Source organism: Ensifer sp. M14 (assembly GCF_003355565.1).
In the GTDB taxonomy this organism is placed as follows: domain Bacteria; phylum Pseudomonadota; class Alphaproteobacteria; order Rhizobiales; family Rhizobiaceae; genus Ensifer.
This window is the reverse complement of the sequence record NZ_QJNR01000004.1, coordinates 1163989-1279015: the sequence shown is the minus strand read 5'-3', so window position 1 is coordinate 1279015 and position 115027 is coordinate 1163989. Positions and strand designations below refer to the sequence as shown.

Below are 115027 nucleotides of genomic sequence, written 5' to 3'. Positions count from 1 at the left end.
TCTGCTTCGAATGCCGGCGCGGGCTTCCCCGCGCCGGCATTTCTTTTTAGAAGGACGTGAACCGAAGACCATGTCCCGACGTATAAGGGCCCATGAGGATCGATATGATGACGCCACTCGCCGAGACCGCTCCAGCCAACCACCCGCCCGTCAAGTCCGGAAAGGTCGGCGTGCTTCTCGTCAATCTCGGCACGCCCGATGGTACCGACTACACCTCGATGCGGCGCTATCTCAGGGAGTTCCTGAGCGACCGCCGCGTCATCGAATGGTCGCGGCTGTTCTGGTACCCGATCCTCTACGGCATCGTCCTCAACACCCGCCCCGGCAAGGTCGGCAAAGCCTATGAGATGATCTGGAACAAGGATCTGAACGAGAGCTATCTGCGCACCTACACCCGCAACCAGGCGACCTTGATGGCGGCAACCTTCGCCGACCAGCCGCATATCGTGGTGGATTGGGGCATGCGCTACGGCCAGCCTTCGATCGCCTCGCGGATGGAGGCGCTGCAGAAGGCCGGATGCGAGCGCATCCTGGTGTTCCCGCTCTACCCGCAATACGCCGCGGCAACGACTGCCACAGTCAACGACAAGGCGTTCGAAGCTCTGCTCAAGATGCGCTGGCAGCCGGCCTTGCGCACAGTGCCGCCCTATCACGACGATCCTGTCTACATCGACGCACTGGCCACCTCGATCACGAAGCATCTGGCAACGCTCGACTGGGAGCCGGAAGTGGTGCTCACCTCCTTCCACGGCATCCCGAAGAGCTACTTCGAAAAAGGCGATCCCTATTATTGCCAATGCCAGAAGACAGCGCGCCTGCTGCGCGAAAAGCTCGGCTGGTCCAAGGACAAGCTGCAGGTGACCTTCCAATCCCGCTTCGGTCCGGAAGAATGGCTGCAGCCCTATACGGACAAGACGGTGGAGAAGCTGGCGCAGGACGGCGTCAAGCGCATCGCGGTGATCAACCCCGGTTTCGTTTCCGACTGTCTGGAGACGCTCGAGGAGATCGCTGAGCAGGCGGCCGAAAGCTTCCATCACAATGGCGGCGAGAAGTTCGCGCACATCCCCTGCCTCAACGACAGCGCCGAGGGCATGACCGTTCTCGAACACGTCGTGCGCCGGGAGCTAAGCGGCTGGCTTTGAAGCCGAAATCTGTGGCAGCCGGTTGAATTCGACTGACCAACCCCCACGTCTGGGTTAAAGTGTCACTCTCAAACAGGGGTTGTGATCATGGGGGACTTGTCGTTGGGCGGACTGGATATCGCGGTCATAGCATTTGTGGTTCTTGTCGTTCTGGTGCTTTTCGCCGGGATCAAGACGGTGCCGCAGGGCTATCGCTATACGGTGGAGCGTTTCGGTCGCTACACCAAGACGATGGAACCGGGTCTCAACATCATCATTCCGTTCATCGATCGCATCGGCGCCAGGATGAACGTGATGGAACAGGTGCTCGACGTTCCGACCCAGGAAGTCATCACCAAGGACAACGCCAGCGTGTCGGCCGATGCGGTCGCCTTCTATCAAGTGCTGAACGCAGCCCAGGCTGCCTACCAGGTGTCGGATCTCCAGAACGCCATTCTCAACCTGACGATGACCAACATCCGCTCGGTGATGGGCTCCATGGATCTCGACGAGCTCTTGTCGAACCGCGACACGATCAACGAAGCGCTCTTGCGCGTGGTCGACGAGGCTGCCAACCCCTGGGGCATCAAGATCACCCGCGTGGAACTCAAGGACATTGCGCCGCCCAAGGACCTCGTCGACGCCATGGCGCGACAGATGAAGGCTGAGCGCGAGAAGCGCGCCCAGGTGCTGGAAGCCGAAGGGTCGAGAAACGCCCAGATTCTGCGCGCCGAAGGCGCCAAGCAGTCGGCGATCCTGCAGGCCGAAGGCCAGCGCGAGGCCGCCTTCCGCGACGCAGAAGCGCGCGAACGGCTGGCCGAGGCCGAGGCCAAGGCAACGCAGATGGTGTCGGCCGCGATTGCTGCCGGCGATGTCCAGGCGATCAACTACTTCGTCGCCCAGAAGTACACCGAGGCGCTTGCCGCGATCGGCACCGCCAACAACCAGAAGATCGTCCTGATGCCGATGGAGGCGTCCGCGCTGATCGGCTCGCTCGGCGGCATCGGCGCAATTGCCAGGGAAGTGTTCGGCGACAACCAGGCGCCTGCACCCCGGCAGCGCCAATCGACAACACCCCGTACCGGCACGGCGCCCGGTCCGTTCGAACCTCAAGGGAAGTAGGCGATGGTCCAGCGCATCATCCTTGAACTCGGCCCCTGGAGCTGGTGGGTTCTCGGTCTTGCATTGCTGGCCGCCGAAGTCGTGGCCCCCGGCGTTTTCCTGGTCTGGATCGCCATCGCCGCGCTCATCACCGGCGCGCTGTCGCTCCTGTTGTGGGACACGGTCGTGTGGGGCTGGCAGGTTCAGTTCGTCGTCTTCGCATTGCTGTCGATCGTTTCCGTCCTAATCGGGCGTCACTTTATCGCGTCGTCTTCCAAGGAGACTGACGAACCCCTGCTCAACCAGCGAGCCCAGAGCCTCGTGGGCCGTACGGCCGTGCTTGAAAAACCGATTGCCGAGGGCCACGGCCGCGTGCGTCTGGACGACACCGTCTGGATCGTCGAAGGTCCCGATCTGCCCGCGGGCACGCGCGTGCGCATCGTCGCCGGCCACGGGCGCAACCTGACGGTCGAGAGCGCCTAGTGCGCGTGGCGATCTTCCCGTCGTTAACGCCATTTTTCCGTTTGGAAACGATTGGTTAACCACGCGGCTTTACGATTGCGAAAGGATTGCAATCAGGCTCGCGGACAAACGGCAGATGGTGCCAGACGACTTACGCTCGACCGGAAGAGACGCGCGGCGTTTTGCGCTGATGGCGTTGTTGCTGGCCGGCACCGCGCTTGCCGCTCCGCTTTCGGCGCACGCCCAAACCGTCGCCAATTCCGCCGTATCGACGCCCCCAGGCGTTGTTACGCCCGGTACCGCTGCCGCGACGCCGGCGATAGCCGATCCTCAGACGACAGGAGCCGTCAGCACTGATGACCTGTCACCGGCGTCCGATGAAGACCTCGTCCGCCTCAACCGGCGCGAACCAACGATCGACGGATTGCGGACACGAATAGATCCGGAAGACGAAAGGGCGGCCGGTATCCGCATCGGCACATTCACCTTGCGGCCGGAAATCGGTGAAACGCTCAACCACGAATGGCGCAAGGACGGCGACACCAAGCAGAACCGCGGTTACCTGGAAACCGGTATCCGCGGCACGTTGACGTCGGATTGGTCCCGCCACGAACTGACGGTCACCGGCGCCGGCGTCATACAGAACAATATCTCCGGCGAAGGTGAGGAGGAACCGCGCGCCGATATCGACGCGGAACTGCGCCTCGATCTCTGGGACGAAACGGTGGCGCGTCTGCGCGCGGGCTACAGCTTCGAGCGCGAAGACGCCGACGATCCGAACGCCATCTCCAACGCCAAGACCCAATCGGGCGTCAACACCTATCGCCTGGGTGCTGCGATCGAGCGCGATTTCGGCCTCATCCGCGGCTCTGTCGGCCTCGATTTCGAACGGCGGACCTATGGCGACGTCGAGTTGGAAAACGGCACGACGCTTTCCGTCGAAGACCGCAACCGCAACAGCGGCACACTGACGGCCCGCGTCGGCTACGAGATGTCACCGGCGCTGATCCCGTTCATCGAGGCCGCGGTCGGCAGGTCCATCTACGATCTTCGCCAGGACACGCTCGGTTTCGAGCGATCCTACCAGAGCTACGCGACGCGAGGCGGCCTGGAAGTCGACCTCGGCGAGAAGCTCTACGGCGAGATCGCTCTCGGCTACGAAACCTATCGCTTCGAAGACGACCGGCTCAGTGATGTCAGCGGCCTGTCGGTCGACGGCCGCCTCAACTGGTCGCCGCAGCGCGGCACGGACGTCCTCTTCGGGCTGTCGACCGGTCTCGACCCATCGACCACGGCGGGCGATTCCGGTTCGATCGATTACACCCTGATCAACATCATCACCCACGAAATGCGCTCGGATCTGGTCGCGCGGCTGTCCAACACCTTGACCATCCGCAAGTATCCCTCGGATAGCCGCTCCTCTGACGAGACGACCTGGCGCACCGGGGCGGGTCTCACCTGGGATATGAACCGCTATCTCGCATTGACCGGCGACGTCAGCTACGAGCGCACCACGCGCGACGTCGGCGATCCCACCGACATCACCCGCGTCGGCGTCGGCCTCGTCCTCAGGCGCTAAGCCTGAAGACCACCTCTGCATCCGCCGCTGCAGGCAAAGAAAAAGGCCGCACCCATGGGATGCGGCCTTCGTGTTTCGACGGAACCGAAATTACTTCAAGCTGCTGAGCAGCGCCTTCAGCGGGCCTTCGACGGTCGGGCGGATATCGGCGCGTTCCAGCGCGAAGGCAACGTTGGCGAGGATGAAGCCATCCTTGGCGCCGCAGTCATAGGTCTCGCCGCGGAAATGGTAGGCGGCGAACTGCTGGCTCTCGGACAGCTTCAGCATGCCGTCGGTCAACTGGATCTCGTTGCCGGCGCCGCGTTCCTGCTTTTCCAGGATCGGGAAGATTTCCGGCTGCAGGATGTAGCGGCCATTGATGAAGAAGTTCGACGGCGCCGTTCCCGGCGCGGGCTTTTCGACCATCTTGGTGATCTTGAAGCCGTCACCGACCTTCTCGCCGACACCGACGATCCCATACTTGTGGGCCTGGTCCGGCGCGCATTCCTCAACGGCGATGACATTGCCACCGCTCTGTTCGTAGAGCTCGACCATGCCCTTCAGGCAGCCCTTTTCGCCCTTCATGATCATGTCGGGCAGCAAAAGCGCGAAAGGCTCGTTGCCGACCAACTCGCGGGCGCACCAGACCGCATGGCCAAGGCCAAGCGGCGCCTGCTGGCGGGTGAAGCTTGTGGTGCCGGCCTTCGGCAGGATGTTGTCGAGAAGCTCGATCTCGATCTTCTTGTTGCGCTCGCGCAGCGTCTGGTCGAGTTCGACCTGGATGTCGAAATAGTCCTCGATGACGGCCTTGCTGCGGCCGGTGACGAAGATCAGGTGCTCGATACCGGCTTCCATCGCTTCGTCGACCACATATTGAATGACCGGCTTGTCCACCACCGTCAGCATTTCCTTCGGCACAGCCTTGGTGGCCGGCAGGAAACGCGTGCCCAGACCAGCGACCGGGAACACGGCTTTGCGGACTTTACGCTTGTCGGTCATCGGTACCTCCTTCAATCGGATTTCAATCCTGAGTGTTGCTGTAGAAACCCTTAAAGCAAATCAATTTAAGGAATCGTCAGCGCTTTGCAGTGCGGCGGCAATCTCTACGTAACGATGTGAACGCACGCTGAACCGGGACGAAAAAAATGCTCATATGCACTCTATCCGCATTTTCTTCGGCGCAAGACGCAATGGCCTTTTCATGGTAAAGGGTTTGTTGACCACGTTTCTGTAGATTCGTCCTGATCCGGCGCTGCATCGACTGCGGCCGGATCCGAAAACAGGAACCGCCGGCGGTCGACGAACCGTTGCGCTGGCTCCAGACTGCCACCATGCGGAGATGTCCCGGCTATGACGGCTGAGGCTCCGCAGAGAAACGGAACCGACAGCTGATGATCAGAAACCGCAGGACGTTTTTCCGTCATATCGCCGCCGCCTTCGTCCTATCCGCCGTCGCGCTTGGCACCTCCCCCGCGCGCGCCGATGCCGGATTCCAGAACTGGATCAACAACTTCTATGCCACGGCTGCAAAGAGCGGCATCACCCAGGCGACCTATCGCAAGGCTTTTGCCGGCGTGAAGACGCCGGATGCGGCCGTGATCGAAAAGGCCAATTACCAGCCAGAGTTCAAGCACAAGATCTGGGAATACATCGATTCCCGCGTCAACCCCTACACCAAGCGCATCGGCCAGGAGATGGCCGCCAAGCATGCCCGCACGCTGAATTCAATCGAAAAGCACTTCGGCGTCGACAAGAACATCCTGCTGGCGATCTGGTCGATGGAATCGAACTACGGCGCCGTGCTCGAAAAGGACGACCGTCTGCACTACGTGCCGCGGGCGCTCGCGACCCTTGCCTATGCCGATCCCAAGCGCGCGAAGTTCGCCAAGACACAGCTGATTGCCGCGCTCAAGATCCTGCAGAGCGGCGACATCACCCCGCGCGAGCTGACCGGCTCCTGGGCCGGCGCCATGGGGCACACGCAGTTCATCCCGACGAGCTATCTGCTCTACGCAATCGACGCTGATGGCAACGGCCATCGTGATATCTGGAACTCGGTGCCCGACGCGCTGGCAACGGCCGCCAACCTCCTGAAGAAGAACGGCTGGCAACCGGGCGAAACCTGGGGCTACGAAGTCGCGCCGCCGGCCAACGCCGCGAAATACTCGGGGCAGACGAAGACGCTTGCCCAATGGGCAGCGCTCGGTTTCTTGCGCCCGAACGGCAAGGGCTTCCGCAATGGCAATTCGCGCGCCGAACTGAAGCTGCCGAGCGGCGGCGACGGTCCGGGCTTCCTGATGACCAAGAACTTCTTCGTCATCAAGCGCTACAACGCGTCGGACAGCTACGCGCTCGGCGTCGGCCTTCTCGCCGACCAGATCGCCGGGTACGCCGGCATGCAGCAGCGTTGGCCGCGCCCGGACGGTTCGCTCGACATCAGTGAAAAGTTCGAGTTGCAGAACCGCTTGAAGGAACTTGGCTATTACAGCGGCGAGGTCGATGGCAATTTCGGATCCGGCTCCAAGGCCGCAATCCAGCAATTCCAATCGAAGAACGGCCTGGCGCCGGATGGTCAGCCGACACAGCATCTGCTGCGCGCCCTGCGCAACTGACGCGCCTACCCGAAATGCGACGGCGGCCTTGTTGTCGCCGTCCGTTCGATGGATGATCAGACATGCAAGCGAAAACCAAGGCCCGGATGGCAGGTGGCGGAATGCCCTTGAAGGTCGCGACGATGTTCATCGCCGCGGCCGCAATGCTGTTTGTCGGCTTTGCCGCCAGTTTTGCCGAAGCCCAGGAACGGGTGCAGCGGCGCAACCTCTTCCAGATGCTTTTTGGCGGCTTCACGCGCGAACGGCGTGTCATCGACGAGCGCTACGAGTTTCCGCAGCAGCCGCGCCCCAGGCGCGCGCGCCAGAACCAGAGCCAGGGCCAACCACGGCAGAAGGTCCCGGGGCAGCAGAAGGCAAAGCCCGTGATTGCCGATGCGGCTCCCGTGCCGCAGCCGGTTGAAAAGGCGCCGGACGCCAAGAAGGTTCTTGTTGTCGGCGACTTCATGGCCGGCAGCCTCGGAGACGGCCTGAAAACCGCATTCGAAATGACGCCCGGTATCACCATCGAAACGCGCGCGAACGGTTCGTCCGGCTTGGTACGCGAGGACTATTTCAACTGGCCAGTGACGCTGCCGACCTATATGGGCGAGATCAAACCCGCCGTCATCATCGTCAGCCTGGGCGCCAACGATCGCCAGCAGATGCAGATCGGTAGCACCAAGGAAAAATACCGCACCGATCTTTGGACGCAGGAATACCGCAAGCGCGTCCACGCGCTCGCCGAGCTTGCGCGCAAGGAAAAGCTACCGGTCCTATGGGTCGGCATGCCGCCGTTCCAGTCGGCCGCGATGACGGCCGACATGGTGACGTTCAACGGCATCTACCGTGAAGAAGTCGAAAAGGTCGGCGGCCAGTTCGTCGATATCTGGGACGGCTTCGTCGATGAGGCCGGCAAGTTCGTGCTGACCGGCTCCGACATCAACGGCCAGCAGGTTCGCCTGCGCGGCGCGGACGGCATCAACCTGACAAAAGCAGGCAAACGCAAGCTCGCGTTCTACCTGGAAAAGGACATTCGCCGCCTGCTCGGAGATGCCGCCGCGACTGACAAGGACGTACCGGGCGCCGACGGACTGAAGGATCTCGTCGTTACCGCACCGCTTGCCAACGAGGACATCGTCAAGACGCAACCAATCGGCCTGACCGATCCGGATCTTGATGGCGCAGCAAGCCTGCTCGGCGATGCCGCCCCCAACAAGGGCACCGGCCGGAGCCCGCGCGACCGCCTCGTCGACAAGGGCGATGTGGCTGCAGCGCCTGCCGGCCGCGTCGATGATTTCCGCCTCGCCAAGCCAGGAACAGTCATCAGCAATCCGGTAATCCGGAATTAGCTCTTTCGCGCACGGCTGCAAGCGATAGCAGCCGCGCATCAAATGGAACAGGGACCGCCTCGTCGCGACGATCCCCACATTGCAAAACACGACCCTGAAAGCAAAAGGGCTCCGCCGTGATCCGGCGGAGCCCTTTCCTGCTTGGGAGTGTTGTCTTCAGCGCGGCAGGATCGTCGATCCCATCAGCGCCTCATCGATCGCCCGAGCGGCCTGACGGCCCTCGCGAATCGCCCAGACGACGAGCGACTGGCCGCGGCGGACGTCGCCGGCCGTCCAGAACTTGTCGACCGAGGTCTTGTAGTCGCGGTCGTTGGCAACGACGTTGGTCGAGCCGCGACGGTCGGTGTTGAGCGTCAGCTTGTCGCCGAGATCCTTCAGCACGCTGTCGGTGAACGGACCGCTGAAGCCGATAGCGATGAAGGCGAGATCGGCCTTGATAATGAACTCCGTGCCGGCAATCGGCTTGCGGCGGTCATCAACCTGGCAGCACTTGACGCCGATAAGGTTGCCGTCTTCGTCGCCGACGAACTCCAGCGTCGCGACCTGGAATTCGCGGATAGCGCCTTCGGCCTGGCTGGACGAGGTGCGCATCTTGGTGGCCCAGAACGGCCAGACGGCAAGCTTGTCTTCTTTCTCTGGCGGCTGCGGACGGATATCGAGCTGGGTGACCTTGACGGCACCCTGGCGGAAGGCGGTGCCGACGCAGTCGGACGCGGTATCACCACCGCCGACGACAACGATGTGCTTGCCGCCGGCCAGGATGGGTGCTGACGGCCAGCCGGTGCTGTCGATGTTCTCGCGGCCGACGCGACGGTTCTGCTGCACGAGATAGGGCATGGCGTCATGCACGCCGGCAAATTCGACACCGGGAATGCCGGCATTGCGCGGCGTTTCGGAGCCGCCGCAATAGAGCACCGCATCATGGCCGTCGATCAGTTGCTCGACAGCAACGTCGACGCCGATGTTGACGCCGCAATGGAAGGTGACACCCTCGCCCTTCATCTGTTCGACGCGGCGATCGATGAAGTTCTTCTCCATCTTGAAGTCGGGAATGCCATAGCGCAGCAGGCCGCCCGCCTTGCTCTCGCGCTCGTAGACGTGCACCTCGTGGCCGGCGCGCGCCATCTGCTGGGCAGCCGCCATGCCGGCAGGGCCCGACCCGATGACCGCGACCTTCTTGCCGGTCTTGGTGACGGCCGGCTGCGGCACGATGTAGCCCATCTCATAGGCCTTGTCGGCGATCGCCTGCTCGACGGTCTTGATCGCGACCGGGGCATCCTCGAGGTTCAGCGTGCACGCTTCCTCGCAGGGCGCCGGGCAGACGCGGCCGGTGAACTCCGGGAAGTTGTTGGTCGAATGCAGGTTGCGGATCGCCTCTTCCCAGTTGCCGTTATAGACCAGATCGTTCCAGTCGGGGATCTGGTTGTGGACCGGACACCCGGTCGGCCCATGGCAGTAGGGAATGCCGCAGTCCATGCAGCGTGCCGCCTGCTTCTGCACTTCCGGTTCCGACATCGGAATGGTGAATTCGCGGAAATGGCGGATGCGGTCGGACGCCGGCTGGTACTTTGCCACTTGCCGGTCGATCTCGAGAAAACCAGTTACCTTACCCATCGTTTCATCCTGATAGCTATGCGTCTGAACAGGCGCTTTTGAAAAGCGCGCGTGATGAACCCCCGAACCCTTTTCGGAACCGGGAGCCCTTTTCACCGGGGCCTCTATTCGGCCGCCTCTGCCATTTTCATGCGTTCCATGTCTTCGAGCGCACGGCGATATTCGACCGGCATGACCTTGCGGAATTTCGGCCGGTAGTCTGCCCAATGATCGAGGATCGCCTTTGCCCGGGGCGAACCCGTATGGTGCAGGTGATTGGAGATCAGCTGGTAGAGCCGCTCCTCGTCGTGGCGCGTCATGTCACCGGAGACGTCGACCATGCCCTTGTGCATGATGTCGCCGCCGTGGTGATGCAGCTTCTCGAGCATGTCGTCCTCTTCCGGAACCGGCTGCAACTCGACCATGGCCATGTTGCAACGGCGGGCGAAATCGCCTTCCTCGTCCAGCACATAGGCAACGCCGCCGGACATGCCGGCCGCGAAGTTGCGGCCCGTCGTGCCGAGAACGACAACGACACCGCCGGTCATGTATTCGCAGCCGTGGTCACCCACGCCTTCGACAACGGCGACGGCGCCGGAGTTGCGCACGGCGAAGCGTTCGCCGGCAACGCCGTTGAAGTAGCATTCGCCGGAGATCGCGCCGTAAAGCACGGTGTTGCCGACGATGATGGAGTCTTCAGGCACGATCTTCGTGTTTTCAGGCGGCCGGACGATGATGCGCCCGCCGGAGAGCCCCTTGCCGACATAGTCGTTGCCGTCACCCACCAGGTCGAAGGTGATGCCGCGCGCGAGGAATGCGGCGAACGACTGACCCGCGGTACCCTTGAGGGTGACGTGGATCGTATCGTCCTTCAGACCCTTGTGGCCCCAGCGCTTGGCAAGCGCACCCGAAAGCATCGCGCCGGCCGACCGGTCGACGTTCTTGATCTTGGCTTCGAAAGCGACGGGCGCCTTGGTTTCCAGCGCGACCTTGGCCTTCTCGATCAACGTGCGGTCGAGCACGTCGTCGATCGGGTGCTTCTGGCGGCTGGTCCAGTAGGTCTCCTCCTTCGGAGCCTCGACCTTGTGGAAGATCTTGGAGAAATCGAGACCGTTGGCCTTCCAGTGGGCGAGCGCGCCGTCCTTTTCCAAGAGCTCCGAGGCGCCGATGATTTCATCGAGCTTGCGCACGCCGAGCAAGGCGAGGATCTCGCGCACTTCCTCGGCGACGAAGAAGAAGTAGTTGATGACGTGCTCGGCCGTGCCCTTGAAGCGCTTGCGCAGCACCGGATCCTGGGTCGCGACGCCGACAGGACAGGTGTTAAGGTGGCACTTGCGCATCATGATGCAGCCGGCGGCAATCAGCGGCGCAGTGGCAAAGCCGAACTCGTCGGCACCGAGAAGCGCGCCGATGATGACGTCGCGGCCGGTCTTCAGGCCACCATCGACCTGAAGGGCGACGCGCGAGCGAAGACCGTTCAGCACCAGCGTCTGCTGGGTTTCGGCAAGGCCGATTTCCCAGGGGCTGCCGGCGTGCTTCAAGGAGGTCAGCGGCGATGCGCCGGTGCCGCCGTCGAAGCCGGAGACGGTGATGTGGTCGGCGCGCGCCTTGGCAACACCGGCCGCAACCGTGCCGACACCCACTTCCGAGACCAGTTTGACCGAAACATCGGCTTCCGGGTTGACGTTCTTCAGGTCGTAGATCAGCTGCGCCAGATCTTCGATCGAGTAGATGTCGTGGTGCGGCGGCGGCGAGATCAGGCCGACGCCCGGCGTCGAATGCCGGGTCTTGGCGACGGTCGCGTCCACCTTGTGGCCGGGCAGCTGGCCGCCCTCACCGGGCTTGGCGCCCTGCGCCACCTTGATCTGCAGCATGTCGGCATTGACAAGATATTCGGTCGTCACGCCGAAGCGGCCGGACGCGATCTGCTTGATCGCCGAACGCTCCGGGTTCATCGAACCGTCGGGCAGCGGCAGGTAGCGGTCGCTTTCCTCGCCGCCTTCGCCGGTGTTCGACTTGCCGCCGATCCGGTTCATGGCGATGGCCAGCGTCGTATGCGCCTCACGGCTGATCGAGCCGAAGGACATGGCCCCGGTCGAGAAGCGCTTGACGATGTCAGTCGCCGATTCCACCTCGTCGACGGAGATCGGCTTGCGGCCGGCAGCCTCCGCGCTCTTGACGGTGAACAGGCCACGGATCGTGTTCATCCTGAGCGCCGAGGTGTTCACCATTTCGGCGAATTCGCGGTAACGGTCCTGAGCATTGCCGCGCACGGCATGCTGCAGCGAGGCGATCGCATCCGGCGTCCAGGCATGGCTTTCGCCGCGCATACGGTAGGCATATTCGCCGCCGATATCCAGCGTGTTGGCCAGCACCGGATCGGCACCGAAGGCCGCCTTGTGACGGGCGACCGTTTCGGCCGCGATCTCCTCGAGGCCGATGCCCTCGATCGTCGTTGCCGTGCCGAAGAAGAACTGGTCGACAAGCTTTGACGACAGGCCGACCGCGTCGAAGATCTGTGCGCCGCAATAGGACTGGTAGGTCGAGATGCCCATCTTGGACATGACCTTGAGGATGCCCTTACCGACCGCCTTGATGTAGCGGTAGACGACTTCGCTGCCGTCGACTTCCTTGGGGAAGTCGCCGCGCTTGTGCATTTCGGTCAGCGTATCGAAGGCGAGATAGGGGTTGATCGCTTCGGCGCCGTAGCCAGCGAGCAGGCAGAAGTGATGCACTTCGCGCGGTTCGCCGGATTCGAGCACGATGCCGACCGAGGTGCGAAGGCCCTTGCGGATCAGGTGATGGTGCACGGCCGCGGTCGCCAGTAGCGCGGGGATGGCCACGCGGTCCGGGCCGACCTGGCGGTCGGACAGCACGATGATGTTGTAGCCACCCTTGACCGCCGCTTCCGCCCGTTCGCACAGGCGATCGAGCATTTCCGGCATGCCCTCGGCACCGCGCGAGATGTCATAGGTGAAGTCGAGCGTCTTGGTGTCGAACCGGTCCTCGGTGTGACCGATCGAACGGATCTTTTCCAGATCGCCGTTGGTCAGGATCGGCTGGCGCACTTCCAGCCGCTTGGCATGCGCCATGCCGGCATGGTCGAGCAGGTTCGGACGCGGACCGATGAACGAGACCAGGCTCATCACCAGCTCTTCGCGGATCGGATCGATCGGCGGGTTGGTGACCTGCGCAAAGTTCTGCTTGAAGTAGGTATAGAGCAGCTTGCGCTTGTCCGACATTGCCGAGATCGGCGTGTCGGTGCCCATCGAGCCGACGGCTTCCTGACCGGTGGTGGCCATCGGCGACATCAGGATCTTGGTGTCTTCGAGCGTGTAGCCGAAGGCCTGCTGGCGGTCGATGAGGGAAACGTCGCGGCGCAGAGCACGCGGCTCCACCGGCTTCAGCTCCTCGAGGATCAGCTGGGTGTCTTCAAGCCACTTGCTATAAGGGTGCTTGGTTGCGAGCGAAGACTTCACCTCCTCGTCGGAGATAATGCGGCCCTGCTCCATGTCGATGAGCAGCATCTTGCCCGGCTGCAGGCGCCACTTCTTGACGATCTTGCTTTCGTCGACCGGAAGCACGCCGGCTTCAGACGCGAGGATGACGCGATCGTCCGAGGTGACGATGTAGCGGGCCGGACGCAGGCCGTTGCGGTCGAGCGTCGCGCCGATCTGACGACCGTCGGTAAAGGCGACCGCCGCCGGTCCGTCCCACGGCTCCATCAGCGCTGCATGGTATTCGTAGAATGCCTTGCGCTCGGGCGACATCAGCTGGTTGCCGGCCCAGGCTTCGGGGATCAGCATCATCACCGCATGCGAGAGCGAGTAGCCGCCCTGCACCAGGAATTCGAGCGCGTTATCGAAACAGGCGGTATCCGACTGTCCCTCGTAGGAGATCGGCCAGAGCTTGGAGATGTCGTCGCCGAAGAGCGGCGAGGAGACGGAAGCCTGGCGGGCCGCCATCCAGTTGACGTTGCCGCGCAGCGTGTTGATTTCGCCATTATGGGCGACCATGCGGTAGGGGTGCGCGAGCTTCCACGACGGGAAGGTGTTGGTCGAGAAGCGCTGGTGGACCAGGGCGACGGCCGACTGGAAGCGTTCGTCCTCCAAATCCTTGTAGTAGGCGCCGACCTGATAGGCCAGGAACATGCCCTTATAGACGACGGTCTGGGTCGACAGCGACACGACGTAGAAGCCGAGATCGCCGCCTTCGGCCTCCGCATAGATCCGGTTGGAGATCACCTTGCGCAGCGTGAACAGGCGGCGCTCGAATTCGGCATTAGTGGCGGCATCGCGGCCGGCGCCGATGAACACCTGGACATGGTGCGGCTCGGTGGCGGCAATATCCGGGGCCTTGGAAAGCGACGAATTGTCGACCGGCACGTCGCGGAAGCCGAGCACGTGCTGGCCTTCCTCGGCGACGACTTCGTTGATCACGTCCTTGAAGTGGGCGATCAGCTTCTCGTCGCGTGGCATGAAGAGGTAGCCGACACCGTATTCGCCGGCCTTCGGTAGGGTCACGCCCTGCTTGGCCATTTCCTCGCGAAAGAAGCGGTCGGGGATCTGCACGAGGATGCCGGCGCCGTCGCCCATCAGCGGGTCTGCACCGACGGCACCGCGGTGCGTCAGGTTTTCGAGCATGAACAGGCCGTCGCGCACGATCTGGTGCGACTTTTCACCCTTCAGATGCGCGACGAAACCGACGCCGCAGGCATCATGTTCGTTGCGCGGATCATAGAGACCCTGTTTTCGCGGCAGGCCGGACGGGAATACGGGCGTTTTTTCAGCCGTCGCAACAGTGTGTGCGAGGTTGAGCCCAGATTGCTGTGATGGCGTGTGATCCGTCATCGTCTTCCCTCCTGTTGAACCCGGCACGTCCCGGGCATCCCTGCGCCCGCGCATGGCTCTCCGTCGCATGCATCCGCATGCCGCAAAGCCGGGGCATTCATCGTCTCATGATCCTGATCAGGTCGCAAATAATGCACGGCATCATCAGGCATTGATGTCAGTGACCATCCTGATGGCAGGCGATAACAACCGGATGAAATCCGGCGGATTCGCCTGCGCCACACGCCGAGTGCCGATTTTTTGGGCACTTGCGGCGATTGTTCCGGCCCCTAGACCGAAATAGGACAGTCTTGCTGTCCTATTTCATGCGCTCTATGCCAGAAACCGCCCCCCTCCGCAAGAGGCATATGAGCATTTATTAGAAGAGATTTTACCGAACATTGCCGGAAGTTTCCCAGTTTTATAATTTAATTACGACAAACCGGCATTTTCTTCATTTTGGTTTCAAAGTGGTATTCTGTTGGCCTCTCCGGCGGCAACCGCGATTGATCCGGCTAGGAAGTGGGTTATGGTCGCCCGAACACGCCGATAAGACCATGAAACAGGACGACATGTGATGATTTTTTCCTCTGATAACTGGGCTGGCGCTCACCCGACCATCGCCCAGAGCCTCGTGACCCATGCCGACGGCTACGCGTCCGCCTACGGCACCAGTGAGCTCGACCGGAAGGTCGAAAAGAAGCTGTCTGAGGTTTTCGAGCGCGATGTCGCCGTCTTTTTCGTCGGCACCGGAACGGCCGCCAATTCGCTGGCGCTCGCCAGCAGCAGCCGCGCCGGCGGCGTCGCGTTCTGCCACCGTGAGGCCCATGTGACCGCCGACGAATGCGGTGCGCCGGAATTCTTCACCCATGGCTCGCGACTGAAAGCCGTGGACGGCAAACACGGCAAGATGGACGCGGCGCGCCTTGAAGCGGAAATCCGCCGCTACCCGCTCGACAATGTCCACGGCGGCCAGCCTATGGCGGTCACGCTGACACAGGCGACCGAAAGCGGCACGGTCTATTCCCTCGATGAAATCGAAGCGATCGCCGCCGTCGCCAGGGCGCACAAGCTGCCGCTGCACATGGACGGCGCCCGCTTTGCCAATGCGCTTGTCAGCCTTGAGGCAACCCCGGCCGAAATGACCTGGAAGCGCGGCGTCGATCTCGTGTCCTTCGGCGGCACGAAGAACGGCTGCTGGTGCGCCGAGGCGCTTGTTCTCTTCGATCTTTCCAAGGCGCACGAGATGCATTTCCTGCGCAAGCGCTCGGCGCAACTGTTCTCAAAATCGCGTTTCGTCTCCGCCCAGTTCGATGCCTATCTGCAGGGCGACCTCTGGCTTGACCTCGCCCGCCATTCCAACGCCATGGCCCGGCGCCTTGCCGACGGCATCGCTGCGTCGCGCACGAGCCGGCTCGGCTGGCCGGTCGACGCCAACGAGGTCTTCGTCATCCTGAAAAACGACGTGGCGGCGAAATTGCGCGAACAGGGAGCCGTCTTCTATGACTGGCCGGTTCCGCACGATCTCGCCGGAAGCCTCGCGGCCGACGAGGGCCTCTACCGCCTGGTGACCAGCTTTGCCACCAAGACCGACGACATCGACCGCTTCGTCGCGGCCTGCTGAAGCGGATCGGTCTGTAGGGCCGGGCCTCAGGCCTGCCCTTGAAGCGTCCGCACCTTCGACAGGATCTCGGTCGAGAGCGCCGCCAGCAGCTTCTGGTCGGCGCCCTTGCTCGGGACCAGCACGAACTCGACGTCTTCAAGCTGCGGCAAGATGCCCGCCGGCAATTCCCTCAGGCCCTGGGGCGCCATGCTGCGCGGCTGCACAAGCACGCCCATGCCAGCCTGCGCCGCAGCCGTCAGCCCGCTGAGGCTGCCGCAGGTGCAAACGATCCGCCACGGCAGCCGATGCCGCTCGAGCACTTCGAGCGCCACGCTGCGGGTGATGCTCGGCGGCGGGAAAGCAATCAGCGGCAAGACGCGGTCGCGCTTGATCCGCTCGGGATCGCGCGCCAGCCAGACCAGCGGTTCGCGATAGACCAGTTCGCCGCGTGGATCGCCCAGCCGGCGCTTCGCCAGGACCAGATCGATCTCGCCGCCGTCCTGCATCTGGTAGAGCACGCCACTCAGCGCCACCGTCAATTCCAGCTCCACCGAAGGATGCGCGCGCACGAAATCCTCAAGCACGCCCGGTAGCCGGCTGGTGACGAAATCCTCCGACACGCCCAACCTCAGCCGGCCGCGAAGACTGCTTTCGGCAAACAACGCCTTGACCTCGTCGTCGATCGCCAGCATCGAACGCGCATGGGCAAGGAGAGCCTGGCCATCCGTGGTCAGTGACACTCGATGCGTGTCACGCGCAACCAGCTTGCGCCCGACGGCAGCCTCAAGCCGTTGAATATGCTGGCTGACCGTCGATTGCCCGAGCGCCAGTCTTTCGGCCGTAAGGGTAAAGCTTCCCATCTGTTCGAGCGCCACGAAGCTACGCAATTGCACAAGGTCGAGCATCCATTATCCATTTTTGCGATAACTGTTATTCCTTGCATCCTGCTTCATAATGACATTTCTCGGCAAGGTGTTTTCTCAATCGAGCCAGTGACAGCCATGCGCCGCTATCTTCCCGACACGTTCACCCTGCTTCTGCTTCTCACCGTGCTTCTGGCATCGCTGCTTCCGATCCAGGGCGATGCGGTCGCCTGGTTTGCCATGGCGACCAAAGTCGCGGTGGGGCTGGTGTTCTTCCTGCATGGCGCGCGGTTGTCGCGCGACGTCGTCATCGCCGGCTTTCTGCATTGGCGGCTGCATCTGGCGATCCTGGCCTCGACTTTCGTTCTGTTTCCGTTGATCGGCCTTGCCGTCGGCTTCGTGCCGTCGTCGGTCCTGCCGCCGGCGCTTTACACCGGCATCCTGTTCCTCTGCGTGCTGCCCTCGACGGTGCAGTCGTCGATCGCCTTCACCTCCGTTGCAGGCGGCAATGTCCCGGCGGCGATCTGCTCTGCGTCGGCCTCCAACATTTTCGGCATGTTCCTGACGCCGCTTCTGGTCGGCCTCTTGTTTTCGGCCGGCGGCCATGGTGGCGTGTCGCTGGATGCGCTGGAGCAAATCCTCTTGCAGCTGCTGGCGCCGTTCATTGTCGGTCAATTGTTGCAGCCGTGGATCGGCGGCTGGATCCGGGCGCGCAAGGGCCTGCTTGCGCCGGTCGATCGCGGCTCGATCCTCATGGTCGTCTATCTCGCCTTCAGCCAGGCGGTCACATCGGGACTGTGGCAGACCTTTTCGCTTGCCGACCTCGGGGTGCTGGTCGCAATCGAGGTCGTCATGCTGGCGCTGGTGCTTGCCGTCACCATGTTCGGCAGCCGCCTCCTCGGTTTTGACCGTGCCGACGAGATCGCCATCACCTTCTGCGGCTCGAAGAAGAGCCTTGCGAGCGGCATCCCGATGGCAAGCGCCATCTTCGCCGGCCAGAACATCGGCGCGATCGTGCTGCCGCTCATGCTCTTCCACCAGATCCAGTTGATGGCCTGCGCCGTGATCGCCCAGCGTTACGCCGCCCGCAAGGAGCCGGACGCACTCGCCGAACCCGTGCGGACATAATGTCCGAACCCGTCCGGACATAACAAAAAAGGCGGCGCCCTTTCGAGCGCCGCCTCTTCAAGCTTGGGAGGTAGGGATTAGAGGCTCTGCGCCTCGATCTGCTTCGGCTGCGAGGCAACCGACGTAATGTCGATCCGGCGCGGCTTGGCTGCTTCCGGGATCTCGCGGGTGAGGTCGATGTGCAGTAGGCCGTTCTTCAGCGAAGCGGACTTGATCTCTACATGGTCGGCAAGCTGGAAGCGGCGCTCGAAGGCGCGCTTGGCAATGCCGCGATGCAGGAACTGGTTTTCTTCGGCCTTTTCCTCGCTCTTTTCACCCTTGATCGTCAGCGTATGTTCGCGTGCTTCGATCGACAGTTCGGTTTCGTCGAAGCCGGCAACCGCCATGGTGATGCGGTAGGCGTTTTCGCCGGTACGCTCGATGTTGTAGGGCGGATAGGTCTGGGCCTGGTCAGGCTGGCCGAGGCTGTCGAGCATCGTGAAGAGGCGATCGAAACCAACGGTGGAGCGATAGAGGGGGGAAAAATCAACGTGACGCATGGTGTCCTCCTGGGAGCAACTGTTTGCGATATCTGGTCTGCCACCCCATCCAGGCAGCGGCGCGACCGGTGAACGGACCCGTTATCGGCGTCCGTGAGCAAAAGATGGGAATGCAATTTCGCCAGTTCAAGGCATGCCTGCTCAAGATTCTTGGCCCTGTGAATGGCGCATGAATAGACGGTTCGGCCTCGGTTCAGATCGTGAAGGCTAGAACAGCCACACTGGGAGGAAATCTCCTGGGGCTGAAGTGACATGTCCCTTCTCCTTCAGCGGCCGGAAACGGTGATCGTCCGGATTTCACCCACCGTTTCCGGCTTTTTTCTTTGACGGCGCCAGGCCCGCCGCCTATCCCTGATGATACCGATCAACGCATCTTCACCTTGGTTTCGTCCGCAATGACCACGATCCTCCGCTCCACACCGGATAATCCGATACCGGATAATCACGTGGCGGGCTTCTTCGACGGAGCCGGCGGCCGCAAGATCCGTTATGCTATCTTCAAGACAAAAACGCCGGTGGCGCGCGGCACCGTCGTCTTGCTGCAGGGCCGCAACGAATCGATCGAGAAATACTTCGAGACGATCGCCGATCTTAACGCTGCCGGCCTCTGGGTCGCCACCTTCGATTGGCGCGGCCAGGCGGGCTCCGAACGGCTGCTGCCCGAGGCTGGGCGCGGCCATGTCGAACGCTTTTCGTATTACGAGCGCGACCTGACCACCTTCCTCGAGCAGATCGTGCTTCCGGACACCCGACTTCCATTTTCGATCGTCGCGCATTCCATGGGCGCGCTCGTCGCATTGTCCCTCGCCCCGATGCTTTCGAGCCGCATCGACCGCCTGGTGGTGCTCGCCCCCTTTGTCGGTCTCGGTGGCCAGGTGATTGGCGAACGCAGCATTGCGAGCATGGCAACGGTGATGCGCTGGCTCGGCCTCGGGCGTCTGCCGCTGCACGCCGACAAGGGCAATCGCCCCTTTGAAAACAATGTGCTGACGGCAGATCGCCGCCGCTTTGCGCGCAATCTTGCTCTGACTGATGCCTATCCGGAATTGCGACTTGGGCCGCCATCGGCCCAGTGGCTGACCGAAGCGTTTCGCGCCGTGCGGCGTGTCACGCGCCGCGAGCATCTGACCCGCATCACCCTTCCGACGATTATCCTGGCGCCGACAGCCGATCGGCTGGTGCCGCATATCGCCGTCGAGTGGCTGGCACGCAACTTCCGCGCCGCCCACATGATCCCGATCGACGGCGCTCGCCACGAACTGCTGCACGAAGCGGACCGCTATCGCGCCCAGGCCATGGCGGCCATTCTTGCCTTTGTCATTCCCGATGAGCACGACGAGGACGAAGGCGAAGCGGCCTGAGAAGGGTCCCTCCGACCCGCGCTGGTGTCAGCCCTTGAGAATTTCCAGCGCCTGCGCATGCAGCGCGGCGCTGCCGGCAGCGATTACTTCGCCGCCCATTTCCGCCGGTCCACCCTGCCAGTTGGTGACGATGCCACCGGCCTGCTCGATCAGCGGGATCAGGCCGCCGACGTCATAGGGTTTTAGCCCGCACTCGATCACCAGATCGACATGGCCCGCCGCCAGCAGCGCAAAGGCGTAGCAGTCGCAGCCATAGCGGAACAGCCGCACCTTGTCCTGCAGAGCCTCGAAGCGGGTCTTGTTGTCGCCGGTGTAGAGATGCGGCGAGGTCGTAAACAGCACCGCGTCGGAAAGCGTGTCGCAGACGCGGGTCGACAGCATCTTGTCGCCGTCGGGGCCGCGATAGTGCGCCTTGGTGCCGTCGGCAAAGAAGCGCTCGCCGGTGAACGGCTGGTCCATCAGGCCCATCACCGCGTCGCCATTGCGATAAAGACCGATCAGCGTCCCCCAGACAGGAAGGCCGGAGATGAAAGCGCGCGTGCCGTCGATCGGGTCGATCACCCAAACATATTCGCGATCGAGGCCGACATTGCCATGCTCTTCGCCGAGGATGCCGTGATCGGGGAAATTCTCTTCGATAAGGGCCCGGATTGCCGCTTCCGCCGACTGGTCCGCTTCCGTCACCGGGTCGAAACCGCCCTCGAGCTTGTTGACGACGCTCGTACCGATGCGAAAACGCGGCAAGGTTTCCGCCTTGGCGGCATCGGCGAGACGGTCAAAAAAGGAGCGGTCGGGCAGCATGGCACTCTCTTTGGGGAAGGAAGCAGGAAGGTCCGATCTGCATAGCGGAAATTTGCAGAAAGGCAAAGACGAGGCGGCCCGCTGCCGGCGATCGGTGACGGCGCGCCGCGCCAACGGTTTCAGTGCATTCGAAACGGCGAAACCCCTTTGATGCACTGCAAAAGTTTTCAGTCGTTCAACTTGACATTTGTGCAGTGCAATATTAGGGTTTTTAGGCAGTCACTCGTGACTGTAAATACCCTCCTTGGGTGTTTCCTCCCTAGACTTAACCGCGCCACCGGCGCGGTTCTTTTTGAGATCTAGCCGGAGAGGGCTGTTACTCCGCAGCAAGCGGCAGATATGCACCGTAATCCTCGACATGCCGTGCCAGCGACGCGATGAAGCTGGTGAGATCGGCAACCAGAGCGCCGAAACCGGGCTTCCTGACGAGCGTCGTCTCATCGACATAGAGCCCACGATTGATCTCGATCTGCAGCGCGTGCAGGCCACGGCTCGGTCGGCCGTAGTGTTCGGTGATGAAGCCGCCGGCATAGGGCTTGTTGCGTGCAACGGTATAGCCGAACTCCTGCAAGAGATCGACGGCGATCCGCGACAGCTCCGCCGCCGCACTGGTGCCGTAGCGGTCGCCGATGATGAAATCCGGCCGCTGGGCGCTGCCGGGCAGATGCACATTGCCCGGCATCGAGTGACAATCAATCAGCACCGACAGGCCGAACTGCACATGCGTGCGCGCAATCAGCTTACGCAAGGTGGCATGGTACGGCTTGTAGATCGTCTCGATCCGCGTCAGCGCCTCCTCGATGGGAAAACGGCCGCGATAGATTTCCATGTTCTCGGCAACCAGCCGCGGCACGGTGCCAAGGCCGCCCGCCACCCGCATCGAGCTGATATTGGCGTGCGGGGGCACCGGGCCGTCGAACATGCGCGGGTCGAGTTCGTAAGGCTCACGATTGACGTCGAGGAAGGCGCGCGGGAAATGCGCCAAAAGCATCGGCGCGCCGAGGAACGTCGCATTCTGGAACAGCTCGTCGACATAGTGATCTTCGGACCGGCGGATTGCCAGCGCATCAAGGCGCGACTGATCGAGAAAGGCCTGTGGATAAGATCGACCGCTATGCGGCGAGTTGAATACGAAGGGAATCCGCTGGCTTGCAGGTTCCAGAACCTCAAACAGCTCCCTCTCCGTCATCTCCCCCATCGGAACCCTTTTTACCATGTGCGGTTCTTGCTGTTATCATCATGTTGCCAGTTGGCCGGCTCTGTGTCCATAGTGCGCCCACTCCGGTTTCTCGGGAGTTGACGCGCCGCGTTCACGAGATATTTACCCCGTTGCGGCTTGGATAGAACGCCGCAATCCATCCGCAATGAATAAACAGAAGCAACGGCCGAGTTCATGACTGTGAAAATCCTTCTTGCCGAAGACGACAACGATATGCGCCGCTTCCTGGTGAAGGCGCTCGAAAAGGCTGGCTACAAGGTCATGTCCTATGACAACGGCGCCAGCGCCTACGATCGCCTTCGCGAAGAGCCCTTCTCGCTTCTCCTGACCGACATCGTCATGCCGGAGATGGACGGCATCGAGCTTGCCCGCCGGGCGACCGAACTCGATCCGGACCTCAAGGTGATGTTCATCACCGGCTTTGCAGCGGTGGCGCTGAACCCGGATTCGAAAGCCCCGAAGGATGCCAAGGTCCTGTCGAAGCCTTTCCACCTCCGCGACCTCGTTGACGAGGTCAACAAGATGCTGGCCGCCTGAGGCCAGACATTTTTCCACAACCGCCGCTGCCGTTCGCGATGTTCGAAACGGACTGGCGCGGATTTCAGATCGACCGCCGAGATCCACAGGGATCTTCGGCGGTCTTTTTATTTCAGTGACTTACGCGCAAAGCCCGGAAATCCGGGACTTCCAGCGGGCGGCCAAAGGCTGCGTGTAGCGGCCGAAAACGCCATGCAAAATTTCTGTCAAAAAACCTGCAAAAACCCTATTGACGCGACAGCGGGTTCTATGGTCTATGCGCCTCATCGGATGGGCGTGTAGCTCAGCGGGAGAGCACTACGTTGACATCGTAGGGGTCACAGGTTCAATCCCTGTCACGCCCACCATCCTTACTCAGGCGAACGTCCCCATCGCCAGAACCCTTCAACAGACAAAATGTGAAACGCCGTAAAGGCGATTAATCGTCGCCCGCAACGAGCCTCCTGCCCTTATCCCGTCGCCATGCGGCAACTGAGCCCGTCGAAAAATCGAAAGCACACGGCAAGTACAGAAGCCGGCTCGCTGTAAGGGCGCCGTTGTGCGCGGCACCGAGCGAGAACCTCGCTGGTGGGCGACAACGCCTCACTCTCGCCAGCAATGTTCAAGGCGGCTCATGGATCGGTCAGCGTTGCCGCCCTGTTTTGCATACGCGATCTGAAAGCATCCGTCCGACAGGAAGCGAGCGCATCAAGGCGAAAAAGACGATCACGCTCGACGCGAGCCACGCGTCACTGGCCTCGCACGCCCCGATCCCGTCGCACTGATCGAGGAGGCGGTTGCCTCCTTCGGCTGACGCCGGTCCCGACGCGACCGGCAGCCCCGGAAGACGTTCGGCCTCCGAGACCATGTTGTTTTAAAGGCGTGAACGGCAGAGGGGCGAAACGGCCGCCGTCAATGGGCGACGTTGGAGGCGGCCGACATCAGCTCCTCGCGGCGCGGCATGCCGAACATGTTGTGCCCGTCGGCCGTGGCCTCGGTAAAGCTCCAGCGCACGATTCCATCCCGGTCGAGCAGGAACTCGCCGACGAGTTGGCCCTCGCCGGCGGCGATCATACGTTCGTCGTCCTGCATGATTTCATAGCCGTCCGCCTTATCGAGAAAGGCCGAGGCTGCCCAAGGATCCATCGCGGTCGGCAACGCGCCGGGCATATCGATCAACATCGCCATGGCGGTTTTCTTGGCGAGCTTGTGGGGCCATTCGTCCTCATCCTCGGTGAACTGAAGATTGGGCAAGCCGAACGCGCGATGCGAAACCCGCTCCGGATCGGAAGCCGCCAGCAGATTCGGCAGTGGATGGTAGCGGAAATAGAGCCGTGCCCGGTCGATCGGCGTGTTGACGACTGTCAGGCTCTCGATGCCTTTTTCGCGCAACGCCCCGTCGAGTTGCGCCATCGCAGCGATCTGCCGCCGGCAGAAGGGGCAATGCAGACCACGGAACAGGCCGACCAGGACCGGCTTGCGTCCGCGAAAATCGTCGATGGAAATCTGGCCGTCCTGGGTGATGGCGTCAAGGACCACGTTCGGCGCCCGATCGCCCGGCTGTAGCGGTCCATTGTGGTGTTCAATCATGATCTCTTCTCCTCGTACCGATCGTGGGTTGCGGAGATGCGGGGCGGACGTGCCGAACGATGGGACGAACGCGACCGTCGCGTCTGACGCAGAACCGAATTGGCGACACAGATTTGTATTTCGGACACCCATTGGCGCCCGATCGTTCAATCCGGATCGTCTTACGTACCTTCGAGGGACCTGCCCTGCAGCGCCCTAAAGCGCATCGCGATCGTTCAGATTCGCTTGCTGCGCTTTAATTTCTTGTTTTCGCGCATGTCGTTGTCGCAAAACCGCGGCACACTTTTGCGCGACATGCTTCAATCGAGGAACGGCAATATCATCAGCGCTTCGGGATCGAGACCGTGCCGTGTGCATATGTCGCGAGCCGAAGCAAAGTGCCTTTCCGCACCGTCGAGGTCACCCGCATCAAGGCAGAGTGTCGCCAAGCCATCATAGCACGGAAACAACAGCTGCGCCTCTCGGGTTTCGAACGCGAGCTCGAGAGCCTCCTCGTAGAGACGCCGCGCGACATCAGGGCGCCCGTGGCACTGGTCGATCTGTCCCAGCACCAGCAACGACACCGGCAGATGATCGCGCTGATCGAGCTCACGGTCGATCGCGATCGCCCGTTCGGCAGCCGGAATGCCGTCGGCCGCACAGCGGTCGGTGAAGGTGCAATAGGCCACGGCCAAATTGGAAAGCAGCCGCGCCTGGAAGCCAAGGTCGCCGATACGGTGCGCCATGTCGAAGCCGAACTTGCAGACTTCGATGGCCCTGCGCGGCTCGATGATCGTGTAGAGAACGGCAAGATTGGTGTAGCCGCGGCAGGCCGCATTGAGCAGATCGGCAGCCTCCGCGACGGCGACGCTACGCTCGATCGTTGCGATTGCCTCGGAGCCGCGGTTAAGGCGCGCCAACGCCACGCCCTTGGTATTGAGGGCTTCTGCCGTCACCCGGTCCATTTCGCGCCGCGCCTGCAGAGCTTGCGGCATCAGACCGCTGATGCGTTTCAAGGCGTCGTCGGCCCAGACAATCGCGTCGGCATAGTTGCCCATGCGAAAGGCAAGGTGGCCCCGCTCCTGGGAGAGATGGGCGCTTTCGATCGGCGCATCCGCGTCTTGCAGAAGCTGGGCCGCGTTCGCGAAGGCCGCCAGTGCCTCGTCGCGTCGGGCTGCCTCCCACAGCAGATGTCCGAACTTGCGCTGGATGCGGGCCGCGGAGATCCGATCGTCGGTGGCGCGATAGACGTCGAGGAGGGACGCGTAGTGCCCCGCAGCCGTATCGCGCTGCCCCGAAGGCCCGAGCAGGTCGGCAACCCGCTCGCGGGCGGCAAGCCATTCGGCTCCCTCCTCGCCGGCCTCCGCCCAGGCGGCCATCGCCTGTTTGTAGAACCGGATAGCATCGTCGTTCGCATAGATCGCCTGCGCACGTTCTCCCGCCGCCATGAGATAGCGTGCGCCTTTCGACTTATCCTCCGACTGGCTGAAGTGGTGGCCAAGCAGCGCCATTTCCTCCAGTCTCGTGGTCTGCGCTCCATAGCGGCGCTCGAGCCGGTCGGCGACGACGGCGTGTATCTCCGCACGTCGTCGTAGAAGCAGGTTGTTGTAGACGACCTCCTGCAACAGCGTCTGGGTGAAGCGATAGGTCTGCGCGCCCTGCAGGCGGCCCTCTCGCGTCTCCTCGATAATCTCGGCATCGCACAGGATATCCAGCGCGGCATCGATCGTCGGTTCGTCGCCAGCGACAACCCGCAGCAGTTCGACATCAAACCGTGGGCCGATGACCGCCGCATGATGAAGCAGCCTGCGCGACTGCGGCTGCAGCCGGTCGACCCTGCCGAGCAGCATGGCTTCGATGGTCACCGGAATATCGACGGTCGCCTCGCGCTCGACCACGCGCCAGGCGGCACCGAAGTGCTTGAGAGCATCGACTTCGATCAGGCCGCGCACGATTTCCTCGACGAACAGCGGGTTCCCGCCGGCGCGCGCCAGTATGCGGCCGGCCAACCCGCGGTGCAGACCATCGGCACCGAAGAAGGCGGACAGCAGCCTGTGCCCTTCGGCATCGGTGAGCGGCGCAAGCCGCAACGCCGTCAGGCTCGTTCGGCCAGGTCTCAGCCGGTCGACCGCCGTCTCGGGACGCTCCGTCGTCAGCATCATCAATGGACTGCCCTCCATCCGATCGAGGATAAAGGCGATGGCATCGAGGGACGCGGCATCGGCCCAATGCAGATCCTCGATCACCAGCAGCAGCGGCGTTCGCGACAGACGTCGCTCGAAGATGGCGCGCACCGCTGCAAAGAGCTGGCGACGCATCTGTTCCGGCTCGACATGGCGCAAGCTTTCGTCCTGCGTCCCCATTCCCAGGATGCGCAGGAAGAGCGGGAGGAGCTGTTCAAGTTTTTCGGGCGCAAAGCCGATCTCGGCCAGCCCCGCTGTCAGCAACTCGGTGGTGCGTTCCAGGGTATCAAGGGTCGAGATGCCATAGGCGCCGCGCAACACAGATGCCAGGACGCCGTAGGATGGCTCTCCAAGCGGAGATGAGCTTGCCCGACGAACGACGACATGCCCGAAGCGCGGGTCGACGGCGACCAGCCCGAGAAATGTATGGACGAGCCGCGATTTTCCCATCCCCGCCTCGCCGGACAGCCGCACCAGTTGTGCCGCTCCGTCACAGGCAAGCTCCAGGCAATCGAGCAGCCGCTTCATTTCCGCGTCGCGCCCGACCAGCGGTGCCGTCAGGCCCAACGCCTCCAGGCCGCGGGCGGCACCAGGGGCGTCAAGCACCTTTATCAGCCGGTAGACCTCGACAATGCCGGCTTTGCCGCGCAAGGCGGTTGCACCCAGCGCCTCATAGGCAAAAGCATGCCGGGTCACGCGATAGGTGACGGGGCCTACGAGAATCTCGCCTGGTCCCGCCATGGACTGCAGGCGCTGGGCGGTGTTCACGGCATCCCCCGTGACCGAATAGGATTTGCTGTCTCCAGCTCCCAGGGCACCGGCGACAACGGTGCCGGTATTCAAGCCGATGTGCAGGTTCACCGGCGCGCCGATGCGATCCTCCCAGCGTTCACCGATCAGGTTTGCCCGCGCGATCATGTCGATCGCAGCGCGAAGGGCGCGCTCGGCATCGTCCTCATGCGCCACCGGGGCGCCAAAAAGCGCCAGCAAGGCATCGCCGATGAATTTGTCGACGAAGCCGCCATAGGTTTCGACCGCTTCGGTCAACTCCGCAAAAAGTTCATTCTGAAAGGTCTGCAGGATCTCCGGATCCACATACTCGCCAAGGCCGGTGAAACCGCACAAATCGGCAAAAAGGATGGTCGCCGTGCGACGGTCGGCATTTTCGTTGTCGCTCGATACCGATGGGGATTGACCCCGTACCGCCCTCGGCAGCGGCATGACGGCGACCTGCCCCGAAACCAGGACCTTTACGGCCACCGGCTTGTCCAACGGCATCCCGCAATTCGGGCAGAAGGCGAAACCGGGCAGGCAGTCTGCACCGCAGCCCGGACATGGGCTTAGCTGTCTGGCCCCGCAGCTCGGGCAAAACGAAAAACGCCCCTCGATCTCGCAACCGCACTCGTGACACTTCATCAATAGCGAACCTTCGAAGAGGCCCCGCGCCGCAGGCTATCCAGAGCCATTTGCACTCAGTCAACGCAAAACAATGAACCCGTGGGCGCGGGTTTGCAAGCAATCGCTAACATGAAGATATCAAGGTCTGACAGGATCCGAACAGGACGCGCCATGGCGCCGTTCTGCACTCACCCGTCGGCCAGGCGGACGCCTCGACCGACGGGAGCGATGGCGTTGAAATCAGGAGTGGGTGCGGCGCGAAGTCGGCCTGCTCGCAAATGCCCCGAGATCAATGGCCGCACCGTCCGGTGCCCGGCACACGTCTTCGGGGTGCCGATCGCTTGCTTCCACCGCGAAATGGATCGCCGCCGCCTCGTTGGTGAAGAGCCCTCCGACCAGTCCCTTGCGGTCGGAGACAACCCACCACCCGTGGTTGTCGCGCCCGACGACGAAACGCGCGCGCGCCGAAAAGCCGCGTCGCACCTGCTGCTGCATACTGCCCATGATCGAATTTACCTCGTTGATGAAGAGCGCGGCGGCTCAGCCGGCAAGCCAGGGGATGACGGTCTGGATACCGTAGGCGAGCCCGAGCACGATGCCGAGGCGGATGCCGATCCCGAGGAAGGCATCGCGAACGACACTGTTGTCGGCTGGATGGGTCTCGATCTCCTGCAACCGGCGTCGTTGTTCCGCCTGCGCGGCCAGATGGGGAAAGCGTGACATGGTCTGTCTCCTTTGAGGTATTTGATGCGAAGGGCGGGCCGATCCGGCCGTGCACAACGGTAAGAGCCGTCCAATTTGCGATGACATGGAACTGCCCGATCGATCGTCGCGACGTGGTCTCAGCTCGCAAGCGCCAGGGGCAAGCGGGGGCTGAGGTGCTGGCCGCGGGGCGCCTCGATCAACGGTTCGAGCGCCGAACGGATTTCCGCCGCCGTTTCCGGCGACACCGTCGTCAGCGGCAGCCGCACTTCGGGGCTGAAGCCCCGCGCCAGATGCAGGGCGTACTTGATCGGGCCCGGATTGGTTTCGCGTTCAAGCGCGGTGAACAACGGCTGGAGCCGTTGATGAATGGCGACGGCCGCCTGGGCGTTGCCGGTTGCGATCGCATGGTGCAGCGAAACCATCAGCCGCGGCACGACATTTGCCGCCACCGAGATCGTCCCCTGCCCGCCGCAAAGGTTGAACGGCAGCGCCGTCTGGTCGTTGCCGGAGAATTGGCAGAGCCGCGCCTTGACCGCTGGCGATGACGCAAGGAAGCGACCGATGTCTCCGGTCGCGTCCTTGACGCCGACGATACCGGGCAGTTGCGCCAATCGCTCAAGCGTGCGCGGCGCGACGTCGACACCGGTGCGCGAGGGCACGTTGTAGACGATGACAGGCAGATCGACCGCCCGGACCACGGCCTCATAGTGGCGATAGATCCCTTCCTGGGAGGGTTTGCTGTAGTAGGGCGCAACGATGAGCGCGGCATCGGCGCCGAGCGCCTTGGCCTGTGCGGTCTGCTCGATCGTCGTCTGCGTGCAGTTGGTGCCGGTGCCGGCGATAACTGTGATCTTTCTATCCGCAACCTCGACGCATCGTTCGATGACCATCGAACGCTCAGCGCGCGAAAGCGTCGCCGCTTCTCCTGTCGTTCCGCAGGCGACGATGCCTGAAATGCCGTGGCGGATCTGCCATTCGACGAGCGACATCAGGCCGATGGTATCGACCTTGCCGTCTTTGAATGGCGTGACCAGCGCCGTGATCGCCCCTTCGAGGCGAAGCGAATGATCGCTCATGGAAATATCCTTCAGGTTGGAAGATGACTGCTGCGGGTGCCATCGCTTCTGATGACAAGCCCATGGACGCGGCAGCATTGCAGGAAGGCCGATAGGATCGCCGACGCCAGATCGGCGTGGCGCGCCTTGAATGTGACACGGCCAGCACCTTGAGGCGCGTAGCGAAGGGCGCAGGTCCACACTCCGCACTCATGGCTGAGGGTACGCAGGCAGAGCTTGGCTTTGGTCGCCGTCGTCAGGTGGATCACGGCGTCGACCAATGCGTCGGCGGCCATGAACTCTCGGAACCGGCGCGACGGCCAGTCTTCGGCGACCAGGCCAGGCATGTCGCGGAGCAGCCGAACGGCCTCCCAAACGTGATGTTCACGCAGGCGGCGGACCGCCGAAATACGCACGAGCAGGTGCCTCAAGGCATCCGGGGCGCCTTCGGTGTGGTCCGGCTCCGTGAAGGGGCCGATGCCGGGGTGGTGATCCGGTGTGCGGGAACGATGGCGAAAGCTGAAATCGTGAAGGGTCATGGTGCTCACCCGTTGTCGATGAGCAAACGCTACCTCCGCCCCGCGTCCGGTTTCGATTGCGACTTGCATCGGCCGACATAAGATTTCCATAAGGGCGGTTGCATGCCGGGTGTCCAAGTCAAAGCCGCGGCGCTAGACTGGCGCGAGGGGGCGATATCCGGCCGAAGTGCGTGCCGTGACGCGTCGAAATAATCTGACGCAAAAGATGACGTGCACGCAATTTTGCGCTAGGTAGCCCCTGCACTGGCGGTCGGTGATCGCCATATCAGCCAATGACATTTCGTCCTTGAAGGAAAACGTCCATGCCTGCCTATCGCTCCCGCACCACCACCCACGGCCGCAACATGGCCGGCGCCCGCGGCCTTTGGCGCGCGACGGGCATGAAGGATGGCGACTTCGGCAAGCCGATTATCGCGGTGGTCAACTCGTTCACGCAGTTTGTGCCTGGCCACGTGCACCTCAAGGACCTCGGCCAGCTCGTCGCCCGCGAAATCGAGGCGGCCGGCGGCGTCGCCAAGGAATTCAACACGATCGCCGTTGATGACGGCATCGCCATGGGCCATGACGGCATGCTCTATTCGCTGCCGTCGCGCGAGATCATCGCCGACTCGGTCGAATACATGGTCAATGCCCACTGCGCCGACGCCATGGTCTGCATCTCCAACTGCGACAAGATCACCCCCGGCATGCTGATGGCGGCACTGCGCCTCAACATCCCGGCCGTCTTCGTATCCGGCGGCCCGATGGAAGCGGGCAAGGTTGTCATGCACGGCAAGACCCATGCGCTCGACCTGGTCGATGCCATGGTCGCTGCCGCCGACGACAACATCTCCGACGAGGACGTCCAGGTCATCGAGCGCTCCGCTTGCCCGACCTGCGGCTCCTGTTCCGGCATGTTCACCGCCAACTCGATGAACTGTCTGACGGAAGCGCTCGGCCTGTCGCTGCCGGGCAACGGCTCGACCCTCGCCACCCACGCCGATCGCAAGCGCCTCTTCGTCGAAGCCGGCCACCTCATCGTCGACATCACGCGGCGCCACTATGAACAGGACGACGAAAGTGTGCTGCCGCGCAACGTCGCCTCGAAGCAGGCGTTTGAGAATGCCATGGCACTCGACATCGCCATGGGCGGCTCGACCAACACCGTTCTGCACATTCTCGCCGCCGCTCATGAGGGCGAGGTGGATTTCACCATGGCCGACATCGACCGGCTGTCGCGCAAGGTTCCCTGCCTGTCGAAGGTGGCACCCGCCAAGAGCGACGTGCACATGGAAGACGTGCATCGTGCCGGCGGCATCATGTCGATCCTCGGCGAACTCGAAAAGGGTGGCCTGATCAACCGCGATTGCCCGACCGTGCATAGCGAAACCCTCGGCCACGCCATCGACCGTTGGGACATCACCCGCACGACGAGCGAAACCGTTCGCAACTTCTTCCGTGCGGCTCCCGGCGGGGTTCCGACCCAGGTCGCCTTCAGCCAGGCAGCCCGCTGGGACGAACTCGACACCGACCGCGAAAAGGGCGTCATCCGCTCGGTCGAACATCCCTTCTCCAAGGACGGCGGCCTTGCAGTCCTCAAGGGCAACATCGCGCTCGACGGCTGCATCGTGAAGACCGCCGGCGTCGACGAAAGCATCCTGAAGTTCTCCGGCCCGGCACGCGTTTTCGAAAGCCAGGACTCGTCGGTCAAGGCGATCCTTGCCAACGAGGTCAAGGCCGGCGACGTCGTCGTCATTCGCTATGAGGGGCCGAAGGGTGGCCCTGGCATGCAGGAAATGCTCTATCCGACGAGCTATCTGAAGTCGAAGGGCCTTGGCAAGGCCTGCGCCCTGATCACCGACGGCCGCTTCTCGGGCGGCACCTCGGGCCTTTCGATCGGCCACGTCTCGCCGGAAGCAGCAAAGGGCGGCACGATCGGCCTGGTGCGCGAAGGCGACATGATTGACATCGACATCCCGAACCGCACGATCAGCCTGCGCGTCGACGAGGAGGAACTCAGCAGCCGCCGCGCCGAGCAGGACGCCAAGGGCTGGAAGCCGACCGAAATCCGCAAGCGCAAGGTGACGACAGCACTCAAGGCCTACGCTGCTTTTGCCACGTCCGCAGACCGCGGTGCAGTTCGCGATCTCGGCGATCTCTGAACGGACGACGATTTAAGAGACGAAGGGCTCCCGCTCGCGGGGGCCTTTTTTATGCGGGTGGCACCGCTCACGACCACACACGCCGTTACCAAGCTCAGCCCGCCTGTTCCGCACGCGATTCACCTGCTATTTTAGATTTATCTAATTTTATCGGGGTGAACGATGACAAACGCAGCGGACCTGCTCGGCACCTGGAAAATGCTCTCCTGGACCCGCAAGGCGGTGGTATCGGGCGAAGTCACCGATGCCATGGGGCCAGACCCTATCGGCTATCTCTCCTACCAGCCCGATGGCCGCATGACTGCGGTGGTGGTCGAGCGTCACCGACCCGCACCAAAGGGCACGGCACCCACCGACGAGGAAAAGGTGGCGCTGTTCGATTCGATGCTCGCCTATGCCGGCTCCTATACGCTTGACGACGGCAAGGTCATCCATCATGTCGATGCGAGCTGGAATCCGATCTGGGGCACTTCGGACCTGATCCGTCCCTATATTCTGGATGGCGAGCGGCTGGTAATCCACAGCGCGCCGGGCGTCGATCCGACAACCGGCGAAGAGGTCACATATCACCTCGAGTTCCGAAAGGTTTGAAACTTGCCGCCGCGCCTCGCCGATGCCTGAGGACCTGTCCTACAGCGCTTTCGGTTCAGACGGAGGCACAGAAGCACGCTATCTCCTTGTTTCCTCGCATCTTCTGCCGGAAAACCGCTTCGCACTTTTCCGGGAAATTCTCTAGAGATGCCGCGTTTCGGCCGGCGGGTGGAACCAGTTGTTGTTGCGGCCGTCCATGTATTGAACCGGCGCCTCTGCCAGCACCGCCGGATCGAGATCGTCGAGGGCGGCCAGATTGACGGAGTAGTAGGCGCCGCCGATCTCTTCGATATAGCCATGGCCAAAGGCGGCAATGCCGCAGGTCTTGCAGAAGCGATGATGCCCGCTCATGCTTCCGAACTGGTAGTCGGCGATATCGACTTCCTCTGCCTGCAGTCGGAACGCATCCGGTTTGACGATCGCGCCCCAATAACGCTTTTTCCAGCAGATCGAGCAATTGCACTTGCCGGTACCGGCGTCGAGATCGATGTCGGCCTCATAGCGGATCTTTCCGCAATGGCAGCTTCCCCGATAGGTCAGTTTCATCACCGTCACTCCCAATTGAAGACCAGACTACGCGCGCTGAGCGCAACAATGTTGACAACTTATTGTCAATTTCACTTTTCGCATAACGACAACATATTGTCAAATAATTTGGCGACCAGGCTTCGGGAAACGGGCGCCAGCGGGCGCCGCATCCGGATAGCGCACCTGCCTAAAGGTGTCTGACTTCTGCAGGGGCATTGGCCCAGTTGTCGCTGCGTCCGTCCATATAGTAGACCGAGGCGTCGGCGAGCGCCGAAGGGTCGAGGTCGTCGACGCAGGCGAGATTGACGGAGTAATAGGCCCCACCCAGTTCCTCGACGTAGCCATGAGTGAACGGCACGATGCCGCAGGCTCGGCAGAAGCGGTGATGACCGACCTTGGCGCCGAACTGGTAGTCGCCGATATCGGCCTCATCGCATAGAAGCCGAAAATCTCCGGGCTGGACCTGCACGCCCCAATACCGCACCTTGGCACAGAGCGAACAGTTGCACTTGGTCGTTCCGGCGTCGAGGTCGAAATCGGCCTCGTAACGCACCACGCCGCAGTGGCAACTGCCTTTGTAGGTTCGTTTTGCCATTCCCGTTTCCTTTTCGTACGATCAAAACGCTTGCGACGAGTGCGCCATCATGACAACATGCTGTCATTATCCACCATCGCACAATGGTAGTTACTGTCAACATGAATGACCCCGTCCGCACCCCCGCCGGCCACGCCTTCGCCGAGTTCGCCATCTCGGTGCTTCGCCTGACCGGTCCATTGACGGCAGCAGGCGACGTGCTCGCCAAACCCTCAGGCCAGAGCAGCGCGCGCTGGCAGGTACTGGCGGCCGCAAATCACGCGCCGATGTCGGTTGCCGATGCCGCGCGTGCGCTTGGCCTTGCCCGTCAGGGCGTGCAGCGCATCGCCGATCTGCTCGAAGGAGAGGGACTGATCGCCTACGGCGACAATCCGGCGCATCAGCGTGCCAAGCTGATGATGCCGACGCCGCGCGGCGAAGAGGTGCTGGATGAAATCAAGGCGAGGCAGGCCGTCTGGGCCGATGCCTTCGGCGCGGAGCTCGGCGAGGAGCGGCTGCAGCAGGCATCCGCATTGATCGCCGACGCCATCGCCCTGCTGCGGGATCGCCCGGCGACGGCTTAGAGCATTCCCAGGAAAAGTTCGAAGCGGTTTTCCGTCAGGAAATGCGTAAAGCAAAGAGATAACGCGCCTCCACGATTCCGTCTCAATCGGAAACACTCCAGAGCGCTGGCCCGGCTTTAAGAAAACTGCAGAAGATCGGCGCGCAAACGCTCCGGCCCGCCCTCGCCAAGCCTCTCGTCGACGACCTCGTGGATTGCCTTCCAGATCGGAACGGCCCGCCCCAGCAGCCGCTCGCCCTCCGGCGTCAACCGCAGCCTGCGCGACCGCCGGTCGTCCTCGTCGGCGAAAATCTCGACGAGCCCGCGTCGTTCCAGCGGCTTCAGCGCCGCCGTGAGCGTCGTCCGGTCCATGGCAAGCAGCGAAGCCACGGCACGCATGTTCGGCGGCACCGGGCGATTGAGCGACATCAGCAGGGAAAACTGCCCGTTGGTGATGTCAAGCGGTCGCAACGCCTCATCGAACTGACGGGCGATCGCACGGGCCGCGCGCTGGACGTGCAGGCACAGGCAGGTGTCCTTTACGAACAATGTGGTCTCGAACGGATTGGTCGGCGATTTTGACATGATTGATTAATGTTGATATCAACGTAATTAGTCAAGTGCAACGTTGGAAGGAGGAACGGGCATGAGACAGGAGCATGCAGTCGTATCGCCACAGGAATGGCTTGAAGCGCGAAAAAGCCTGCTGGATCTGGAAAAAGAGCACACCCACCTGAGGGACAAGGTCAACGAAGCGCGCCGCGCCTTGCCTTGGGTGAAGATGGAAAAATCCTACATCTTCGATACGCCGAACGGTCAGAAATCCCTGGCCGATCTCTTCGACGGACGCAGCCAGCTTGTCGTCTACCACTTCATGTTCGGCCCGACCTGGGAAGCAGGATGCCCCGGCTGCTCGTTCCTCGTCGATCATTTCGACGGCATGCTGCCGCACCTCAATCACCACGACGTCACCTTGATCGCCGCGTCCAATGCGCCGCTTTCCAAGCTCGAGGCCTACAAGAAACGCATGGGCTGGCACTTTCCCTGGGTTTCGGCCGAGGGCAACGGCTTCAACAGCGACTTTCACGTCGCGTTCACTCAGGCCGAACTCGCTGAAGGCAAGGTCGTCTACAACTTCACCGAGACCGAAAGTGCCAATGCGCACGAGGAACTGCCTGGCCTCAGCGCCTTCCAGAAGGCCGACGACGGCGCCGTCTACCACACCTATTCCACCTATGCCCGCGGGCTTGAGGAAATGGTCGGCACGCTGATGCTTCTCGACCGCGCGCCGAAGGGGCGAAATGAAGAGGGCACACAGGGTTTCGTGCGTCGCCACGACGAATATGAAGATGCCCCTCGACGCAAGGCCGGCTGAGCCTCCGATAGCAACGCACCCGGCGATGGAACCTTTCCTCTTCGCGTGCGTTTCTACTCGCCTGTACCCTTGACGTGCATCTCAGATCGAATGGCAAGCCGCCCTCGGAAGGGAAACATCGATGAAAGCGGAGCCGCAGGAGGCCCATCGCTGGCTTGAGCAATTGCTCGGCGATTGGCAGGTGCACACACCCGATGCGCCGGTGAAAGGCCCCCCCTGGACCGAACATGTTCGCAGCCTTGAAGGTCTCTGGACGGTCTTCGAAGGGCGCGGCACGATGCCGGACGGCAATTTCGGCCAGAGCTTGATGACCCTCGGTTACAACCCTGAAACCGGTCGCTTCGTTGGGACCTGGGTCGGTTCGATGATGACCCACATGTGGATCTATGACGGCGAGCTTGAACCCGACGGACGGACACTCTCCCTCTATTGCGATGGTCCGGACTTCGATGTTCCGGGAAAGCAGGCGAGATATCGCGACGCAATAACCCTTCACGGCCAATCCCTACGGCTGCTGACAGCCCATGTCAGAAGGGACGACGGGACCTGGAAGGAACTGATGACGGCGCAATACACCCGCCTCTGACGGCGAATTTCAAACATATCACTCGGCGCGCGTTGGCCTCGATCAGCGCGGCTTCCAACTTTGCAACCGGAGGACAGAAGATGGCAGGCCATCACGGCAAATTCGTCTGGTACGAACTGATGACGACCGACATCAGTGCGGCAGAAACCTTCTACAAGGATGTCGTCGGATGGGACGCCCGCGACGCCGGCATGCCGGGCGTGAGCTATACCCTGTTTACGAAAGGCGAGCAGCAAGTCGCAGGGCTGATGACCATGCCCGAGGGCGCACTCGAGATGAACGTGCCGCCCGCCTGGCTCGGCTATATCGGCGTCGACGATGTCGATGCCGCGGCCGCGGATGTTGCTGCCAAGGGCGGCAAGATCCACCGCGCGCCCGACGACATCCCCGGCATCGGCCGCTTCGCCATCGCCACCGACCCTCATGGAGCGGTTTTCGCCCTGTTCACCGGCATCGGCGAACCACCACCCGCTGTCGACCCGATGGCGCCCGGCCAGATCGGCTGGCACGAACTGATGTCCGGGGACCTCGACACGGCCTTCCCCTTCTATGCCGGGGCCTTCGGCTGGACCAAGGACCAGGGCATGGATATGGGCGAGATGGGCACCTACCAGATCTTTGCCATCTATGGCGCCCAGGCCGGCGGCATGATGACCAAGCCGAAGGACATCCCGTCCCCTTATTGGCTCTATTACATCAGCGTTCCAGCGCTCGACACGGCCATCGAGCGCATCAAATCCGGCGGTGGCAAGATCGTGCTCGAGCCGATGGAAGTGCCGGGCGGGGCCTGGATCGTCCAGGCGCTCGACCCTCAAGGCGCCCTCTTTGCCCTGGTCGGCCAGCGAGGCTGAGCGCCATTGAAACGGATCTGCCTGGCACCCGCCGATGCGGCTCAGGCAGGTCGAACCGCACTGGGCGCCGGACGTCAGGCACAGTTCTGTCGACTGCGCATGCCCTGCGCCGTGCGCATCCCTCAGTTGCAGTTTTACCCCTGGTATTTTAGGGCATTTCAAGGATATTTAACACCTTATGCGATAGTACTGCGGCACGTATCACTGATCGCGGAAAGCATTCGTTCTCCGCGGCAACGAATTGTCGCGACCTCCGGTACGTTGCCGGTGCATTGGTGGACCAACTTCGCGCAAATGACCAATCACACCGACAATGAGCTAGAGGGCCGCAAGAGCGTGGGGGATATTCGCTCGGCCAAGCTACTTCGCCGCAAACTGCAGTGGCTGATTGGCATCGTGGTGGCCTGTACGGGTGTACTGGCAACCGAAATCATTGCCGCATCCTATTCCGACTTCGTTATCGCCCGACGCAACCTTGTGGAAGTCATGGCGTTCTGCCGTGTTCTCGACACGGCGACCTATCTGTCGGCCGAGCGCGGACCGTCGAACGGGGTCATGGGCATCGGCGTCGCGACGGGCTCGGTTCAGGCACGCCTTGCCGAGTTCAGGTCGCGCAGCGACGCTGCCCTCTCCGAGATCATTGCCGGCGCGACCGATGGCAGTCGGTCGGAGCCGGCAGCGGCACTCTCCCCCATCCTGGCGGAAGTCCAGCGCCGCCTTCTCATCGCCCGCGCCGAAATCGACCGCATCGCCGCCATGCCGCCGGAACGCCGCGACCTCAAGGAAATCCAGCTGGCGATCGAAGGCATGTTCGCGGTGATCGACGCGATGCGCCCCGCCTTCGACTGGAACATCCAGCGCCTGACCAACACCGATCCCAATCTGGCCGGCATCGCCATCGCCGCCCATATGCTGGCCAATCTGCGCGAGGACGGTGGCCGCCTCGCCTCCCAGCTCATGGCTCCGGTCGCGGTCGGAAAACCGCTGGAAGCCAGGAACATCGCCGACAGCGAGCGAACCCGTGGTCGCCTGCAGGAAATCTGGTCTGTCGTCGGCAGGCCGGGCGCGTTGCCCGGGCTGAAGCCGAAGAACATCGCCGATATCGCCGCGATCGAGCACCAGTTCTTCGGCGAAGGTTTTGCGATTATCGACAGCGTCGTGTCGGTCGGCCGGCATACCGGGCACTACCCGATGACGGCCGAGCAGTTCACCGACCGCTACGTTCCGAAAATGAAGCCGCTCGAAACCCTTCGCCGCGATTTCATGGATGCGACTGTCGAGAGGCTCGCCAGCAGCAAGACGCAGGCCTCGATAAAGCTGACGATCGCCAGCACGGCAACCTTCGCCCTGTTCATCGTCCTTCTCATCCTCATGCGTCGCGCACGTTCGCTGGTCTTCGAGCCGCTGCTGCTCGCCCGCCACAGCATCATCGAACTTGCCAACGATCGCCCGATCGCCCGATTGAGCGGCAAGGGCGGCGAAGGCGAAATGGGGCGGCTCTTCGATGCGATCGACGTGCTGCGCCTAAGGCTCGACGAGCGCACGCTCCTGATGAAGCATCTCGAACGCCAGGCCGAAACCGATGAATTGACCGGCCTGCTCAATCGTCGCGCGCTGGAACTCATCGGCGGCGCCGAGGGCGCGGCAGGCAGCGACAAGAACGCCTGTCTCATCCTCATGGATATCGACCACTTCAAGCAGATCAACGACACCCATGGCCATCTCGTCGGCGACATCGTGCTGAAGGAAACCGCACGCATCATCCGCTATTCCGTGCGCTCCTCTGATCTGGTGGCCCGTTTTGGCGGCGAGGAGTTTGCCGTCATTACCCCTGGCGACGATCTCGAGGCAGCCCGCGCCCTTGCCGAGCGCATCAGGTCGAACCTGGCGCGCGCGCCGATCACCCTTGCCGATGGCCGGGAACTCAGCGTCACCGCAAGCTTCGGCGTCGCCGGCGCCGACGCCAATCCGGGCTGGAAAGGCCTGATCGAAAGCGCCGACACCGAGCTCTACCGGGCAAAATCCGAAGGGCGCAACCGCGTCTGCGGCTAGCCCTGGACTCCCGTCTCGTCATCAGCCGGAAAGCCGTGCCCGCCCCGCCAGAAAATCGAGCATCACCCTGACGCGCGACGGCAGCGCGCCGCCCTGCCCTTGAAACACCGCATGGAAGGTTTCTCGGTCCCCCGGATTGAGATGCTCGAGAAGCGGCACCAGCCGGCCGGCTTCGATGTCGTCCCGAACCGTGAAGGCCGCCATCCTCGCCAGTCCGACGCCGGCCAGCGCCAGCCGGCGCAATCCCTCGCCGTCGCTGACGCGCACCTTTTCGCTCGGCGGCACCAATATGGTCTGCCCATTGGACAATACCGGCCAGCCCTCGACGGCCCTGTTATAGCTGAGGCTCAGGCGGTTGTGCTTCAGCAAGTCTTCAAGGTTCTCGGGCCTGCCGCAACGCGCGATGTAAGAGGGCGCTGCGACAATGATCGTCGCCGTGCTGCCGAGTTTGCGCGCAATCAGGCTGGAGGCCTTGAGCGGCCCCGCGCGGATCGCGATGTCGACGCGCTCCGTCATCAGGTCGACGACGGCATCGGTCTGGATGATATCGACCGACAGATCCGGGTATGCGCTCAGCAATTCCGGCAGCAGCGGCATCAGCACATGGGTGGCAAAGGACGCGCTGGCATTGATGCGGACACGCCCTGCCGGCGCGTCAACGGCGGCTGCCTGTCTCTCCGCGTCGTCGATATCGGCGAGAATGCGGGCCGCCCGCTCGTGAAAGGCACAGCCCTCCGGCGTCAGCTGCAATTGCCGCGTCGAGCGGTTGATCAGCCGCACGCCAAGCCTGTCTTCCAGCCGCTGCACCAGCTTGCTCACCGCCGACGGCGTCATGCAGCATTCGCGCGCGGCTGCCGAGAAGCCGCCGAGCTCGACGGCCCTGACGAAGACGGCCATTTCGCCGGAACGGTTGATCGAGTTTCGAGACATGTGATTTGAACTCACAAATGATGTTCCTGCAAATGGTCTACCTCTCAAATGGCGCAGACACCACCTTCCTCTTGCTAGACAGGCATGAAAGCAACGAGGAGTTCGAATGATGGAATACAGACGGCTTGGCTCATCAGGATTGAAGGTTCCGGCACTCAGTTTCGGCGCTGGTACGTTCGGCGGCAAGGGCCCGCTTTTCAGCGCCTGGGGCAACAGCGACAATGCCGAGGCACGCCGTCTCGTCGACATCTGCATCGAGGCCGGCGTCAATCTGTTCGACACGGCAGACGTCTATTCGGACGGCGCCTCCGAAGAGGTGCTCGGCGCGGCAATCAAGGGCCGGCGCGACGAGGTGCTGATCTCCACCAAGATGTCGCTGCCGATGGGCGACGGCCCGAACGACGCCGGGTCCTCCCGCTCGCGGTTGGTCAAGGGCGTCGACGACGCGCTGCGCCGCCTCGGCACCGACTATATCGACCTGATGCAGCTGCACGCCTTCGATGCCGGTACGCCGGTCGAAGAGGTGCTTTCGACGCTCGATACGCTGGTGCGTGCCGGCAAGCTGCGCTACGTCGGCGTTTCCAATTTCGCCGGCTGGCAGTTGATGAAGTCGCTGGCCGCGGCGGAAAAACACGGCTACCCGCGCTACGTCGCCCATCAGGTCTACTACTCGCTGGTCGGGCGCGACTATGAATGGGAGCTGATGCCGCTTGGGCTCGATCAGGGCGTCGGCGCGCTCGTCTGGAGCCCGCTCGGCTGGGGTCGGCTGACCGGCAAGCTTCGGCGCGGCCAGCCCTGGCCGGAAGGAAGCCGCCTGCACGATACTGCCTCCTTCGGCCCTCCGGTCGATGACGACAAGCTCTATGACATCGTCGACGTGCTCGACCAATTGGCCGAAGAGACCGGCAAGACCATCCCGCAGATCGCCATCAACTGGCTGCTGCAGCGCCCGACGGTGTCGAGCGTCATCATCGGCGCCCGCAACGAAGAGCAACTGCGCCAGAACCTGGGTGCTGTCGGCTGGTCGCTGACCGCCGAGCAGATCGGCCGGCTGGACAAGGCCAGCGGCAAGACACCCGCCTACCCGCACTTCCCCTATCACCTGCAAGATGGCTTCTCGCGCCTGAACCCGCCGGCAGTGTGATCGCCAGCCCTGGCGAAAGACAGCGCCGGAGAAATCCGGCGCTGTCTTTCGCGCTTGCTTTCTCTCTTCGCATTGCACAAACTTCCCGGGAATGGCGGCGCCAGACTTGCCATCGAGGGGACAAAATCCGGTATGTCGATCAAGGCCAGTATCTACCACCTGACCCACTATACCTATGACCGCCCGATCAGGCTTTCGCCGCAGATCATCCGATTGAAACCGGCGGCCCACTCCAAGACCAAGGTCATCAGCCACTCGCTGAAGGTTTCGCCGGCCAACCACTTCGTCAATCTGCAGCAGGATCCCTACGGCAACTATCTCGCCCGCTACGTCTTCCCCGACCCGGTCACCGAACTGAAGATCGAGGTCGATCTGGTCGCCGACATGACCGTCTACAACCCCTTCGACTTCTTCATCGAGGAAGAGTCCGAACACTGGCCCTTCGCCTATCCGGAGGACCTGATCGACGACCTGAAGATCTACATGACGCCGGAACCCATGGGGCCGGCGCTCGCCGCATTCATGGCGACCGTCGATCGCTCGCGGCAGCGCACCATCGACATGGTCGTCGGCCTCAATGCCAGGCTCCAGCAGGACGTCGGCTATGTCATCCGCATGGAGCCCGGCGTCCAGCTGCCGGAGGAAACGCTGACGTCGGCCAGAGGGTCATGCCGGGATTCGAGCTGGCTGCTTGTGCAGATCCTGCGCAACCTGGGTTATGCCGCCCGATTCGTGTCGGGCTATCTCATCCAGCTTGCGCCCGATCTCAAGGCGCTCGACGGCCCGTCCGGAACCGAGCGCGACTTTACCGACCTGCACGCCTGGGCCGAGGTCTACCTGCCGGGCGCGGGCTGGGTCGGCCTTGACCCGACCTCGGGCCTTCTGACGGGCGAGAGCCATATTCCGCTCGCCGCCACGCCGCATTACCGCAACGCCGCCCCGATTTCCGGCGGCTTCTTCGGAGATCCCGCGACCCGCACCGACTTTGCTTTCGATATGAAGGTTTCGCGCGTCGCCGAGCATCCGCGCATCACCAAACCGTTCTCCGACGAAAGCTGGGAAGCGTTGAACGCGCTTGGCAAACATGTCGACCAGGTGTTGTTGGAAAACGACGTGCGCCTGACGATGGGCGGCGAGCCGACCTTCGTGTCGATCGACGACTTCGAAGCCGAGGAATGGAACACCGAGGCCGTCGGGCCGACCAAACGCGAAAAGGCGGATATCCTCATCCGCCGGCTGCGCGAACGCTTCGCACCCGGCGGTTTCCTGCATTACGGCCAGGGCAAGTGGTATCCGGGCGAAAGCCTGCCGCGCTGGACCTTCTCGCTCTACTGGCGAAAGGACGGCGTGCCGATCTGGCGCGAGCCCGATCTCATTGCCGAGGAAAACGGGCGCCATGACGTGACGGCCGGGGACGCGGAGCGCCTGCTCCATGTGGTGGCCGCCGAATTGAACGTGCCGGCCGAGATGGTGGTGCCGGCCTTCGAAGATCCGGCCGACTGGCTGCTCAAGGAGGCGAACCTTCCCGACAATGTCGATCCGGCCAATTCCAAGCTGAAGGATCCAGAGGAGCGCAGCCGCATGGCCCGCGTGTTCGAGCGCGGCCTGACGGCACCGACCGGCTACGTGCTGCCGGTGCAGGCCTGGAATGCGCAGGCGACCGGCGTGCGCTGGATGAGCGAGAAATGGCAGACACGCCGCGGCCGCATCTTCCTCGTTCCCGGCGACAGCCCCGTCGGTTATCGTCTTCCGCTCGGCGCCCTGCCCTATGTCCCGCCGTCGGCCTATCCCTATATCCATCCTGTTGACCCGACCGTTCCGCGTTACGATCTGCCGGATTTCGCCGAAACCAGCACGCGCCAGCAGCACTCGCGTTTCCAGGCATCGGAAACGCCTGAAAGTCCTCAAGCCCCGCCACGCGATGAAATCGCCGGACTGGTGCGCACCGCCATCAGCGTCGAGCCACGCGACGGCAGGCTCTGCGTCTTCATGCCACCAACCACGAGCATCGAGGAATATCTCGACCTGATCGCTTCGACCGAACGGGCGGCCTCAGCCCTCGGCCTGCCGCTGCATATCGAAGGCTACGCCCCCCCGCACGACGAGCGCATCAACGTCATCCGCGTGGCACCCGACCCCGGCGTCATCGAGGTCAACATCCATCCGGCCGTCAGCTGGCAGGAGTGCGTCGATATCACTACGGCGGTGTACGAAGAGGCGCGTCAAAGCCGGCTCGGCGCCGACAAGTTCATGATCGACGGCCGCCACACCGGCACTGGCGGCGGCAATCACGTCGTCGTCGGCGGCGCCAACCCCAATGACAGCCCGTTCCTCCGCCGTCCCGACCTTTTGAAGAGCATCGTGCTCTATTGGCAGCGCCATCCGGCACTCTCCTACCTGTTCTCCGGCATGTTCATCGGGCCGACGAGCCAGGCCCCGCGCATCGACGAGGCCCGGCACGACCAGCTCTACGAACTGGAAATCGCGCTGGCGCAGGTGCCGCTGCCCGGCTCGGCAACGCCGCCACCGCTGCCCTGGCTGGTCGATCGGCTGTTCCGCAACCTGCTCGTCGATGTCACCGGCAACACCCACCGCGCCGAAATCTGCATCGACAAGCTGTTTTCGCCTGACGGGCCGACCGGCCGCCTCGGCCTCGTCGAGTTCCGCGGCTTCGAGATGCCGCCGAACGCCCGCATGTCGCTTGCCCAGCAGTTGCTGGTGCGCGCGCTCATCGCCCGCTTCTGGAAGCACCCGCTCGATGGCCGCTTCGTGCGCTGGGGCACGGCCCTGCACGATCGCTTCATGCTGCCGCATCATGTCTGGCAGGATTTTCTTGAAGTCCTTGCCGATCTGCGCGCTCACGGCTTCGACCTTCGCCCGGAATGGTTCGAAGCCCAGCTCGAGCTCCGCTTCCCTTTCTGTGGTGAGGTCGAATACGAGGGCGGCAAGCTGGAAATCCGCCAGGCGCTGGAGCCCTGGCATGTGATGGGCGAACAAGGGGCGATCGGCGGCACCGTTCGCTATGTCGACAGCTCCGTCGAGCGACTGCAGGTCAAGCTCGATACGCCCAATCCCGAGCGCTACACGGTCACCTGCAACGGTCGTCCCGTACCTCTTTCCAAGATCGGCGCCAACGGCAGTGCCGTTGCCGGCGTCCGTTACAAGGCCTGGCAGCCGGCCGCCGGCCTGCACCCGGTTTTGCCCGTGAACACTCCCCTTACATTCGATATCTATGATACATGGTCGAATCGGGCGATTGGCGGATGCGTCTACCACGTCGCCCACCCGGGCGGGCGCAGCTACGAGACATTTCCGGTCAATGGCAACGAGGCAGAAGCGCGGCGACTGGCGCGGTTCGAGCCCTGGGGCCACACCCCGGGAGGCTACCTGCTTCACCCGGAAAGCCCGTCGATGGAATTTCCGCTGACGCTTGATCTCAGGCGTCCGCCAGGAGCGTAAATGGCGAAGAAGCAGACAGCAGCCGCAGACCGGCAGGGCATCGATGACGATCCGGTCTTCGGCTATCGCGCACTTCCCGGCATTGCCGACGAGATGCTCGACGCGCAAGGCAACGTGCGGCCCGTCTGGCAGCGGCTGCTTTCGACGCTCGGCCGCCTCGACGACACCGAGCTTGCCAACCGCTTCGCCCGCGCCGACCGCTATCTGCGCGATGCCGGCGTCTTCTATCGGGTCTATGGCGGCAAGGACAGCTCGGAGAGAAGCTGGCCGCTATCCCATATCCCGGTTCTGATCGACGAGAATGAATGGGCGACGGTCTCGCAAGGGCTCATCCAGCGGGCCGAGCTTCTGGAGAAGGTGGTCGCCGACGTCTACGGCGAAAACCGGCTGGTGCGCGAAGGCCTGCTGCCGCCGGCGCTTGTCGCGTCCAACCCCGAATTTCTCCGGCCGCTCGTCGGAGTCAAACCGGCCGATGGCCATTTCCTGCAATTCATCTCCTTCGAGATCGGCCGCGGGCCTGATGGCAACTGGTGGGTGCTTTCCGATCGCACCGAGGCACCGTCCGGCGCCGGCTTCGCACTCGAAAACCGGGTCGCCACCACCCGCGCCTTTTCCAATCTCTATGCCGAAACCCACGTGCATCGCCTCGCCGGCTTCTTCGGCGCCTTCCGCGACACGCTGCAGGCGCGCAAGCTGCACCCGGACGATCGCATCGCGGTGCTTTCGCCCGGCATCGCCAACGAGACCTATTTCGAGCATGCCTATATCGCCCGCTATCTCGGCTTCATGCTCTTGGAAGGCGAAGACCTGACGGTTGTCGGCGGCCGGGTGATGGTGCGCACCGTCGCCGGGCTGAAGCCTGTCGGTGTTCTCTGGCGCCGCCTCGACGCCGCCTTCGCCGATCCGCTGGAACTGAACCAGTCCTCGCATATCGGCACGCCGGGCATCGTCGAGGCTCTCCGGGCCGGGTCCGTCGCCATCGTCAACGCACTTGGCTCCGGCATCGTCGAAACCCGCGCATTTCTCGCTTTCATGCCGGCGATCTGCCGGCACCTGCTTGGCGAGGACCAGAAGCTTCCGTCGATCGCCACCTGGTGGTGCGGCCAGACGTCCGAGCGGGCCGAGGTTGCCGCCAACATCGAGCGCATGGTCATCGGTCCGGCCTATGCGACACGTCCCTTCTTCGACGACAACAGCCAATCCGTGCTCGGCGCGACGCTTGCCGAACGGGACAGAGCAGCGATCCCCGATTGGCTCGATGCCGAGGGCGGAAGGCTTGTCGGCCAGGAGGCGGTGACTCTGTCGACCACGCCGGCCTGGGTGCGCGGCCGCCTGACGCCACGCCCGATGAGCCTGCGCGTCTTTGCCGCCCGAACGCGCGACGGCTGGCAGATCATGCCCGGCGGTTTCGCCCGCATCGGTTCCGGCGACGACGTCGCCGCCATCGCGATGCAGGCCGGCGGCACGGCGGCCGACGTCTGGATCGTCAGCGACCGGCCGGTCGAGCGCACCACGCTTCTGCCGGCCGAAGAAAGCTTCACCCGCAACATGCCGGGAAGCCTGCCGAGCCGGGCCGCCGACAACCTGTTCTGGCTCGGACGCTACATCGAGCGGGCCGAAGGGGCGTTGCGCATCTTGCGCGCCTGGCATGGCCGCTTTGCCGAGACGGCCGACCCGAGCCTGCCGCTGCTGCAGGACGTCACCGACTATCTGGCGGCGCTGGATATTGATACTCGCCAGGCGGTGCCCGACAGCCTGCTGGCCAATATTTCCAGCGCGCTCTTCAGCGCCGGCAATATCCGCGACCGCTTTTCGCCGGACGGATGGCTGGCGCTCAACGACCTGTCGCAGACGGCCCGCAAGTTCCATGCGACCGTACAGTCGGGCGACGATGCCACCCGCGCCATGACCGTGCTCTTGCGCAAGCTTGCAGGCTTTGCCGGTCTGGTGCACGAGAACATGTATCGTTTTACCGGCTGGCGCTTTCTGTCGATCGGCCGCTACATCGAGCGTGGCCTGCACATGACGCGGCTGCTCGGCCATATGTCCGGCCCCAACGCACCCGATGGCGCCTACGACATGCTGCTGGAGATCGGCGACAGCGTCATGACCCACCGCCGACGCTACAATGTCAACACGGCCGCACTCACCGTAACCGACCTTCTGGCACTCGATCCGCTCAACCCGCGCTCGGTGCTCTATCAGCTCAACGAGATCAAGACAGAGGTCGAACTCTTACCCAATGCCTATGTCAACGGCCAGATGTCGCCCTTCTACCGCGAGGCGATGCGCCTGCATTCCGGCCTTGCCGTCATGACGCCGGAGGCCATGAACCTCGGCGTCTACAACAGGCTGGAGCGGGACCTCGAAGAGCTTTCCAACATTCTCGCCAACACCTATCTCGGCTGACCGCAGGACAGGACCATGCTCTACGACATCAGCCTGAAGATCACCTACGGCTACGAAGTGCCCGTGTCCGGCGGGCGCCATCTGGTTCGCGTGTTGCCGGCGACGCTGCCAGGCCGGCAGCGGCTCGTCGTTGGCTCGCTCAGTTGCCACCCGATGCCGGCGGAACGCTCCGAAAGCGTCGACTTCTTCTCCAATCCCTTCACGGCCATCCTGTTCCGCTCCGCCCATGACGATCTCGTCATCCGTATGCAGGCGCGTGTACAGGTGGAGCCGCTGCCGCTGACAGCAGACTTTTCGGCGGATCTTTCCCGCTTGCCCATGGAGCTGGCCGCGTGCTGGTCGGTCGAGCCGGACGCCCCGCATCATTTTGTCGGTCCGAGCCCGCTGCTCGCAGAGGTGCCGGAAATCGCGGACTACGCGCAAGCCGAGGTCACGCCCGGCATGACGATCCGCCAGATTGCCACTGCGATCTGCGCCCGCATCCACCGGGACTTCGTCTACGACGCCGAAGCGACGACGGTGAACACCACACCGGCCGAAGCCTTCGCGCTCAAGCGCGGCGTCTGCCAGGATTTCACCCATGTGATGATCGTGGCGCTGAGAAGCCTCGGCATCCCCGCCGGATATGTTAGCGGATTCTTAAGAACAATTCCCCCTGAGGGCAAGGAACGCCTGGAAGGCGCCGACGCCATGCACGCTTGGGTTCGCATCTGGTGCGGCACCACCGCCGGCTGGTTGGAACTCGACCCAACCAACAATATTCCCGCAGGAACCGACCATATCGTCGTCGGCCATGGCCGCGACTACGGTGACGTCGCACCCGTCATCGGCGTCTTGAAGAGTTACGGCGGACAGAAGACCGAACAGGCCGTTGACGTCATTCCGGTCACCTGACCCGTTTCGAGACATCGCTTTCCCGTTTTCAAACACCACGACATCGCCGGAACCTGCTGTAAGCACTGGATTTCCGGCATTCCGATAAAATTGATTCTATCGCCTGAACGATATCGTAAGTCATCGCCGCTAATGTCGCCTCAAGCTTGCAACGTGTTCCTTGGGGTGTGCAGAGATGGGAAAACGATCCACGATCAACCGGTCCTTCATGGCTATGCTGAAGGATCGTGGCGGCAATTTCGGCATAATGGCAGCCTTGGTAATGCCATTGATCCTTGCCGCCGGTGGCGTCGCCATTGACATGGCCAAGATGGTAACCACCAAAAACCAGATGCAGGATGCGGCCGACGCGGCAGCACTTGCGGCGGCCTCGGCCCTGGTATCGAAGGAAAAGCCCGATATCGCGAAGGCCAAGGAAATTGCGGCAAACTTCCTCAAGGCGCAAACCGCGGGCAATGTCGTCGACCTTCCGGCCGACGACAGTGGCGCCCCGGTCAGCGGCTCTCTCGCATCGGCCAAATCGGCACCGCCTGAAGAGCTGGAAGTCAACTCCTCGACGGTCGACATTCTCGAGAGCGCCAACGGCGCGACCGGCAAATCCTTCAAGGTGACGGTCGCCAACAAGAAGACGATCCAGTTCAACGCGATGACACGCCTTCTTGGGCAGGATTCGATACTGCTCGAAACCCGGGCCACGGCGGAAAGCGCCACCGAAACCAAGAACGCGCTGTCGATGTACCTCGTCCTCGACCGTTCCGGCTCCATGGCCTGGAAGACCAACACCAAGGACAACACGAAGACGTCGTGCCCGAACTACACCGAGGCGAACTGGGGCAAATACCCGAACCTCAAGGCCACCAGCCCCTGCTATGTCACGAAGGTCGATGCCTTGAAGACAGCAGTGAAAGATCTGCTCACGCAGCTCAAGACGGCTGATCCGAAGGAAGTCTACGTCCGCACGGCGGCCATTTCCTACAATTCGGCGCAGGACACCGCTGGCAATCTCGCCTGGGGAACGGCTGGAACAGGTACCTACGTCAACGCCCTCGTTGCAACCGGTGGCACGGCATCCGGCAACGCCTTCAAGACGGCTTACGGCAAGGTCACCGCGACCACCGAGGACACGGCGCACAAGGCCAAGAATGGTCAGGTTGCCACCAAGTACATCGTCTTCATGACCGATGGCGACAACAACAACACCAGCGACGATACCGTGACGCTGCAATGGTGCGATACGGCACGCAAGAACAACGTTCAGGTCTACACCGTCGCCTTCATGGCACCCGACCGCGGCCAGAAACTGCTCAAGGCCTGCGCGACGACCGCGGCCAACTACTTCGAGGCGGATGAAGCTGCCGACTTGATCGCAGCCTTCAAGGCGATCGGCGAGAAGGCCTCGGCCATGGCAACCCGCCTGACCAAGTAAACAAACAAAAGCGCGCACCATTATGCCGCCCGGTCCAGCCGGGCGGCATTTTTCGTCGGCGCGACGGTCAAAGCCACAGTTCTTCGTCGCGCATCCCTACTATTCAGGCAATTCTAATCCTTTTAAAAACAGCTGTTGCAAGCGCTTCGGATCGATGCATAAATTGCCCATCCCCGGTCGGTTCCGGCCTGCGACCTCCCAACGCAAAAGGGTAAGACAGTTCTGATGATGAACAAGATTTCCGCCAACGAACTGCCGCAGCCCGCACTTCGTTCCTCCGAACCCGATCAACTTGCCGTCGAAATTCTCGAACGCCTGAAGTACCGCATCGGCAAGGATCCGAAGGTCGCCAAGCCGCATGACTGGCTGACGGCAGCCATCCTCGTGGTGCGTGACCGCATCACCGACAAGTGGATGGATTCGACCCGCCAGACCTACGCGACCGGTGCCAAGCGCGTCTATTATCTCTCGCTCGAGTTCCTCATCGGCCGGCTGATGCGCGATGCCATGACCAATATCGGCCTGATGGAAGAGATGCGTGATGCGCTCGCCTCGCTCGGCGTCGATATCGATATCATCGCATTGCTTGAACCGGACGCGGCTCTCGGCAATGGCGGCCTCGGCCGTCTTGCTGCCTGCTTCATGGAATCGATGGCAACCGTCGACGTGCCCGCCTACGGCTACGGCATTCGCTACATGCACGGCCTGTTCCGCCAGCAGATGGCCGATGGCTGGCAGGTGGAATTGCCGGAGACCTGGCTTGCCCACGGCAACCCCTGGGAATTCGAACGGCGCGAAAGCTCCTATGAGATCGGCTTCGGAGGCATCGTCGAGACCGCCAATGTCGACGAGGAAATCCAGCGTTTCGTCTGGAAGCCGGCCGAGCGCGTCATCGCCACCGCTTTCGACACCCCCGCTGTCGGCTGGCGGGCCAAGCGCGTCAACACGCTCCGGCTCTGGACGGCACAGCCGATCGACCCGATCCTGCTCGACGCCTTCAACGCCGGCGACCACATCGGCGCGCTGCGTGAAAGCAACAAGGCAGAAAGCCTGACCCGGGTGCTCTACCCCGCCGACGCGACGCCGGCTGGCCAGGAACTTCGCCTGCGCCAGGAATATTTCTTCTCGTCCGCATCTCTGCAGGACATCCTGCGCCGCCATCTGCAGCAATATCCTGATTTCACGTCGCTGCCCGATGCCGTCGCGATCCAGCTCAACGACACGCATCCAGCGGTCTCGATCGCCGAACTGATCCGGCTCTTGACTGATCTGCACGGCCTCGATTTCGAACAGGCCTGGGACATCACCCGCCGGACCATTTCGTACACCAACCACACGCTGCTGCCGGAGGCGCTCGAGAGCTGGCCCGTGCCGCTGTTCGAACGGCTGCTCCCGCGCCACATGCAGATCGTCTACGCGATCAACGCCAAGATCCTGATCGAGGCGCGCAAGCAGAAGGGCGCCACCGACCAGGAGATCCGCAACATCTCGCTGATCGACGAAAGCGGCGACCGCCGCGTGCGCATGGGCAACCTTGCCTTTGTCGGCTCGCACTCGATCAACGGCGTGTCGGCGCTGCATACCGAGCTGATGAAGGAAACGGTCTTTGCCGACCTGCACAAGCTCTACCCGGATCGCATCAACAACAAGACCAACGGCATCACCCCGCGCCGCTGGCTGATGCAGTGCAATCCCGGCCTGTTCAACCTGATCCGCGAGGCGATCGGCGACGAGTTCATGGACAATACCGAGGCGCTGCAGGCCCTCGATGCCTTCGCCGACAAGCCGGATTTCCAGGAGCAGTTCGCCGCCGTCAAGCGTGCCAACAAGGTCAAGCTCGCCCAGCTCGTCCAGACCCGTCTCGGCATCCGGCTCGACCCGTCGGCGATGTTCGACATCCAGATCAAGCGCATCCATGAGTACAAGCGACAGCTCTTGAACATCAGCGAGGCGGTGGCGCTTTACGACCAGATCCGCTCGCATCCCGAACTCGACTGGGTGCCGCGCGTGAAACTGTTCGCTGGCAAGGCGGCGCCGAGCTACCACAACGCCAAGCTGATCATCAAGCTGGCCAACGACGTCGCCCGCGTCGTCAACAACGACCCGGCGGTTCGCGGTCTCCTGAAGATCGTCTTCGTGCCCAACTACAACGTCTCACTGGCCGAGATCATTGTGCCGGCCGCCGATCTGTCCGAGCAGATTTCAACGGCGGGAATGGAAGCCTCCGGCACCGGCAACATGAAGTTCGCGCTGAACGGCGCGCTGACGATCGGCACGCTCGACGGCGCCAATGTCGAGATGCGCGACTGGGTCGGCGAGGAGAACATCAAGATCTTCGGCCTGACGGCTGAAGAAGTCACCAACGCCCGCGCCGAAGGCCACAATCCGCGCGCCATCATCGAAGGCTCGCGCGAGCTGTCGCAGGCGCTGCAGGCGATCGCTTCGGGCGTGTTTTCGCCGGATGACCGCAACCGCTTCACCAGCCTCGTCGATGGTCTCTACAATCACGACTGGTTCATGGTCGCGGCCGACTTCGAAGCCTACGCCAAGGCACAGCGCGAGATCGACCAGCTGTGGACGACGCCGTCGGCCTGGTATTCGCAGGCCGTGCGCAACACCGCGCGCATGGGCTGGTTCTCGTCCGATCGCACCATCCGGCAATATGCCGGAGAAATTTGGAGAGCCGGATGACCCCTTCGGCCGGCAAGGACCCGGAACCCGCAGCCCTGCTGTCAATGCCGGCCATAGCGGCCATTCTCACCGGCACGCATGACGATCCCTTTGCCGTTCTCGGTGTGCATCCGGTGGGCAAGACCTACGTCGCCCGCTGTTTCGTTCCGGATGCCGTCAGTGTCGTTGCCGAGACGCTGGCGGGCAAGGAACTCGGAGCCCTCGAGCGGCGCGACGATGCCGGCTTTTTCGAGGGGCCGGTCTCGCTGCGCAAGATCCAGCCGGTGCGCTATCGCGCCCGCAACGATGGCGGCGAGTGGATCGTCGTCGATCCCTACTCCTTCGGCCCGGTGCTCGGGCCGATGGACGATTACTACATTCGCGAAGGCTCGCATCTGCGCCTCTTCGACAAGATGGGCGCCCATCCGATCGACCACGAAGGTGCTCAGGGCTACCATTTCGCCGTCTGGGCTCCGAACGCCAGGCGCGTTTCGGTGGTCGGCCAGTTCAACGACTGGGACGGGCGGCGCCATGTGATGCGGCTTCGCACCGACACCGGCATCTGGGAGATCTTCATCCCCGGCGTCGAGGGCGGCCTTGCCTACAAGTATGAAATCCTCGACCGCCAGGGCACGCTGCTGCCCTTGAAGGCGGACCCTTTCGCGCGCCGCTCCGAGCTTCGCCCCAACACCGCTTCGGTGACGACCCCCGAGATCGCCCAGGTCTGGGAAGACGAGGCGCACCGTGCGCACTGGGCATCGACTGATGCCCGCCGCCAGCCGATCTCGATCTATGAGGTGCATGCCGGCTCGTGGCAGCGCCGCGACAACGGCGACATGCTGTCCTGGGACGAGCTTGCCGACCGGCTGATCCCCTACTGCGTCGACATGGGCTTCACCCATATCGAGTTCCTGCCGATCTCGGAATTCCCCTACGACCCGTCCTGGGGCTACCAGACAACCGGGCTTTATGCACCGACGGCGCGCTTCGGCGAGCCGGAAGGCTTCGCGCGTTTCGTCAACGGCTGCCACAAGGTCGGCCTCGGCGTCATCCTCGATTGGGTGCCGGCGCATTTCCCGACGGACGAGCACGGCTTGCGCTGGTTTGACGGCACCGCACTCTACGAACACGAGGATCCGCGCCAGGGCTTTCATCCTGACTGGAACACGGCGATCTACAATTTCGGCCGGCAGGAAGTGCTGTCCTTCCTCGTCAACAACGCGCTCTATTGGGCGGAAAAATTCCATGTCGACGGCCTGCGTGTCGATGCCGTCGCCTCGATGCTTTATCTCGACTATTCACGCAAGCACGGTGAATGGGTGCCGAACGAATACGGCGGCAACGAGAACCTGGAGGCTGTGCGCTTCCTGCAGACGCTGAACACCGAAGTCTACGGCTCCCACAAGGGCATCCTGACGATCGCCGAGGAATCGACCTCCTGGCCCAAGGTGTCGCACCCGGTCCATGCCGGCGGCCTCGGCTTCGGCTTCAAGTGGAACATGGGTTTCATGCACGACACGCTGCAATACATGTCGCGCGAGCCGATCCACCGCCGCCACCACCACAACGACCTGACCTTCGGTCTGCTCTACGCTTTCAGCGAAAACTTCGTGCTGCCGCTGTCCCATGACGAGGTCGTGCACGGCAAGGGGTCGCTGATCGCCAAGATGACCGGCGACGACTGGCAGAAGTTCGCCAACCTGCGCGCCTACTACGGTTTCATGTGGGGCTATCCCGGCAAGAAGCTGCTGTTCATGGGACAGGAATTTGCGCAATGGCGCGAATGGTCGGAGGAGCGCGCGCTCGACTGGAATTTGCTCGAATATCATCTGCACGAGGGCATGCGGCGACTGGTGCGCGACCTCAACGGCACCTATCGCTCCAAGCCGGCGCTGCATGCGCGCGACTGCGAAAGCGACGGCTTCGAATGGCTGATCGCCGACGACCGCGACAATTCGGTCTTTGCCTGGTTGCGCAGGGCGCCCGGTGAAAAACTCGTCGCCGTCATCACCAATTTCACACCCGTCTATCGGGAAAACTACACGATCCCGCTTCCCGTTGCGGGTCGCTGGAAGGAAATCTTGAACACCGACGCGGAAATCTATGGGGGGAGTGGCAAGGGCAACGGCGGCGCCGTTCAGGCACAGAAGGACAAGACAGGAGCAATAACAGCCACCATCACCTTGCCGCCCTTGGCAACATTGATGCTGGAGCAGGAATAGAGCCTTTCCAGGAGCCGTCCCGAGCGGTTTTGCTGGAAGTGTGTCAAGAAATTTCGAGGGCCGCAAGGCGTCGCAAAGGTCGCCGTGACGATCCCGAGGAACAATCAATTTGGGGAGGACAAATGGTGGAAAAGCGTACGCAACCCTTGGCCCGTGATGCCATGGCCTATGTTCTCGCTGGCGGCCGCGGCAGCCGTCTGAAGGAATTGACCGACCGCCGGGCGAAGCCGGCCGTCTATTTCGGCGGCAAGGCTCGCATCATCGACTTCGCCCTCTCCAACGCGCTGAATTCCGGCATTCGCCGCATCGGCGTCGCCACCCAGTACAAGGCGCACTCGCTGATCCGCCATCTGCAGCGCGGCTGGAACTTCTTCCGCCCCGAGCGAAACGAAAGCTTCGACATTCTGCCGGCAAGCCAGCGCGTTTCGGAAACGCAGTGGTACGAAGGCACCGCCGACGCGGTTTACCAGAACATCGACATCATCGAGGATCACGGCGTCGAATACATGGTCATCCTCGCGGGCGACCATATCTACAAGATGGACTACGAATTGATGCTGCAGCAGCACGTCGATTCCGGCGCCGACGTCACCATCGGCTGCCTTGAAGTGCCGCGCATGGAAGCAACCGGTTTCGGCGTCATGCATGTCGATGACAAGGATCGTATCATCGCCTTCGTCGAAAAACCGGCCGACCCGCCGGGCATTCCCGGTAATCCCGGCATGGCGCTTGCCTCGATGGGCATCTACGTCTTCCACACCAAGTTCCTGATGGACGTGTTGCGGCGCGACGCCGCCGATCCGAAATCGAGCCGCGACTTCGGGAAGGACATCATCCCCTATATCGTCGACAACGGTAAGGCCGTCGCCCACCGCTTCAACCAGTCCTGCGTCCGCTCTGATTTCGAACGCGAGGCCTATTGGCGCGACGTCGGCACGATCGATGCCTATTGGCAGGCCAATATCGATCTCACCCATGTGACACCGGAACTCGACATCTACGACAGCACCTGGCCGATCTGGACCTTTGCCGAGATCAAGCCGCCGGCAAAGTTCGTGCACGATGACGAGAACCGCCGCGGCTCGGCGACCTCCTCGCTGGTGTCGGGCGACTGCATCATCTCGGGCGCTGCTCTCAATCGCAGCCTGCTTTTCACCGGCGTCAGAGTAAATTCATATTCGCGACTGGAAAATGCCGTCATCCTGCCCGATGTGAAGATCGGTCGCCGCACGCTGCTCAGCAACGTGGTGATCGACAGCCGGGTGGTCATTCCGGAGGGCCTCGTCGTCGGAGAAGATCCGGAGCTGGATGCCAAGCGCTTCCGCCGTTCGGAAAACGGCGTTTGCCTGATCACCCAAACGATGATCGACAAGCTGGGAATGTAGGTCCGCCGCTGATGAACATCCTCTCCGTTGCGTCCGAAGTGTATCCGCTGGTCAAGACCGGGGGGCTCGCCGATGTCGTCGGCGCCCTGCCGGCCGCACTCTCGCCGCACGGTATCCGCACCCGTACGCTCGTACCCGGCTATCCCGCGGTGCTGCAGAAGCTGAAGAAGAAAAAGAAGGTCGGCAGTTTCGCCAACCTGTTCGGCAACCCGGCCACGGTCCTCGCAGCCGAGGTTGACGGGCTCGATCTCCTGGTGCTCGATCTGCCCGCACTCTACGATCGCGACGGCGGACCCTATGTCGACGCCACCGGCCGCGATTACATCGACAACTTCCGCCGCTTCGCCGCGCTGTCGCTGGCCGCAGCCGAAATCGCCGCCGGCGATGTCGTCGCCGGTTTCAAGCCCGATATCGTCCATGTGCACGACTGGCAGACGGCGCTGACGCCGGTCTATATGCGCTTCGGCCCCGCGGCTTCGACGCCGACCGTGATGACGATCCACAACATCGCCTTCCAGGGACAGTTCGGGCCGGAAGTGTTCGCGCAGTTGGCGCTTCCGCCGGAAGCCTTCTCGATGCAATTCGTCGAGTATTACGGCGATGTCGGCTTCCTCAAGGGCGGCCTGCAGACGGCAAGCGCGATCACCACGGTTAGCCCATCCTATGCGCAGGAGATCCTAACGCCGGAGTTCGGCATGGGTCTCGAAGGCCTGCTGAAGAGCAGGCTTTCCGACCTTTCCGGCATCGTCAACGGCATCGACGCCGATGTCTGGAACCCCGCGAGCGACCCGTTGATCGCCCAGCATTTCAGCACAACGACCTTGAAGCAGCGTGGCCCCAACCGTCGGGCGCTCGAAGAGCGCTTCGGGTTGGAACAGGGCAATGGCCCGATCTTCTGCGTCATCAGCCGGCTCACCTGGCAGAAGGGAATGGATCTGCTCGCCGAGGTTACCGATGAGATCGTGGCGATGGGCGGCAAACTCATCGTTCTCGGCTCCGGCGACACGGCACTCGAAGGCGCGCTTCTTGCCGCCGCCTCTCGCCATCGTGGTCATGTGGGCATGGTCACCGGCTATAACGAGCCACTGTCGCACCTGATGCAGGCGGGATCGGACGCAATCCTCATACCGTCGCGCTTCGAGCCCTGCGGGCTGACCCAGCTCTACGGCCTGCGCTACGGCTGCGTGCCGGTGGTCGCCCGAACCGGCGGCCTGGCCGATACCATTATCGACGCGAACGAAGCGGGTCTGTCGGCCAAGGTCGCGACCGGTTTCCAGTTCACGCCTGTGACCGCCGACGGGTTGCGTCTTGCGATCCGGCGCGTCTTCCGTGCATACAACGAACCGAAAGTCTGGGCGCGTCTGCAGACCCAGGGCATGAAATCGGACGTTTCCTGGGCCAGAAGTGCCGAGCGTTACGTCTCTCTATATTCCGGTCTTCTCGGGAAAGGCTAAATCAGAATGATAAGAACAGTCACCACCACGCCCTATGGCGACCAGAAGCCCGGTACATCGGGCCTGCGCAAGAAGGTACCGGTGTTCCAGCAGAAGAACTATGCCGAGAACTTCATCCAGTCGATCTTCGACGCGCTCGAAGGCTTTGCCGGCCAGACCCTGGTGATCGGCGGCGACGGCCGCTACTACAACCGCGAAGTCATCCAGATCGCCATCAAGATGGCGGCCGCCAATGGCTTCGGTCGCGTGCTCGTCGGCCGCGGCGGCATCCTGTCGACGCCGGCCGCCTCCAACGTCATCCGCAAATACGAGGCCTTCGGCGGCATCGTGCTCTCGGCCAGCCACAATCCCGGAGGCCCCACCGAAGACTTCGGCATCAAGTACAATATCGGCAATGGCGGCCCGGCACCCGAAAAGGTCACCGACGCGATCTATGCCCGCAGCCAGGTAATCGACACCTACAAGATTTCCGATGTCCCCGACGTCAACCTCGATGCCGAGAGCTCGCAGGAGATCGACGGCATGACGGTTACCGTCATCGACCCGGTGTCCGACTACGCCACGCTGATGGAAAGCCTGTTCGACTTCGACGCCATCCGCAAGCTGATCTCGGGCGGCTTCCGCGTCGTCTTCGATGCGATGAGCGCCGTTACCGGCCCCTACGCCAAGGAGATCATCGAAAAGCGTCTGGGCGCGCCGAAGGGCTCGGTGATGAACTTCATTCCGCTGCCGGACTTCGGCGGCCATCACCCGGACCCGAACCTCGTGCACGCCCGCGCGCTGTACGAAACGATGATGGCGCCTGACGCGCCCGATTTCGGCGCAGCCTCCGACGGCGACGGCGACCGCAACCTCGTCATCGGCCGCGGCATCTTCATCACCCCGTCCGATAGCCTAGCGATGCTGGCAGCCAATGCGCATCTGGCGCCGGGCTACGCCAAGGGCCTCGCCGGTATCGCCCGCTCGATGCCGACGAGCGGCGCCGCCGACCGGGTCGCCGAAAAGCTCGGCATCGGCCTCTACGAGACGCCCACCGGCTGGAAGTTCTTCGGCAATCTTCTCGATGAAGGCATGGCGACGATCTGCGGCGAGGAAAGTGCCGGAACCGGCTCCAACCACGTGCGCGAAAAGGACGGCCTCTGGGCGGTTCTGCTCTGGCTCAACATCCTTGCCGTGCGCAAGGAAAGTGCGCTCGACATCGCGCGCAAGCACTGGGCGACCTACGGCCGCAACTACTATTCGCGCCACGACTACGAGGAAGTGGACAGCGATGCCGCCAACGGCCTGGTGGCAGCGCTTCGCGACCAGCTCGCGACCCTGCCCGGAAAATCCTTCGGCGCGCTCAAGGTCGCGACCGCCGACGACTTTTCCTATCACGATCCGGTCGACCAATCCGTCAGCAAGAACCAGGGCATCCGCATCCTGTTCGAGGGCGGATCGCGTGTCGTCTTCCGCCTGTCGGGCACCGGCACCTCGGGCGCGACGCTGCGCGTCTACATCGAGCGCTTCGAGCCTGACCCGGCCCGACACGACATCGACACCCAGGAGGCGCTCGCCGACCTCATCCTGGTTGCCGACGAGATCGCCGCCATCAAGACCCGCACCGGCCGCACCGAGCCGAGCGTCATCACCTGAGGGAGCGCCCATCTGGGCGCCCGACGACCTGACATCGCAAAAACCGAGGGGTGCCTGATTGATGCCGACCGCCGCACTGCCACCCCTCGGCGCCACCATAACCCCTGATGGCACGCGTTTTGCCGTCTGCTCACGTTATGCGGCGCGCATCGACCTCTGCCTGTTCGACAAGGCGGGCGAAACGGCATTGCGCCAGCTGCCGATGACGCGTGACGGCGATGTGCACAGCCTTGTTGTTGCCGATGCTCCGAAGGGAACCCGCTACGGTTTCCGCGCCGATGGCGTCTATTCCCCCGATCATGGCCTCTGGTTCGATCCGTCGAAACTGCTCGTCGATCCCTATGCCGTCGAACTCGATAGACCATTCCGGCACGATCCGAGGCTGACCATTTTCGGCGAGGACACCGCAAACCTTGTGCCGAAGGCGATCGTCACCGATGTCAAGGCCGTCAAGCCGAAGCCGCCGATTTTCAAGGCGGGCGGGCTCATCTACGAGATCGCCGTCAAACCTTTCACCGCACTGCGCCAAGACATTCCCGAGGCCAAGCGCGGTACCGTTGCAGCGCTTGCCGAGCCTGTGATCATCGAGCATCTGAAGCGGCTGGGCGTCGCCGCCGTCGAACTGATGCCGATCGTCGCCTGGATCGACGAGCGCCACCTGCCGCCACTCGGCCTCACCAATGGCTGGGGTTACAATCCGGTAGCCCCCATGGCCCTCGATCCGCGATTGGTTCCGGGCGGCCTCAAGGAACTTCGCCAGACCGTCGAGACGCTGCGCAAGGCCGGCATCGGCGTCATCCTCGATCTGGTCTTCAACCATTCCGGTGAAAGCGACCGGCTCGGCACGACGTTGTCGATGCGCGGGCTCGACAACCTCACCTACTATCGCCACGCCATCGACAGACCAGGCGATCTCATCAACGACACCGGCTGCGGCAACACCATCGCCTGCGACCACCCGGTGGTTGAGACGCTGATCCTCGACAGCCTGCGCCACTTCGTGCTCGCCACCGGTGTCGACGGTTTCCGTTTCGACCTCGCCTCGATCCTCGGCCGCGACATGGCCGGGTTCCATCGCGATGCGCCGCTATTCCAGGCGATCCATGCCGACCCAGCGCTTGCCGATCGCGTGCTGATCGCCGAGCCCTGGGATGTCGGGCCTGGTGGCTACCAGCTCGGCAATTTTCCCGCTCCGTTTCTCGAATGGAACGACCGGGCGCGTGACGATCTCAGGCTGTACTGGCGCGGCGACCGGCATGTGATCGGCGCGCTTGCGACAGCCCTTGCGGGCTCATCCGACACGTTCTCCCGCTGGGGCGACGCCGGCACGCGCACCGTCAACTTCATCGCCGCCCATGATGGTTTTACCCTTGCCGACATTGTTGCCTTCGCCGGCAAGCACAATGAAGCAAACGGCGAAGAGAACCGCGACGGGCACAACGAGAACCATTCCTGGAACAATGGCGCGGAGGGGGCGACGACCGACCCCGAGATTCTGGCCGCGCGCCGGCACGATGTCATGGCCCTGCTCGGCACACTGTTTGCGTCCCGCGGCACGATCATGCTGACCGCCGGTGACGAAGGCGGGCGCAGCCAGCGCGGCAACAACAATGCCTATTGCCAGGACAATGCCATCACCTGGATCGACTGGGACGCCATGGATGAGGCGCTGGTCGCCCACACCGCCGCGCTTTCGGCGCTGAGAAACCGTTTCGGCGTCTTCGGCGAGACGGCATTCTTCACCGGCAAGGGCGATGTCGAATGGCTGCGCCTCGACGGCCATCCGATGGTGGTGACCCACTGGGAGCATCCGGCAACGGACAATCTGATGATGGTGCTTGCAACGCGCGACGGCAAGAAAAAGCGGCCGACGCGGCTTGCCGTCGTCGTCAATCGCAGCCACGCGCCGCACCCGATCCACCTGCCCGAAAGCCTCGACGGACAGTGGCAGGATGCGCTTTCCCGCGAACTCCCGCCCACCTTCGTCCCTCCTCGCTCCGTTTCCTTCTTCGTCGAAAATTTCTGAACTATTCCGACCACTTGCTAGAACTCACCCGACCGTCCTATAGATTCGTCGGGGGACAACTTTCAGGACAGCCACATGCTGAAGGATATTTCACTTGCCGAAATCAGACCGCTGGTCGGCACCGAGGTAGGTGTCTCCGACTGGATCACGGTCACGCAGGAAACGATCGACAAGTTCGCCGAGGCAACCGGCGATTATCAGTATATCCACGTCGATCCGGAGCGCGCCGCAGCCGAAACTCCGTTCGGCGGCACGATCGCCCATGGCTTCCTGTCGCTGTCGCTGCTGTCGGCGATGAACTACAGTTGCCTTCCGAAGATCCGCGAACAGACGTTGGGCATCAACTACGGCTTCGAGAAGGTGCGCTTCATCGCCCCGGTCAAGTCCGGCGCCCGCGTGCGCGGACATTTCACCATGGCAGACGCGCGCTTTCGCGGCGGCAGCATGCTGATGATCACCTATGATGTCAGCGTCGAGATCGAAGGCGAGCGCAAGCCGGCGCTGACAGCCACCTGGCAGACGATCATCCAGTTCGACCCCAAGGACCGCCCCGCCGATGTCTGAGGCGAAGGCAACCGAGCAAGCCGTACGCGACGCATTTCGCGACCAGGCGAAGTCCTGTGACGGGCTCGGCTCCCCCTTCACGGCGCGGCTCTGCCGCCTGATCGCCGATCGGCTCAAGGCCGACACGCCTGTCGGTGTCCATGTGCTCGGCTGGCAGGGAGACCCGACATCCGCTGGCGATTCCGTTGCGTTGCGCCTCTGCGGCGCGCTGCACGCACTTGTGCGCACGGGCAGGGACGGTCGGTTGCAGGCAAGTTATCCGCCGATCCAGCTGGACGACGAGACACTCTGGCCAGTGGTGGACGATGCCATTCGGCACGAGGCCGAATTCATTCTCGACTGGCTGCAGTCGGCACCGCAGACCAACGAGGTTCGCCGCTCCAGCGCACTGCTTGCCGGTTTCCTGACGCTTGCAGATTTGTTCGGCAAACCGCTGGTGCTGTCGGAAGTCGGCGCCAGCGCCGGTCTCAACCTCCATTGGGATCGCTATCGCTACCGGCTGGGCGATACCGCCTGGGGCGATCCGGCATCACGCGTGGTCATCGAACCGCGCTGGACCGGCCCGAATCCACCCACAACAGAGATCGCTGTGGTTGGCCGCGCCGGGTGCGATCTCAACCCGCTCGACCCCGCGTCGGAACAGGATCGCCTGCGCCTGCTCTCCTACATCTGGGCAGACCAGCAGGATCGGCTCGACCGCACCGGCTTTGCCTTTGAGACGGCAGCAGCCCGCCCTGAACGCGTCGTGCGCGCCGACGCCATCGACTGGCTGAGACCGCGGCTCGCACAGCATTTTCCCGGCGCCGTTCATGTCGTCTATCACACGATTGCCTGGCAGTATTTTCCGAAGGCGTCACAGGACGAAGGCGAGGCTCTGATTGCCGAGGCCGGCAGAAACGCAACGCCGGACGCTCCATTTGCACGCCTGCAGATGGAAGCCGACGGACAGACACCCGGCGCGGCGCTCAGTCTGCAGATCTGGCCGTCCGGCGACAAGCATCTCATCGGCCGCGCGGACTTTCATGGTCGCTGGGTCGAGTGGACCGGATGGCCGACCATTTGATCATCGAACCGGCCGACGCGCGCTTTGCCGCGGACTTCGCGGCATGCGACTTCTCTTTCGTGGTGACATCGGAAACCGTAGCTCCTTTCGATGGACCAGGGCTCAGCGGCACCAGGCCGGTGGACGCTTATCGCAAGACCTATGACACGGACCCGGCCGACCTCATGGAAGCGGCGGCAGAACGTGATGCCGCACTCTTTGTCTCCCGCGCCGAAGGCCGATTGCTCGGTTACATCGCATTGTCCAAGAGCTGGAATGGCTATGCCGAGATCGACGATATTGCCGTCGATGCCTCGGCGCGCCGTTTGGGCGTTGCCGCCGCGATGGTGGATCAGGCCGTCCAATGGGCAAAAGACCGCAGACTGCCGGGACTGCGGCTCGAAACCCAATCCAACAACGTTGCGGCCTGCCGCTTCTACGCACGCTATGGGTTCGAATTGGCCGGCTACGATCGCTACCTCTATACGGCACTCACGCCGGGCACGCGCGAGGTTGCGCTCTATTGGTACCTTCGGTTCGACGCCGATTAGAAAGTTGATCGGCTAGGGCAACCCTTTGCAGAGATTGTGGCGCCGCGCGCCGAAATTGACGCGCAAGGGACCCCGTAACGCTCTAGACCTGCTGCAACAGCTGACTAAAACGTAATCACATGGCGGATGACCTTGCCCTGATCGAGCAGGTCGAAGGCCTCGTTGATCTCCTCAAGCGGCCCGGTGCTCGACAGCAATCTGTCGACCGGCAGCTTGCCGCGTCGATAAAGCCCGACGAAGCGCGGAATGTCGCGGCTCGGCACGCAGCTTCCCATGTAGCTGCCACGAACGATGCGCTCTTCGGCGACCAGGCTGACGGCGGGAATGGCGATCTGGCTGGACGGATGCGCAAGACCAGCGGATGCGGTTGCACCGCCGCGACGGGTGATGCGATAAGCAAGCTCGAACGCCTTGACCGAGCCGGCCGCCTCCAACGCGTGATCGACGCCGCCTGATGTCGCCGCGCGGATCGCGTCGGCCACATCGGGATCGGTGGCGACAAACGTGTCCGTCGCACCGAGGGACCGTGCCAGTGCCAATTTTTGCTCGGAGAGATCGACGGCCACGACGCGTTCGGCACCGGACGCCACCGCTCCGAGCACTGCGGCAAGCCCGACGCCACCGAGCCCGACGACGGCGACCGACTGGCCGGCCTGCACACGACAAGTGTTGACGATCGCACCGACGCCCGTCAGCACAGCACAGCCGAAAAGCGCCGCCTCGACCAGCGGCAGGTCGGCGTCGACCTTGACCGCGGAATGGCGCGAGACCACCGCATAGTCGGCAAAGCCGGAAACGCCGAGATGATGGTGAACCGGAACAGCGTCGCAATGGATGCGTCGCTCTCCGGAAAGCAGCGTTCCCTTGCCATTGGCCTCGGCCCCGGGAATGCACAGCGCAGGGCGGCCTTCCGCGCAGGGCAGACAGTGGCCGCAACTCGGCATGAAGCTCATCACGACCCGATCGCCGCGCTTGAGGTCGCGCACCGCGCTGCCGACGGCTTCGACTGTGCCTGCCGCCTCATGGCCGAGCGCCATCGGCACGGGCCGTGGCCTGTCGCCGTTGATGACGGAAAGGTCGGAATGGCAGAGGCCGGCAGCGCCGATGCGCACCAGCAGTTCGTCCGGGCCTGGCGGATCAAGATCGACAGTCTCGATGGAAAGCGGTCGCGTCGTGGCATAGGGCCGTTCGGCCGGTGCGTGCCGGAGCACCGCTGCACGTGTTTTCAAAGCATCCTCCCGCTTGCATCAGGGGGCAGCTTAGCCGCCGGAGATCTCCGGCGGCAAGATTGCATTGCAGGCCTGTCGATCGACATTGCCGATCGACGGGCGCACCCGGAAGCTGCCGAAGCTAGTGGCCGGCGTCCGCAGCGCCCTCGGACAGCATGCCGAAGACGTAAGGCGAGAAAGACCGCCAGCATTCGACGCGGAAGGTATCCTCGGCGATGCGCAGGAGCACGATTTCCACCTTGCCGAAAATGGTGCGCGAGCAGGCGCCGACCGGGAAGATCGCCAGCGACAGGTCCTGCGGGCAGCCGCTGTTGATGGCCACTTCCGCACCCGGACCGCTGACGATGACGGCGACGTTGCGATGGGAGACGTCGACAGCCGAATGCAGCGTGCCGCTCTTGGCGGCCGCGACCATCAGATCGCCTTCACTCTCGTCGATGACAAGCCACTCGTCCGGCCCGAGCCAGAGCGCATGGCGCTTGCCCTTCGAAGTCGAGGTCTTCGGTCGCGTCGGCAGGGTGACGCCGAGGGCCGCCGAGAGACCGGGCAGCGCATCGGCGCCGGCCCTTAGCGACAGTCGTGAAGCGGCGGGTGCCGGCGTCAGGACCACTTCGGAAAAACCGCCGCGGGCAGTAAGAGCGCTCTTGCGGGTTGCAGTTGCCAGATCAGCCATGGAGGCGACCCCCTTCCTTGTCAAAGAACACCATGTCGCTCACCTCGACAGCAATCGTCCTGTCGGCCATCGGCACGTAGAGCGTCTGGCCGAGGCGCGCGCGGCCGCCGGCAACGACGGCGAGCGCAATCGAGCGGCCGCAGTTTTCCGACCAGTAGGACGAGGTCACGTGGCCGAGCATCGTCATCGGCTTCGGCTGGTTCGGATCGGCGACGATCTGTGCGCCCTCCTCCAGCACCACGTTCGGATCCTTGGTCAGGAGCCCGACGAGCTGCTTGCGACCGTCCTTGACCAGATCCGGACGCTTGAGACCGCGAATGCCGACGAAATCGGCCTTCTTTTTCGAGACTGCCCAGGACAGAGCGGCATCATCGGGCGTCAACGTCCCGTCGGTATCCTGGCCGACGATGATGTAGCCCTTCTCGGCGCGCAGCACGTGCATGGTCTCGGTGCCGTAGGCGCAGGCGCCCATCGGCTCGGCCCGTTCCCAGATCGCTTCCCATACCGCCTGGCCATAATCGGCCGGCACATTGACTTCGAAGCCGAGCTCGCCGGTGAACGACATGCGGAACAGCCGTGTCGGCACGCCGCAGATCTTGCCCTCGGCCACGCTCATATGCGGGAAGGCCTCGTTGGAAAGATCGATACCCTCGACCAGAGGGGCGATGATCTCGCGTGCCTTCGGTCCCTGCACGGCGATCACGGCCCATTGTTCCGTCGTCGACGTCAGCCAGACCTTCAGGTGCGGGAATTCGGTCTGCAGGTAATCTTCCATGTGGTTCATGACCCGCGGCGCGCCGCCGGTGGTCGTCGTTACGTGGAAGCGGTCCTCAGCCAGCCTGCCGACCACGCCGTCGTCATAGACGAAGCCGTCATCGCGCAACATGATGCCGTAGCGGCAGCGGCCGGGCTTCAGCGTATCCCAGGCGTTGGTGTACATCAGGTTGAGGAACTGAGCCGCATCCGGGCCGACCACTTCGATCTTGCCGAGAGTCGAGGCGTCGAACAGGCCGGCGACCTCGCGTACGGTCTTGCATTCGCGCGCGACCGCCTCATGCATGCCCTCACCCGCCTTCGGATAGAACCAGGCACGCTTCCAGTTGCCGACATCCTCGAACGCGGCGCCGTGCGCCTCCTCCCAGGCATGAACAGGCGTCTTGCGGGCCGGGTCGAACAGGCTGCCACGCGAGTGGTTGACGATCGCGCCGAAGGTGACCGGCGTGTAGGGCTGGCGGAAGGTCGTCAAACCGACCTGGGGGATGTCCTTGCCGAGCGCTTCGGCGGCGATGGCAAGGCCATGCATGTTGGACAGCTTGCCCTGGTCCGACGCCATGCCGTTGGTGGTGAAGCGCTTGATGTGCTCGATCGAATGCATGCCTTCGCGCACCGCAAGCCGGATATCCTTGGCGCAGACATCGTGCTGGAAGTCGATGAAGGCCTTGACGCTGGTATCGGGGCCTGCGCCTTCGGCAGCGCCGATCATGCCACCGGTCCAGCTGAAGGCATTGTCGCCGTGCAGCGTCACCTGGGCACCGCCTTCGGCGCCTGCCGCCCGTGCGGTCAGCTCGCCGGCGGCCAGCGCCTCGTCGATCGTTGCCTGCAGGTCGTCGGTGCCGTTGCAGGCGCCGATCGACAGGCAATCCTGCAGATAGGTCCCCGGCAGGAAGCGCTGCGTTGCCGCGTCGAATTTCACCTTGCCGCGCGATTGCGAGAACAGGTGCACCGATGGCGTCCAGCCGGAGGAAACCAGCAGCGCATCGACCGCGATCTTGCGCGCCGATCCGCCGCCGTTGCGGGCGACGCTGATCGACGATACGCGCAACTTGCCGCCGGCATTGACGACGGAGTGACCGGTGAGCACCTCGATCCCGAGGCGACGGGCTTCCGCCAGCACTGCTTCGCCGGGGTTGTCACGGCAATCGACGATGGCGGGAACGGCGACACCGGCGCGCTTCAGATCGAAGGCCGCCTCATAGGCGGAATCATGCGCGGTGTAGACCCCGACCTTGGAGCCGACGGCAACGCCGTAGTGGTTGAGATAGGTGCGGCCGGCCGAAGCGAGCATGATGCCCGGACGGTCGTTGTTGGCAAACACCATGTGGCGCTCGATCGAGCCATTGGCGAGGATCACCTTCTTGGCACGCACCTGCCACAGCCGTTCGCGCGGCAGCGCCTTGTCGAGGGCGGACAGATGGTCCGTCACCCTTTCGACGAGGCCGACGAAATTGTGGTTGTAGTAGCCGAAGCCGGTGGTGCGGGTGAGCACCGTGACGTTGTCCATTGCGGCGAGCGTCTTTACCGTCGACTGCGCCCAGTCCCAGCCGTCCTTGCCGTCGATCGTCGTACCGCTTTCATAGCGCAGCGCGCCGCCGACTTCCGGCTGTTCGTCGCAGAGGATCACCTTGGCGCCTGCCTTGGCGGCGGCAAGCGCTGCCGAGAGGCCCGCGACGCCGGCGCCGATCACCAGCACGTCGCAGTGAGCGTAGCGGCTGGCATAGTGATCCGGATCCGCTTCCGTTGGCGCCACGCCGAGACCGGCCGCGCGGCGGATGAAGGGTTCGTAGATCTTGTGCCACGCAGCTTTCGGCCACATGAAGGTCTTGTAGTAGAAGCCGGCGGCAAAGAACGGCGACAGCAGATCGTTGAACCCGCCGACGTCGAAGGCAAGCGACGGCCAGCGGTTCTGCGATTCCACCTTCATGCCGTCGAAGACTTCCTGCACCGTTGCCCGCACGTTCGGCTGGCGACGGGCTGCATCGCGCGAAACGTCGAGCAGCGCGTTCGGCTCTTCGGCACCGGCCGAAAGAATGCCGCGCGGACGGTGATACTTGAACGACCGGCCGACGAGATGAATGCCGTTGGCAAGCAATGCGGAGGCGACGGTGTCGCCTTCAAGGGCTGTCAGCGTGCGTCCGTCGAAGGTGAAGCGGGCGGTGCGCGCCGGCGTCAGACGGCCGGCACCTGTAATACGATTGGCGCCGCTCATCGTGCCGCTCCCTTGTCCTGCTCGCCCTTTAGAATGGCGGTCACATCGGGCTTCGGTTCGCCCGCCTTGTAGGTGGTATAGAAGCGGTCGCTCACCGTATCGCGCGCGGCATTGAAGAACCGGCCGCAGCCATGGATATGGCGCCAGCGTTCGAAGATCAGGCCCTTGGGGTTCTGACGCAGGAAGAAGAATTCCTCGAACTCCTCGTCGCTGATCTCGGCAATGTTGGTGGGACGGACGATATGGGCGTCACCGGCATTGCGGAATTCGAGCTCGGAACGCTCTTCTTCGCAATAGGGGCAATAGATCAGAAGCATCTCGAAATCCTTGGCAATCAGTGCGCAACGGCGGCAGCGGCCGCCTCGTCGATCAGTCGGCCGGTGCGGAAGCGGTCGAGCGTCAGCCCGGCGGCCAGCCGATGCGGTTCGCCCCTCGCGATGAGGTGCGCAAACAGGTTGGCCGAGCCCGGCGTCGCCTTGAAGCCGCCCGTGCCCCAGCCGGCATTGAGGAACAGCCCCGGAACCGGGGTGATGCCCTGGATCGGCGAACGGTCCTGTGTCACATCGACGATGCCGCCCCACTGTCGCATCATCTTGACGCGGCGGAACATCGGGAAGAGCTCGCAGATCGCATCCAGCGTATGGGTGATGATCTGCAGGCCGCCCGTCTGGGAATAGGAATTGTACTGGTCGGTGCCGGCGCCGATGACGAGCTCACCCTTGTCGGACTGCGAGATATAGGCGTGCACCGAGTTCGACATGACGACGCAGGGGAACATCGGCTTCAGAGGCTCGGAGACCAGCGCCTGCAGCGGCTGGCTCTGCAGCGGCACGCGAACGTCGGCCATTTCCATCAGCACAGACGAGTGGCCGGCGGCAGAAACGCCGATCTTCCTGGCACCGATGAAGCCGCGATTGGTGTCGACACCGGTCACCCGGCCGGTCTCGTCGCGGCGGATGCCGGTCACTTCGCAATTCTGGATGATGTGCACGCCGCGGTCGGACGCGCCGCGGGCGTAGCCCCAGGCAACCGCATCGTGCCGCGCCGTGCCGCCACGCCGCTGAAGCGCGGCACCGTTGATCGGGTAACGGGCGTTCTTGGCAATATCGAGCGGCGGGCAGTAGGCCTTGGCCTGTTCCGGCGTCAGCCACTCATTGTCGATGCCATAGAGGCGGTTGGCATTGATATGGCGCTTGAACGACTGCTGGTCGTGGATGTTGTGCGACAGCATCATGACGCCGCGCGGCGAATACATGACGTTGTAGTTGAGATCCTGCGACAGGTTTTCCCAGAGCTTCAGCGAATGCTCGTAGATGTCCATGCTCTCTTCATAGAGATAGTTGGACCGGATGATCGTGGTGTTGCGGCCGGTGTTGCCGCCACCGATCCAACCCTTTTCGAGCACCGCGACATTGGTGATGCCGTGCTCCTTGGCAAGATAGTAGGCAGCGCCCAGCCCATGGCCGCCGCCGCCAATGATGATCACATCATAGTCCTTGCGGGGCTCGGGCGAGGCCCATTGCGGACCCCATCCCTTGTGGCCGCGCAAAGCCTCGCGCGCCACGGCAAAAACAGAATATTTGCGCATCCGCCTGTTACTCCATGAACCCCGGTGATCATTCTCGTTGGCGTTAGAAATCGCAAATCCGACGCCTGCGCAACGTTTCTTTTGCGACGCAAACGGGCGGACTTGCGCGGAGTTGCGACATCGCCGCAATCCGTCGATTGCCGCTCGATGATACACATAGCGGCCCACCATTGCGGATTTTTCAGCACAGCCTCATGTCCTCGCTGGACTTTCCACTGACGATCTGGTATCCGCACCTTCAATCGTCGAGCTTTCGGCTCAGCGAACGTAGCTTTTTTTGCCTCCGACACCTGACGTGAGGCAACAACTCGAAACAACCAAAGGAACGGGATTTCACGTGCAGGTACTTGTCCGCGATAACAATGTTGACCAGGCGCTCCGCGCTCTCAAGAAGAAGATGCAGCGCGAAGGCATTTTCCGCGAAATGAAGATGCGTGATTTCTACGAAAAGCCGTCCCAGAAGCGCGCCCGCGAAAAGGCTGAAGCCGTTCGCCGCGTTCGCAAGCTGGCGCGCAAGCGTGCACAGCGCGAAGGCGTCGTGGCCCGTTAATTTGTCGATTTTTCGACACTTTTCGATCTAAGTCGTGGCGGGGGCGAAATATCGCCGCCGCCTTTCTTTTGGTATGGACATCTTTTCCGTCGTCAGGCTAGCGTGACAGTCGCAGCCGGCAACGGTGGCCGGTCGCGGTGTTTAGCGCCGGACGGTTTGCCGCAGGCCCTCGTAGCCTCGGCTGTGGGGCCCCGCGAAATTCGCCGGCCTCCTTGAACGGGAAGCCGATGGCTTTCGGACCTAGTCGCATTGAGGGATCGACCTTTGACACTTGCTGCCATGACTGCGGACGTCGCCGGTTTCACCACCCAAGAGGCGCGCCGCCGCCACCAGCGCAAGCCGAAGCTTGCGGCCATCTTCCTGCTCGGATCGGCACTGCTTCTTTCCGCATGCACCACCGACGGCCCTGAATCGATGGCCAAGGTCGAGCGCGAGCAGGGCTCGCAGGGGAACATCGCATCGCTGTCGAGCGTGATCGCCTCCAACCCGAGCGACCCCGAAGGTTATAATGTCCGTGGCTCCGCCTACGGCCGCGCCGGCGAGTACCGCCGCGCTCTTGCCGATTTCGACCAGGCGATCCAGCTCAACCCGCGCTTCTACCAGGCCTTTGCCAACCGGGCGCTCGTTCAACGCAACATGGGCAACACTCAGGCAGCCCTTACCGACTACAACATGGCGCTGCAGCTGAACGCCAACTACGACGTCGCCTATATCGGCCGCGGCAATCTTTATCGCCAGGCAGGCCAGCTCGATTCCGCCTTCAACGATTTCAACAAGGCCATCCAGCTCGACACCACCGACCCGCGCGCCTACCACAATCGCGGCCTGATCTATCAGGCACGCAACCAGCACGGCCAGGCCATCGAAGACTTCTCGACGGCGATCTCGCTGTCGCCGAGCTCGCCGGAGCCCTATAACGGCCGCGGCATTTCCTACGTCGCCCAGGGCGACGACGACAACGCCTTCTCCGACTTCAACACCGCCATCACGCTTGATGGCAAGGTTGCCGAATCCTGGGCAAACCAGGCGCTGGTCTACGAGCGCAAGGGCGACAAGACCAAGGCCGCAAAGTCCTACTCGCATGCCCTGCAGCTCGATCCGAAATACGAGCCGGCGCGCGCAGGCCTTGCCCGGGTGAAAGCTTCCTAAGAAGCAAAGCCGCTTCTCCTTCTTCAACGCCCGCGACCCGTTCGCGGGCGTTTTCGTTTGTCCGCAGCGGCAATGGGCCCTGCGAAAACGAGCGGAACCTTCCCGGCCACCATCCGTTTGCTCAGGGAATGAAAAACGGAGACTGAGCCATGATCAAGAAGACCTTCATCGCGACACTGGCCCTGGCAGCCCTTTGCGCCGGGCCGTCCGCAGCCCAGAACTATGTCGCGCTCGGCCGCCTCGTCTGCGGTTCGGACGGTGGCACGGGCATGATCGTCACCTCGACGAAGAACCTGCTTTGCACCTTCAAGCCCGCCAACGGCGCGCCTGCCGCAAGCTATGCGGGCACCATTCGCAAGATCGGCATCGATATCGGCAAGACCGGTAAAAGCACCATGGTCTGGGATGTGCTGGCCAAGACCGGCACGCCGGTGAGCGAATATGCACTTGCCGGCGAGTATTACGGTATCGGCGCCGATGCGAGCCTCGCCGTTGGCGGCGGCGCAAAGGTGATCGGCGGCGGCACCAACAAGGCCTTCATGCTGCAGCCGGTCAATGTGCAGGTCCAGGAAGGACTGAACATCGCGATCGGCGTCGATGAACTGACACTCGCTCCTGCGGGTTGACAGTCGCTCTGACGAAATGCCGACGAGATGATCATCGTCGGCAAGCGTCGAGCTGTCCGGAAGGCTGAATTGTGCAGTGACATGCCCGCTTGTCGGCAGTTCGACGCACCCAACGAAAACGCCCGCCAATTTGGCGGGCGTTTTCTATTCCAACGTGGCTGACGGCCGATTAGGCGTGCAGCGCCTTGACGATGTCTTCCGTCACCTTCTTGGCGTCGCCGAGCAGCATCATGGTGCCGTCCTTGTAGAACAGCGTATTGTCGATACCGGCGTAACCGGAGCCGAGCGAGCGCTTGACGAACAGGCAGGTCTTGGCCTTGTCGACGTCGAGGATCGGCATGCCGTAGATCGGCGACGACGGGTCGTCGCGGGCTGCCGGGTTGGTGACGTCGTTGGCGCCGATGACGTAGGCGACATCCGCCTGGGCGAATTCCGAGTTGATGTCTTCGAGCTCGAACACTTCGTCATAGGGAACGTTCGCTTCCGCGAGCAGCACGTTCATGTGACCGGGCATACGACCGGCAACCGGGTGGATCGCGTATTTCACGTCGACGCCTGCCGCTTTCAGCTGGTCACCGAGTTCGCGCAGCGCATGCTGCGCCTGGGCGACGGCCATGCCGTAGCCCGGAACGATGATCACCTTGGACGCATTGGCCATCAGGAACGCCGCATCGTCGGCGGCACCCTGCTTGACAGTGCGCTGAACGCCGTCGTCGACAGCGGCTGCCGCTGCCTCGCCGCCGAAGCCGCCGAGGATGACCGAGATGAACGACCGGTTCATGCCCTTGCACATGATGTATGACAGGATCGCACCGGACGAGCCGACAAGCGCGCCGGTGATGATCAGCGCCAGGTTGCCGAGCGTGAAGCCGATGCCGGCCGCAGCCCAACCCGAATAGGAGTTGAGCATCGACACGACCACCGGCATGTCGGCGCCGCCGATCGGGACGATGATCAGGACACCGAGCGCCAGCGACAAGACGACGATCAGCCAGAACACGGTGGTGCTCTGGGTGAAGACCAGCAGGATCACCAGGACGACGAGCGCGATCGCCAGGCCGGCATTGACGAAGTGACGGCCGGTCAACATGATCGGCTTTCCGGACATGCGGCCGTCGAGCTTCAGGAAGGCGATGATCGAACCGGTAAAGGTGATCGCGCCGATGGCGACGCCGAGCGACATTTCGACCAGCGCCTGGGCGTGGATGTCACCGACAGTGCCGATGCCGAAACTTTCCGGCGCGTACATCGCCGCAGCCGCGACCATGACTGCCGCGAGGCCGACAAGCGAGTGGAAGGCGGCAACCAGCTGCGGCATCGACGTCATGGCGATGCGCCGCGCGATCACCGCGCCGGCACCGCCGCCGATGGCAAGGCCGAGCACGATCAAGAGGAAGCCACCGAAGGTGGGCTTGGCCAGCAGCAGCGTGGTGACGATGGCAATGCCCATGCCGACCATGCCGTAGGTGTTGCCCTTGCGGCTGGTGGCCGGGTGCGACAGGCCGCGGAGCGCCGTGATGAAGAGCACGCCCGAGACGAGATAGAGGAAGGCTGCGAAGTTAGCGTTCATCGGCCGGCCTCACTTGTCTTTTTTCTTGTACATGGCGAGCATGCGCTGGGTGACCAGGAAGCCGCCAAAGATGTTGACCGAGGCGAGCACGAGCGCGATGAAGCCGAAACCCGTCGCAAGCCCGGAGGCCGAGATGCCGACCGCGAGCAGTGCGCCGACGACGATGACCGAGGAGATCGCGTTGGTGACCGCCATCAACGGCGTGTGCAGGGCCGGCGTTACCGACCAGACAACGTAGTAGCCGACGAAGATCGACAGAACGAAGATCGCCAGGCGAAAGACGAACGGATCGATCGCGCCGCCGGTGGCGCCGTGCGCGAGCGCGCCGGCTGCTTCCGCCGTTTCGGGCAGGTTCAGCGCTGCCTGCTGGACGGCGGCAACCGCCTTGTCGAGCGCATCGAGCGCTTTTTCCAATGCTTCGTTGGCCATCAAAGATCCCCCTTCTTCTTCGGCTCGAAATTCGCGTTGACGATGGCGCCGCCATGGGTGAGCGCCGTCGCCTTGACGAGCTCGTCTTCCATGTTGAGTGCCAGCGCCTTGGTTTCCTTGGAGACCATGGTCTCGAGGAAGGTCACGAGGTTCTTGGCATAGAGTCCGGAAGCCGATGCCGCGATCCGGCCAGGCACGTTGAGGTGGCCGACGACCTTGACGCCTTCGACATCGGCAACCTTGCCGGCTTCGGCGCCCTCGACATTGCCGCCGCGCTCGACGGCGAGGTCGACCGCGACGGAACCGGGCTTCATGGCCTTCAGCATCTCGCGCGTGACGAGGCGCGGCGCCGGACGGCCCGGGATCAGCGCCGTGGTGATGACGATGTCCTGCTTGGCGATGTGCTCGGCAACGAGCGCCGCCTGCTTGGCCTGGTACTCCTTGGACATTTCCTTGGCGTAGCCGCCGGCGGTTTCGGCCGCCTTGAATTCCTCGTCCTCGACGGCGATGAACTTGGCGCCGAGCGAGGCCACCTGCTCCTTGGCGGCGGGACGCACGTCGGTCGCTGAAACCACGGCGCCGAGACGGCGCGCCGTCGCGATCGCCTGCAGGCCGGCGACGCCTGCGCCCATGACGAAGACCTTCGCCGCCGGAACCGTGCCGGCCGCCGTCATCATCATCGGCAGCGCCCGGTCATATTCGTAGGCTGCATCGATCACCGCCTGATAGCCGGCAAGGTTCGCCTGGCTCGACAGAACGTCCATCGACTGGGCGCGAGTGATACGCGGCATCAGCTCCATGGCAAAGGCGCTGAGGCCGGCCTTGGCCATTTCGGCGACAGCATCCTCGTTGCCGTAGGGATCCATGATGGCGATGACGATGGCACCGGATTTGTAACCGGCGATCTCCGCGCTGTTCGGCCGGCGGACCCTGAGGACGACATCTGCCGTCTTCGCATCGGCAATCGCACCGATCCTGGCCCCGACCTTCTCGTATTCCGCATCCGGAATGCGCGACAGAAACCCGGCGCCGGCCTCGACAACGACGTCGAAGCCCAGCCCCTTCAGTTTCTTCACGCTATCCGGCGATGCCGCGACGCGACCCTCGTTCGGATCCGTTTCCTTGGCGATAAAGACAATTTCGCTCACAAGTCCCCTCCCTGGCCGCAACCGAGCCAAGGCTGGAATGCGGGCATCCTGTCCGACTGCAAAGCGGCCGCTCAAATGAGCAGGCGCCCTCCCATGTGCAAAGCACACATTACCCTGGAGACAGGCCAGGCCTGCCCTCCACTCCCCCTCACGCGGTGAGGATAAAGCGCCGAGCGTTCTCAAAGGAACGCTTCGAGGCGCTGCGAACTTTCATGAGCCTGAGCAAGACCATCGACGCTCCCAGTCGATGCCATGCGGCTTCAATCCGGACGTCAGGTCCGGCAGCCAAGGGCAAGCCTCCACCCGGCCCGTCCTCGGCAAATCGTGTCAGTGGTACCGATTAACGCAGAAAGAAGAAACCTGCGACGTTGAGAAGGATGAACAGCACCAGCGAGCTGAAGAAGCCCATCGTGGTGAAGAAGGCGGCGGCCATGGCGATCAGCAGAGCCACGCAGAACAGGGTGAGGTATTTCGTTGCACTGAGGAAGAAGTTGTAGGTCTTCTCGTGTTCCGCATAATCCATCGGAGCGCCCATTTCGACCGGTCCAGAATGATGCTCAGCCATCGTCCAATTCTCCCAGAATGCTGCGGCGCGACCCCTGGCCCTCGCCGCCCTTCAACCTTGATCCACGAACGACTTCTGCGGAAAACCGCGCAGAAGTCCATTAGCTGCCCATACACAATGCCAGGCCTGGGTGCAACGAAAACCCGCGGCTGTGTCCGACCACCTGGGGCGATATGCCGCGCGCGTAACTAGCGCAACACGGATGTGCGGTAGGAACGGCCGGAACCGTTCTGCGCGATGCGCGCCGTTGGCAGGATCGTCAAGGGCGCGAACGGCACCTCCTGGCGATCCGCGAACATCAGGCGGCGCTCGAACGGCTCGGAATCGAAGATCGGATAACGGTCGAGGATCGAGGGCCGCTGCCCCCTCACCTGCGCAACAAGAAGCGCGCCATCGGCATTGTAGACCCCGAGGTTCTCTCGCTTGGCGACAACCGTCTCGGAGGCGAAGATGCGCTTGTAGAAGGCCGCATGTCGCGGCCGGCAGGCGGTCAGGCAACGGTCGGCGGTGAAGTATTCGCAGGCCATCGCGACCGGCCGCAGCGTCAGGTAGGGAAGCGCCCGCATCTCGTCTCCGATGACATCTGGGTCGACGGCCAACCGGCCGGGATCGACCAGCACCATGCCCGCGTCGAGAAAGACATCGATTTCGGGCGCGAAAATCAGCCCCGAGGTGCTGGCCCTGTGCTCGGGCGTCACGTGATGGACGCGCACCGTGCTGACCAGGTTCTCGTCGAGATAGATGCCGAAGACATAGGCGTGACTGTCGAAATCGAGATCGTCGATCAGGGTGGAGCCGGTTAGCTCCATCAGGTTGACCGCCTTGTAGGCCTTGTAGCGGAGCCGGGCGATATCCTCCATGTCCTCGCCTGTCTCGACCCGCCGATACTCGACGCGGTCGAGAAGAAGCATCAGCTTCTCAGAAAAACTCCCAGGCTCCGCCCGGTGAAGACCTTCACCCATTTCCTGACCCTCATAGTTAACAAAGCGTTAACCTATTGACGGCTAGGCCCGCAGCAACAACAAAACGGCACAACCTACCATTAACCTATTGTTAACCTTAATATTTCGTAAAGTTTCATAGTTAACGATGGGTTAAGCGTGCAACCGCACCTGCCTGAAGGCCGAAGGCACAGGCAACGAGAGGGAAAAGGCGGGTGGGTGGCGAAGCCAGGTGCGACGCCGCGCCGTCAGGCGATGCGCTTGCTCGTCGATGTGGTGACCGGTTTCTGGGCACCATTCGTGCAGAATGCCTCAATGGCGGATGCCGGCATGGGCGCTGCGAACAGAAAACCCTGTATCAGATCGGCGCATTGGTAGTCATTGATCAGCTGCAGCTGATCCGCCGTCTCCACGCCTTCGACAACGATCTTCAAGCCCAGAGCCCGACCAAGGTTGACCGTGCCGCGCAGCAGCTTGAAGCGGCGTGAATCCTCGCGAATGTTGCGCACGAAAGAGCGATCGATCTTGATGATGTTGACCGGCAGCACGTCGAGGTAGCTCAGGCTGGAATAGCCGGTGCCGAAATCGTCGATGGCGATGGTTATGCCGCTGTCGCGCAGTTGCCCAAGAATGGCCTGCACTTTTGCGGGCTCATCCATCAGGCAGCTTTCGGTAACTTCGAGATGCAGGCGCGAGGCATCGAGACCCGTCGCCCGAAGCGTGTCTGCCACCACGGTGACGATGTCATTGCTGCGCAGATCGAGCACCGAGAGATTGACCGAGACGGACACGTGGCTTGGCCAGTTCATGCAGTCTCGGCAAGCCTGCTCCAGCGCGAAGCGGGTGATCTCGGTGACGAGGCCCAACTCCTCGGCAAGCTGGATGAAGACGTTCGGCGGCACCGGCCCGCGCTCGGGATGCGTCCAGCGCGCCAAAGCCTCGCAGCATTCGAGGCGTGCGCCGTTCGGCGTGAACATCGGTTGGTAGGAAAGCGTCAACGCACCGGCATTGATTGCGTCACGCAGGTCACTCTTCAGCTTCTGCCGGTCGAGATAGCGCGCGTCCATCTCGTCTTCGAATAGGGTGCAGCCGCCCTTGTTGCGCGCCTTGGTTTCCGACAGCGCCAGATCAGCCTTGATCTGCAGCTCTTCAAGCCGAAAGGCGCTGCTCGGCACCAGAACGACGCCGGCACTCATGGTCATGTTGAAGGTGAAGCCACCAGCCAGATAAGCGCCGCGCATGCCGGCGTGGACAGCGCGCATCTGTTCTTCGAGATCGGGCAAATGCATCCTGTTGGGGAAGAAGACAACGAATTCGTCACCCATAAGCCGGGCGGCGATCGCCGTATTGCCGACCAATGTCTTCAACCGCCCGGCAATCGCCTGCAGCAACCGGTCGCCGACGATGTGGCCACGCATATCGTTGACGTGCTTGAACTCGGCGACGTCAAGCACCATCAGGCCGACCTCGACGTCGCCCTTTCCTTCGAGCGCTACGGCATTGTGGGCGAGTTCGGCGAAGTAATCGCGGCTCGGCAGACCGGTCAGCGTGTCGAAGCGAACCATCTGAAGGATCTGCCTGTCGGTCTGCACGCGCGCGGTCACATCCTCGAAAATCAGCACGACCTCGCCATTTTCGTGCCGGCCTGCCGAAAACTCGAGAAACAGGTCATTGGTGACCGGCACCAGAACCTGGGTCTTCTTGCCCTTGATCAAGAGGTCGAGCTGCCGCGAGATCGCGCGCGTCTCTTCGACGCTGAGCGACATGCGGCGCACACCGCGACGCACGACGTCGTCCAGCAGCCGATCCCTGAGGTCTGCCTTGTCGCCGAGCATCAGCAACGCGCAGGCGCGTTCGTTGGCAACGACGATCCGGTTGTCGCGGTCGAGCATCAAGAGCCCGTGTGTCATGTTGTTGAGCGCGGCATCGAACTGGCCGGCAATCGTGGCGATTTCTCGCGCGGCCAGCACGTTTTCATAGAGAAACGCGCGCACGTTGTTGGCCATCATCCAGGTCGAGAAGATGAAGGGCAGTATCAGAACGGCCAGGATCAGCATGAAGGGATCCTGCAGCGTGATCAGCCCGATCACGATCGGCAGGCAGGCGGACGAGGACAGAAGCAGCACCGCTCGCTCGGAGCCGTAGTTTCGCCCGACCAGCGAAATCATCGAGGCAAGCGTGACGGAGATGCAGGCGAGCTCCGAAAAGGAATCCTGGCTGACGGCGATCGCGTAGCCGCAGGCAATGCCGCAGGTAAGCGTCACGCTGACACCGCCGAGAATGTAGCGGTTCTCCCATTTCCGAACCGTCGCCCGGTCGGCGTTGGAGAAATCCTGGCGATCGAAGCGCGCCATGTCGAGGTTGCGCAAGACCCAGAGCACGACGATGGCTGCAGTGCAGAAGAGATAGAGCGGATCGGAAGTCTTGAGATAGACGAGCGCGAATGTCACGACATGCGACAGCATGCCGATCAGCAGAGTCCTGCGATGTTCGTAGAGCGAGCTCACAGACGACAGATAGACATCCGTCGGAAGAGCGCCCCGTTCATTGCGCGTCATGAACCCATAGCTCCGGTTTTCCGGATTTTTAGAGACGATGGTTTAACGAAAGATTTCGTGAAGACACCGGCTCGACGCCTTGTATTGCAACATTTCAACAGTGCCCAGCGGGAGTTTTTCCAGAACTCAACCTAGTATTGTGAAAACCAACAAATGATAGATGAGTCCACAACCATGCATAGACAAAACCGCACTATACTTTCTGACATTGTATTTAAGGCAATTCTGCTTGGCAAACATCATATCCACCGATTCACTCCGGATGTGGTTACCCAACGCTGAAGAAAAGATATCGATTCCTGCTGGCTGACCGCGGGTCTGGCACCGGCCCACATCACCACCGGATCATGCACCTTCCCAGTTGACTTTCGGCCATATCTGGCGGCAAGGCTTTGAAAAGCGAGATACGGAGCCTGATGATGTCGAAACCTGTCGTTGCCATCCCCTGCGATTTCCGCGAATTCGACGGCAATGTCTGGCATGTCGTTGCCAATCAATATGTCCGCGCCGCCGTTGAAGGCGCCGGCGTCATGCCCTTCCTCATTCCGGCGCTCGAGACCGGCAACGATATCGACGAGATCCTCGATCGTGTCGACGGCGTTTTGGCAAGCGGCGCCCGCTCCAACGTTCATCCCTCGCTCTATGGCCGCGAGGCAAAGGACACCGACGGCCCCTTCGATCCCGGCCGCGATGCCACGAGCCTGCCTTTGATCCGGCGCGCGCTTGAGCGTGGCGTGCCGCTCTTTGCCATCTGCCGCGGCATCCAGGAGCTGAACGTCGCTCTCGGCGGCACGCTTGCAACGGAAATCCAGGAGCAGCCCGGCGTTTGGGACCATCGCAAGCCCGACGTTTCGGAACTGGACGTCGCCTATGGGATCCGCCAGGACGTGGTCGTCAAGGAAGGCAGCTGTCTTGCGCCCGTGCTGGGTGCCGGCCGCGTGCGCGTCAATTCCCTGCATCGCCAGGCGATCGGCGCCGCCGCGCCGCGTCTCGCCGTCGAAGCGGTTGCCGACGACGGCACGATCGAGGCGGTCTCGGTGATCGGCGCCAAGGCGTTTGCCGTCGGGGTGCAATGGCATCCGGAATACTGGGTGCGCACGGACGCTCCGTCGGCGAGCCTGTTCAGGGCGTTCGGCGACGCCGTTCGCGCCTATGCCGCAAGACGCATGGCGGCCTAACGGGCACGTCGCTCGAAATGCGTTTCCGGCACCGGCGTCAGTGCCTTGCCGGTCGAAAACCAGGCCTTGAGGTTGTCGACCACCAGATCCGCCATGGCGTTGCGGGTGACGACCGAAGCCGATGCCACATGCGGCAACAGCGAGACATTCGGCAGCGCCAGCAACGCATCCGGCACATGCGGTTCGTTGTCGAAAACGTCGAGCCCCGCCCCGGCGATTACGCCTTTCTCGAGGGCTTCGACCAGCGCTGCCTCGTCCACGGTCGAGCCGCGCCCGACATTGATGAGAACGCCATTCTTTCCGAGCGCCGAAAGCACTTCGGCATTGACCGTCTTTCGCGTCGCCGCGGTCCCGGGAACGATGACGACAAGCGTATCCACGGCCTGAGAAAGGCCTAGGAGTGTCGGATGATAGGCGTAACCAAGGCCCTCGCGTGCGTTGCGCGTATGGTAGGCGACCGACACACCGAAGGCTTCGAGCCGCTTGGCAATGGCAAGCCCGATGCGCCCGAGGCCGTAGAGCCCGACCGTGCGGCCGCGCAGCGACAAGGGCGACAGCGGGAAAGCACCCTCCCGCACCCAGCGTCCCTGCCGCAACCACTCTTCCGCCTGCGGCAACTGGCGCAGGGTGTTGATCAGCAGGCCGATTGCCGTGTCGGCAACCTCTTCGCTCAGCACATCGGGCGTGTTGGTGACGACGATGCCCTTGGAGGCCGCATGTTTCACGTCGACCCCGTCATAACCGACGCCGAAATTGGCGACGACTTCGAGGCCGGGCAGCGCATCCATCAGGTCGGCAGGCACGCGCCCGGAAACGGCGATGCCCTTGATGTCCGCCATCTCGACCGTGACGAGACCGGCGTCCGGACGCTCCAGTCGGACGATTTCAAACATCTCGGGCAGCCGCTGCAGCACCCGCTCGTTGATTTTTCCGGGCACGAGGATGCGGGGAAGGCTCGCGGACATGGGCACTCCTGGTATGGGGATATCTTCAGGCGGGGACGCGCAACGGGCCGGTCGACTGGCGGATGCGCATTTCCGGCTTGATCAGGTGGATACCGTCAGGCTCGTGGCTGCCGGACAACTTGTCGAGAAGCGCGCGCGCCGCACTGCGGCCGACATCGGCCTGGCCGTTCCACACGGTGGTCAGTGCCGGCGTCGCGATCGATGCCTCCTCGAGGTCATCGTAGCCGGTGACGGAGATATCTACACCGGGAACAAGGCCCGCACGGGCGATGCCGTTCATCATGCCGATCGCCACCAGATCGTTCCAGCAAACGACCGCGGTCGGCTTCTGCGGCAGCGACAAAAGATGCACCGCCGCCTCGAAGCCGCCCTGCTTGGAGCGGGGCCCAGGAATGCGCAGCTCCGGATCGACCTCGATGTTGGCCTTGCGCAGGGCGTTGACATAACCCTGGTAGCGGTCGCGACCGGTTGAGGTCTGGTCGGTGCCGCCGACCATGGCGATACAGCGGTGGCCGAGGCCGATCAGATGATTGGTCGCCAGCGAGATGCCATAGGCATCGTCGCCGCGGAAGATCGGCACGTCGAGCCCCTCGATCGAGCGGGCGATCAGGATCGCCGGCATGCCATTGTCCTCGGCAAGCTGGATATCCTCGGGCGGGGTGCCGATGGCCGGCGACATGATGACGCCGTCACCGCCGAGCTGTAGCAGCGTCTCGATGAAATCGCGCTGCTTGTCGACCGAATCGTAATGGTTGGAAAGGATGAAGGTCTGCTTGTCGCGGTCGAGCTCCGCTTCGATCGCCTTCAGGATTTCCCCGTAGAACGGGTTCATGATGTCGTGCACGACGACGCCGATGATGCCGGAGCGCGACGTCCTGAGGCTGGCGGCACGGCGGTTGTAGATATAACCGAGGGCGCGGGCCTGTTCCTTGATCTTGTCGCGTGTGAGGGTCGCCACCAACGGGCTGTCACGCAATGCGAGGGATACTGTTGCAGTCGAAAGACCGAGTGTTTCCGCGATCGTCGAAAGCTTGACCTTTTGCGCCACGATGCCCCCTGTTTAAGCCTTGTTGCCTACCCTCAATTTTAAATCCTATTTAAACTGTTTAAATCCCCGCCGCAATACGCCGTGAAACGACGTTCAGTCGGCGACCCGTGCGGCCTGCAGATTGCTGTCGACGGCCCGCAAAAGCTTCATCAGCGTGCGCACCTGCTTGTCGGTCAAGCCGCGCGTGGCGAGGTTTTCCGAATGCTGCCCGGCCTCGGCGATCGTCTGCAGCCGGTTGCGCCCGGGCTCGGTGAGGAAGACCTTGGTCAGCCGCGCATCGTCATCGTCAGCCCGGCGTTCGAGGAAGCCCTGCGCTTCCATGCGGCCGATGGTGCGGGTCATCGTCGGCGCCTTGACGCCGAGCTTGACCGCAAGCCCGCCCGCCGTCAGCCCGTCCGTTTCGGCAAGCGCCAGCATGACGCCGTCCTGGCCGGCATAGAGGCCACTTTCGAGCAGATTGCGCGACAGAACGGTACGCATGGAACGCGCCGCCTGCACAAGGATCGAGGCGAGATCGTGCGGTTCGGCGAGAAGCTCGTCCTTCTTCTTGCCGTTCTTGCCTTTCTTTTCGGCCTTGTTCTTCTTGCCCATTGGACCTCCTGCCGAATCCCGTCTCAGACATTTATAGCAATACAGCTTGCGATTACGAACTGTATGACTCAAATAACATTTCTACGACAATTGACGTGAAGGATCGAAGAGAAATGTCGATGCCCCAGGCGCGATGGCAGGACAATTCGACCGATCTTCCGCGAGAGGCCCGGCGCGACTGGATCGCCGTGCTGCCGCTCGGCGCCCACGAACAGCATGGCCCGCATCTGCCTTTCGATACCGATACGCTGATCGCCGAGGGCATCGTCGGGCGCGCAATCGCCGCCCTGCCCAATACCCTTCCCGTGACCTTCCTGCCGACAGAACCGGTCGGCTATTCGATCGAGCATATGGATATCGCCGGCAGCCGGTCGCTCGGCTACGACGAGGCCGTGCGCCGCTGGCTCGGCATCGCCGAGGACCTGCACGCTCTCGGCATCCGCAAATTCTTGATGCTGAACGCCCATGGCGGCAATTCGCCCCTGATGACCATCGTTGCGACCGAGGCTCGGGTGCGTTTCGGCATGCTGGCGGTGGCGACCAGCTGGACCCGCTTCGGCCAGCCGGATGGCTGGATCGCACCCGAAGACAAGGCGATCGACATTCACGGCGGCGATATCGAGACCTCGGTGATGCTGGCGATGCATCCGGACAAGGTCGACATGGAAAAGGCCCGCGCCTTCCCCTCGCGCCAGAGCGACTACGCCAGGCGCTTCAGGCATCTGAGCGCCTATGGTCCGCACGCCTTCGGCTGGAAGATGTCCGACCTCAACCGCGAGGGTGTGGCCGGCAATGCATCCGCCGCCACCGCCGCGCGCGGCGAACAATTGCTGGCCCATGCGGTCAAGGGCGTGATCGAGCTTTTGACCGATGTCGCCGATTTCGACATGGCAGACCTCGGCTGAGCAACGAGGCGGCCGGAACGGGCAAACACTTTGTTTGTGCTTTTGCGCTATTTCCCTAGACAGCAGCAAACGACGACAGGCGGCGCAAAGCCGGAACCTCATGGCGAAGATCATCGCGCTCGGCGCCTATTTCTATCAGGCCCTGATCGCCTTCGGCCTGTTGATCATCGTCGCCCATTGGCTGGCCCCGGTCGACTATGCCGCCTATTCGCTGTTCATCTCGCTCAGCCAGTTCGGCGCGATCGCCGCCTTCGAATGGGTGCGGTTCTCCTGCATGCGGTTTTACCCCGGCCAGACGGCGGAAAACGAAGCGGCGGAACGGCGAACGATCGTGGCCGAGGCCGCCGCCTGCGCGCTTTTGTGTCTTGTCGCGGCGGCCGTGTCGCTCGCCTTCGGCGTGACGCCACTGGTGGCACTGGTCGGCGGTCTCGTTGCCGTCGCCCAAGGCGGCAGCGACCTGCACCTGACCATGCTGCGCTTCCGCCAGGATTTTCGCGCCTTCTCGATGCTTCAGGGGTCTCGCGCCACCATCCTCGCGGCAGGAACATTGCTCGGCACGCTGGTATCGCCAACCTTCCTGTCGACGGTTATGGGCCTGCTTGCCGGCTACGCGCTCTACGCGCTGCTCGCCGCACTGCTGTCGCGCAGGTCCGGCCCACAGCCTTCCGCACCGCTCGACATGGCCCGCGTGAAAAAGCACCTCGTCTATGGCAGCGTTTCGGCAGGCGCCGCCACCGCTTCTATGTTCGCGCCGCTTGCGCTGAAGGCGATCTTCACCTCGGTCCTCGGGCCGGCCGGTGCGGCCGGTGCGCTGCTTGCGCTCGACCTGTTGCAACGCCCCTTCGTGCTGATCGTCTCCGCCCTGCAGGCGATCCAGTATCCCGAAATCGTCGCCGCGCACGACAAGACCGGGGAAACCACGGCGCTTCGCCACCAGCTCGGGCAATACTATGCGCTTTTGACGAGTTTCGCGCTGATGATGGCGGCGGGCATCTTCGCTGTGCTCACGCCGGCGACGTGGTTGGTGATCACCCCCGATCTGCAAGCCGGCTTCCTCGCGACGGCCCCGTTCGTCATCCTGCTTTCGCTCGTCCGCGTCCTGACCCAGATCATGCTGCCGACGCCGCTGCACCTGAAGCAGCGCCTGACCGCGATCTTCGCGCTCGCCGCCATCGACTGCGCACTGCTCAATCTGGGCGCCCTTGCCGCCGGCTTCCTGCTGGCGCCAAGTGCCGCCGCGCTGATGGCGGGCGGCGCGCTCGGCGCTACACTCGCATCTTTGATCGGCCTGCGCCTGATGACCACCCTGCCCTATGATTTCACCTGGCCACCCGTCCTTCTCGCCGCCGCGGGCCTCGGAGTGACGATTGTCACCTTCGTGCTGTCGTATCAGTCCGCTTACGTCGCCACCGCGGCCGGGATCGTCGTCGGCGGAACTTGCTGCCTGCTCGCGCTCAATCGCCTGCGGCTCGGCATGCACGCTTCAAACGCCGCGTGACCCCGGGCGTGAAAAACGAAGCCGGCCGCGATAAGGAAAACTGAACCTCTTTCGGTTTAGATCAGGGCAAAGCAAGAGGCGACGAACACCATGAAGATCATTGTCGGAATAGCCACGGCGGGTCGCCGCGACGTGCTGTCCGAAACGCTGCTGCATCTGACCCGCCAGGTGCGCCAAGCGGACGCCATCCTCGTCTGCCCGTCTTCGCCTGACGATGTCGATCTCGACTTTCTCAAAACGCTCACAGCGCACGTCACCCTGGTCACGGGCAGCAAAGGGTCCTGCGCCCAACGCAACGCCATCCTCGATCGGGCAGGAAATGCCGATGTCATCGTGTTTTTCGATGACGACTTCCTGCCCCAGCACGATTTTCTCGCGGAGATCGAAACGCTCTTCCAGAGCCAGACCGACATTGCCGTGGCGACCGGATTGGTGTTGGCCGATGGCATTCACGGACCGGGCATCCCGGTCACGGAGGGTCTGGGAATCCTCGCGCGCGATCGGGTGACGGCGAGACAGGCCACCCTGGAGCCCGTTTTCAACGCCTATGGCTGCAACATGGCCTTTCGCTGTTCGGCCATTGAAGCCGACGGCACCCGTTTCGACGAGCGACTGCCGCTCTATGGCTGGCAGGAAGATGTCGACTTCTGCCGCCGCCTCGCCCGCCACGGCCGCATCGTGCGCAGCAGCGCTCTGCGCGGCGTCCATCTCGGCAACAAACGCGGCCGCACGTCGGGCCTGCGCTTCGGCTACTCTCAGGTGGCCAACCCGCTCTATCTCTTGCGCAAGGGCAGCGTCAGCCTGAGGTGGACCATCCACCTCATGGGTAGCAACGTCGCAGCAAACACGATCGGCAGCCTGAGGTCTCAAGGGCTCGTTGATCGACGCGGCCGGTTCAAGGGAAACCTCATCGCCTTCGCCGACTTCCTGCGCGGCAGGATCGACCCGCAGCGCATGCTCGAACTCTGATCGGGCATTCAGCTCCGGCCAGGCAAGCTGGTCAGCCCCGCCCTGCGGCCAGCAGGTTGAGGAGAACGACCGCACTTCCGCTCCAGGAGAACCGCTCGGCATTGTCATGCCCGGCGCGCGCAAGCTGCCGCCGAAGTGCGCCATCGGCGGATATCGTCCGCATCGCCTCGACCAGTGTTTCCGGCTTCGTCGGATCGAAATAGAGGGCCGCCTCGCCGCAGGCTTCGCGGACCGGCGGTATGTCGGCGGCGAGCACCGGGCAGCCTTGTGTCATCGCTTCGAGTGGCGGGATGCCGAAGCCTTCGTAAAGGCTCGGAAACAGGAAGGCGGTTGCCCGGCGCTGCAGCCCGGCGATTTCCGCGTCGGTCAACCGCCCTGAGAAGATCAGATTGCCGCGCGAGGCCGGGGCGATGTCACGAAAAACGCTGGGGTCCGTGCCGCCGACGACCACGAGCTTACTGCCGGTATCCCCCAAGGCCTCGAAGGCGCGCACTGCGAACTCGACGTTCTTGTTGGGCTTCAAGGTGCCGACAAGAAGGAAGAAGGGGGTATCGGCAAGCCCGAGCTTCGCCACGATATCCCGGTCCGGCTGAAGGCCGGAAAAGTGGTCGGTGGCATTGTAGATCACATCGATGCCCGATGCCGGGACGCGAAAGACATCCGCCAGTTCGCCGCGCGAAAAATACGAAACCGTGCAGATCTTTGCGCGCCGCGTCAGGATGTAGCCGAGCGCGCCATGGAACAGGCGGTAGCCGCGACCGAAGGATGCCGGGTGGCGAAAGAGCGTGACATCATGGATCACCACCACCTGGTCGGAATGCAGCACCGGTCCGCTGCCGCCGAGGCCGATCAGCGTGTCGCGCCGCGCCCGCCAATAGAGCGGCCCCTGCTCCCAGAGATGGCCGGGGCCTGAGCCGAAACGTTCGATCGATATCGCCGACAGCGGCAGGTCATCCGGTGCGGATGCCGGCGCCAGCAACCGCCAGCGCACATCCTTCAGCGCCGCGGGCACGTCGCCGGCCGCGATGCGGGCATCCAGCGCGCGGGTGATTTCGCGGGCAAAGCGCTGCACCCCGGTGAGCGGCTGGGTGAGGAACCGGCCGTTGATGGAAATCGTCTTCACGCATGCACCCCTTCGATAGGACGCGGACTCTCCCTGATTTTGATGAAAGGAGCGTTATCGCTGCCCGGTTCGCGCGTCTTGGTGGCACCGAATGGGCGGCCAAAATGGGCTTGGCCATTTGCGCATCGCCGCCGCATCTCCTATATGAAACGCGACATGGATGCCCGCTCCCCGCATCCCGAGATCCCAGAGGTTCCCATGACCGAAACATCCCCGCAGAAGCCGATTCCCGTCACCGTGCTCACCGGATATCTCGGCGCCGGCAAGACGACGCTGTTGAACCGCATCCTCAGCGAGAACCACGGGCGCAAATACGCCGTCATCGTCAACGAATTCGGCGAGATCGGCATCGACAACGACCTGATCGTGGAATCCGACGAGGAAATCTACGAGATGAACAACGGCTGCGTCTGCTGCACCGTGCGCGGCGACCTGATCCGCGTGGTGGAAGGCCTGATGCGCCGCCCCGGCCGCTTCGATGCCATCATCGTCGAGACCACCGGCCTTGCCGACCCGGTCCCGGTCGCCCAGACCTTCTTCATGGACGACGACGTGCGCGCCAAGACCGAGCTCGATGCCGTCGTCGCGCTTGTTGATGCCAAGCACCTGCCGCTCCGGCTGAAGGACAGCCGCGAGGCCGAAGACCAGATCGCCTTTGCCGACGTCGTGCTCCTCAACAAGACCGACCTCGTCAGCCCGGAAGAGCTGGAGCGGATCGAGGCGACGGTTCGCGTCATCAATCCGTCGGCCCGTATCTACCGGACACAGCGCTCCGAGATCGACCTCACCAAGGTGCTCGACCAGGGCGCGTTCAACCTCGAAAGAGCGCTGGAAAACGATCCGCACTTCCTCGACCAGGACGACCACGAACACGATCATACCTGCGGCCCGGACTGCGGCCACGATCATGACCACCACCATCACGACCATGGTCACCACGATCATGATCATGGCCATCACCACCATGACCACGCTCCGTCGCCGATCCATGACGTGACGGTACAGTCGATTTCGCTGCGCGGCGGCGAGATGAACCCCGACCGCTTCTTCCCCTGGGTCCAGAAGATCACCCAGACGGAAGGCCCGAACATCCTGCGGCTGAAGGGCATCATTGCCTTTGCCGGCGACGCCGAGCGTTATGTCGTGCAGGGTGTGCACATGATCATCGAGGGCGACCACCAGCGCGCCTGGAAAGACGGCGAAAAGCGCGAAAGCCGGCTGGTCTTCATCGGCCGCGACCTCGACCGCGAGAAGCTGGAGCGTACCTTCAAGGCCTGCGAAGCTGCAGCCTGATGCCGGAAGCCGCGGTGCGGCTCCATGACCAAATTTAGGAGAGCATGGCGCCGGTCCTTTTCGGCATCATGCTCCAACAGCCTGCCGAACCAGGGGACCATAACAATCTGATGCCGACAGTCGCTCCGCTCGATCTTGAAGGCCACGTCGTTGGCGTGGCCTTTCTCAAGGGCATACCTTTCTTCGCCGAAGCCACCGGCGCCATCCACCGCCTCGACATTGGCCACAAGACCACGGAAGTCCATGAGGGCCTGCTGTCGCTCGTCTTCGACGAAGCGACCGACACGCTTCTGACCGGTGGCGAGGACGGCAAGGTGATGCGCACGGCCGCCGACGGCACGGCGACGCTGGTTGCCGAAGCGCCGCGCAAGTGGATCGCCCAGGTCGCCGCCGGACCTCAAGGGTCGGTCGGCTATGCCTATGGCAAGACCACGCATGTGCGGCTCGCCGACGGTACGACCAAGGAATTTGCCGAAGAGCGCACGGTCGAGGGCGTTGCCTTCGCACCGAAGGGACTGCGTGTAGCGGCAGCCCGCTACAACGGCGTGTCGATGCACTGGGTCGGCACCTCCGGCCAGCCGATCGATCTCGATTGGAAGGGCGCCCATACCGGCGTCACCTTCTCGCCTGACGGCCGTTTCCTCGTCACCACCATGCAGGAAAATGCCCTGCACGGCTGGAAGCTCGACGCCAAGCCCGGCGCCGAGGCGCGCCACATGCGCATGACCGGATACCCGGCCAAGGTGAAATCGCTCTCCTGGTCCGCCAAGGGCAAGTGGCTCGCCTCCTCTGGCGCGCCCGCCGCCATCGTCTGGCCCTTCCAGGGCAAGGACGGGCCGATGGGCAAGGCACCGCTGGAACTCGGCACCCGGGCCGATATCATGGTCACCTCGGTTTCCTGTCATCCGGCCGAAGACATCGTCGCGATCGGCTACCAGGACGGCATGATCCTCGCCGCCCGCTTCGCCGACAGCAAGGAAGTGCTGCTGCGCCGCCCCGGCAAGGGTGCCGTCACCGCCATGGCCTGGAGCAAGGACGGGCGCCAGCTCGTTTTCGGCTCGGCCGAAGGCGACTGCGGCATCGTCGATATCGCGGGCTAACATTCGCTCGACGCTGATCGAAAGCGTCAACGCAATTGCCCCTCACCCTAACCCTCTCCCCGCCAGCGGGGAGAGGGGACGTGGCATACGCTTCGTCAAAGAGTGCCGCAAAATGACCGGGCGCAACCGTGGCCACAAGTCCCTTCTCCCCGTCATACGGGGAGAAGGTCGCGGCAGCGGTATGAGGGGCTGCCTCATCACTCTCGGATCACCCGTTATCCATCAGATCTTCACCACCGCCGCCGTCACGTACATGAAGGCAACGCCGGCAGCGAGCCCGCTCATGACCGGCGGCGTCAGGAACACGTCGATCCGCTTGCCGCTTTGGCGCATCAGATAGGCGCCGACCTCGACGATCACCTGCAGGATCGCCCCCGCCCCGACAGCCAGCGCCAGCGCCGACCATTGCGCCGACGTCGCCAGGCTGCCGAGCCACATGCCAATGACCGCCGGCCCACCGGCGAGCAGCGTCAGGCCGGCAAAGGCCCACAGTGACGGCCGCTGTTTCAGGATCGGCGCGGCAATGCCGATGCCTTCGGTGACGTTGTGCAAGGCGAAACCGGCCACCAGGAAGGTGCCGAGCCCGGCCGATCCCGCCGCAAAGGCGGCGCCGATCGCCAGCCCCTCGCCGAGATTGTGCAGCCCGATGCCGAGCGCGATGTAGGTGGCAAGCGCCAGCCCGGTCGGCACGCCGCCGCGCCGGCCGATCGCCATCAAAAAGAGGAAGCTGCCAAGCCCCGCAAGCACCACCATGACCGGCCCCTGGAAAATTGCCGCGGCCTCAGATGCCAGCTCCAGGGCTTCGGCACTTGCATCGACCAGTAGGAAGGCGAGAAGGCCGATGGTCAGCGACAACAGAAACGCCATTCCCGATGCACCGACCCCGCGCAACACGGGATAGAACATCAGCCCGACGGCGACCGGCACGATGCCGACGAGGATGCCGACCAGCGCCTGCAATCGCAATTGACCCGGCGTTGCCTGCGGCGTCGGCACGGCGACGGCGATGTCGTGCGCGAAGGTAGCGCCGGTGTTTGTCACCACTTTCAGCGCGTGCGCCTCGCCGAGCATCCATGGGAAGGGCAGGCTCAGCCAGGCAGCTTGGCCACGGGCGATCGGACCCGGCGGGTCCTGGGTGAATTGCCAGTAAGCGTCATCCACCTGGACTTGCGCCACCGTCATCGGTTCCGAGCCACCGCCACGAACCAGCAGGCGAAGGCCGCTATCATCGAGCACGGTTCGCTCGAAGGTCAGGTTTTCGACCGGCGGCGCGCCGTTGCGAAAACCGGACAGCGGATCGGTCGACAAGATCCAGGCAACGGCGATACCAAAGGCGATGAGCGGCAGCGCCAACCACACCAGGTTGGTTTTTGCCGCGCGGATGGCGGCTCTCGGCAAGGTTTCGTTCATGCCAGCGCCTCCACGACGTCGAACATGCCGACCCACCCTAGCTCGGTAAACTCGGTCTGGTGCGGATGGAACATGTAGAGGCCGGGTTCGTGCTCGGCGAAGGTGAACTCCAGAATGCCGCGCTGCGCCTGGCACTGGGTGATGAGGTCGACGGTTTTCAGCGTCGGCGTCAGCGTCGTTCCCTGGTCGTAGTAGTCGAAGAAGTTGGCGTGCAGGTGGAACGAATTGATCGGATCGAACTCGATGACATTGACGAGATAGATGCGCACCGGCTTGCTTTTCACGATCCGAATCGGCCGCTTCATGAAGGCGTGGGCGACGGTGTTGACCGCATAGAATTCGTTCTCGGCGTCGAAATTGGTGTCGAAGGCGTTCATCACCATCACCAGTTCTTGCCAGCCGGCATTCTCCGGCGTGCCGAGGAGTCGCGAGCGGGCGACGTCCACATGGTCCGGATGGCGCTCCGGATCCGGGTCGATGACAAAGGCGCCGTACATGCCCTTGTGGATATGCCGGCGCAACGGCATCGCGTGGCAATGGTAGAGATGGCAGCCGAAGGGCTTGGCATCGAATTCGTAAGTGAACTCGTCGCCGGGATCGACCATGCCGGCGCCCGGCACGCCGTCCATGCGCGCCGCGTGAATGCCGTGAAAATGGATCGAATGCGGGTGCGACGCATAGTTACGGAAGACGATGCGCAGGCGCTCACCCTCCTTGGCCCGAAGCGCCGGGCCGGGCACGCGGCCATTATAGGTCCAGGCCGGAAAGGTGATGCCGGGCGCGATCTCGATATCGCGATCCTGCGCCGTCATCTCGAAGGTCCGGAGCGTGCGCCCATCCGGCAACACCGAGACAGTGCCGGTGTCCCAGTCGGTCAGCATGTCTGTCGGATCGAAACCGTTGACGCTGCTGTCGACATCGCCGACCGTCATCATGGCCCCATGCCCCATTGCCGGCATCGGTGCAGCCATATCTCCCGAAGTCTGCGCCGCCATGTGGTGGCCGCCGCCAGGGGGCGCCTGTTGCGCCAGCGCCGCCCCGGCGCAGATCGCGGTGCCACCGGCCGCCGCCAGCCCGCCCACCAGAAGGCTACGTCGTTTGAGCAGGTCTTGTTTCACCGGATTGTCCATGGATGTCGCCCCTCGCCCGATACGGCGCCGCGTGTCCGCTCCGATTTGCAGAGGCGATGCCACAAAGCCCGAATGGATCGGCTCACCTTATTGCGAACCGTTCGCAACTACATTGATAATGCAAATGCAACTCATTCGCAATTGATGAAGGTGCGGGCGGGGACGATTAGCGGACTGGCGCCCGGAGGGTGTCGTTGAAGGATGGGACGTGAGGACCGTTACATCCCCGAAGCGTTCGGCTTCGGGGATGTTGACTGAACGGCGAATGCCCGGCAGGTGGCAACGACACGGGTCGGGTCGCAACCGCAGCAACCGCGGTTCACCATTCCAGTTCCAATTGCGGACGGCCGTTGGATGTCTTCTCGATCGTGCGCCCGGTCTCGTCGACCGTCGCGGTCACCCGCTGGCGAAACGCGGAAAAACTCTCGAAGGTCACGACATCGACCGGTTCATCGAACTTCATCGTCAATCGGTAACGCCCAGGCTGAGCCGTTAGCGCCTGAACGGAAAGGATCTCGCCTTCGAAGACCTGGCCGAGATAAAGGCCTTTCACCCGCGACCCGAGCATCCAGGGATTGAAGGGCGGCCTGTTGCCGGCGGCCGCGTAAAGCGTGTTCCAGTCGCGATAGCCGTATTGAGCGGCAATCAGTTCAAGGGAACGGGAGTGGCTGATATCCTCGCCTTCGGTGGATAGCCGCGATCGCAGGCGTTTCGCCTGGTCCTTGAGGGCATCGAGCGATGGTAGCGTGTTTGATCCGCGCATCATGACAGGGTCTCCTGCTGCGGCATGCAATGTTAAGAGATGGGAGCCCGCATTGCCACCGGTTCGCATGCCGTTTCGGCTGACCGTGTCTGAAAGGAAGGATTCACCAAAGCATGACGCTCGCGGACGGCAGGGGCCCTCACCCTGCCCTCTCCATAGGGGAAGCGCCCCAAGCTGTCAAATGCAGCCTCCGCCTGCTGTTGCGCAGGACCTCAAGGTATGGGACGACTTGCCTGAAATGCAACGCTGGGAGGGTCTCATGAGTGAAATCACCATTCTCGCATTCGCCTTTGTCGCCTTCATCGGGATCGTCACGCCAGGCCCGACGGTCCTGCTGGCGCTGACGAACGGTTCGCGCTACGGCATCAAGCGTGCGCTTGCGGGCATGGTCGGCGCCGTGCTCTCGGATTTCGTGTTGATCGGCGCGGTGGCGCTGGGTCTCGGCGCCCTGCTCGCCGCCTCCGAATTCTGGTTTACGGTCGTCAAATGGCTTGGCGCCGGCTATCTGGCTTTCCTCGGTGTCATGCTGTTGCGGTCCAAGGGAACGCTCAACATCGCCGGCAAACACGACAGTGCCGACGTCACCACCACTGCCATTTTTCTGAAGAGCTTTCTGGTCGCCGTCACCAACCCGAAGGGCTATCTGTTCTTCTCGGCCTTCCTGCCGCAATTCATCGATCTCGGTTTGCCGCAAGCACCGCAATATGCTGCACTCGCCGTGGTCTTCGCCGCAGTCGATTTCGCCGTCATGCTCGGCTACGCCATGCTCGGCTCTCAGGCGGCTCGCTTTCTCAAACATGCCGGGGCCGTCTGGCTCGAACGGATCTGCGGCGGAGCCTTGCTCGCGCTTGCCGGCTCCCTCGCCGTCTATCGCCGCGCCGCCAACTGACATGTTGTTCCGCAAGGCCATCCTCGACCAGATTGCCGCAGGAACAGTAACGCTGGCCTTCCGGCGCTGGACGAAGCCCACCGTCAAAGCCGGCGGCAGTCTGCGCACGGCGTCCGGCGTGCTGTCGATCGACGCGGTCGACGGTACCGATGCAGAAGACATCAGTGTCGAGGACGCACACCGCGCCGGATTCCCGACGCGCGAGGCGCTGCTTGCAGAGCTTGACGCCCGCCCCGACGGCACGCTTTACCGCATCGCCTTCCACTGGGCGGGCGATGATCCGCGCCTGTCCTTGCGCGATGATGCGGCGCTTGGAAAAGTCGACCGGGTCGCGATCACCGAAAGGCTCGCCCGCTTCGACGAAACGGCCGACCAGTCATGGACCGAACCGACACTCCGCCTGATCGCTTCGCGCGATGGCATCACCGCCGCCGAGATCTCCGAACGGGTCGGCATGGATAAACTCAAACTCAAGGCGCGCATCCGCAAGCTGAAGGAACTGGGTCTGACGGAGAGCCTTGATGTCGGCTACCGGCTATCACACCGCGGCCGGTCCTTCCTTGGCGAGACTTGAGCGACGCCCAGCAAGACCATGGAGACGGCATGATCGGATACACAATGGTCGGCACGACCGATCTCAAGCGAGCCGAACGGTTCTACGATCCGCTGATGGCGCTGATCGGCCAGGAGCGGTGCTGGTGCGACGAGCAGGTGGCGTCCTGGGGACGCCGGGATGACGACCGCGCGCCGCGCTTCTTCACCGGTTATCCCTTCGACGGCAATGTCGCCGGTGTCGGCAATGGTGCGATGACAGCGTTCCTCGCGCCAAGCGCCGACGTCGTCGACCAGCTGTTTGCAACGGCTATGGAACAGGGCGGCAGCGTCGAGGGCGAGCCGGGTTTCCGCCCGCAATATGGCGACGGCTTCTACGCCGCCTATGTGCGCGATCCCGACGGCAACAAGCTCGCCTTCGTCTGCTATGACGCGCGACCATCCGCCGCCTAGACGTGAAATCCGGCGCGTATGACCTGCTCCCCCACCCCTCGCATGAGACGGATGGGGGAGCAGCGAAAAATCCGCCTCCGCAGGGTTGGAGGCGGACGGAGATCAGGCGGCGCGCTTGACCGGCGGCAGCGCCAGCTTGCGGCCACTGGCCACGATCAGGCCGGCAGCGCCTTCCAGCCAGCCATCGCGAAGCTCAAGCGCCAGGAAACGGCTGCGCTCGAACGGGCCGGGCATGACCAGATGCTGCGCACCTGCGGCGAAAAAGCCGAAGCGCTCGTAATAGGCGGCATCGCCGACCAGCAGGATCGCGCCGTGGCCGCGGTTCTTGGCCTCCTCGATCGCAGCCCGCATCAGCATGCCGCCGATGCCCTTGCCCTCATGGTCAGGATCGACGGCAAGCGGGCCGAGCAACAGCGCCGGAATGCTGTGACCTTCGCGGTTGACGCCGGCCTCAACGTTCCACAGGCGCACGGTGGCGATGACGTGGCCATCGAGATCGCGGGCGACGAAGGCGAGGCCTTCGGCCGGCACGCGGCCGTTGCGCAGCTTTTCCGACGACTTGCGGCGCCGCTCCGGGCCCATCGCCCGGTCGAGCAGGTTCTCGCGGGCAACGACGTCACCCGGGTTTTCGCTATCGATAACGAATGTGGACGGCGCGAAAAACGCGCGCAGGGCATCAACAACAGCGGCCATCCGGGCCTCCCGTCATCAAAACCGCTTCAGGCGGCATCTGGAAAAAATTGTGAAGTGGCGCTCCCGCCCGAAGACGGGAGCAGACCGGATCAGATCACGTAGGACTTCAACGGCTCGAAACCGTTGAAGGCGACGGCCGAGTAGGTCGTCGTGTAGGCGCCGGTGCCTTCGATCAGAACCTCGTCGCCGATCGAGAGCGTGATCGGCAGCGGATACATGTTCTTCTCATAGAGCACATCGGCCGAATCGCAGGTCGGGCCGGCGAGCACGCAAGGCTCCATTTCGTCGCCGTCGCGGGCCGTGCGGATCGGGTAACGGATCGCCTCGTCCATGGTTTCTGCGAGACCGCCGAACTTGCCGATGTCGAGGAACACCCAGCGGTGGGCGTCGTTGTCGGACTTCTTCGAGACGAGAACGACTTCCGCCTTGATCACACCGGCATTGCCGACCATGCCGCGACCGGGCTCGATGATCGTTTCCGGGATGTGGTTGCCGAAGTGCTTCTTCAGCGCGCCGAAGATTGCCTGGCCGTAGGCTTCAGCAGTCGGCACGTCCTTGAGGTACTTCGTCGGAAAGCCACCGCCCATGTTGACCATCTTCAGTTCGATGCCCTGCTTGGCCAGTTGCACGAAGACGCGCTTGGCATCGGCAAGAGCCTGATCCCAGGCGTCGAGCTTCGTCATCTGCGAACCGACATGGAACGAGACGCCGTAGGAAACGAGGCCATGCTGATGGGCGTAGACGAGCACGTCGACGGCCATCTGCGGGACGCAGCCGAACTTGCGCGACAGCGGCCATTCGGCACCTTCGCCATCGGTCAGGACGCGGCAGAATACGCGGGCGCCGGGGGCTGCACGGGCAACCTTCTCGACTTCCTCGTGGCTGTCGACGGCAAAGAGCGACACACCGAGAGCGTGAGCGCGGGCAATGTCGCGCTCCTTCTTGATGGTGTTGCCATAGGAGATGCGGCTCGCGGTCGCACCGGCGTCGAGTGCCATTTCGATTTCAGCGACGGACGCGCAATCGAAGGAGGAGCCCATGCCGGCGAGCAGGCGCAGGATTTCCGGCGCCGGGTTTGCCTTGACGGCGTAGTAGATCGAGCTGTCCGGCATCGCGTGACGGAAGGCCTTGAAATTGTTGCGCACGACGTCGAGGTCGACAACGAGGCAAGGGCCGTCGGGTCGTCGGGTGTTGATGAAGTCGATGATGCGTGCCGTGGTCATGGCCTTATTCCCCTGATCCAAAATGCTCCGCTTGCGCGGAGGACAAAGGGCATACGCGCGAATGCTCTGGAACCAGCCGGTGGAGACCCCGGAACCAAGCATGCGCTCGATGCGCGAACGGTGAACCGAAGCCCGCCTAGGCTTCAATTCGGCTTTGTCTGCCATGGATTGGAGGGGATAACCCAACCGCACTTCCGGCAATGAAGGTGTGCCTCTTCAGTAACCCCGGCTGTTGGAGAGCCGGCAGACACCAGAAAGGCCCGCACCGTCGTTGCTTCAAGATGTCCTCGCATTTCCCGGTTGGCCGGAATAGCGACTGGAGGGGTTAGTTCCAGGTACCTTACCGATACCCTCACCTAATCGAGGGTCGGCGGACACCCACAGGCACGTGCGACTTTGGGCAAGGGCGTAGGTAAGAAAAAACCTTGTCGTAATCAAGAGTTTTTTCATCGCCGCTGTTGAATTTTTTTCGAGACCGGTAACACTCGCAGTGTTCACGTTTATTGAACAATCGAAGCTGACGTCATGACCGCCGCAAGCGATTGAAAGAACTGGATTTATTTCGATGCCTCGACTATCCGATCGTCAAGATCCGGATAGCGGACGAAACCGGCCGCAACGACAGCCGCCGAACAAAGAAACGTGAAAGAAGCCAACGCGGCGAATCGAAGCCCGCGACCAGGAAGACGAGGGAAGACCTGCATGGACACGCTCACCCGCATCCGCGCCTTTATCGATGTGGTGGACGCCGAAGGTTTTTCGGCCGCGGCCCGGCGTGTCGGCCGATCGAAGGCGCTGCTTTCGAAATATGTTCGTGAACTCGAGGACGAACTCGGCGCGCTGCTGCTCAATCGCACCACACGGCAATTCTCACTGACGGAAGCCGGCCATACCTATTATCGCACGGCGTCGGAAATCCTCAAGGAGATCGACAATCTCGCCGATCTCGTGCGTGCCAACAATTCCGACCTCAAGGGCCGGCTGCGCATCACCGCGCCGCGCACCTTCGTCGACGCCGAGATCGGCCAGTCGCTCATCGATTTCGGCAAGCAGCACCCGGAGCTGTCGCTGGAGATCGTTTCGGACGACCGATTCGTCGATCTCGTCGAAGAAGGATTCGATGTCGCCATCCGCATCACCCGGCTCGAGGATTCGACGCTGATCGCCCGCAAGCTCGACGATTTCCAGGTGCTGATCTGTGCGGCCCCGGATTTCCTGGAGAAAGTCGGGCCGATCGCACACCCGAGCGACCTTTCCAAAATCCCCTGCATTCTCGACACCAATGGCCGGTCCTACTCCAACTGGCGCTTCGTCGAACCGGATGGCTCCTCCTTCACCGTGCCCGTCAGCGGCCCGATCGAGGTCAACAGCCCGCTTGCTTCCGTACGCGCAGCCGTCTCCGGCATCGGCGTCGCGCTGGTGCCCGACTTCATCGCCCGCCCCAAGGTCGCCACCGGCGAACTGGTCACGCTCTTTGACGATTTCCTGCCGAGGGACCGCGGCATCTACGCGATCTATCCGCATCGGCGCTACCTGCCGGCCAAGGTGCGCACGCTGGTAGACTATCTCCACACCTGGTTCCGTAAGCCGCGTTGACGCGGCGAGGTCCCAAATCCGTCCCATTTCCAGTACATTGCGGGAACGATTCGAAGGCGCTCCCACGCCCCGACCAAGAGGATTGCCGTCTCATGAGAATAAAACGCGTCGTCATGGCCGGCCTTGCCACCCTGCTTGCGCCGACCCTGGCCTTTGCCCATCCGCACATCTTCGCCGAGGCCCGCCTGGAAGTGGCTTCCGACGACAAGGGTGAAGTCAGCGAGCTCCGCAATGTCTGGCGTTTCGACGAGCTGTTTTCCGCCAGTGTCGTCCTCGACTTCGACAAGAACTCGAATGCCACGCTCGACCCGGACGAACTGGCGGAAGTCGGCCAGACGGTGCTGGAGTCGCTGGCGGAGTATAATTACTACACGACGGCGCTCGAAAACGGCAAATCCATCAAGGTCAGCAAGCCCGAGCATATCACCGTCGACTACAAGGACGGCCAGTTGCTGATGATCTTCGCGGTCAAGCCCGCCGAGCCGATGCCGCTCAAGGGCAAGCTCTCCTTCGGCGTCTACGACCCGACCATGTATACGGCCATGGACTTCCCGACCGACGACGACCTGACAGTGGTCGGCGACAAGATCGCCGCCTGCGAGCACAAGGTCGTGCGCCCTGATCCTGACGAAGTCCTCGCCGAAAACAAGGACACGCTGACCGATGCCTTCTGGAGCGACCCGACCGGCACCGACATGTCGAAGCTCTTTGCAACCAGGATAGAGATCACATGCTGAACACCCGCAGGATCGGCGGCCTGATTGCCGCCACGCTCGTGTTGACCATGCTCACGGCCGGACTTGCCGCGGCACAATCGCCGCTCGGCATCGGCACCGCCGAACCGTCCTTTCAGACGACCGGCTTCCTCGGCGGCTTCTTCGCCTGGGTGAACGCGGAACAGCAGGGTTTCTACCGGACGCTGACCGGCGCGCTGAAGGGCATGCGCGATAACCCCTGGCAGCTCTGGTCGCTGATCGGCCTTTCCTTCGCCTATGGCGTCTTCCACGCCGCCGGCCCCGGCCACGGCAAGGCGGTCATCTCCTCCTACATGATCGCCAACGAAACGGAGTTGAAGCGCGGGGTGTTGCTCTCCTTCATGTCCTCGATCCTGCAGGGCGTCGTCGCCATCCTGCTCGTCGGCGCCGTCTATCTGCTTTTGCGCGGATCGTCGATCAGCATGACCGACGCGACGCGCTCGCTGGAAATCGCCAGCTACGCGCTGATCGCCGCCTTTGGTGGCTGGCTCCTGTTTCGCAAGCTGCGCTCGATGATGCGGCCGTCAGCCCTGATGGCAACGGCCGGCGGCGGGCATGTTCACGTCGAACATGACCATGATCATCATGACCATGCCCATCAGCGCCACGACCACGGGCATGACCATCACGGCCACAGCCATGGCGCCGGCGAGATCTGCTCGACCTGCGGCCACGCGCATGCGCCGGATCCCTCAATGCTGAAGGGTGATCGCTTCGCCGTCAGCGAGGCCTGGTCGGCGATCGTCGCCGTCGGACTGCGACCCTGCTCGGGCGCACTGATCGTCTTGTCCTTCGCCCTGCTCAACGGCCTTTATCTTGGCGGCATCCTCTCGGTCTTCGCCATGTCGATCGGCACGGCGATCACCGTGTCGATCCTGGCGACCTTGGCCGTCACGGCAAAGGGCTTTGCCGTGCGCTACGCGTCAAGCGCCGCATCGGCCGCCCGCATCTCGAACGGCATCGAGATATCAGGCGCCCTGCTCGTAATTATCTTGGGATTGGTCCTGCTGGGCGCCGCGCTGCAGAGCTGACGCTCTTCCGGCATGCGCGTCGGATCAGAGGCCGCGCTTGCGCTGATGCCGCGCACGCAGCCAGAAGATCAGGAAGAAGCACAGAACGAAGAATACACCGAAGGCGCCGGCGAGCCACACCGAGATATCGCCGAGCCTCAGCATGATCGACGGCAGTATGAAGAAGCCGACGCCGACGACGGCCAGGATGACGGCCGCGGCGATCGCCGGCGACTTTTCCTTCGTTGCTTGGTTTTCTCTGGTCTTATCGGGCGCGTTCACGCTCACTCCTTTGGCGCGAGGTCCGCGCGAATATCTTCCAGTCGCCGCTTTTGGCGACCGTCCGTATCGAAATTATCAGGCGACAGCCAGTTTTCGAATGCGGCATTGAGCAGCGGCCATTCGCTGTCGATCATCGAGAACCAGGCCGTGTCGCGGTTGCCACCCTTGGATATCATATGCTGGCGGAAAATGCCCTCGAAACTGAAGCCGAGGCGCAGCGCCGTCGTCCGGCTCGCCTGGTTCTCGCTGTTGCACTTCCACTCGTAGCGGCGATAGCCGAGATCCTCGAAGACGTGCTTGGCCATGAGATAATGAACCTCGGTCGACAGCGGCGAGCGGGCCATCGCCGCGCCATGCGCAACGGATCCGACCTCGACGACGCCGTTGGCCGGATCGGCGCGCATGTAGTTCGCCATGCCGACGACCTTGCCGCTCGCCTTGTCGCGGAACACTTCCGTCACCCAGCCGCCCTTTTCCTGGGCTGTGGTCAGCCAGGCGTCGAAATCGTCGATGCCGCCGAAATCGGCCTGCGCGAAATACTTCAGCAGCGGATTGATGCGCATACCGCCGAGCCCGTCCCACAGGTCCTGCCTGTGCATCGCACGGTCATAGGGCTCAAGCCTGACGTATCGACCCTCGATCGCCACCGGCTTCGGCGCCGCACATCCCTTCCAGTTGCTCAGATCACGCATCGGCCACCTCTTCCACTACTCCTATGCCCGGAATAGGCCAGAGAGGCGGCCGACACAAATTCAAACTGGTGATCAATCCATGAGCGGTTTGATCAGGCCGGGACCTTGGCCGATGACACAGTCGCCTCGATATGGTCGACGAGGGCATCGGGAAGGCCGAGGCGACCGGCGAGCAGATCGAGATAGCCCCGCTCGGCGCGGCTCTCGGGTTCGATCGTCAGGCGCGACGCGGTATAGACCTCGACGCGCTCTTCCTCGGTCTTTGCAGCGCCGACGATGGCATCGATATCGACCGGATTGGCCAGCTCGCCCTCAAGGAACGCCGACGCATCGGCCGACAAACCGGACACCGACAGCTTGTCCATGATGTGCCGACGCTCGGCCTCGTCGATATGGCCGTCGGCGCGCGAGGCGGCGATCATGGCGCGCACGAGAACGAGCGCAAAATCGTGGCTGATCTTTTCCGGCTCGGCGGCAAAGCCGGAATCCGTCGGCGGCGGCAAGAGTTCAGGCTGTTTCTGGGCGGCAGGATCGGTGACCGGAGCGTTGCCGGACTGGTAATTCTTGTAGGCCTGATAGCCGAGGCCGGCGATGGCGGCGAGCCCCCCGAGCACGGCCGCATTGCCGGTCAGCTGCCGGCCCGACTTGGTGCCGAGCAGCACGGCCGCAATAGCGCCGGTTGCCAGCGGATTGTCCTTGGCGAGTTGCGTCACCTGGCCGGCGCGGTCGCGCACCGATCCACCGGCTCCCGGCACCTGCGATCCCAGAAACTGGTCCAGCAATTTCTTCGCGTCGAACATGGGGTCTCGCTCCTTGTCGGTTCCAGGCGGATAAAAACATGCGAAACAGGGCGCCGCCTGCACCCGCTCCGTCAAACCGATTGAGACATAGGAACGTTGCGGTGGAAATACAAATGCGCGTTGCAAACGAAAAAGGCCGGACTGATGCCCGGCCTCAAAATCCTCAAGTGATCTGGCAGACGTCAGCCCTTGAGCGCAAAGGCTTCGGCTGCAAGCTTGGTGATGCCGGCCCAGTCGCCCTTGGCCACCAGTTCCTTCGGCGCGACCCAGGAGCCGCCGACGCAAATGACGTTCGGCAGCGACAGGTAGTCGCGGGCGTTCGACAGCGAGATACCGCCGGTCGGGCAGAAGAAGGTGCCGGCAAGCGGCGACGACAGCGACTTGAGATAGGCGGCACCACCGGCCTGTTCCGCCGGGAAGAACTTCATGACCTCGTAACCTTCTTCGCGCAGGCCCATGACTTCGCTGGCGGTCGCAGCACCCGGCAACAGCGGGGCGTCGTGGTCCCTGGCAACGTCGATCAGCTCCTGCGTCGTGCCGGGGCTGACGATGAACTGCGAACCGGCTTCGATCGCCGCTTCGAACTGGGCAGCATTGAGGATGGTGCCGGCACCGGCAACCGCACCCTCGACCTCGTTGGCAACGGCGCTGATCGCTTCAAGGGCTGCCGGCGTACGCAAGGTGATCTCGATCGCTCTCAACCCACCGGCGACAAGTGCGCGCGCCAGCGGCACGGCGGTCGCCACATCGTCGATCACCAGCACCGGCACGACCGGCTGCAGTTTGAGGATGGAAAGAAGCTTGTCGGTTTTCACGCTCATGCAGATCGCCCTTTTAAAACGATTGAATATGCGTCCCGCATACTCCGCCTGCTGCCGCTTGTCGAGACCGAACACCTGGCCCGGTCACCATTCGTCCATAAGCAAAGAAGAAAGTAACTTCGACAACAAAGAGATACTTGAGCCTTTCCCGCAAAACGATAGTTTGATGACCATCGACCCTCTCGAAATGCGGGATACCCATGGCGAAGGAGATAGAGCGCAAGTTCCTGGTGGCCTCCGACGGGTGGCGGGAGCATGCCGACAAGGGCACGCAACTCCGGCAAGCCTATGTCGTCACCATGGAAGACCGCTCCGTACGTGTGCGGATCCACGGCAACAAGTGGGCGCGGTTGACGATCAAGATCGGCAAGTCGGCGCTGGTGCGCAACGAGTACGAGTATGACGTGTCGATGGACGACGCGAAAGAGATGCTGACCCAGGCGGTCGGGGTCGTCATCGAGAAGCGGCGGTTTCGCGTCCCGTACAGGGGTTTCACCTGGGAGGTGGACGTCTATGAAGGCGCCCTGAAGGGACTTGTGGTCGCCGAAGTCGAGATGAAGCGGGAGACGGATCTGCCGGCACTTCCCGAATGGCTCGGCCGCGAGATCACCGGCGACCGGCGCTATTCCAACCAGTCACTTGCCATCAGCGGACTTGTGGAAGAACAGAAATGAGCTACGCCTTCCGGCCGAGCCGGGCCTTTACCGACGACTTCAAGCGGGCGGGCGCCGAACAATTCGAGCAGGCGATCGAACTCCTCCGTCTTCGCCCTGATGGCCTGCACGAGGCGATCCACGAGGCCCGCAAGTGTTTCAAGCGCGTACGCGCGCTCTACCGGCTCATTGCCGCCGACGCGCCGCTGTTTCAAAAGCAGGAGAACGCCCGCATTCGCGACATGGCGCGCAATCTCTCGACCGTCCGGGACGCAGCCGCACTCGTCGAAAATGCCCGCTATCTGCATGAAGGTGCCCGCAGCGACGAAGAGGAAAAGGCTCTCGACCACGTCTGTTCGAGACTGCTTGAGCGGCGCGACCGGATTGCCGCCAGCGAAATCGATATCGAGGACAGGATCGCGGCCACCATCGTCAATTGCGAACAGGCGATGGCAGCGCTCGCCCATGTCTCCTTCGACGATCGTCGCCGCAAGACGGCGGACCGGCTGGCAAAGGGCTGGCGGCGCACGCTGAAGCGCGCTGCTCGCGCCCTTGAGGCCTGCCAGGCGAGTACGGAGGCTGCCTCTTTCCATGAACTGCGCAAGCGCGCACAGGACTATCGCATGCACCTTGCCTTATTGCATGACGCCTGGCCGTCGGCGATGGAGGCGAAACGCCTGGACGCAAAGGCGCTGGTCGAGGTTCTCGGCCATCTTAACGACCTCGACGTCATGACTTCCGTCGTCAACGAGAATCCGGGCCTCGCCGGTAACAGCCAGGATCAGGCATATCTGATCTCCGCCGTCATCGCGCGACAGGAGACCCTGCGCTTGGCTGCGCTGGACCGCGCAAGAAACGTCTTCCTCGACGCGCCCGATGACGAGAGCCGGACCGTCCGACTGCTCTGGCTAGAGGCCAGCCGCTAGCCCCGAGCCGCGACAGATGGCCCTGCGCGGGAGGTCCGGATTGCACTTGCCGCGCGAAAGCTGTATTTGCACGGCCCATGACCGACATTTCAACGACCCCGCGCCCGGAGACGCATGGCCAGTTCATGGTCGCAGCGCTCTATCATTTCGTCGCCTTCCCGCATTTCGCCGACTTCCGCGAACCGCTGCAGACCGTTTGCGACGACAACGGCGTCAAGGGAACCCTGCTTCTTGCCCATGAGGGCATCAACGGCACGATCGCCGGCACCGACGCCGGCATCACGGCGGTGCTGTCTTACCTGCGTGCCCGGCCAGAATTCGCCGGCCTGGTGCACAAGGAAAGCCGCGCCTCCTCCATGCCGTTCCTGCGCATGAAGGTGCGACTGAAGAAGGAAATCGTCACCATGGGCGTCGACAACATCGACCCCAACAAGATCGTCGGCACCTATGTCGATCCCAAGGACTGGAACGCGCTGATCTCCGATCCCGAGACCATCGTCATCGACACGCGCAACGACTACGAGACGGCAATCGGCATCTTCAAGGGCGCGGTCGACCCGCAGACCAAGACCTTCCGCGAGTTTCCCGACTGGGTGCGCAACCATGCCGGCCTGCACAACAAGCCGAAGATCGCGATGTACTGCACCGGCGGCATCCGCTGCGAGAAAGCCACTGCCTTCATGAAGGAACAGGGCTTCGACGAGGTCTTCCATCTCAAGGGCGGCATCCTGAAGTATCTCGAAGAGGTGCCGCAGGAAGAAAGCCTCTGGGAAGGCGCCTGCTTCGTCTTCGACGACCGCGTATCGGTCACGCACGGGCTTGAAGAGGGCGAACACACGCTCTGCCATGCCTGTCGCCAGCCGCTCACTACGGCCGATCTCGCCTCCCCGCATCACGAAGACGGCGTGTCCTGCATCCATTGCCACGAGGTCCGCACCGACGAGGACCGCGAACGCTACCGGCAGCGGCAGCGCCAGATCACGCTCGCCAAGACGCGCGGCGAAAAACACCTCGGAAGCTAGAGCGCTTCATCTTTAAACGGAGGCATTCTGCCGGAAGGAATTTCGGCCAGGACCAAGGCGGTTGGCGAAGAGCGCAGCTGACGCTGCGGTCGAGACGGCCACCGCCGGCAATGGCCAAAATTCATCCGGCCCTTCGGGTTGGCTGAAAACGGCCGCCCACTGTGTCGGATGGCTTGCTCGATGGATCGGCATCGCTCAGCGCCATCCTTCGTGTGGAGCGGCCGTTTTGAGCCAACAGAATTGCTTCCGTTTAAAGATGAAGCGCTCTAAAGCGGGCTACGGCGAGTTCGCCCCTCATCCGCCTGCCGGCACCTCCTCCCCGCTTCGCGGGGCGAAGGGAGATGCCGCACCGTCCGAACTCCGAAGAGCCACCCGTTCACACCAAGTCCGCCGCTTCCGCAACAGAAGCCGGAGGCAACCCGCGGGCCTGGTCCGCATCCCATCCGCCACCGCACCACCAGACATAACACAGGTGCTGCGATGCAAGGTGCAAGGGTGAGGGTGAGGGGAAAATCCCGGCCTCGCAGTTCTAATCCGGCAGCGCCTCGCATTCCGCAAGCGCCATCGCCGCACGATCCCATTCGGGTCGGCTGCGGGTAAAGATTGCTTCCGTCGGCGTGAATTCCGAGAGATCGTCCAGCGTACCGGCATAGATCGTCAGCCGAGGATCGCCCGGCGCGCCGCTGCCGAAAATCTGGCTGCCGCAGGTGTCGCAGAAATGGCGGACGGTGATGTTGCCGCTTGCAGCAACGGTCTGGTAGCTGCGACAGGACCCGGTAGCAGCCACATCCGAACGATCGAAGATCATGTAGCAGCAATGACCGGTACCGGTGATCCGCTGGCAGTCGCGACAATGGCAAAAGCCGGAATAGGACGGCGCGCGCCTGGTCTGATACCGGATAGCGCCGCAGTGGCATCCACCCTTCATGCCTGCCTCCTCCTGAGATTTAGAGCATGTTGCGCAAAAGTGTGCCGCGGTTTTGCGATAACGACATGCGCAGAAACAAGAGCGTGAAGCGCAGCAAGCAAATCCGAGAGAGCGCGGCGCTTCAGCAAACATAGCGCGCAACGAGCGGCATTCAAAAGAAAACCGCGCGCCGGGTGCGGCGCGCGGTTCGGTAGTCGGTTTCTACGCTCTGGAAATTACCAGCTCGGGATCAGCGCGCCCTTGAAGGTCTCGTTGATGAAGGTACGGACCCTCTCATCGTGGTAGGCTTCGACGAGCGTCTTCACCCAGGGTGCATCCTTGTCGGCAGTGCGCACGGCAATGACGTTGGCATAGGGCGACTTTTCGCCTTCGATGGCGATGGCGTCTTCCTTCGGGTGAAGGTCGGCCTCGAGCGCGTAGTTGGTGTTGATCACGGCCGCATCAACGTCAGCCAGCGAACGCGGCAGCTGGGCTGCGTCCAGTTCGGCGAACGTGATGTTCTTCGGGTTTTCGGTGATGTCGGACGGCGTGACCTTCAGGCCGACTTCCGGCTTGACCTTGATCAGGCCCTTGGAAGCGAGCACGAGCAGCGCGCGGCCGCCATTGGTCGGGTCGTTCGGGATACCGATCGTCGCGCCGTCCTTAAGTTCGTCGAGGCTCTTCACCTTGCTCGAATAAACGCCCATCGGCGTGGTGATGGTGGTACCGACGCTGACGATGTCGAAGCCACGATCGGCGATCTGGTTGTCGAGATAGGGCTGGTGCTGGAACGAGTTGGCGTTGAGGTCGCCGTCGGCGAGCGCCTGGTTGGGAACGACATAATCGGAGAATTCGAGGATCTCGATGTCGAGGCCCTTGGGGGCTGCAACTTCCTTCACCTTCTCCATGATCTGGGCATGTTCGCCCGGCGTGACACCGACCTTGATGGTTTCGGCGAACGCCGCACCGGCGGAAAGTGCTGCGATTGCCGCAGCAATGATGAGCTTCTTCATGGGTATCTCCTTGTTGGTAACTTAAGTGTCCTGGGAAATCAGTTCTTGCGGCTGCGCCTGTCGAAGCGACGCGCCAGCCCGTCGCCGGCGCTCTGTACGAGTTGCACCAGCACGATCAGCACGATGACGACGACCAGCATCACGTCGGGCATGAAGCGCTGGTAGCCATAGCGGATGCCGAGATCGCCGAGCCCGCCGCCACCGACGGCACCGACCATGGCGGAGTAACCGATGAGGCTGACGGCAGTCATGGTCAGCGCCATCGTCAGCGCCGGGCGCGCCTCCGCCAACAGCACCTTGAAGACGATCTGCATCGGTGTCGCACCCATGGCGCGGGCCGCTTCGATCAGCCCCTTGTCGATCTCGCGGATCGCCGCTTCGACGAGACGCGCGACGAAGGGAATGGTGGCGATCGTCAGCGGCACGATCGCCGCCTTGGTGCCGATCGACGTGCCGGTGAGAAGCCGGGTAAAGGGAATGATGGCGACGACGAGGATGATGAACGGCGTCGAGCGTGCGGCATTGACGATCAGCCCGACGATGCGGTTGGTCATCGGCGCCGGGAAGAGCTCGCCCTTGCCGCTGGTTGCGAGGAATATGCCGATCGGCCCGCCGATCAGCGATCCGATCAGGCCGGCGGCCGCCACCATGTAGAGCGTGTCGAGCGTGGCGCCCCAGATCTTCAGCAGGATATCAGGCGACATAGCCGAGCACCTCCGTGACCAGACCGTTTTCGGTGAAGAAGCGTTCGGCGCGGCCCGCGGTTTCCGCGTCCGCGCCATAGGCGACGACCAGCGAGCCGTAAGGCCTGCCGCCGATCTCGTCGATCGTACCGGCGATGATGTTGACCTCGGCACCAACAGACTTGATCAACTGCGAAATCAACGGCCGCTCTGCCGCCGCCCCGAAGAAGGTCAGGCGCACGACCGCACGGTCGCCAACGGCTGCCTGCGGCTTCAGCGCGCGCGAAACCGCGTCAGGCAGCTTCGAACCGGGCAGGCCTGAGAGCATCGCCCTTGTCGTCTCGTGCTTTGGATGAGTGAAGACGTCGAAGGTATGGCCGCGTTCGACGATGCGGCCGTGATCGATGACGGCAACGTCCGAGGTCACAGCCTTCACCACTTCCATCTCGTGGGTGATGAGCAGCACGGTCAGGCCGAGATCGGCATTGATGCGCTTCAGGAGTTCGAGGATCGATTGCGTCGTCTCGGGATCGAGCGCCGACGTCGCTTCGTCCGAAAGCAGCAGCTTCGGCTCGGTCGCCAGCGCCCGGGCGATGCCGATCCGCTGCTTCTGGCCGCCGGAAAGCTCGGACGGGTAGCGAGCATGCTTGTCGGCAAGCCCGACGAGATCGAGCAGCGGCCGCACGCGCTTCTCGATCGCATGCTTGTCCATGCCGGCGATTTCGAGCGGCAGGGCGACATTGCCGAACACGGTCCGCGAGGACAGCAGATTGAAATGCTGGAAGATCATGCCGACCGAACGCCGGAGCTCGCGAAGGCCTGCTTCATCAAGCGCGCCGACATCGACGCCATCGACGAGCACCTTGCCGCCGGTCGGTTTTTCCAGACCGTTGACGAGGCGGATCAGCGTCGACTTGCCGGCCCCGGAGCGGCCGATGATGCCGTTGATCGAGCCGCGGCCGACCGAAAGCGAGACGTTGTCGAGCGCGGTAAAACCGTCGCTCTTGCCGGAGGCCGGGAAATGCTTCGATACGCCGTCGAAAATGACGGCCGCATCGGCCGGCGCCGGGACTGTATAGGCGGAAACGCTCATCGTTCGGATACCCCCGAAAGAGGCGTTATCGTTATGGACGGGTACATAGGTGCTCTCGGATGCTCGAAACTTGGAGATCCCGGGCTCACGGCGCGGGATGGAAGGCGCGTCTTGTCAGGCCGACATTCGACAACGCATTCGCAACAGGGAGCACTTCTCTAGCATTAGCCAACCGGTGAGTTCAACGTTGTTGCCGCAGGAAGGACATGCGACATAATCCACGGCGCTTATGGACAATTGAACCCGGCGTTTACAGGTATGTTTTTCCCGCTTGTTTGGCGTTTGCGGAAAAAACCGCTCTTTCGTGGACAGATCCGCCCGCGGATAGGCTGGCATCGACCCGAAAAACGGGCCGATGCAACCGATCTGTCTTTGACAGTCAAACGCCGATGGCGTGGGCCACCGGTGCCAGATGCGGCCAGACCTCGAGCGAACCGCGATAGATCATGTTGAGCGCCACGTAGAGAATGATGGCAAGACCGACATAGGCGATCCAGTGGTAGCGGTTGAGCAGCCTTGCGATGAAGCTGGCGGCAATGCCCATCAACGCGATCGACAGGATGAGACCGAAGACGAGGATGGTCGGATGCTCGCGCGCGGCGCCAGCGACGGCCAGCACGTTGTCGAGCGACATCGAGACGTCGGCGATGACGATCTGGATGGCGGCCTGTAGGAAGGTCTTTCGCGGCGCCGAATTGACGCCCTCGCCTTCGAAATCCTCCGCGCCGCCGGCGCGGATCTCGCGCCACATCTTCCAGCAAACCCAGAGCAGCAGAAGGCCGCCAGCCAGCAGCAGTCCGATGATGTCGAGAAGCTGCACGGTAACGCTGGCAAGGGCGATGCGCAGCACCGTGGCCGCGAGAATGCCGACCAGGATCGCCTTGCGGCGCTGCTCGCTCGGCAGGCCGGCGGCTGCAAGGCCGATGACGACGGCGTTGTCGCCGGCCAGAACCAGGTCGATGACGATGACCTGCATGAGCGCCAGCAACCCGGCGGAGGTGAAAATCTCCATGAACGATGGTCCCCCAGACGCGCGCGCGCGCCCATTCGCTATCGCTAACGCATAGAACAAGGGGACTCGGCGGATCAAGGGGCCGATACGGACAGCTTAGAAATACGCACCGGAATAATCTCCCCCGCACGATCAGGATGCCATTCAACAGCCGTCGCCGGAATATGGCCACATCCATGTTTACTGACCACAGTTCTCTGATACGAAACGCGCGAGACTGAGTCGAAGGGCAGGAGAGCGGATGCGTATCGTTTTGACCGGAAGTTCGGGGCGCGTCGGCCGGGCGATCTACAATGCGCTCGCGCCTCACCATGACGTGGTCGGCATCGATCGTGCGCCTTTCGCAACGACTGAGATCACCGGCGATTTTGTCGATGGCGTCCTGCTCGAGCGCGCCATGCAAGGTGCCGATGCCGTCATTCACACGGCAGCGCTGCATGCGCCGCACATCGATACGATCCCCGACACCGAATTCGAGCGGGTCAATGTGATGGGTACTCATCTGATCATCGCCGCAGCCCAAGCCACCGGCGTCAGCCGCATCGTCTTCACCAGCACGACAGCGCTATACGGACATGCCGTTAAGGCGAATGCGTGCACGTGGATCACCGAGGAAACGGCGCCTCAACCCCACACGATCTACCACCACACGAAGCTGGCCGCCGAAGCGTTGCTCGAAAACGCTGCCGACCGGGCGCTGCACATCCGGGTCCTGCGCATGTCCAGGTGTTTTCCCGAGCAGGCCGACCGCATGGCCGCCTATCGGCTGCACCGAGGCATCGATGTGCGCGACGTTGCCGACGCGCATGTCGCTGCACTCGACAATGACGGACCCGCCTTCCAGCGCTTCATCGTTTCGGGCGAACCTTCCTTCCTGCCGACGGATTGCAGGCACCTGGCAAGTGATGCCGCCGCGGTTCTGCGCGAGCGGGCGAGCAAATTCTCCCAGGCCTTTGCCGAACGCGGCTGGTCTCTGCCTGCCTCGATCGATCGGATCTACGACCCGAGCGCCGCCATCGGCGCGCTCGGATGGAAGCCGCGCTTCGGCTTCAAGGAGGTGCTTGCCCAGCTCGATCGCGGCAGTCTCGAAGTGCTGCCGGTGCGCAAGGCGACTTCGGGACGTTTCGATTGACAGGATGCCTTGCACGCCTCGATGGGCGCACAAGACCCAGACCGATGACGAAGTCATCCATACGACTGTTCGACATTCGAGTGTCTTGACGACGTCCAAGCCGCCCTCATTCCTGTGCCTGGCACAGGAATCCAGACAACCCAAGTCCTTGGGTTGAAAAGCCTTTTGGCCCTGACGACGTCGGGCCGCTGGATCCCCGCCACAAGGGCGAGGATGAGGAGAACAGCCTGTTTCTCCCGTCAAACAGGCTATCGCAGTGGTTTGTCATCAACCTGAGATCTGCACACCTCAACGGGCGTGCACGCCTCAGTCATCAGATGTGATTGCCGCCCGGAAATTCTTCGGCCAGCGCCTTGTACCAGTGGCCGCTTTTCTTGATCGTGCGCACTTGCGTTTCGTAGTCCACATGCACGATGCCGAAGCGCATCCTGTAGCCTTCGGCCCACTCGAAATTGTCCATCAGGCTCCAGGCGAAGTAGCCGCGCATCGGATAACCCTTGGCGATCAGGTCCGCCGTCACCGACAGGTGCTCGGCGATGTAGTCGAGCCGCGGCTGGTCATCGACCGCACCGTCTTCCACGCCCATGTTGTAGCAGGCGCCGTTCTCGGTGATGTAGCAATCGGGCAGGTCGTAGCGGGCGTTGAGCGTCTCGACGAGCTGGCCGAGCGCCGGCGCATAGACCTCCCAGCCGATATCGGTCTTCACGTCGCTGACCGGCTTGGCGTTGACCGTCGCAGGGTACTCGACGCCCGGTGTCGGATCGTCGCTGACGCGCATCGGCGTGTAGTAGTTGAGGCCCCACCAGTCGAGCGGGCGCGAGATGGTTGCCATGTCGCCGTCTTCGATCTCTGGCATACGATCACCGAGCGTGCTCATGAAACTCTCGGGATATTCGCCCTTGAAGATCGGACCAAAGAAGACGCCGTTGTGGAAATCGAAGGCGCGTTCGGCCGCCGCCTTGTCGGCATCGGTATCACTGCCGGGATAGACCGAATGGGCGTTGATGACGATGCCGGCCGGCAGGTTTGGCCGCTCCGAGCGGATGGCGTCGACACCGAGGCCATGGGCCAGATTGGTGAAATGCAGCGCGTGCAGCGCCGCATCCATGTTGCGCTCGCCCGGCGCATGAATGCCGTAGAGATGGCTGAGCCACACCGAGCACCAGGGCTCGTTGAACGTCGCCACCGCATCGAGCCGGTCGCCGAGGCGGGCGATGACTGTCTTGGCATAACGCTGGAACGCGTAAGCCGTGGTGCGCGCCGTCCAACCGCCGTCGCCCATCAGCGCCAGCGGCAGGTCCCAGTGATAAAGCGTGGCGAAAGCCTTGATGTTGCGGGCCTTGAGGCCGTCGACGAGGCGGTCGTAGAAGTCGAGGCCCTTCTCGTTGATCGGGCCGATGCCTTCGGGAATGATGCGCGGCCAAGCGATCGAAAACCGGTAGGCCTCGACGCCGAGGCTCTCGATCAGGTCGAGATCCTCGGCGAGCCGGTTGTAATGGTCGCAGGCGATGTCGCCATTGTGCCGGCCGAAGACTCGGCCCGGCATGTTGGAGAAGGCATCCCAGATCGATGGCTTGCGCCCGTCCATCTTGGTGGCGCCTTCGATCTGGAAGGAGGCCGTAGCCACCCCGAACACGAAATCGCCCGGGAAACGCCGGGCAAGGGTTTTTGCTTCGATCATCAGCCTGTCTCGTCCTTTGCAGCGGCCCGCATCCGGCGGGCGGCCGCTTTCGTTTATGTATTTTCGTTCTTCTTGCGGGTCGGCCTAAAGCCGTGCTGGTAAAAGTCAACTCGCGAAAAAGGGCGGGGCATCCCCCGCCCTTGCCTCATAGGCAAGCTTTCCGGCTACACCTTTACCCACGCCCCGTTTCGTTTTGACGACTGGACGCAGGCGTCGACGAAGGCCATGCCTTTCATGCCGTCGTCGATGGTCGGATAGGTGACGGCGGGATCGATGGTCTCACCGCGGCGCTTGGCGAAGATCGCCCGCGCCGCTTCCGTGTAGATATTGGCAAAGCCCTCAAGATAGCCCTCGGGATGGCCAGAAGGAATGCGGCTGACGCGGGCAGCGGCCGGGCCGGAGCCGGCGCCAGCGCGGGTGATCAGCCGCTTCGGCTCGCCGAACGGCGTGTACCAGAGATAGTTCGGATCCTTCTGCGTCCATTCGAGCCCGCCCGAACGGCGTGTACCAGAGATAGTTCGGATCCTTCTGCGTCCATTCGAGCCCGCCCTTGGTGCCGTAGACTCGCACCATCAGCCCGTTCTCGTGGCCGGGCGCCACCTGGCTGCACCAGAGCAATCCCTTGGCGCGCTCGCCGTCCTTCTGCTTGAAACGCATCATCACATGGGCGTTGTCGTCGAGCTTTCGGCCCGGCACGAAGCTGTCGAGATCGGCGGCCAGCTCTTCCAGCTCCAGCCCGGAGACGAAGGCACCGAGATTATAGGCATGGGTGCCGATATCGCCGGTCGAGCCGCCGGCGCCCGAGCGGGCCGGATCGGTGCGCCAGGCCGCCTGCTTCTGGCCCGACTGCTCGATATTCTCCGTCAGCCAGTCCTGCGGATATTCCATCTGCACCAGCCTGACAGCGCCGATGTCACCATTGGCGATCATCTCGCGCGCCTGGCGCACCATCGGATAGCCGGTGTAATTGTGGGTGAGCACGAACAGCGCATCGCTGTCGTCGGCCGCCTTCTTCAGCTTCTTCGCATCCGACAGCGTCGAGGTCAGCGGCTTGTCGCAGATCACATGGATGCCGCGCTTCAGAAACTCCTTGGCCGCGGCATAATGCACGTGGTTGGGGGTGACGATCGCCACCGCCTCGATACCGTCCTTCAGCTTGGCCTCGCGGATCGCCATCTGCTTGAAGTCGGAATAGACCCGCGACGGATCGAGCCCGAGTTCGCGGCCGGAGCTTTCGGCCTTGTCCGGTGTCGACGACAGGGCGCCGGCCACCAGCTCGTAGTGATCGTCGAGCCTGGCTGCAATGCGGTGCACCGCACCGATGAAGGCGCCCGAGCCGCCGCCGACCATGCCGAGCCTGATCCGCCGCTCGCGTTTCTCGCTCGTTCCCTCGATTGCCATCGTCCTGTCTCCTCGTCTCGTTTCGTCGTCCGTGTTTCAGTCGTGGCGTAGCTGCTCGCCTGAGGGAACCCGCCCCTCATCCGCCTGCCGGCACCTTCTCCCCGCCTTGGCGGGGAGAAGGGACTGTTCGCACCCGCTCGCATCACCAGCCAAGGCAATAGCGGCGAGTTGCAGTTCACGTTCCCTTCTCCAGCAGCTGGCAGAAGGTTGGTCGCCGCGGCCGTTCCTCTCGCACGACGCAACCGTCTGCCACGTCCCCTCTCCCCGCAAGCGGGGAGAGGGTTAGGGTGAGGGGCCGCGGCCGGGAACCAAGGTCGCGGCTGCAGCTGTGGCTACCGCAGGCTCAGCGCCCGTCGCAAACCTCCCGCCGGCTCCGTGGCTCCGCCTCAGATCCCCAGCAGCCGCCGGTTGGCCGCCTCGTCGGTGCCGCTATCGGCAAAGTCGTCGAAGGCCTTTTCGGTGACGCGGATGATGTGGTGCTTGACGAAGTCGGCACCCTCGCGCGCGCCGTCTTCGGGATGCTTCAGGCAGCACTCCCACTCCACCACCGCCCAGCCGGCAAAATCATTGGCCGCCATCTTGGAAAACACCGCGCCGAA

At 62.9% G+C, this 115027-nt stretch carries 97 protein-coding genes, 1 tRNA gene and 2 pseudogenes; 51 read left to right on the top strand and 49 right to left on the bottom strand.

Features of this window, described 5'->3' with window-relative positions; translation table 11 throughout:
- The first annotated feature begins 107 nt into the window (after window positions 1–107).
- The 4 genes from hemH (at window position 108) to BLJAPNOD_RS06060 (ending at window position 4263) form a co-directional block, all read left to right on the top strand.
- Window positions 108–1142, top strand: coding sequence for a ferrochelatase (gene hemH, locus BLJAPNOD_RS06075; protein WP_115421155.1), 1035 nt, complete (start codon window positions 108–110; stop codon window positions 1140–1142).
- Window positions 1143–1244: 102 nt separating this feature from the next.
- Window positions 1245–2243 carry an SPFH domain-containing protein gene (locus BLJAPNOD_RS06070; protein WP_115419239.1) on the top strand — a complete coding sequence of 333 codons (999 nt, stop codon included), beginning with the start codon at window positions 1245–1247 and terminating at the stop codon, window positions 2241–2243.
- Between the two features lie 3 nt (window positions 2244–2246).
- Complete coding sequence (locus BLJAPNOD_RS06065; RefSeq protein WP_077500608.1) at window positions 2247–2705, top strand: NfeD family protein; 459 nt, start codon at window positions 2247–2249, stop codon at window positions 2703–2705.
- 115 nt (window positions 2706–2820) lie between these two features.
- Window positions 2821–4263 carry an outer membrane beta-barrel protein gene (locus tag BLJAPNOD_RS06060; protein WP_199565902.1) on the top strand — a complete coding sequence of 481 codons (1443 nt, stop codon included), beginning with the start codon at window positions 2821–2823 and terminating at the stop codon, window positions 4261–4263.
- Window positions 4264–4353: 90 nt separating this feature from the next.
- Here BLJAPNOD_RS06060 and galU read toward each other — a convergent pair whose 3' ends face one another.
- Window positions 4354–5241, bottom strand: a complete 888-nt coding sequence (galU, locus tag BLJAPNOD_RS06055; RefSeq protein ID WP_077500604.1) for a UTP--glucose-1-phosphate uridylyltransferase GalU — start codon at window positions 5239–5241, stop codon at window positions 4354–4356.
- 392 nt (window positions 5242–5633) lie between these two features.
- Here galU and BLJAPNOD_RS06050 point away from each other — a divergent pair, with 392 nt between their 5' ends.
- The gene (locus tag BLJAPNOD_RS06050; protein WP_077500602.1) at window positions 5634–6854 is read left to right on the top strand and encodes a lytic murein transglycosylase; all 1221 of its coding nucleotides are present in this window, start codon (window positions 5634–5636) and stop codon (window positions 6852–6854) included.
- Window positions 6855–6916: 62 nt separating this feature from the next.
- Complete coding sequence (locus BLJAPNOD_RS06045) at window positions 6917–8182, top strand: DUF459 domain-containing protein (protein WP_244610882.1); 1266 nt, start codon at window positions 6917–6919, stop codon at window positions 8180–8182.
- A gap of 156 nt (window positions 8183–8338) precedes the next feature.
- Here BLJAPNOD_RS06045 and BLJAPNOD_RS06040 read toward each other — a convergent pair whose 3' ends face one another.
- On the bottom strand, window positions 8339–9796 hold the full coding sequence (locus tag BLJAPNOD_RS06040; RefSeq protein ID WP_077500733.1) for a glutamate synthase subunit beta: 1458 nt from the start codon (window positions 9794–9796) through the stop codon (window positions 8339–8341).
- A gap of 104 nt (window positions 9797–9900) precedes the next feature.
- Window positions 9901–14625 (bottom strand): glutamate synthase large subunit, encoded by a 4725-nt coding sequence (gltB, locus tag BLJAPNOD_RS06035; protein ID WP_115419237.1) that lies wholly within the window; start codon window positions 14623–14625, stop codon window positions 9901–9903.
- A 556-nt stretch (window positions 14626–15181) separates the two neighbouring features.
- Here gltB and BLJAPNOD_RS06030 point away from each other — a divergent pair.
- Window positions 15182–16228: a low specificity L-threonine aldolase gene (locus BLJAPNOD_RS06030; RefSeq protein WP_115419236.1), complete on the top strand. Its 1047-nt coding sequence runs from the start codon at window positions 15182–15184 to the stop codon at window positions 16226–16228.
- A gap of 26 nt (window positions 16229–16254) precedes the next feature.
- On the opposite strand, the gene BLJAPNOD_RS06025 is transcribed toward BLJAPNOD_RS06030, so the two are convergent.
- Window positions 16255–17112, bottom strand: a complete 858-nt coding sequence (locus tag BLJAPNOD_RS06025; RefSeq protein WP_115419235.1) for a LysR substrate-binding domain-containing protein — start codon at window positions 17110–17112, stop codon at window positions 16255–16257.
- Between the two features lie 96 nt (window positions 17113–17208).
- Between BLJAPNOD_RS06025 and BLJAPNOD_RS06020 the strand changes: the two genes are divergently transcribed.
- Window positions 17209–18198 (top strand): bile acid:sodium symporter family protein, encoded by a 990-nt coding sequence (locus BLJAPNOD_RS06020; protein ID WP_077500594.1) that lies wholly within the window; start codon window positions 17209–17211, stop codon window positions 18196–18198.
- Between the two features lie 77 nt (window positions 18199–18275).
- On the opposite strand, the gene BLJAPNOD_RS06015 is transcribed toward BLJAPNOD_RS06020, so the two are convergent.
- On the bottom strand, window positions 18276–18737 hold the full coding sequence (locus tag BLJAPNOD_RS06015) for an Hsp20 family protein (protein WP_077500592.1): 462 nt from the start codon (window positions 18735–18737) through the stop codon (window positions 18276–18278).
- A gap of 395 nt (window positions 18738–19132) precedes the next feature.
- On the opposite strand from BLJAPNOD_RS06015, the gene BLJAPNOD_RS06010 reads away from it, so the two are divergent.
- Window positions 19133–20098: an alpha/beta hydrolase gene (locus BLJAPNOD_RS06010; protein ID WP_115419234.1), complete on the top strand. Its 966-nt coding sequence runs from the start codon at window positions 19133–19135 to the stop codon at window positions 20096–20098.
- Between the two features lie 27 nt (window positions 20099–20125).
- On the opposite strand, the gene hisN is transcribed toward BLJAPNOD_RS06010, so the two are convergent.
- Both hisN and BLJAPNOD_RS06000 read right to left on the bottom strand, forming a co-directional pair.
- Window positions 20126–20899, bottom strand: a complete 774-nt coding sequence (hisN, locus tag BLJAPNOD_RS06005) for a histidinol-phosphatase (protein WP_077500588.1) — start codon at window positions 20897–20899, stop codon at window positions 20126–20128.
- Window positions 20900–21215: 316 nt separating this feature from the next.
- Window positions 21216–22097, bottom strand: a complete 882-nt coding sequence (locus BLJAPNOD_RS06000; protein ID WP_115419233.1) for an N-formylglutamate amidohydrolase — start codon at window positions 22095–22097, stop codon at window positions 21216–21218.
- A 195-nt stretch (window positions 22098–22292) separates the two neighbouring features.
- Between BLJAPNOD_RS06000 and cpdR1 the strand changes: the two genes are divergently transcribed.
- Together cpdR1 and BLJAPNOD_RS05990 are read left to right on the top strand one after the other, a co-directional pair.
- Window positions 22293–22655, top strand: coding sequence for a response regulator CpdR1 (cpdR1, locus tag BLJAPNOD_RS05995; protein ID WP_025424823.1), 363 nt, complete (start codon window positions 22293–22295; stop codon window positions 22653–22655).
- A 272-nt stretch (window positions 22656–22927) separates the two neighbouring features.
- Window positions 22928–23002, top strand: a tRNA-Val gene (locus BLJAPNOD_RS05990).
- Window positions 23003–23546: 544 nt separating this feature from the next.
- On the opposite strand, the gene BLJAPNOD_RS05985 is transcribed toward BLJAPNOD_RS05990, so the two are convergent.
- From BLJAPNOD_RS05985 to BLJAPNOD_RS05960, 6 genes are all read right to left on the bottom strand, one after another.
- The gene (locus tag BLJAPNOD_RS05985) at window positions 23547–24224 is read right to left on the bottom strand and encodes a peroxiredoxin-like family protein (protein WP_115419232.1); all 678 of its coding nucleotides are present in this window, start codon (window positions 24222–24224) and stop codon (window positions 23547–23549) included.
- 299 nt (window positions 24225–24523) lie between these two features.
- A complete protein-coding gene (locus BLJAPNOD_RS05980) occupies window positions 24524–27802 on the bottom strand; it encodes an adenylate/guanylate cyclase domain-containing protein (RefSeq protein ID WP_115419231.1) in 3279 nt (1092 codons plus the stop codon).
- A 222-nt stretch (window positions 27803–28024) separates the two neighbouring features.
- On the bottom strand, window positions 28025–28288 hold the full coding sequence (locus BLJAPNOD_RS05975) for a hypothetical protein (RefSeq protein ID WP_115419230.1): 264 nt from the start codon (window positions 28286–28288) through the stop codon (window positions 28025–28027).
- Window positions 28289–28324: 36 nt separating this feature from the next.
- The gene (locus tag BLJAPNOD_RS05970; protein WP_115419229.1) at window positions 28325–28507 is read right to left on the bottom strand and encodes a hypothetical protein; all 183 of its coding nucleotides are present in this window, start codon (window positions 28505–28507) and stop codon (window positions 28325–28327) included.
- Between the two features lie 119 nt (window positions 28508–28626).
- The gene (dapA, locus tag BLJAPNOD_RS05965) at window positions 28627–29565 is read right to left on the bottom strand and encodes a 4-hydroxy-tetrahydrodipicolinate synthase (protein WP_115419228.1); all 939 of its coding nucleotides are present in this window, start codon (window positions 29563–29565) and stop codon (window positions 28627–28629) included.
- 11 nt (window positions 29566–29576) lie between these two features.
- Window positions 29577–30083: a hypothetical protein gene (locus BLJAPNOD_RS05960; RefSeq protein ID WP_115419227.1), complete on the bottom strand. Its 507-nt coding sequence runs from the start codon at window positions 30081–30083 to the stop codon at window positions 29577–29579.
- 302 nt (window positions 30084–30385) lie between these two features.
- Between BLJAPNOD_RS05960 and ilvD the strand changes: the two genes are divergently transcribed.
- Window positions 30386–32224, top strand: coding sequence for a dihydroxy-acid dehydratase (ilvD, locus tag BLJAPNOD_RS05955; RefSeq protein WP_115419226.1), 1839 nt, complete (start codon window positions 30386–30388; stop codon window positions 32222–32224).
- Between the two features lie 162 nt (window positions 32225–32386).
- Window positions 32387–32815 (top strand): lipocalin-like domain-containing protein, encoded by a 429-nt coding sequence (locus tag BLJAPNOD_RS05950; RefSeq protein ID WP_115419225.1) that lies wholly within the window; start codon window positions 32387–32389, stop codon window positions 32813–32815.
- A gap of 141 nt (window positions 32816–32956) precedes the next feature.
- Here the strand turns inward: BLJAPNOD_RS05950 and BLJAPNOD_RS05945 are convergent, their stop codons facing one another.
- Together BLJAPNOD_RS05945 and BLJAPNOD_RS05940 are read right to left on the bottom strand one after the other, a co-directional pair.
- Window positions 32957–33361: a GFA family protein gene (locus BLJAPNOD_RS05945; RefSeq protein ID WP_077500571.1), complete on the bottom strand. Its 405-nt coding sequence runs from the start codon at window positions 33359–33361 to the stop codon at window positions 32957–32959.
- Between the two features lie 169 nt (window positions 33362–33530).
- On the bottom strand, window positions 33531–33938 hold the full coding sequence (locus BLJAPNOD_RS05940; protein WP_077500569.1) for a GFA family protein: 408 nt from the start codon (window positions 33936–33938) through the stop codon (window positions 33531–33533).
- A 101-nt stretch (window positions 33939–34039) separates the two neighbouring features.
- Between BLJAPNOD_RS05940 and BLJAPNOD_RS05935 the strand changes: the two genes are divergently transcribed.
- A complete protein-coding gene (locus BLJAPNOD_RS05935) occupies window positions 34040–34501 on the top strand; it encodes a MarR family transcriptional regulator (protein WP_115419224.1) in 462 nt (153 codons plus the stop codon).
- A gap of 116 nt (window positions 34502–34617) precedes the next feature.
- On the opposite strand, the gene BLJAPNOD_RS05930 is transcribed toward BLJAPNOD_RS05935, so the two are convergent.
- Entirely contained in the window at window positions 34618–35064 is a 447-nt protein-coding gene (locus tag BLJAPNOD_RS05930) for a MarR family winged helix-turn-helix transcriptional regulator (RefSeq protein WP_115419223.1), read from the bottom strand.
- 61 nt (window positions 35065–35125) lie between these two features.
- Here BLJAPNOD_RS05930 and BLJAPNOD_RS05925 point away from each other — a divergent pair, with 61 nt between their 5' ends.
- The 4 genes from BLJAPNOD_RS05925 to BLJAPNOD_RS05910 all read left to right on the top strand — a co-directional run bounded on the left by BLJAPNOD_RS05925 (window position 35126) and on the right by BLJAPNOD_RS05910 (window position 39343).
- Window positions 35126–35854 (top strand): thioredoxin family protein, encoded by a 729-nt coding sequence (locus BLJAPNOD_RS05925; RefSeq protein ID WP_115419222.1) that lies wholly within the window; start codon window positions 35126–35128, stop codon window positions 35852–35854.
- 121 nt (window positions 35855–35975) lie between these two features.
- Entirely contained in the window at window positions 35976–36440 is a 465-nt protein-coding gene (locus BLJAPNOD_RS05920) for a DUF1579 domain-containing protein (RefSeq protein WP_077500561.1), read from the top strand.
- Window positions 36441–36520: 80 nt separating this feature from the next.
- A complete protein-coding gene (locus BLJAPNOD_RS05915) occupies window positions 36521–37291 on the top strand; it encodes a VOC family protein (RefSeq protein WP_115419221.1) in 771 nt (256 codons plus the stop codon).
- Window positions 37292–37585: 294 nt separating this feature from the next.
- Window positions 37586–39343, top strand: coding sequence for a GGDEF domain-containing protein (locus BLJAPNOD_RS05910; RefSeq protein WP_158556096.1), 1758 nt, complete (start codon window positions 37586–37588; stop codon window positions 39341–39343).
- 21 nt (window positions 39344–39364) lie between these two features.
- On the opposite strand, the gene BLJAPNOD_RS05905 is transcribed toward BLJAPNOD_RS05910, so the two are convergent.
- The gene (locus BLJAPNOD_RS05905) at window positions 39365–40273 is read right to left on the bottom strand and encodes a LysR family transcriptional regulator (protein WP_115419219.1); all 909 of its coding nucleotides are present in this window, start codon (window positions 40271–40273) and stop codon (window positions 39365–39367) included.
- A 109-nt stretch (window positions 40274–40382) separates the two neighbouring features.
- Here BLJAPNOD_RS05905 and BLJAPNOD_RS05900 point away from each other — a divergent pair, with 109 nt between their 5' ends.
- The 14 genes from BLJAPNOD_RS05900 (at window position 40383) to BLJAPNOD_RS05835 (ending at window position 63154) form a co-directional block, all read left to right on the top strand.
- On the top strand, window positions 40383–41417 hold the full coding sequence (locus BLJAPNOD_RS05900; protein WP_115419218.1) for an aldo/keto reductase: 1035 nt from the start codon (window positions 40383–40385) through the stop codon (window positions 41415–41417).
- Between the two features lie 132 nt (window positions 41418–41549).
- A complete protein-coding gene (locus BLJAPNOD_RS05895; RefSeq protein WP_115419217.1) occupies window positions 41550–44876 on the top strand; it encodes a transglutaminase family protein in 3327 nt (1108 codons plus the stop codon).
- Window positions 44877–47285: a circularly permuted type 2 ATP-grasp protein gene (locus tag BLJAPNOD_RS05890; protein ID WP_115419216.1), complete on the top strand. Its 2409-nt coding sequence runs from the start codon at window positions 44877–44879 to the stop codon at window positions 47283–47285.
- Between the two features lie 15 nt (window positions 47286–47300).
- Window positions 47301–48179 carry a transglutaminase family protein gene (locus tag BLJAPNOD_RS05885; protein WP_115419215.1) on the top strand — a complete coding sequence of 293 codons (879 nt, stop codon included), beginning with the start codon at window positions 47301–47303 and terminating at the stop codon, window positions 48177–48179.
- 175 nt (window positions 48180–48354) lie between these two features.
- A complete protein-coding gene (locus tag BLJAPNOD_RS05880) occupies window positions 48355–49605 on the top strand; it encodes a TadE/TadG family type IV pilus assembly protein (RefSeq protein WP_115419214.1) in 1251 nt (416 codons plus the stop codon).
- Between the two features lie 228 nt (window positions 49606–49833).
- Window positions 49834–52296 carry a glycogen/starch/alpha-glucan phosphorylase gene (locus BLJAPNOD_RS05875; protein WP_199565982.1) on the top strand — a complete coding sequence of 821 codons (2463 nt, stop codon included), beginning with the start codon at window positions 49834–49836 and terminating at the stop codon, window positions 52294–52296.
- Window positions 52293–54497 (top strand): 1,4-alpha-glucan branching protein GlgB, encoded by a 2205-nt coding sequence (gene glgB, locus BLJAPNOD_RS05870; RefSeq protein WP_115419212.1) that lies wholly within the window; start codon window positions 52293–52295, stop codon window positions 54495–54497. The genes BLJAPNOD_RS05875 and glgB overlap by 4 nt, the downstream gene beginning before the upstream one ends.
- A gap of 122 nt (window positions 54498–54619) precedes the next feature.
- Window positions 54620–55882 carry a glucose-1-phosphate adenylyltransferase gene (gene glgC, locus BLJAPNOD_RS05865; protein ID WP_077500543.1) on the top strand — a complete coding sequence of 421 codons (1263 nt, stop codon included), beginning with the start codon at window positions 54620–54622 and terminating at the stop codon, window positions 55880–55882.
- 11 nt (window positions 55883–55893) lie between these two features.
- Complete coding sequence (glgA, locus tag BLJAPNOD_RS05860; RefSeq protein WP_115419211.1) at window positions 55894–57336, top strand: glycogen synthase GlgA; 1443 nt, start codon at window positions 55894–55896, stop codon at window positions 57334–57336.
- 6 nt (window positions 57337–57342) lie between these two features.
- The gene (locus BLJAPNOD_RS05855) at window positions 57343–58971 is read left to right on the top strand and encodes an alpha-D-glucose phosphate-specific phosphoglucomutase (protein ID WP_115419210.1); all 1629 of its coding nucleotides are present in this window, start codon (window positions 57343–57345) and stop codon (window positions 58969–58971) included.
- Between the two features lie 61 nt (window positions 58972–59032).
- On the top strand, window positions 59033–60997 hold the full coding sequence (glgX, locus tag BLJAPNOD_RS05850) for a glycogen debranching protein GlgX (protein ID WP_115419209.1): 1965 nt from the start codon (window positions 59033–59035) through the stop codon (window positions 60995–60997).
- A gap of 75 nt (window positions 60998–61072) precedes the next feature.
- Window positions 61073–61561, top strand: a complete 489-nt coding sequence (locus BLJAPNOD_RS05845) for a MaoC family dehydratase (RefSeq protein ID WP_077500535.1) — start codon at window positions 61073–61075, stop codon at window positions 61559–61561.
- Window positions 61554–62624, top strand: coding sequence for a DUF2332 family protein (locus BLJAPNOD_RS05840; RefSeq protein ID WP_115419208.1), 1071 nt, complete (start codon window positions 61554–61556; stop codon window positions 62622–62624). The genes BLJAPNOD_RS05845 and BLJAPNOD_RS05840 overlap by 8 nt, the downstream gene beginning before the upstream one ends.
- On the top strand, window positions 62609–63154 hold the full coding sequence (locus tag BLJAPNOD_RS05835) for a GNAT family N-acetyltransferase (protein WP_115419207.1): 546 nt from the start codon (window positions 62609–62611) through the stop codon (window positions 63152–63154). The genes BLJAPNOD_RS05840 and BLJAPNOD_RS05835 overlap by 16 nt, the downstream gene beginning before the upstream one ends.
- 104 nt (window positions 63155–63258) lie before the next feature.
- On the opposite strand, the gene BLJAPNOD_RS05830 is transcribed toward BLJAPNOD_RS05835, so the two are convergent.
- The 5 genes from BLJAPNOD_RS05830 to BLJAPNOD_RS05810 form a co-directional block, all read right to left on the bottom strand.
- Window positions 63259–64383: a zinc-dependent alcohol dehydrogenase family protein gene (locus BLJAPNOD_RS05830; protein ID WP_115419206.1), complete on the bottom strand. Its 1125-nt coding sequence runs from the start codon at window positions 64381–64383 to the stop codon at window positions 63259–63261.
- A 121-nt stretch (window positions 64384–64504) separates the two neighbouring features.
- Complete coding sequence (locus BLJAPNOD_RS05825) at window positions 64505–65056, bottom strand: sarcosine oxidase subunit gamma (protein WP_077500527.1); 552 nt, start codon at window positions 65054–65056, stop codon at window positions 64505–64507.
- Window positions 65049–68042, bottom strand: coding sequence for a sarcosine oxidase subunit alpha (locus tag BLJAPNOD_RS05820; RefSeq protein ID WP_115419205.1), 2994 nt, complete (start codon window positions 68040–68042; stop codon window positions 65049–65051). Before BLJAPNOD_RS05820 ends, BLJAPNOD_RS05825 begins: the two co-directional genes overlap by 8 nt.
- The gene (locus BLJAPNOD_RS05815; RefSeq protein ID WP_115419204.1) at window positions 68039–68359 is read right to left on the bottom strand and encodes a sarcosine oxidase subunit delta; all 321 of its coding nucleotides are present in this window, start codon (window positions 68357–68359) and stop codon (window positions 68039–68041) included. Before BLJAPNOD_RS05815 ends, BLJAPNOD_RS05820 begins: the two co-directional genes overlap by 4 nt.
- A 17-nt stretch (window positions 68360–68376) precedes the next feature.
- A complete protein-coding gene (locus BLJAPNOD_RS05810; protein WP_077500521.1) occupies window positions 68377–69630 on the bottom strand; it encodes a sarcosine oxidase subunit beta family protein in 1254 nt (417 codons plus the stop codon).
- 337 nt (window positions 69631–69967) lie between these two features.
- On the opposite strand from BLJAPNOD_RS05810, the gene rpsU reads away from it, so the two are divergent.
- The 3 genes from rpsU (at window position 69968) to BLJAPNOD_RS05790 (ending at window position 71955) form a co-directional block, all read left to right on the top strand.
- Window positions 69968–70180 carry a 30S ribosomal protein S21 gene (gene rpsU, locus BLJAPNOD_RS05800; protein ID WP_077500520.1) on the top strand — a complete coding sequence of 71 codons (213 nt, stop codon included), beginning with the start codon at window positions 69968–69970 and terminating at the stop codon, window positions 70178–70180.
- Between the two features lie 264 nt (window positions 70181–70444).
- Window positions 70445–71329 (top strand): tetratricopeptide repeat protein, encoded by an 885-nt coding sequence (locus tag BLJAPNOD_RS05795; RefSeq protein WP_115419203.1) that lies wholly within the window; start codon window positions 70445–70447, stop codon window positions 71327–71329.
- A gap of 149 nt (window positions 71330–71478) precedes the next feature.
- Entirely contained in the window at window positions 71479–71955 is a 477-nt protein-coding gene (locus tag BLJAPNOD_RS05790) for a DUF992 domain-containing protein (protein ID WP_077500516.1), read from the top strand.
- A 169-nt stretch (window positions 71956–72124) separates the two neighbouring features.
- Here the strand turns inward: BLJAPNOD_RS05790 and BLJAPNOD_RS05785 are convergent, their stop codons facing one another.
- From BLJAPNOD_RS05785 to BLJAPNOD_RS05760, 6 genes are all read right to left on the bottom strand, one after another.
- Complete coding sequence (locus BLJAPNOD_RS05785; RefSeq protein WP_115419202.1) at window positions 72125–73525, bottom strand: NAD(P)(+) transhydrogenase (Re/Si-specific) subunit beta; 1401 nt, start codon at window positions 73523–73525, stop codon at window positions 72125–72127.
- Between the two features lie 9 nt (window positions 73526–73534).
- On the bottom strand, window positions 73535–73954 hold the full coding sequence (locus BLJAPNOD_RS05780) for a proton-translocating transhydrogenase family protein (RefSeq protein WP_077500512.1): 420 nt from the start codon (window positions 73952–73954) through the stop codon (window positions 73535–73537).
- The gene (locus tag BLJAPNOD_RS05775; RefSeq protein WP_077500510.1) at window positions 73954–75102 is read right to left on the bottom strand and encodes a Re/Si-specific NAD(P)(+) transhydrogenase subunit alpha; all 1149 of its coding nucleotides are present in this window, start codon (window positions 75100–75102) and stop codon (window positions 73954–73956) included. The genes BLJAPNOD_RS05780 and BLJAPNOD_RS05775 overlap by 1 nt, the downstream gene beginning before the upstream one ends.
- 340 nt (window positions 75103–75442) lie before the next feature.
- On the bottom strand, window positions 75443–75667 hold the full coding sequence (locus BLJAPNOD_RS05770; RefSeq protein ID WP_077500508.1) for an aa3-type cytochrome c oxidase subunit IV: 225 nt from the start codon (window positions 75665–75667) through the stop codon (window positions 75443–75445).
- Between the two features lie 188 nt (window positions 75668–75855).
- The gene (locus BLJAPNOD_RS05765; protein WP_244610881.1) at window positions 75856–76578 is read right to left on the bottom strand and encodes a hypothetical protein; all 723 of its coding nucleotides are present in this window, start codon (window positions 76576–76578) and stop codon (window positions 75856–75858) included.
- A gap of 278 nt (window positions 76579–76856) precedes the next feature.
- Window positions 76857–79166: an EAL domain-containing protein gene (locus BLJAPNOD_RS05760; RefSeq protein ID WP_115419200.1), complete on the bottom strand. Its 2310-nt coding sequence runs from the start codon at window positions 79164–79166 to the stop codon at window positions 76857–76859.
- A gap of 419 nt (window positions 79167–79585) precedes the next feature.
- Between BLJAPNOD_RS05760 and BLJAPNOD_RS05755 the strand changes: the two genes are divergently transcribed.
- Window positions 79586–80344 carry a gamma-glutamyl-gamma-aminobutyrate hydrolase family protein gene (locus tag BLJAPNOD_RS05755; RefSeq protein ID WP_115421153.1) on the top strand — a complete coding sequence of 253 codons (759 nt, stop codon included), beginning with the start codon at window positions 79586–79588 and terminating at the stop codon, window positions 80342–80344.
- Here the strand turns inward: BLJAPNOD_RS05755 and BLJAPNOD_RS05750 are convergent.
- The 3 genes from BLJAPNOD_RS05750 to BLJAPNOD_RS05740 form a co-directional block, all read right to left on the bottom strand.
- Window positions 80341–81309, bottom strand: coding sequence for a 2-hydroxyacid dehydrogenase (locus tag BLJAPNOD_RS05750; protein ID WP_115419199.1), 969 nt, complete (start codon window positions 81307–81309; stop codon window positions 80341–80343). The genes BLJAPNOD_RS05755 and BLJAPNOD_RS05750 overlap by 4 nt on opposite strands.
- A gap of 25 nt (window positions 81310–81334) precedes the next feature.
- Window positions 81335–82357: a LacI family DNA-binding transcriptional regulator gene (locus tag BLJAPNOD_RS05745; RefSeq protein ID WP_115419198.1), complete on the bottom strand. Its 1023-nt coding sequence runs from the start codon at window positions 82355–82357 to the stop codon at window positions 81335–81337.
- A 93-nt stretch (window positions 82358–82450) separates the two neighbouring features.
- Complete coding sequence (locus tag BLJAPNOD_RS05740) at window positions 82451–82948, bottom strand: MarR family transcriptional regulator (RefSeq protein WP_115419197.1); 498 nt, start codon at window positions 82946–82948, stop codon at window positions 82451–82453.
- A gap of 113 nt (window positions 82949–83061) precedes the next feature.
- Here BLJAPNOD_RS05740 and BLJAPNOD_RS05735 point away from each other — a divergent pair, with 113 nt between their 5' ends.
- From BLJAPNOD_RS05735 to BLJAPNOD_RS05725, 3 genes are all read left to right on the top strand, one after another.
- A complete protein-coding gene (locus tag BLJAPNOD_RS05735) occupies window positions 83062–83853 on the top strand; it encodes a creatininase family protein (RefSeq protein WP_115419196.1) in 792 nt (263 codons plus the stop codon).
- A gap of 100 nt (window positions 83854–83953) precedes the next feature.
- Window positions 83954–85351 (top strand): hypothetical protein, encoded by a 1398-nt coding sequence (locus BLJAPNOD_RS05730; protein ID WP_115419195.1) that lies wholly within the window; start codon window positions 83954–83956, stop codon window positions 85349–85351.
- 90 nt (window positions 85352–85441) lie between these two features.
- Window positions 85442–86320, top strand: a complete 879-nt coding sequence (locus BLJAPNOD_RS05725) for a glycosyltransferase (protein ID WP_115419194.1) — start codon at window positions 85442–85444, stop codon at window positions 86318–86320.
- A 31-nt stretch (window positions 86321–86351) separates the two neighbouring features.
- On the opposite strand, the gene BLJAPNOD_RS05720 is transcribed toward BLJAPNOD_RS05725, so the two are convergent.
- Window positions 86352–87443, bottom strand: coding sequence for a glycosyltransferase family 1 protein (locus tag BLJAPNOD_RS05720; protein ID WP_115419193.1), 1092 nt, complete (start codon window positions 87441–87443; stop codon window positions 86352–86354).
- Window positions 87444–87641: 198 nt separating this feature from the next.
- On the opposite strand from BLJAPNOD_RS05720, the gene BLJAPNOD_RS05715 reads away from it, so the two are divergent.
- A complete protein-coding gene (locus tag BLJAPNOD_RS05715; protein WP_077500729.1) occupies window positions 87642–88736 on the top strand; it encodes a GTP-binding protein in 1095 nt (364 codons plus the stop codon).
- Between the two features lie 110 nt (window positions 88737–88846).
- Window positions 88847–89836: a WD40 repeat domain-containing protein gene (locus tag BLJAPNOD_RS05710; RefSeq protein WP_115421152.1), complete on the top strand. Its 990-nt coding sequence runs from the start codon at window positions 88847–88849 to the stop codon at window positions 89834–89836.
- 222 nt (window positions 89837–90058) lie between these two features.
- On the opposite strand, the gene BLJAPNOD_RS05705 is transcribed toward BLJAPNOD_RS05710, so the two are convergent.
- The 3 genes from BLJAPNOD_RS05705 to BLJAPNOD_RS05695 form a co-directional block, all read right to left on the bottom strand.
- On the bottom strand, window positions 90059–91246 hold the full coding sequence (locus tag BLJAPNOD_RS05705) for a metal transporter (RefSeq protein ID WP_115419192.1): 1188 nt from the start codon (window positions 91244–91246) through the stop codon (window positions 90059–90061).
- The gene (locus BLJAPNOD_RS05700; protein ID WP_244610880.1) at window positions 91243–92364 is read right to left on the bottom strand and encodes a multicopper oxidase domain-containing protein; all 1122 of its coding nucleotides are present in this window, start codon (window positions 92362–92364) and stop codon (window positions 91243–91245) included. Before BLJAPNOD_RS05700 ends, BLJAPNOD_RS05705 begins: the two co-directional genes overlap by 4 nt.
- Window positions 92365–92695: 331 nt before the next feature.
- A complete protein-coding gene (locus BLJAPNOD_RS05695; protein ID WP_115419190.1) occupies window positions 92696–93142 on the bottom strand; it encodes a glyoxalase superfamily protein in 447 nt (148 codons plus the stop codon).
- A 256-nt stretch (window positions 93143–93398) separates the two neighbouring features.
- Here BLJAPNOD_RS05695 and BLJAPNOD_RS05690 point away from each other — a divergent pair, with 256 nt between their 5' ends.
- Genes BLJAPNOD_RS05690 through BLJAPNOD_RS05680 form a run of 3 tightly spaced genes read left to right on the top strand, consistent with a single transcriptional unit; the run spans window position 93399 to window position 95033 of the window.
- Window positions 93399–94028 (top strand): LysE family translocator, encoded by a 630-nt coding sequence (locus BLJAPNOD_RS05690; RefSeq protein WP_115421151.1) that lies wholly within the window; start codon window positions 93399–93401, stop codon window positions 94026–94028.
- Between the two features lies 1 nt (window position 94029).
- Entirely contained in the window at window positions 94030–94602 is a 573-nt protein-coding gene (locus BLJAPNOD_RS05685; protein ID WP_115419189.1) for a winged helix-turn-helix transcriptional regulator, read from the top strand.
- A gap of 29 nt (window positions 94603–94631) precedes the next feature.
- On the top strand, window positions 94632–95033 hold the full coding sequence (locus BLJAPNOD_RS05680; RefSeq protein ID WP_115419188.1) for a VOC family protein: 402 nt from the start codon (window positions 94632–94634) through the stop codon (window positions 95031–95033).
- A gap of 102 nt (window positions 95034–95135) precedes the next feature.
- Here the strand turns inward: BLJAPNOD_RS05680 and BLJAPNOD_RS05675 are convergent, their stop codons facing one another.
- Together BLJAPNOD_RS05675 and odc2 are read right to left on the bottom strand one after the other, a co-directional pair.
- Complete coding sequence (locus BLJAPNOD_RS05675; protein ID WP_077500477.1) at window positions 95136–95726, bottom strand: N-acetyltransferase; 591 nt, start codon at window positions 95724–95726, stop codon at window positions 95136–95138.
- A gap of 89 nt (window positions 95727–95815) precedes the next feature.
- Window positions 95816–96949 carry an ornithine/lysine decarboxylase gene (gene odc2, locus BLJAPNOD_RS05670; RefSeq protein ID WP_077500475.1) on the bottom strand — a complete coding sequence of 378 codons (1134 nt, stop codon included), beginning with the start codon at window positions 96947–96949 and terminating at the stop codon, window positions 95816–95818.
- 702 nt (window positions 96950–97651) lie between these two features.
- Here odc2 and BLJAPNOD_RS05665 point away from each other — a divergent pair.
- The 3 genes from BLJAPNOD_RS05665 (at window position 97652) to BLJAPNOD_RS05655 (ending at window position 100331) form a co-directional block, all read left to right on the top strand.
- Window positions 97652–98545 carry a LysR family transcriptional regulator gene (locus BLJAPNOD_RS05665; RefSeq protein ID WP_077500473.1) on the top strand — a complete coding sequence of 298 codons (894 nt, stop codon included), beginning with the start codon at window positions 97652–97654 and terminating at the stop codon, window positions 98543–98545.
- 92 nt (window positions 98546–98637) lie between these two features.
- The gene (locus tag BLJAPNOD_RS05660; protein WP_077500472.1) at window positions 98638–99282 is read left to right on the top strand and encodes a DUF1007 family protein; all 645 of its coding nucleotides are present in this window, start codon (window positions 98638–98640) and stop codon (window positions 99280–99282) included.
- A complete protein-coding gene (locus tag BLJAPNOD_RS05655; protein WP_077500470.1) occupies window positions 99276–100331 on the top strand; it encodes a nickel/cobalt transporter in 1056 nt (351 codons plus the stop codon). Before BLJAPNOD_RS05660 ends, BLJAPNOD_RS05655 begins: the two co-directional genes overlap by 7 nt.
- Before the next feature lie 24 nt (window positions 100332–100355).
- On the opposite strand, the gene BLJAPNOD_RS05650 is transcribed toward BLJAPNOD_RS05655, so the two are convergent.
- The 4 genes from BLJAPNOD_RS05650 to BLJAPNOD_RS05635 all read right to left on the bottom strand — a co-directional run bounded on the left by BLJAPNOD_RS05650 (window position 100356) and on the right by BLJAPNOD_RS05635 (window position 102905).
- Window positions 100356–100592 (bottom strand): hypothetical protein, encoded by a 237-nt coding sequence (locus BLJAPNOD_RS05650; RefSeq protein WP_115419187.1) that lies wholly within the window; start codon window positions 100590–100592, stop codon window positions 100356–100358.
- A gap of 2 nt (window positions 100593–100594) precedes the next feature.
- Window positions 100595–101284: a GNAT family protein gene (locus BLJAPNOD_RS05645; RefSeq protein ID WP_115419186.1), complete on the bottom strand. Its 690-nt coding sequence runs from the start codon at window positions 101282–101284 to the stop codon at window positions 100595–100597.
- Between the two features lie 92 nt (window positions 101285–101376).
- A complete protein-coding gene (locus tag BLJAPNOD_RS05640) occupies window positions 101377–102084 on the bottom strand; it encodes a tellurite resistance TerB family protein (protein ID WP_115419185.1) in 708 nt (235 codons plus the stop codon).
- A gap of 182 nt (window positions 102085–102266) precedes the next feature.
- On the bottom strand, window positions 102267–102905 hold the full coding sequence (locus BLJAPNOD_RS05635; RefSeq protein ID WP_077500462.1) for a 2-dehydro-3-deoxy-phosphogluconate aldolase: 639 nt from the start codon (window positions 102903–102905) through the stop codon (window positions 102267–102269).
- Window positions 102906–103105: 200 nt separating this feature from the next.
- Here BLJAPNOD_RS05635 and BLJAPNOD_RS05630 point away from each other — a divergent pair, with 200 nt between their 5' ends.
- From BLJAPNOD_RS05630 to BLJAPNOD_RS05620, 3 genes are all read left to right on the top strand, one after another.
- A complete protein-coding gene (locus tag BLJAPNOD_RS05630; RefSeq protein ID WP_077500460.1) occupies window positions 103106–103579 on the top strand; it encodes a CYTH domain-containing protein in 474 nt (157 codons plus the stop codon).
- Window positions 103576–104484: a CHAD domain-containing protein gene (locus tag BLJAPNOD_RS05625; protein WP_115419184.1), complete on the top strand. Its 909-nt coding sequence runs from the start codon at window positions 103576–103578 to the stop codon at window positions 104482–104484. The genes BLJAPNOD_RS05630 and BLJAPNOD_RS05625 overlap by 4 nt, the downstream gene beginning before the upstream one ends.
- A 77-nt stretch (window positions 104485–104561) precedes the next feature.
- Window positions 104562–105506 (top strand): rhodanese-related sulfurtransferase, encoded by a 945-nt coding sequence (locus BLJAPNOD_RS05620; protein WP_115419183.1) that lies wholly within the window; start codon window positions 104562–104564, stop codon window positions 105504–105506.
- Window positions 105507–106035: 529 nt separating this feature from the next.
- On the opposite strand, the gene BLJAPNOD_RS05610 is transcribed toward BLJAPNOD_RS05620, so the two are convergent.
- From BLJAPNOD_RS05610 to BLJAPNOD_RS05590, 5 genes are all read right to left on the bottom strand, one after another.
- Complete coding sequence (locus BLJAPNOD_RS05610) at window positions 106036–106434, bottom strand: GFA family protein (protein ID WP_115419181.1); 399 nt, start codon at window positions 106432–106434, stop codon at window positions 106036–106038.
- 215 nt (window positions 106435–106649) lie between these two features.
- Window positions 106650–107426, bottom strand: coding sequence for a MetQ/NlpA family ABC transporter substrate-binding protein (locus BLJAPNOD_RS05605; protein WP_115419180.1), 777 nt, complete (start codon window positions 107424–107426; stop codon window positions 106650–106652).
- 38 nt (window positions 107427–107464) lie between these two features.
- Complete coding sequence (locus BLJAPNOD_RS05600; protein WP_115419179.1) at window positions 107465–108130, bottom strand: methionine ABC transporter permease; 666 nt, start codon at window positions 108128–108130, stop codon at window positions 107465–107467.
- A complete protein-coding gene (locus BLJAPNOD_RS05595; RefSeq protein WP_115419178.1) occupies window positions 108120–109202 on the bottom strand; it encodes a methionine ABC transporter ATP-binding protein in 1083 nt (360 codons plus the stop codon). The genes BLJAPNOD_RS05600 and BLJAPNOD_RS05595 overlap by 11 nt, the downstream gene beginning before the upstream one ends.
- Window positions 109203–109581: 379 nt before the next feature.
- Window positions 109582–110214, bottom strand: a complete 633-nt coding sequence (locus BLJAPNOD_RS05590; RefSeq protein ID WP_077500446.1) for a TerC family protein — start codon at window positions 110212–110214, stop codon at window positions 109582–109584.
- A gap of 241 nt (window positions 110215–110455) precedes the next feature.
- On the opposite strand from BLJAPNOD_RS05590, the gene BLJAPNOD_RS05585 reads away from it, so the two are divergent.
- Window positions 110456–111346, top strand: coding sequence for an NAD(P)-dependent oxidoreductase (locus BLJAPNOD_RS05585; RefSeq protein ID WP_115419177.1), 891 nt, complete (start codon window positions 110456–110458; stop codon window positions 111344–111346).
- Window positions 111347–111659: 313 nt separating this feature from the next.
- Here BLJAPNOD_RS05585 and BLJAPNOD_RS05580 read toward each other — a convergent pair whose 3' ends face one another.
- The 3 genes and pseudogenes from BLJAPNOD_RS05580 to BLJAPNOD_RS05570 all read right to left on the bottom strand — a co-directional run.
- Entirely contained in the window at window positions 111660–113027 is a 1368-nt protein-coding gene (locus tag BLJAPNOD_RS05580; protein WP_115419176.1) for a GH1 family beta-glucosidase, read from the bottom strand.
- A 164-nt stretch (window positions 113028–113191) separates the two neighbouring features.
- Window positions 113192–114428: pseudogene (locus tag BLJAPNOD_RS05575) on the bottom strand (Gfo/Idh/MocA family oxidoreductase).
- A gap of 386 nt (window positions 114429–114814) precedes the next feature.
- A pseudogene (locus BLJAPNOD_RS05570) lies at window positions 114815–115027 on the bottom strand (sugar phosphate isomerase/epimerase); the annotation flags it as partial.

Coding starts and splice junctions, on each gene's coding strand:
- hemH (WP_115421155.1), top strand. CDS start 108: ATGACGCCACTCGCCGAGACCGCTCCAGCCAACCACCCGCCCGTCAAG.
- BLJAPNOD_RS06065 (WP_077500608.1), top strand. CDS start 2,247: ATGGTCCAGCGCATCATCCTTGAACTCGGCCCCTGGAGCTGGTGGGTT.
- BLJAPNOD_RS06060 (WP_199565902.1), top strand. CDS start 2,821: ATGGTGCCAGACGACTTACGCTCGACCGGAAGAGACGCGCGGCGTTTT.
- galU (WP_077500604.1), bottom strand. CDS start 5,241: ATGACCGACAAGCGTAAAGTCCGCAAAGCCGTGTTCCCGGTCGCTGGT.
- BLJAPNOD_RS06050 (WP_077500602.1), top strand. CDS start 5,634: ATGATCAGAAACCGCAGGACGTTTTTCCGTCATATCGCCGCCGCCTTC.
- BLJAPNOD_RS06045 (WP_244610882.1), top strand. CDS start 6,917: ATGCAAGCGAAAACCAAGGCCCGGATGGCAGGTGGCGGAATGCCCTTG.
- BLJAPNOD_RS06040 (WP_077500733.1), bottom strand. CDS start 9,796: ATGGGTAAGGTAACTGGTTTTCTCGAGATCGACCGGCAAGTGGCAAAG.
- gltB (WP_115419237.1), bottom strand. CDS start 14,625: ATGACGGATCACACGCCATCACAGCAATCTGGGCTCAACCTCGCACAC.
- BLJAPNOD_RS06030 (WP_115419236.1), top strand. CDS start 15,182: ATGATTTTTTCCTCTGATAACTGGGCTGGCGCTCACCCGACCATCGCC.
- BLJAPNOD_RS06025 (WP_115419235.1), bottom strand. CDS start 17,112: ATGCTCGACCTTGTGCAATTGCGTAGCTTCGTGGCGCTCGAACAGATG.
- BLJAPNOD_RS06020 (WP_077500594.1), top strand. CDS start 17,209: ATGCGCCGCTATCTTCCCGACACGTTCACCCTGCTTCTGCTTCTCACC.
- BLJAPNOD_RS06015 (WP_077500592.1), bottom strand. CDS start 18,737: ATGCGTCACGTTGATTTTTCCCCCCTCTATCGCTCCACCGTTGGTTTC.
- BLJAPNOD_RS06010 (WP_115419234.1), top strand. CDS start 19,133: ATGACCACGATCCTCCGCTCCACACCGGATAATCCGATACCGGATAAT.
- hisN (WP_077500588.1), bottom strand. CDS start 20,899: ATGCTGCCCGACCGCTCCTTTTTTGACCGTCTCGCCGATGCCGCCAAG.
- BLJAPNOD_RS06000 (WP_115419233.1), bottom strand. CDS start 22,097: ATGGGGGAGATGACGGAGAGGGAGCTGTTTGAGGTTCTGGAACCTGCA.
- cpdR1 (WP_025424823.1), top strand. CDS start 22,293: ATGACTGTGAAAATCCTTCTTGCCGAAGACGACAACGATATGCGCCGC.
- BLJAPNOD_RS05985 (WP_115419232.1), bottom strand. CDS start 24,224: ATGATTGAACACCACAATGGACCGCTACAGCCGGGCGATCGGGCGCCG.
- BLJAPNOD_RS05980 (WP_115419231.1), bottom strand. CDS start 27,802: ATGAAGTGTCACGAGTGCGGTTGCGAGATCGAGGGGCGTTTTTCGTTT.
- BLJAPNOD_RS05975 (WP_115419230.1), bottom strand. CDS start 28,288: ATGGGCAGTATGCAGCAGCAGGTGCGACGCGGCTTTTCGGCGCGCGCG.
- BLJAPNOD_RS05970 (WP_115419229.1), bottom strand. CDS start 28,507: ATGTCACGCTTTCCCCATCTGGCCGCGCAGGCGGAACAACGACGCCGG.
- dapA (WP_115419228.1), bottom strand. CDS start 29,565: ATGAGCGATCATTCGCTTCGCCTCGAAGGGGCGATCACGGCGCTGGTC.
- BLJAPNOD_RS05960 (WP_115419227.1), bottom strand. CDS start 30,083: ATGACCCTTCACGATTTCAGCTTTCGCCATCGTTCCCGCACACCGGAT.
- ilvD (WP_115419226.1), top strand. CDS start 30,386: ATGCCTGCCTATCGCTCCCGCACCACCACCCACGGCCGCAACATGGCC.
- BLJAPNOD_RS05950 (WP_115419225.1), top strand. CDS start 32,387: ATGACAAACGCAGCGGACCTGCTCGGCACCTGGAAAATGCTCTCCTGG.
- BLJAPNOD_RS05945 (WP_077500571.1), bottom strand. CDS start 33,361: ATGAAACTGACCTATCGGGGAAGCTGCCATTGCGGAAAGATCCGCTAT.
- BLJAPNOD_RS05940 (WP_077500569.1), bottom strand. CDS start 33,938: ATGGCAAAACGAACCTACAAAGGCAGTTGCCACTGCGGCGTGGTGCGT.
- BLJAPNOD_RS05935 (WP_115419224.1), top strand. CDS start 34,040: ATGAATGACCCCGTCCGCACCCCCGCCGGCCACGCCTTCGCCGAGTTC.
- BLJAPNOD_RS05930 (WP_115419223.1), bottom strand. CDS start 35,064: ATGTCAAAATCGCCGACCAATCCGTTCGAGACCACATTGTTCGTAAAG.
- BLJAPNOD_RS05925 (WP_115419222.1), top strand. CDS start 35,126: ATGAGACAGGAGCATGCAGTCGTATCGCCACAGGAATGGCTTGAAGCG.
- BLJAPNOD_RS05920 (WP_077500561.1), top strand. CDS start 35,976: ATGAAAGCGGAGCCGCAGGAGGCCCATCGCTGGCTTGAGCAATTGCTC.
- BLJAPNOD_RS05915 (WP_115419221.1), top strand. CDS start 36,521: ATGGCAGGCCATCACGGCAAATTCGTCTGGTACGAACTGATGACGACC.
- BLJAPNOD_RS05910 (WP_158556096.1), top strand. CDS start 37,586: ATGACCAATCACACCGACAATGAGCTAGAGGGCCGCAAGAGCGTGGGG.
- BLJAPNOD_RS05905 (WP_115419219.1), bottom strand. CDS start 40,273: ATGTCTCGAAACTCGATCAACCGTTCCGGCGAAATGGCCGTCTTCGTC.
- BLJAPNOD_RS05900 (WP_115419218.1), top strand. CDS start 40,383: ATGGAATACAGACGGCTTGGCTCATCAGGATTGAAGGTTCCGGCACTC.
- BLJAPNOD_RS05895 (WP_115419217.1), top strand. CDS start 41,550: ATGTCGATCAAGGCCAGTATCTACCACCTGACCCACTATACCTATGAC.
- BLJAPNOD_RS05890 (WP_115419216.1), top strand. CDS start 44,877: ATGGCGAAGAAGCAGACAGCAGCCGCAGACCGGCAGGGCATCGATGAC.
- BLJAPNOD_RS05885 (WP_115419215.1), top strand. CDS start 47,301: ATGCTCTACGACATCAGCCTGAAGATCACCTACGGCTACGAAGTGCCC.
- BLJAPNOD_RS05880 (WP_115419214.1), top strand. CDS start 48,355: ATGGGAAAACGATCCACGATCAACCGGTCCTTCATGGCTATGCTGAAG.
- BLJAPNOD_RS05875 (WP_199565982.1), top strand. CDS start 49,834: ATGAACAAGATTTCCGCCAACGAACTGCCGCAGCCCGCACTTCGTTCC.
- glgB (WP_115419212.1), top strand. CDS start 52,293: ATGACCCCTTCGGCCGGCAAGGACCCGGAACCCGCAGCCCTGCTGTCA.
- glgC (WP_077500543.1), top strand. CDS start 54,620: ATGGTGGAAAAGCGTACGCAACCCTTGGCCCGTGATGCCATGGCCTAT.
- glgA (WP_115419211.1), top strand. CDS start 55,894: ATGAACATCCTCTCCGTTGCGTCCGAAGTGTATCCGCTGGTCAAGACC.
- BLJAPNOD_RS05855 (WP_115419210.1), top strand. CDS start 57,343: ATGATAAGAACAGTCACCACCACGCCCTATGGCGACCAGAAGCCCGGT.
- glgX (WP_115419209.1), top strand. CDS start 59,033: ATGCCGACCGCCGCACTGCCACCCCTCGGCGCCACCATAACCCCTGAT.
- BLJAPNOD_RS05845 (WP_077500535.1), top strand. CDS start 61,073: ATGCTGAAGGATATTTCACTTGCCGAAATCAGACCGCTGGTCGGCACC.
- BLJAPNOD_RS05840 (WP_115419208.1), top strand. CDS start 61,554: ATGTCTGAGGCGAAGGCAACCGAGCAAGCCGTACGCGACGCATTTCGC.
- BLJAPNOD_RS05835 (WP_115419207.1), top strand. CDS start 62,609: ATGGCCGACCATTTGATCATCGAACCGGCCGACGCGCGCTTTGCCGCG.
- BLJAPNOD_RS05825 (WP_077500527.1), bottom strand. CDS start 65,056: ATGGCTGATCTGGCAACTGCAACCCGCAAGAGCGCTCTTACTGCCCGC.
- BLJAPNOD_RS05820 (WP_115419205.1), bottom strand. CDS start 68,042: ATGAGCGGCGCCAATCGTATTACAGGTGCCGGCCGTCTGACGCCGGCG.
- BLJAPNOD_RS05815 (WP_115419204.1), bottom strand. CDS start 68,359: ATGCTTCTGATCTATTGCCCCTATTGCGAAGAAGAGCGTTCCGAGCTC.
- BLJAPNOD_RS05810 (WP_077500521.1), bottom strand. CDS start 69,630: ATGCGCAAATATTCTGTTTTTGCCGTGGCGCGCGAGGCTTTGCGCGGC.
- BLJAPNOD_RS05790 (WP_077500516.1), top strand. CDS start 71,479: ATGATCAAGAAGACCTTCATCGCGACACTGGCCCTGGCAGCCCTTTGC.
- BLJAPNOD_RS05785 (WP_115419202.1), bottom strand. CDS start 73,525: ATGAACGCTAACTTCGCAGCCTTCCTCTATCTCGTCTCGGGCGTGCTC.
- BLJAPNOD_RS05780 (WP_077500512.1), bottom strand. CDS start 73,954: ATGGCCAACGAAGCATTGGAAAAAGCGCTCGATGCGCTCGACAAGGCG.
- BLJAPNOD_RS05770 (WP_077500508.1), bottom strand. CDS start 75,667: ATGGCTGAGCATCATTCTGGACCGGTCGAAATGGGCGCTCCGATGGAT.
- BLJAPNOD_RS05765 (WP_244610881.1), bottom strand. CDS start 76,578: ATGCTTCTTCTCGACCGCGTCGAGTATCGGCGGGTCGAGACAGGCGAG.
- BLJAPNOD_RS05760 (WP_115419200.1), bottom strand. CDS start 79,166: ATGACGCGCAATGAACGGGGCGCTCTTCCGACGGATGTCTATCTGTCG.
- BLJAPNOD_RS05755 (WP_115421153.1), top strand. CDS start 79,586: ATGTCGAAACCTGTCGTTGCCATCCCCTGCGATTTCCGCGAATTCGAC.
- BLJAPNOD_RS05750 (WP_115419199.1), bottom strand. CDS start 81,309: ATGTCCGCGAGCCTTCCCCGCATCCTCGTGCCCGGAAAAATCAACGAG.
- BLJAPNOD_RS05740 (WP_115419197.1), bottom strand. CDS start 82,948: ATGGGCAAGAAGAACAAGGCCGAAAAGAAAGGCAAGAACGGCAAGAAG.
- BLJAPNOD_RS05735 (WP_115419196.1), top strand. CDS start 83,062: ATGTCGATGCCCCAGGCGCGATGGCAGGACAATTCGACCGATCTTCCG.
- BLJAPNOD_RS05730 (WP_115419195.1), top strand. CDS start 83,954: ATGGCGAAGATCATCGCGCTCGGCGCCTATTTCTATCAGGCCCTGATC.
- BLJAPNOD_RS05725 (WP_115419194.1), top strand. CDS start 85,442: ATGAAGATCATTGTCGGAATAGCCACGGCGGGTCGCCGCGACGTGCTG.
- BLJAPNOD_RS05715 (WP_077500729.1), top strand. CDS start 87,642: ATGACCGAAACATCCCCGCAGAAGCCGATTCCCGTCACCGTGCTCACC.
- BLJAPNOD_RS05710 (WP_115421152.1), top strand. CDS start 88,847: ATGCCGACAGTCGCTCCGCTCGATCTTGAAGGCCACGTCGTTGGCGTG.
- BLJAPNOD_RS05705 (WP_115419192.1), bottom strand. CDS start 91,246: ATGAACGAAACCTTGCCGAGAGCCGCCATCCGCGCGGCAAAAACCAAC.
- BLJAPNOD_RS05695 (WP_115419190.1), bottom strand. CDS start 93,142: ATGATGCGCGGATCAAACACGCTACCATCGCTCGATGCCCTCAAGGAC.
- BLJAPNOD_RS05690 (WP_115421151.1), top strand. CDS start 93,399: ATGAGTGAAATCACCATTCTCGCATTCGCCTTTGTCGCCTTCATCGGG.
- BLJAPNOD_RS05685 (WP_115419189.1), top strand. CDS start 94,030: ATGTTGTTCCGCAAGGCCATCCTCGACCAGATTGCCGCAGGAACAGTA.
- BLJAPNOD_RS05680 (WP_115419188.1), top strand. CDS start 94,632: ATGATCGGATACACAATGGTCGGCACGACCGATCTCAAGCGAGCCGAA.
- BLJAPNOD_RS05675 (WP_077500477.1), bottom strand. CDS start 95,726: ATGGCCGCTGTTGTTGATGCCCTGCGCGCGTTTTTCGCGCCGTCCACA.
- odc2 (WP_077500475.1), bottom strand. CDS start 96,949: ATGACCACGGCACGCATCATCGACTTCATCAACACCCGACGACCCGAC.
- BLJAPNOD_RS05665 (WP_077500473.1), top strand. CDS start 97,652: ATGGACACGCTCACCCGCATCCGCGCCTTTATCGATGTGGTGGACGCC.
- BLJAPNOD_RS05660 (WP_077500472.1), top strand. CDS start 98,638: ATGAGAATAAAACGCGTCGTCATGGCCGGCCTTGCCACCCTGCTTGCG.
- BLJAPNOD_RS05655 (WP_077500470.1), top strand. CDS start 99,276: ATGCTGAACACCCGCAGGATCGGCGGCCTGATTGCCGCCACGCTCGTG.
- BLJAPNOD_RS05645 (WP_115419186.1), bottom strand. CDS start 101,284: ATGCGTGATCTGAGCAACTGGAAGGGATGTGCGGCGCCGAAGCCGGTG.
- BLJAPNOD_RS05640 (WP_115419185.1), bottom strand. CDS start 102,084: ATGTTCGACGCGAAGAAATTGCTGGACCAGTTTCTGGGATCGCAGGTG.
- BLJAPNOD_RS05635 (WP_077500462.1), bottom strand. CDS start 102,905: ATGAGCGTGAAAACCGACAAGCTTCTTTCCATCCTCAAACTGCAGCCG.
- BLJAPNOD_RS05630 (WP_077500460.1), top strand. CDS start 103,106: ATGGCGAAGGAGATAGAGCGCAAGTTCCTGGTGGCCTCCGACGGGTGG.
- BLJAPNOD_RS05625 (WP_115419184.1), top strand. CDS start 103,576: ATGAGCTACGCCTTCCGGCCGAGCCGGGCCTTTACCGACGACTTCAAG.
- BLJAPNOD_RS05620 (WP_115419183.1), top strand. CDS start 104,562: ATGACCGACATTTCAACGACCCCGCGCCCGGAGACGCATGGCCAGTTC.
- BLJAPNOD_RS05610 (WP_115419181.1), bottom strand. CDS start 106,434: ATGAAGGGTGGATGCCACTGCGGCGCTATCCGGTATCAGACCAGGCGC.
- BLJAPNOD_RS05605 (WP_115419180.1), bottom strand. CDS start 107,426: ATGAAGAAGCTCATCATTGCTGCGGCAATCGCAGCACTTTCCGCCGGT.
- BLJAPNOD_RS05600 (WP_115419179.1), bottom strand. CDS start 108,130: ATGTCGCCTGATATCCTGCTGAAGATCTGGGGCGCCACGCTCGACACG.
- BLJAPNOD_RS05595 (WP_115419178.1), bottom strand. CDS start 109,202: ATGAGCGTTTCCGCCTATACAGTCCCGGCGCCGGCCGATGCGGCCGTC.
- BLJAPNOD_RS05590 (WP_077500446.1), bottom strand. CDS start 110,214: ATGGAGATTTTCACCTCCGCCGGGTTGCTGGCGCTCATGCAGGTCATC.
- BLJAPNOD_RS05585 (WP_115419177.1), top strand. CDS start 110,456: ATGCGTATCGTTTTGACCGGAAGTTCGGGGCGCGTCGGCCGGGCGATC.
- BLJAPNOD_RS05580 (WP_115419176.1), bottom strand. CDS start 113,027: ATGATCGAAGCAAAAACCCTTGCCCGGCGTTTCCCGGGCGATTTCGTG.